Source organism: Streptomyces albus subsp. albus (genome assembly GCF_000719865.1).
GTDB classification, from domain to species: Bacteria; Actinomycetota; Actinomycetes; order Streptomycetales; family Streptomycetaceae; genus Streptomyces; species Streptomyces albus_E.
The window spans coordinates 228,984-344,326 of sequence record NZ_JOID01000001.1 but is presented as its reverse complement, the minus strand read 5'-3'; the positions used below and the strand labels follow the sequence as shown (position 1 = coordinate 344,326).

Sequence of the window (115,343 nt, the reverse complement as noted above, 5' to 3'; positions counted from 1 at the left end):
CGCCAACACCGCCGGGATCCTCGCCGGATGGACCCCGGGCGTCGGACTCGACGAGCGCGGCGCCGCCCAGGCCGCCGCGCTGCCGGCCCGGCTGGCGGGACTCCCGCTGGCCGCCGCCGTCACCAGCCCGCTGCAGCGCTGCCAGGAGACGCTGCGCCCGCTGCTGGACGCCCGGCCCGGCCTGCCGCTCCACCGCGAGGAGCGGATCGGCGAGTGCCACTACGGGGACTGGTCCGGCCGGAAACTGGCCGAACTGGCCGAGGAGCCGCTGTGGACCACGGTGCAGCGGCACCCCTCCGCGGCCGCGTTCCCCGGCGAGGACGGCGAATCACTGCGGGCGATGCAGGCGCGCGCCGTCGACGCGGTGCGGGACTGGAACGCCCGGATCGAGGCGGAACACGGCGACGGCGCCGTCTACGTCATGTGCTCGCACGGCGACGTCATCAAGTCCGTGGTGGCCGACGCCCTCGGCCTGCACCTCGACCACTTCCAGCGGCTCACGGCCGAGCCCGGCTCCGTCACCGCCATCCGCTACACCCCGCTCCGCCCGTTCCTGCTGCGCATCGGCGACACCGGCGACCTGGCCGGTCTGGCCCCCGCCGGAGCCGGACCGGACAGCACCGCGGCCGGGGACGCGGCGGTCGGAGGCGGTGCGGGCGCACCCTGATCGCCGGTCACAGTAGGGTGGACAGCCCGCGGGCGGACGGCCCTCCGCGCGACCGCCCGGCACCCGCGGCCGCGGCCGCCGCCGGACACCGCCGACCACCCGAGACCACCGAGCAGACATGGAGCAGGACGTGCCCCGTCAGGTGTTCCTCTACGACCAGCCGGACCGGTTCGTCGCCGGTACGGTCGGACTGCCTGGGCGCCGGACCTTCTTCCTCCAGGCCAGCGCGGGCAGCCGGACCACGAGCGTCGCCCTGGAGAAGACCCAGGTCGAGGCGCTCGCCGAGCGCATGGACGAACTGCTGGACGAGGTGGTGCGCCGCACCGGCGGCAACGCGCCCGTACCGGCCGTCGCCCCCACCGAGGAGGCCGACACCGAGCCGCTCGAAACGCCGGTGGAGGAGGAGTTCCGCGTCGGTACCATGGCGCTGGCCTGGGACGGCGAGGAAGAGTGCATGATCGTGGAGGCACAGGCCCTCGTCGAACTGGAGGCCGGTTCCGAGGAGGATCTGGCCGAGGCCGAGGAGAAACTCCTGCAGGACGAGGAGAACGGCCCGCCCGTGCTGCGGGTGCGCCTCAGCGGGAGCATGGCCCGCGCGTTCGCCAAACGGGCGCTGGACGTGGTCAACGCCGGACGGCCGCCCTGCCCGCTGTGCAGCCTGCCGCTCGACCCGGAGGGACACGTATGTCCGCGCCAGAACGGATACCGCCGGGGCCTGTGACCTCCGCGGAGGCGGCACGCCCCGCGGGCACGGCGCCCGCCGGCACGCCGTCCGACACCCTCGCTCTCCTGGCGCGCGGCGAACTGACCGTGGACGGCCGGGTGGGCGGTGCCTCGAACGCCGTGCTGCGCTGCACCGCCGAACTGGACGGGCGGCGCGCGGCCTGCGTCTACAAGCCCGTCGCCGGCGAGCGCCCGCTGTGGGACTTCCCCGACGGCAGCCTCGCCCGCCGTGAGGCGGCCGCCCACGAGGTCTCCCGGGCCACCGGCTGGGACCTCGTCCCGCCCACCGTGCTGCGGGACGGCCCCTACGGCGAGGGCATGTGCCAGCTGTGGATCGAGACGGACCCGCAGGCCGCGCTGCTGGCCCTCGTCGAGGGCGAGGAGCCCGGGCCCGGCTGGCGGGCGGTCGGCTTCGCGGACGTGGGCGAGGGGCGCACCGCCCTGCTCGTCCACGCCGACGACCCCCGGCTGCGCCGGCTCGCCGTCTTCGACGCCGTCGTCAACAACGCCGACCGCAAGGGCGGCCATCTGCTGCCGGACGCCGGCGGCCATCTGTACGCCATCGACCACGGCGTGACGTTCAACGCGGAGGACAAGCTCCGCACCCTGCTGTGGGGATGGGCCGGGGAACCGCTGCCCGCGGAAGCGGTCGAGGTGCTGGAGCGGCTGGCGGAGGAACTGGCCCCCGGCGGCCCGCTGGCCGGCCGGCTCGGCGAGCTGATCACCCCCGCCGAGACGGAGGCCGTCCGGACGAGGGTGGCCCGGCTGCTGCGTACGGGGCGCCACCCGGAGCCCGGCGGCGACTGGCCGGCGGTTCCCTGGCCGCCGATCTGAGCCGGGGCCCGCCCTTCGGCGGGGCCGGCGGCGGGAGCACCCCGCAGCACTTCGCCGTCCCGCGCGCAAGACGGCCGATCCGGCCAGGTGCGGCAGCCGGTTCGTATCCGGACAGTGCATCCGGTTACGCTCATGACATGTATGCCTGGCCCGCTTCCGAGGTCCCCGCCCTGCCCGGCCGAGGCCGCGACCTCCGGATCCACGACACCGCGACCGGAGGGGCGATCACCCTCGCCCCCGGTCCCGTAGCCCGCATCTACGTCTGCGGCATCACCCCGTACGACGCCACCCACCTCGGTCACGCGGCGACCTACACCGCGTTCGACCTCGTGCAGCGCGTCTGGCTCGACACCAAGCGGCAGGTCCACTACGTCCAGAACGTCACCGATGTCGACGATCCGCTGCTGGAGCGGGCCGTCGCCAACGGGGACGACTGGACCGAACTCGCCCGGCGCGAGACCGCCCTGTTCCGCGAGGACATGACCGCCCTGCGGATGCTCCCGCCGCGCCACTACATCGGCGCCGTGGAGGCCATACCCGGCATCGTGCCGCTCGTGGAGCGGCTCCTGGAGAGCGGTGCCGCCTACGAGCTGGAGGGGGACGTCTACTTCTCCGTCCAGGCCGACCCCGACTTCGGCGAGGTCGCCGGGCTCGACGCGGAGACGATGCGGCTGCTCTCCGCCGAGCGCGGCGGCGACCCGGACCGCCCCGGCAAGAAGGACCCGGTCGACCCCATGCTCTGGATGGCCGCCCGGGAGGGCGAGCCCAGCTGGGACGGCGGAAGCCTCGGCCCCGGCCGGCCCGGCTGGCACATCGAGTGCGTGGCCATCGCGCTGGACCACCTCGGCATGGGCTTCGACGTCCAGGGCGGCGGCTCCGACCTGGCCTTCCCGCACCACGAGATGGGCGCCTCGCACGCCCACGCGCTCACCGGCGAGCGCCCCTTCGCCAAGGCGTACGTCCACGCCGGGATGGTCGCCCTGCACGGCGAGAAGATGTCCAAGTCCAAGGGCAATCTGGTCTTCGTCTCCGCGCTGCGCCGCGAGGGCGTGGACCCGGCGGCGATCCGGCTGGCGCTGCTGGCCCACCACTACCGCTCCGACTGGGAGTGGACCGACGCCGATCTGGCCGCGGCCACGGCCCGGCTGGACCGCTGGCGCGCGGCCGTCTCCCGTCCGGACGGGACGCCGGCCGACGCCCTCGTCGAGGAGATCCGCGCGGCGCTGGCGGACGACCTGGACGCCCCGGCGGCCCTCGCCGCGGTGGACCGCTGGGCCGCCGCGCAGGAGGCCGCCGGCGGTACGGACGAGTCGGCGCCCGGACTGGTGTCCCGCGCCGTGGACGCGCTGCTGGGCGTGGCCCTCTGAGGCGGGCCGCCCGCTCGTGCTGAACGGGGCGCTCCCCTCTGCCGGGAGCGCCCCGTTCCGTCGGCTGTCACCGGAGCTGTGGCCGGGAAGTGCTGTGGCCGAGGGGGCACCGGCCCGGGGTCCGGCTCCGGACTCCCCGTCTCCGGCCGGGGCCGCCCCCACGTCGCGTTGTCGCGTCGCCCGCGCTGTCCCGTACGCGGGCGACGCTCCGCCGTGCGACGCACCGCACCGGAGGCCGCGAGCCGCCGGCGGCCTTCCCGGCCACGGCCCTCAGGCGTCCTCGGGGCCCGGGCCGTCCTCGGTGCCGTCGCCGGCGGAGGAGCCCCCCGTGCCGGAGTCGGGGCCGGTGCCGGACGCGTCCGTGCGCCCGCGGCCGCGCGGACGGCGCCGGCCGCCCCGGCTGCCCCGAGCGCTCCCGTTCTTTCCGCGGCCACCGGCTCCGCTCTCCGCGGCTCCGTCCGTCCCGGCCCCGTCCTTGCCGGTCGTGTCCCGGTCCGCGGAGTTCCGGCCGCCGTCCGTGTCGTCCTCGCCCGTTCGGCGGCCGTCCGCGTCACCGGACGTGTCGCTGTCGCCGGCGGTGTCCTCCGGCGCGGCCGGCTTCGCCGGACGGCCGGTCCCCGCCGAGGGGTCCCGCAGATACGAGCCGCTGTCGCGCCCCTCCGGCGCGGAGCCGGTCCCGGTGGCGTGGCCGCCCGGCGCGCCGCCCGGCCTGCCGTCCCGACGCCGCAGATAGCGCTCGAACTCGCGCGCGATCGCCTCACCGGACGCCTCCGGCAGCTCGGCGGTGTCCCGGGCTTCCTCCAGCGTCTGCACGTACTCGGCGACCTCGCTGTCCTCGGCCGCCAGCTGGTCCACGCCGAGCTGCCAGGCCCGCGCGTCCTCCACCAGTTCGCCGGTGGGGACGCGCAGGCCGATCAGGTCCTCCAGGCGGTTGAGAAGCGCGAGCGTCGCCTTGGGGTTGGGCGGCTGGGACACGTAGTGCGGCACGGCCGCCCACAGGCTGACCGCCGGCACCCCCGCGTGCGTGGCCGCTTCCTGCAGGACGCCGACGATGCCCGTCGGGCCCTCGTAGCGCGTCTCCTCCAGGTCCATGGTGCGGGCCAGCTGGGGGTCGGAGGTGACGCCGCTGACCGGGACCGGACGGGTGTGCGGGGTGTCGCCCAGCAGCGCGCCCAGGATCACGATCATCTCCACGCCCAGCTCGTGCGCGAAGCCGAGGAGCTCGTTGCAGAACGAACGCCAGCGCATGCTCGGCTCGATCCCGCGGACCAGCACCAGATCGCGCGGCTTCTCCCCGCCGACCCGGACCACGGAGAGCCGTGTGGTCGGCCATGTGATCTTGCGGACCCCGTCTTCGAGGAAGACGGTCGGACGGTTGACCTGGAAGTCGTAGTAGTCCTCGGCATCGAGCGCCGCGAAGACCTCGCCCTTCCACTCCCGGTCGAGGTGGACGACCGCGGCGGAAGCGGCGTCGCCCGCGTCGTTCCAGCCTTCGAACGCGGCCACCATGACCGGGTCGATCAGCTCGGGAACCCCCTCGAGCTCGATCACCCAGCGCCTCCTTCCGCCGGAGACCGGGGCGCTTCCCCCGGGACCCCGGCTGCTGTTCCGTCACGTGCGGCACCCAGCCTACGGCTTCCGGCACGGCCGCCGGCAGGCCAGGCCGGGGGACACGGAATCCGTCCGGCCCCGGGGGAACCTGCCCGGCGGGAGGGCGTTCACGCCCCGATGGGGATGCGCAGCACCTGCCCGGGGACGATCACGTCCGGGTCGGCGAGCTGCGGGTTGGCCCGGAGGACGCGCCGGTAGAGGCGGGAGTCGCCGTAGTGGGCCAGGGCGATGGCCGACAGGGTCTCGCCCCGCACCACCGCGTGCTCGCGGTAGCCGATGTAGCCGGGGACGATCAGGGGGCCGTAGATCACCGGGACGGTCACCATGTTGATCTCCTCGCCGTCCGCGGCGCTGACCTCGAAGACCTGGACGTACAGCCGGTCCAGCTTGAAGGCCGCCCCGCCGACGCCGGCTTGTGGAACTGCCCGTGCTCGCCGGTCCCGCCGCCGGCCGTGAAGAACCCGGTCACCTCGTCGTGGCCCTCGCCGACCCGGTAGCTCAGCGTCGCCTCGAACCCGGTGCCCACTCCCGCGATCAGGACCGGGTCGCCGACCAGGTCCCACTCCCGCGGCTGGTCGATGCGGTTCGTCATCATGAACGCCCCCTCTGTCGTCGTGACGTTCCCTCACCCCTGGGGTACCGAACCTACGACCGGTCAAACGCCGCCCGTGCCAAGGCTGTTCGGGGCGTGTTCGCGGGAAGGTCCGGCGACGGGAGACGGGACGGGGGAGAGGCGGCGGAGGGAAGGCGGTGGGAGGCCCGCGCCGCGCGGAGCGGCCGCCTCCCCTCCGGGCGCCGCCCGTCAGTCCGTGCGGGCGGCGAGGATCTCCTCCACCCGGGCGCGGACCTCCGGGGTGTCCAGGCCGCGGACCGTCAGCGTGGTCCGGCGGCGCAGTACGTCGTCGGCCGTCTCCGCCCACTCGTGGTCGCGGGCGTAGACGACCTGGGCCCAGATCTCCGGCCCGTCCGGGTGGATGCGTTCGCCGAGCGCCGGGTCCTCGTCGGCGAGCCGGGCGATGTCGAGCGCCAGCGAGCCGTAGTGAGTGGCCAGTTGGCGCGCCGTCAGCGGATCCATCCGGGAGCCGGGCTCGCGGCTGACCAGCAGCCGGTGCGCCACCGCGTTCGGATTGGCGATCCCCGGCAGCGGCACCCGGCGCGGCAGCCGCGACAGCGGCTCCATGTCCTCGGCGAGTGCCCCGTCCGGCAGCGAGGCCAGCTTCCGCATGACGACCCGGCCGATGTGGCGGTACGTCGTCCACTTGCCGCCCGCGACGGACAGCATGCCGCCCCTGCCCTCGGTGACCACGGTCTCCCGCTTGGCCTGCTCGACCCCGCCGGGGCCGCCGGGCAGCACCCGCAGGCCGGCGAAGGCATAGGTCAGCAGATCCCGGGAGAGATGCTCGTCGCGCACCGAGTGGGCGGCCTCGTCCAGGATCTGGGCGATGTCGGCCTCGGTGGCCCGGACGTCCGCCGGATCGCCCTCGTACGGCTCGTCGGTGGTGCCGAGCAGCAGCTGGTCCTCCCAGGGGAGGGCGAAGGTGATGCGGTACTTGTCGATCGGCGTGGCCATGGCGGCCCGCCACGGCACCTTCCGCCGCAGCACGAGATGCGCGCCCTTGGAGAGCCGGATGCTGGGGGCGGCGTGCTCGTACTCCATCCGCCGCAGCCGGTCGATCCACGGGCCGGTGGCGTTGAGCACCAGGCGGGCGTCCACACCGAACTCGGTGCCGTCCAGCCGGTCCCGGAGCTCGGCGCCGGTGACGCGGCCGCGGGTGAACCGCAGGCCGGTGACCTCGGCGTGGTTGAGGACCGCGGCCCCGGATCCGGCCGCCGCCCGTACGGTCATCACGGCGACCCGGGAGTCGTTCATCTGGTGGTCGCCGTAGACCGCCACGGCCTTGAGGTTCTCGGTGCGCAGCGCCGGGTTGGCGGCCGCGGCGCGGGCCGGGGATATGACCCGGCCCACGCCGTCGCCGAAGGCCGAGAGCGCGGAGTAGGCGAAGACGCCCGCGCCCAGCTTGGCCGCGCCGTGCGGCCCGCCCTTGTAGACCGGCAGGTGGAAGGTGAGCGGGTTGACCAGGTGCGGGGCCACGTCCCTGGCCAGCACCCGCCGCTCGTGGTGGTTCTCCGCCACCAGCTTGACCGCGCCGGTCTGCAGATAGCGCAGCCCGCCGTGGACGAGCTTGGAGGAGGCGGAGGAGGTGGCGCCGGCGAAGTCGCCGGCGTCCACCATCGCCACCCGCAGACCCGACTGCGAGGCGTGCCAGGCGACCGAGGTGCCCAGGATGCCGCCGCCGATCACCAGCAGGTCGTAGGTTCCCCGGGAGAGCCGGTCGCGGGTCTCGGCGCGGCCGCCGGGCCGCGGGGCCGCGGCCGGGGAGCCTCCGGTGGCCGGAGAGCTCTGCGGGATCGGGATCGTCATCGGTACTCAGTGCTCCTGTTCGTCGTTCTCGAGCCAGCCCATGGTCCGTTCCACGGCCTTGAGCCAGTTCTTGTACTCGCGCTGCCGGTCCGCCGCGTCCATCCGGGGCGTCCACTCGGCGGCGCGGCGCCAGTTGGCGCGCAGCGCGTCGGTGTCCGGCCAGTAGCCGACGGCGAGCCCGGCCGCGTAGGCGGCGCCGAGGCAGGTGGTCTCGGCGACGAGCGGGCGCACCACGGGCGCGTCCAGGACGTCGGCGAGGGTCTGCATCAGCAGGTTGTTCGAGGTCATGCCGCCGTCGACCTTGAGGGAGGCCAGCTCCGTGCCGGAGTCCTTGCGCATGGCGTCGGTGATCTCCCGCGTCTGCCAGGCGGTGGCCTCCAGGACGGCGCGGGCGATGTGGGCCTTGGTGACGTAGCGGGTGAGGCCGGCGATCACGCCGCGGGCGTCGTCGCGCCAGTACGGGGCGAACAGCCCGGAGAAGGCCGGGACGAAGTAGGCGCCGCCGTTGTCTTCCACGGAGCTGGCGAGGGTCTCGATCTCCGCGGCGCTGTTGATCAGCCCCATCTGGTCGCGCATCCACTGGACGAGCGCGCCGGTGATGGCGATCGAGCCCTCCAGCGCGTAGACGGGCGCCTGGTCGCCGATGCGGTAGCCCACGGTGGTGACCAGCCCGTGGTACGAGTTGACCGGCGTCCCCGCCGTGTTCATCAGCAGGAAGGTTCCGGTGCCGTAGGTGGACTTGGCCTCGCCCTCCTCGAAGCAGGTCTGCCCGAACAGCGCCGCCTGCTGGTCGCCGAGGGCCGAGGCCACGGGCACCCCGGCGAGGACGCCGCTCTTCGCCTCGCCGTACACCTCCGCGGAGGAGCGGATCTCCGGCAGCACCGCGGCCGGCACGCCCATCGAGTTGAGAATCTTCGGGTCCCACTCCAGGGTGTGGAGGTTCATCAGCATGGTGCGGGAGGCGTTGGTCACGTCGGTGACGTGGACGCCGCCGTCGGGTCCGCCGGTGAGGTTCCAGATGACCCAGGAGTCCATGGTGCCGAAGAGGATCTCGCCGGCCTCGGCGCGCTCGCGCAGGCCGTCGACGTTGTCCAGCAGCCAGCGGATCTTCGGGCCGGCGAAGTAGGAGGCCAGCGGCAGGCCCGTCTCGCGGCGGAACCGGTCCTTGCCGACGTTGCGGCCGAGTTCGCGGCAGAGCGCGTCGGTGCGGGTGTCCTGCCAGACGATGGCGTTGTGCACCGGCTCACCGGTGGCCTTGTCCCAGAGGAGGGTGGTCTCGCGCTGGTTGGTGATGCCGATCGCCTTGACGTCGGCCGCGGTGATCCCGGCCTTCTCGACGGCGCCGTCGACGACCTGCCGGACGTTCGTCCAGATCTCCGCGGCGTCGTGTTCCACCCAGCCCGGCTTGGGGAAGATCTGCTCGTGTTCCTTCTGGTCGACCGCGACGATCCGCCCGTCGGTGTCGAAGACGATGCAGCGGCTGGAGGTCGTGCCCTGGTCGATGGCGGCGATGAACGGGCCGGCGGTGTGCGCGTCGGTCACGGTGTGCTCCTGGGATCCGAGAGGCGGGAGGGGCGTGCGGGACATGCGGGACGGGGGGTGGCGCGATGCTCCGGTGCGTGGGTGCCTGGGGCGGGGACGGGGCTCAGGCGAAGCCCAGCTGGTAGATCCCGCCGGCGAGGGCGCCGCCGAGCAGCGGGCCGACCACCGGGACCCAGGCGTAGCCCCAGTCCGAGCCGCCCTTGTTCGGCAGCGGCAGCAGCGCGTGCACGATCCGGGGACCGAGGTCGCGCGCCGGGTTGATGGCGTAACCGGTGGGACCGCCGAGCGAGAAGCCGATACCGGCCACGACGAGGGCGACGATCAGCACACCGGTGCCCGACACGCCGAGTCCCTCGGTCAGTCCCAGGGTGAGGATGGAGAGGACGAGCACGGTGGTGGCGATCGTCTCGGTCATCAGGTTCTGCACGGCGTTCCGGATCTCCGGCCCGGTGCAGAAGATGCCGAGCACGGGGCCGGCGGCCGGCGCGTTGTCCTGTTCCACCAGACCCTCCGGGCCCGTCTTCGCCTCGGCGAGGATCTGCGGGTCGGTCAGGTGGTCGCGGAAGTGGCCGTAGTAGGCCAGCCAGACCAGGGTGGCGCCGATCATCGCGCCCAGCAGTTCCGAGGCGAAGTAGAGCGGTACGTCGGACCACTCCGTGGTGCCCTGGATGGCCAGGCCGATGGTGACCGCCGGGTTGAGGTGGGCGCCGGAGAGGCCGACCGCGATGTAGGCGCCGGTGAGGACCGCCAGACCCCAGCCGAGGGCGATGGCGGCCCAGCCGGCGTTGAGGGCCTTCGAGCGCTTGAGGGTGACGGCGGCGACGACGCCGCCGCCGAGCAGGATGAGTACGGCGGTCCCGATGGTCTCGCCGATGAAGATGTCGGAGCTGGACACCCGCGACTCCTTTGTCCTTCGTCCAGGGGGACAGACCGGGCCAACGGGGTCCCGCCCGTGGCCCGGGCCCTCGGTGAGGGCGGTCACCGGTCGGCGGCTGGCGGCACCGTGATCAATATTGTCGTCAGGTGTTCGACAATGCCGACCGGAGAACGGCAGTTTTCTTCACGGGTCCCAGCACGTCAAGAGCCCGCGAGCGAAAAAGCCGCCGATCCGACCAGTGCGTAGAGCAAGGGTGACAGAGGGTGTTCAGAACCGCCCGGCGCCGAGGTCCCGGGAAACCGCCCGGGCGCAGTCCCGCACCGCCGCGACCAGCCGCGATCGCAGCCCGGCGCCGTCGCAGACCCGCTCCACCGCTCCGGTGACGCCGACCGCGCCGACGGGCATCCGGCGCCGGTTGTGGATGGGCGCGGCCACGGAGGCCACCCCGGCCCAGGTCTCCTCGATGTCGGAGGCCCAGCCCCGGGCCCGGGTCAGGTCCAGGACGGCCTCGAACTCCTCCGCCTTGGTCACCGTGCGGTCCGTGAAGGCCTCCCGCCCGCCCTCCACGGCCTCGGCGTGCGCCACCGGGTCGTAGGCCGCCAGCACCTTGCCCAGCGCCGTGCTGTGCAGCGGCTGCATGGCGCCGACCTCCAGGACCTGCCGGCTGTCGTCCGGCCGGAACACGTGGTGCACGATCAGCACGCCGCTCTGGTGCAGCACGCCCAGGTGGACGCTCTCCCCGCTGGACCGCGCCAGATCGTCGGTCCACACCAGGGCCCGCGCCCGCAGCTCGTTGACGTCCAGATAGCTCTGGCCCAGCCGCAGCATCTCGGCGCCCAGCTGGTAGCGGCCCGAGGCCGCGTCCTGCTCGACGAAGCCCTCCTGCTGGAGCGTGCGGAGGATGCCGTGCGCGGTGCCCTTGGCCAGTCCCAGCGCGGCGGCCACCTCGGAGAGTCCGAGCCGGCGCTCGCCGCCCGCCAGGAGCCGCAGCATCGCCGCGGCCCGCTCCAGGGACTGGATGGTCCGGGCCATCGGGAAACCTCCATCGTCAAGGATTCGGCAATGCTGAACAGTATCGGCCTATGCCGACCCGGGGGTACCGCGCGAGGAACCGCCCGGCGGGCTGCCCGCCGGACGTTCGTCGGCTGTCCGTGGCCGGAACATAGTCCGCCCAGTGGAACGCTCCGGAGGCCGGGCGCCATCACGGCTACGCTGACCGGGTGCGCTCTCCCGCAGGAAGGGCGCAAAGCCGACAGCCGTCGCACCTCAGGGAGTTTTCCATGGGCTCGATCCAGCCATCGACCACCAGCAGCACCGACCGCATCGCCGCCCTGAGGGAGGCGCTGGCCACCCGCGTGGTCGTGGCCGACGGGGCGATGGGCACGATGCTCCAGGCGCAGGAGCCGACCCTGGAGGACTTCGAGCAGCTCGAGGGCTGCAACGAGATCCTGAACGTCACCCGCCCCGACATCGTGCGCTCGGTCCACGAGGCCTACTTCGCGGCCGGGGTGGACTGCGTGGAGACCAACACCTTCGGCGCCAACCACGCCGCGCTGGCCGAGTACGACATCCCCGGCCGCGTCTTCGAGCTCTCCGAGGCCGGGGTGCGGATCGCGCGCGAGACGGCCGACGCCTTCACCGCCGGGGACGGCCGCCCGCGCTGGGTCCTGGGTTCGATGGGTCCCGGCACCAAGCTCCCCACCCTCGGCCACGCCCCCTACGACGTCCTCCGCGACGCCTACCAGCGGAACGCCGAAGGCATGATCGCCGGCGGCGCCGACGCCCTCCTGGTGGAGACCACCCAGGACCTGCTGCAGACCAAGGCCGCGGTCATCGGCGCCAAGCGCGCGCTCCGGGAGACCGGCACCGACCTCCCCGTGATCGTCTCCGTGACGGTGGAGACCACCGGCACCATGCTGCTCGGCTCCGAGATCGGCGCGGCGCTCACCGCCCTGGAACCGCTGGGCATCGACATGATCGGCCTGAACTGCGCCACCGGCCCGGCGGAGATGAGCGAACACCTGCGCCATCTGGCGCGCCACTCCCGGGTCCCGCTGTCCTGTATGCCCAACGCCGGTCTGCCGGTGCTGGGCAAGGACGGCGCCCACTACCCGCTCACCCCGGCCGAGCTGGCCGACGCCCAGGAGACCTTCGTCCGCGAGTACGGGCTCTCCCTCGTCGGCGGCTGCTGCGGCACCACCCCGGAGCATCTGCGCCAGGTCGTCGAACGCGTCCGGGACCTGACCCCCGCCCCGCGCGCGCCGCGGCCCGAGCCGGGCGCCGCCTCGCTCTACCAGAGCGTGCCGTTCCGGCAGGACACGGCCTATCTGGCGATCGGGGAGCGCACCAACGCCAACGGCTCCAAGAAGTTCCGCGAGGCCATGCTGGAGGGCCGCTGGGACGACTGCGTGGAGATGGCCCGCGAGCAGATCCGCGAGGGCGCCCACCTGCTCGACGTGTGCGTGGACTACGTCGGCCGGGACGGCGTCGCCGACATGACGGAGATCGCCGGCCGCTTCGCCACCGCCTCCACCCTGCCGCTGGTGCTGGACTCCACGGAACCGGCCGTCATCCGGGCCGGACTGGAGAAGCTCGGCGGCCGCGCCGTCATCAACTCCGTCAACTACGAGGACGGCGACGGGCCGGAGTCGCGCTTCGCGAAGATCACCCAGCTCGCGGTGGAGCACGGCGCGGCACTGATCGCGCTGACCATCGACGAGGAGGGCCAGGCCCGCACCCCCGAGCACAAGGTCGCCGTCGCCGAGCGCCTGATCGCCGACCTCACGGAGAAGTGGGGGGTGCGCGAGAGCGACATCCTCATCGACTGCCTCACCTTCACCATCGCCACCGGCCAGGAGGAATCCCGCAAGGACGGCCTGGCCACCATCGAGGCGATCCGCGAACTCAAGCGCCGCCACCCGGACGTCCAGACCACCCTCGGCCTGTCGAACATCTCCTTCGGGCTCAACCCGGCCGCCCGCACGGTGCTCAACAGCGTGTTCCTGGACGAGTGCGTCAAGGCCGGCCTCGACTCCGCCATCGTCCACGCCTCCAAGATCCTGCCGATCGCCCGGCTGGAGGAGGAGCAGCGCGAGGTCGCCCTCGATCTGATCTACGACCGCCGCCGCGAGGGCTACGACCCCCTGCAGCGGTTCCTGGAGCTCTTCGAGGGCGTCGACACCAAGTCGCTGAAGGCCGGCCGGGCCGAGGAGCTGGCCGCCCTCCCGTTGGACGAGCGCCTGCAGCGCCGCATCATCGACGGCGAGCGCAACGGCCTGGAGGCCGACCTCGACGAGGCTCTGCGGGAGCGCCCCGCCCTGGAGATCGTCAACGACACGCTGCTCGCCGGCATGAAGGTCGTCGGCGAGCTGTTCGGCTCCGGCCAGATGCAGCTGCCGTTCGTGCTGCAGTCCGCCGAGGTCATGAAGGCGGCCGTGGCCCACCTGGAGCCGCACATGGAGAAGGCCGAGGGCGAGGAGGGCAAGGGCACCATCGTGCTGGCCACCGTCCGCGGCGACGTCCACGACATCGGCAAGAACCTCGTCGACATCATCCTGTCCAACAACGGCTACACCGTCGTCAACCTCGGCATCAAGCAGCCGGTCTCCGCGATCCTGGAAGCGGCACAGGAGCACCGGGCCGACGTCATCGGCATGTCCGGCCTCCTGGTCAAGTCCACCGTGATCATGAAGGAGAACCTGGAGGAGCTCAACCAGCGCAAGCTGGCCGCCGACTACCCCGTCATCCTCGGCGGCGCCGCCCTCACCCGCGCCTACGTCGAGCAGGACCTCCACGAGATCTACGAGGGCGAGGTCCGCTACGCCCGGGACGCCTTCGAGGGCCTGCGGCTGATGGACGCCCTGATCGCCGTCAAGCGCGGCGTCCCCGGCGCGACCCTGCCCGAACTGCGGCAGCGCCGGGTCCCCCGGCGCGACCTGGAGATCGCCGAGCCCGAGCCGGCCGAGGGGGTCCGCTCCGACGTCGCCACGGACAACCCCGTGCCCGCCCCGCCGTTCTGGGGCACCCGGGTGGTCAAGGGCATCCAGCTCAAGGAGTACGCCTCCTGGCTGGACGAGGGCGCCCTCTTCAAGGGGCAGTGGGGCCTCAAGCAGTCCCGCACCGGGGACGGCCCCGGCTACGAGGAGCTGGCGGAGACCGAGGGCCGCCCCCGGCTGCGCGGCTGGCTCGACCGGCTGCAGACGGAGAACCTCCTGGAGGCCGCCGTCGTCTACGGCTACTTCCCCTGCGTCTCCAAGGGCGACGACCTGATCATCCTGGGGGAGGACGGCACCGAGCGGACCCGCTTCACCTTCCCCCGCCAGCGCCGCGGCCGCCGGCTGTGCCTGGCGGACTTCTTCCGCCCGGAGGAGTCGGGGGAGACCGATGTGGTCGGCCTGCAGGTCGTCACCGTCGGTTCCCGGATCGGCGAGGAGACGGCCAAGCTCTTCGCCGCCGACGCCTACCGCGACTACCTCGAACTCCACGGCCTCTCCGTCCAGCTGGCCGAGGCCCTGGCCGAGTACTGGCACGCCCGGGTCCGCGCCGAGCTGGGCTTCGCCGGGGAGGACCCCGCGGCCATGGAGGACATGTTCGCGCTCAAGTACCGCGGCGCCCGCTTCTCGCTGGGCTACGGCGCCTGCCCCGACCTGGAGGACCGGGCGAAGATCGCCGGGCTGCTGGAGCCCGGCCGGATCGGCGTCGAGCTCTCCGAGGAGTTCCAGCTCCACCCCGAGCAGTCCACCGACGCCATCGTGATCCACCACCCCGAGGCCAAGTACTTCAACGCCCGGTAGCCCGGTAGCAGGCAGCCCGGCCCGGCCGGTACGCGCCGCGACGCTCCGTAGCGGCTCGTCGTACACTGGTCGGTCCGGCACGGCCGGTCGCGCCCCCACCCGGGGCAGCGGCCGGCCCTCTTTGGCCTCTGTGGCCGGACACGGCCGGCGACCTTTCACGAGAGGGGCAAGGATGACCAGCGGCATCCCCGCGCTCGGCACCGGGACGCTCGGCACCCGGAGACCCGGCACCCGGACGGCGGAGGGATCCGCCACCCTGCAGGCCGTGCTGCTCGACATGGACGGCACGCTCGTCGAGACCGAGGGCTTCTGGTGGGACGTCGAGGTGGAGGTCTTCGCCGAACTCGGCCACGTCCTCCACGACCACCACCGCGAGGTCGTGGTCGGCGGCCCCATGAGCCGCAGCGCCGGCTACCTCATCGAGGTCACCGGCGCCGACATCACCGTCCCCGAGCTGTCCGTCCTCCTCAACGACCGCTTCGAGGAGATGCTGGGCCGCGGCGTGCCGCTGATGCCCGGGGCGGCCCGGCTGCTGGCCGAGCTGGCCGCGCACCGGGTGCCGACCGCGCTGGTCTCCGCCTCGCACCGGCGCGTCATCGACCGGGTCCTGGAGTCGGTCGGCGCCGGGCACTTCGACCTCACCCTGGCCGGGGACGAGCTGGAGCGGACGAAGCCGCACCCCGACCCGTATCTGACGGCGGCGGCCAAGCTGGGGGCGGACCCGGCCCGCTGCGCGGTGGTCGAGGACACCCCGACCGGGGTGGCGGCGGCCGAGGCGGCGGGCTGCCCGGTGGTGGCGGTGCCCTCCGTGGTACCGATCGAACCGGCCCCGCGGCGCACGGTCGTCAGCTCTCTCGAAGAAGTCGACCTTCCCTTTCTGCACGGATTGATCACGGGAATGCACTGAACCGCACACGGTGCGTATGGTGGCGGAAAGAAGACGACAGTCGGCGCCCGTCCGGTCATTTTCCGTAACGAATGCGCACGCGGAATTCCCGGTGATCCCGCCGGAAATCCCCGGCGTGACCTTTCTCACGCCCAAGCCGGTCGACAGGGGCGGGCCGCAGTGCTCTTCCGTGTCCGGCGTGGCCCGGATGCGCACCCTTCTGTCCGTATACGGCAGCGAACGCGGCAATCATTCCGGCGTCCGGATAGTGGACGGAGCGCGGCTGTTATCAGGGTGTTATGGAGCGTCAACTTCGCCCCGTTCCAGTACCCCTGGCAGTCCCGACTAATGTTTCGCCAGAACTTCACCACAGCCCCTGTGACCAGCGTGCCGACGTCGGTATGGTCCCCGGGACGGATCGCAATGCAGGAGACTCCCGACGATGAATCGCAAGACTCTGGCACTCCCGGTGGTCATCGGCCTGCTGGTGCCGGTCCTGGCCGCTTGCGGTGGGTCGGAGGGAGGCGCGGCGAGCGGTGCGATCGTCGTCGGCACCACGGACCAGTTCATCGTCACCGAGGACAACCCGGCGCCCTTCGATCCCGCGCTGGCCTATGAGATGGCCTCCTGGAACGTGCTGCGCAACAGCTTCCAGACGCTGATGGCGCTGCCCCGCTCCGGCAGCGAGCCGGTGCCCGAGGCCGCCTCCCAGTGCGGCTTCTCGGACCGGCGCAACGAGCAGTACCGCTGCACCCTGCGCGAGGGCCTGAAGTTCGCCAACGACAACCTCCTCACCGCCGAGGACGTCAAGTTCTCGGTCGAGCGGACGCTGAGGATCAAGAACCCCAACGGCCCGGCCTCACTGATCTCGAACATCGACCGGGTCGAGACGCTCGGCGACCTGGAAGTCGTCTTCCACCTCAAGAAGCCGGACGCGACCTTCCCGCACAAGCTCGCCACGCCCGCGGCCGCGATCGTGGACTCCCAGAGCTACAAGCGGGACGCGCTCCGCGACGGCTTCGAGGTCTCCGGATCCGGCCCCTACACCCTGGAGACGAAGGAGAAGGACGGCGCCGTCCAGTCCATCACCTTCACGAAGAACCGGAACTACCAGGGCCAGCTCAAGCTCAAGAACGAGAAGGTCGAACTGCGGATCCTGCGGGACTCCACGGCGATGGAGAAGGCCCTCAAGGCCGGCGAGATCGACCTGATGACCCGCAGCATGTCACCCGAGCAGATCGCCCGGCTGGCGAAGGGCGAGGACAAGGACATCGAGCTGGTCGAGATGCCCGGCCAGGAGATCCGCTACCTCGTCTTCGACACCGAGCACCCGGTGGCCGGCCGGAAGGCCGTGCGGCGCGCCGTCGCGCAGATCGTCGACCGCCAGGAACTCGCCCGCGACGTGTACGCGCGCAGCGCCCAGCCGCTCTACTCCATGATCCCCAGCAGCGTCGACGCGCACGTCAACTCCTTCTTCAACCGGTACGGCGAGCCCGACGCGGCCGCCGCCCGCAAGACCCTGGCCGCCGCCGGTGTCGACACCCCGGTGAAGCTGGAGCTGACGTACACCACGGACCACTACGGCCCGGCCACGGCCGTGGAGTTCGAGACCCTGCAGAAGCAGCTGAACAGAACGGGCCTCTTCGACGTAACGATCAAGGGCGTTCCGTGGAAGACGTTCCGCCCCAGCCAGACCGAGCGCGAGTACGCCGCGTACGGCATGGGATGGTTCCCGGACTTCCCCGACCCCGACAACTTCACGGCCCCGTTCTTCTCCGAGGACAACTTCCTCAACAGCCCGTACGACAACGAGGAAATCCACAGCCAGCTGATTCCGGAGACCCGGCAGCAGGCCGAGCGGACCGGGGCCACCAAGAGTTTCGAGCGGGTCCAGGACATCGTCGCCGAGGAGGTGCCGCTGCTGCCGCTGTGGCAGGGCAAGCAGTACGTCGCGGCCCGGAACACCGTCACCGGTGTGGAATGGGCGCTGAACTCGTCGTCGGTCCTGCAGCTGTGGGAACTCGGCCGCACGGTCGGCTGACCTGACCAGTCATGGCGCCGACGGGGGCCGGCGCCGATCAAGAAGAGTGTGAGGAATGAGCGCGTGAGGATACGTCATCACCTGGTCGCGGTCCCCATCGCGATGGGACTGCTGGCCGGTTGCGGCGGGGGGGACGCCGACTCGGCCGGCACGGGTGAGCCGATCGTCATGGGAATGACGGACGAGATCGCGGCGACCGACCCGGCGTCCGGCTACGACCCCGGCTCCTGGCTGCTGTTCAACAACGTCTTCCAGTCGCTGATGAGCTTCCCCCGGGGCGGTACGACACCGCAGCCGGAGGCCGCCGAGCGCTGCGGCTTCGAGGACAGCGCCAGCAAGATCTACAGCTGCGAGCTCAAGGACGGCCTCAAGTTCAGCAACGGCAACAGCCTCACCTCCGAGGACGTGGCCTTCTCCTTCCGCCGGACGCTGAAGATCAACGACGAGAACGGCCCGGCCGTCATGCTGACCTCGATCGACAAGGTCGAGACCCCGGACGAGAAGACCGTCGTCTTCAAGCTCAAGTTCCCCGACGCGACCTTCCCCATGAAGATCGCCTCCGGCGCCGGCTCGATCGTGGACCACCGCGAGTACGAGATGGACAAGCTCCGCACCGACGGCAAGGCCATCGGCTCGGGCGTCTACAAGCTCGACTCGTACACGCCCGAGAACGAGGCGAAGTTCTCCGTCAACCCGGACTACAAGGGCCCCGCCAAGGTCAAGAACTCCGGCATGACGATGAAACTCTTCAACGGCGACCAGGCCGCCCTGAAGAGCGCCCTGCGCGAGGGCGAGGTGGACCTCGCCTACCGCGGTCTGTCCATCAAGGACATCAACGAGCTGGAGACCGCCACGATCGACGAGAAGGACGGGCTGGAGGTCATCGAGGGCACCAGCGCCGAGGTCCAGCACCTCGTCTTCAACGTCGACCACCCGGTCATCGGCAAGGAGGGCGTGCGCAAGGCCATCGCCTACCTCGTCGACCGGAGCGCGCTGGTCCGCGACGTCTACAAGTACACCGCCAAGCCGCTGTACTCCATCGTCCCGGCGGGCATCACCAGCCACAACACCGCCTTCTTCGACGTCTACGGCGACCGTCCGCAGCGGGACAAGGCCGAGGAGGCGCTCCGCCAGGAGGGCATCACCGGCCGGCTGAAGGTCACCCTCTGGGCCACCCCCACCCGCTACGGCCCCGGCACCGTTCCCGGCTTCCAGAAGCTCGCCCAGCAGCTCAACGCCAGCGGGCTGTTCGACGCCGATGTGAAGAGCGTCGAACTGAAGGAGTACGAAGAGGGCATCAAGAACGGCGACTACGGGATCTACGTCAAGGGCTGGGTGCCCGACTACCCCGACCCGGACAACTTCACCGCGCCGTTCTTCGGCGACGGCAACGTCCTCTCCAACAACTACGAGTCCAAGCGCATCGTGAAGCAGCTCATCCCGAGCACCGCCGCGGAGGCCAACCGGGCCGCCACCGCCGCGAACTTCGGCGAGCTGCAGGACATCGTCGCCGAGGAACTGCCGGTGCTGCCGCTGTGGCAGGGCAAGCAGTATGCCGTGGCGCACCGGGACATCGCCGGCCTGGAGTGGTCGCTGGACGCGTCCACCGTCTTCCGCTTCTGGGAGATCAGCAAGATCCAGGAATGACCGGGGCGGCCCCGCCGCACCACCGCTCCACCCGTCGCGGGAGGGGCCGGTCCGCCACCCGGGCCGGCCCCTCCGCCGCGTCCGCGCGCCCTCACCGGGCGCCGGGCCGCACCAGACCGCTCTCGTAGGCGTAGACCGCCGCCTGCACCCGGTCCCGCAGACCGAGCTTGGTCAGCACATGTCCCACATGCGTCTTGACCGTGGTCTCGCTGACGAACAGATCGGCCGCGATCTCCGCGTTGGACAGGCCCTTCGCGACCAGCTTCAGCACCTCGACCTCGCGGTCGGTCAGGGTGTGCAGCGTGTCCGGCACCGGCTCCTCGCCCGAGGGCAGCTTCGACGCGTACTTGTCGAGCAGCCGGCGGGTGATGCTCGGCGCGAGCATGGCCTCGCCCGAGGCGACCACCCGGATCGCCTGCACCAGCTCCTGCGCGGGGGCGTCCTTGAGAAGAAAGCCGCTCGCCCCCGCGCGGAGCGCCTCCACCACGTACTCGTCGAGGTCGAACGTGGTCAGGACCAGGACCTTCGCCGGCCCGTCCCGTCCCGGCCCGGTGATCTGCCGGGTGGCCTCGACCCCGTCCATCCGGGGCATCCGGATGTCCATCAGCACCACGTCGGGCTGCAGCGCGCGGACCTGGTCCAGCGCCTGCAGCCCGTCACCGGCCTCGCCGACCACGGCGATGTCCTGTTCGGCCTCCAGGATCATCCGGAAACCGGTGCGCAACAACGGCTGGTCGTCGACCAGGAGGACACGGATGGCCACAGCAGGACTCCTTCGCTAGACGCCGCCCATTCTGCCCTGGACGGACCCCGCGGAGTCAGCCGGTCCGGCGGGCGACGGCACCACGGGCAGCAGCGGATACGGCGGGGGAGTACCGCCGAACTCCGGGCACACCGCCCGGTGGTCGCACCAGTCGCAGAGCCGGTTCCGCCGGGGCCGCCAGTCCCCGGAGTCCGTGGCCCGGCGGATCGCGTCCCACAGGGCCAGCAGCTTCCGCTCGGTGGCCCGCAGGTCCTCCTCGGCCGGGTCGTACGTCAGGATGTCGCCGCTGCCGAGATAGACGAGCTGCAGCCGGCGCGGGACCGTGCCCCGAAGCCGCCAGAGGACCAGGGCGTAGAACTTCATCTGGAACAGCGGGCCTTCCGCGTACTCCGGGCGCGGGGCCTTCCCCGTCTTGTAGTCGACGATCCGCACCTCGCCGCCCGGGGCGACGTCCACCCGGTCGATGATGCCGCGCAGCCGGAGCCCCGAGTCCAGGGTGGTCTGCACGAACAGCTCCCGCTCCGCCGGCTCCAGCCGGGAGGGGTCCTCCAGCGTGAACCACCGCTCCACCAGCCGCTCCGCCTCGGCGAGCCACCCGGCCAGCCGCGCCGGGTCCGGGGAACCGCCGGCCTCGCCGCCGCCCCCGGCCTCCGCTCCCTCCCCGGCCTCCCGGAACAGCCCAGCCAGCTCCGGCCGCGCCGTCAGCAGCCGCTCCCACTCGCCGGGCACCAGCGCACGGGCGCGCGGCGCCGTGCGCTCGGCCGCCGGGGTGTCGAACAGCCGCTCCAGCACCGCGTGGACCAGCGTCCCCCGGACGGCCGCCTCGCTGGGCTTCTCCGGCAGCTTGTCGATCACCCGGAAGCGGTAGAGCAGCGGGCAGGTCATGAAGTCGGCGGCGCGCGACGGCGACAGCGACGCCGGCGGCGCGGCCGCCGTGCCGCGCACGGGGCCGGTCCCGCGGCCGCCGGGTCCGCGGTCCGTGTGCTCTGTGCTGGTTCCCATGGCGTACGACCCTACGGCCCGGGACCGACACCGGTCCGCATACCATCGACGGCAGACCTCCCCGGGCCGTCCGTTCGCGGAACCGGACGACCGCGGCGCGGGGGAACGAGCGACGAAGGGACACCGTGGACGAGAGCGGCGAGAGCGGAAAGCCGCAGTCCGGCGGCGGGGGAGCGGCCGGTGGCGACGGCGAGCCGAAGCGGCCGCGCGGAACGGGAGGCGGCATCCTCATGGGCCGCCCCTTCGGGGTGCCCGTCTACGTCGCCCCCAGCTGGTTCCTGGTGGCCGCCCTGATCACCTGGGTCTTCGGCGGACAGCTCGACCGGGTGCTGCCCGAGCTCGGCGGCCTCCGCTACCTCGTCTCCTTGTTCTTCGCGGTCGCCTTCTACGGGTCCGTGCTCGTCCACGAGCTGGCCCACACCGTCGTCGCGCTCCACTACAAGCTGCCGGTCCGCCGCATCCAACTCCAGTTCTTCGGAGGGGTGTCGGAGATCGAGAAGGAGTCCGAGACCCCGGGCCGGGAGTTCCTGCTCGCCTTCGTCGGCCCGCTGCTGTCCCTCGCCCTGGCCGGGGTCTTCTACCTCGGCATGTACGCCGTCGAGCCCGGCACCGTCCCCGGCGTGCTGCTGGCCGGCCTGATGATCTCCAACCTGATCGTCGCCGTCTTCAACCTGCTGCCCGGACTGCCCCTGGACGGCGGCCGGATGCTCCGCGCCGTCGTCTGGCGGGTCACCGGCAGGCCGATGACCGGCACCGTCGCCGCCGCCTGGACCGGCCGGGCCCTCGCGGTCGGCGTCCTGGTCGGGCTGCCGCTGCTCACCCACTCCGGCAGCCTCGGCAACCCCCCGGAGGACATCGGCGGGGTCGACACCATCACCGACGCCCTGCTCGCAGCCATCCTCGCGGCGATCATCTGGACCGGCGCCGGCAACAGCCTGCGGATGGCGCGGCTCCGCGAACGCCTCCCCGAACTGCGGGCCCGCAACCTCACCCGGCGCGCGGTCCCCGTCACGGCCGACACCCCGCTCTCCGAGGCGCTGCGCCGCGCCAACGAGGCCGGGGCCCGGGCCCTCGTGGTGGTCGACGGCCAGGGCGAGCCCACCGCCCTCGTCCGCGAGGCCGCGATCGCCGGGGTGCCCGAGCACCGCCGCCCCTGGGTCGCCGTCGGCGGCCTGTCCCAGGACCTCAAACCGGGTCTGCGGGTCCCGGCCGACCTCGCCGGCGAGGACCTGCTGGAGACCCTGCGGGCCACCCCCGCCACCGAGTACCTGGTCGTCGAGGAGACCGGCGAGGTCTACGGCGTCCTCTCCACCGCCGACGTCGAACGCGCCTTCGTCTCCGCGATGGCCCGCAACCCCTGAGAGCCCGCCCTCCGCGGAGCGCCCGCCCCTCCGGCCCCCCGGCGACGGCCCCACCACCCGGCGCACCCGCCGTGGCAGGACGGCCCCGCGGCGACCGGTAGGCTGGTCACATGTCCGAACCGACCGGTGCCGCCCGCCGCCGCGGGCCCTTCAAGGTCGGGGACCAGGTCCAGCTCACCGACCCCAAGGGACGCCACTACACGTTCACGCTCGAAGCCGGGAAGAGCTTCCACACCCACAAGGGTGCCTTCCCGCACGACGAGCTGATCGGCGCTCCCGAGGGCAGTGTTGTCCGTACCACCGGGAACGTCGCGTACCTCGCGCTGCGCCCGCTGCTCCCCGACTACGTCCTGTCCATGCCCCGCGGAGCCGCCGTGGTCTACCCCAAGGACGCGGGGCAGATCCTGGCGATGGCCGACATCTTCCCCGGTGCCCGCGTCGTCGAGGCCGGCGTCGGCTCCGGCTCCCTCAGCACCTTCCTGCTGCGCGCCATCGGCGACCAGGGCATGCTGCACTCCTACGAGCGCCGGGCCGACTTCGCGGAGATCGCCGCCGAGAACGTCCGCCGCTACTTCGGCGGCGAGCACCCGGCCTGGCGGCTCACGGTCGGCGACCTGCAGGACAACCTCTCCGACACCGAGGTCGACCGCGTCATCCTCGACATGCTCGCCCCCTGGGAGTGCCTGGACGCCGTCTCCAAGGCGCTGGTCCCCGGCGGCATCCTCTGCGGCTACGTGGCCACCACCACCCAGCTCGCCCGCACCGTCGAGGCGATCCGCGAGCACGGCACCTTCAACGAGCCGACCGCCTGGGAGACCATGGTCCGCACCTGGCACGTGGAGGGCCTCGCGGTCCGCCCCGACCACCGCATGATCGGCCACACCGGCTTCCTGCTCACCGCCCGCCGCCTCGCGGACGGCGTGGAGCCGCCGCTGCGCCGCCGCCGCCCCGCCAAGGGCGCGTACGGCGAGGACTACACCGGCCCGGGATCGGGCAGCGGCGGCAGTACCGCCCGCGACTGACCCGCCCCCGGCCCGCCCACCGAACGACGCCGCCACACCGCTTCCGCCGCCCGCTCCCCCTCTCCACGGGGAACCGGGCGGCGGAGTCGCGTGTAAACCTTTGGCCACGCTTAACGGCGCGTCATGACCCCGCCGTTCCCGCCCGGTGTGAGATATGGCACGATGCAGGCCATCCCCATCCGCTCCGGATTCCAGGAGACACAAGCGCGTGCAGGCCCCGGCATGCCCTCAGCCGTCAGCGCCCCGGACCTCGAAGCCCACCGCGGACCTTCCGCACACCCGTAGCCGGCCGGTGCACTGGCTCACCACCGCGACGGCCCTCGCCGCCGTCCTCGGAGCCGCGGCCCTCGTCCAGCCGCCGGACGCCACCGCCACCCCGCCCGTCGCCGTGGAACAGCGGGCGGAGGCGGGTGAGCCCGCCGGCGCGGAGAAGCCCGAGGCCGCCCCCGACGCCGAGGCCGCCGACTACCCCCTGGAGTGCGGTGGCGGGGAGACCGAAGTGGTCGACCGGGGCTCCGCCGACCTCGACGCGGACGGCCGCCCGGAGACGGCCGCGGTGGTCCGCTGCGCCGCCGGCATGGGCACGCCGCCGCACGGCGTGTACGTCCTCGGGTCCGCCTCCGGCGGCGGCGCGCCCCGGGTGCTGGAGACCCTCGTCGACCCCGCGGAGAAGATGAACGTCACGGACTTCGCCGTGGACGACGGCGGGACCATCTCGGCGACTCTCCTCGGCTACTCCGGCCCGGATGTCCCCCGCTGCTGTCCGGACCTGGAGCGGAAGGTCGAATGGCACTGGCGGGACGGGAAGTTCCGGCTGACCGCCCTGCCCGTCCCCGGAAGTGTGTGACCGGTCACTCCGCGTCAGGACCGTACAGCTCAACCTTGTCCGAAATCCGTCGTACGTGAATACAGTCGCCGGGGCATTCCTTGGCGGAATCGACCACTTCGCGCAGGAGGGGCAGCGGCACGCGCGTGGTCGCGCCGGCCTCCGTGAGCAGCTCGTCGTCGGCGTCCTTCACATAGGCCAGCCCGTCGATGTCGAGTTCGAAGACCTCGGGCGCGTACTGGGCGCAGATGCCGTCCCCGGTGCACAGGTCCTGGTCGATCCAGACCTCCAGCTCCGGCTGAGCCGTGTCCGCCGCGGCCCCGGTGGCCGTCTCTTCCTGCACGCTCATCTCGTCTGCCGTTCCCTGCGTCGGTGAATCATCGGTGAATCAATTGAAGCCAGCTCTGACGGGTGTTGACCGTCCCGACGATACAACCGGCCGCTTCCGGATGGTGTTCGGTGGGTATCCCCTGGCGTGAGGGAGTACGCAAGGGTGAAGATCGGACACACCCCTACCGTCTTTGTGATCTAGGGGTTTCAACCTGCACCGGCCCAGGTAGGGTCAGGAAGCGTCCAGCTCCCCTTGGAGGAGGTGAGGACCGTGGCAGCCCACGACGACGACATCAACCGCGGCTTCCGGCCGGGGCGAGGGTCCGAGGACCCCGCCGGCGAGGTCGCCTATCTCGAGCAGGAGATCGCCGTCCTGCGCCGCAAGCTCGCCGACTCTCCGCGCCACACGAGGATTCTCGAAGAGCGGATCGTCGAGTTGCAGACCAATCTGGCCGGGGTTTCCGCCCAGAACGAGCGGCTGGCCAATACGCTCCGTGAGGCCCGCGACCAGATCGTGGCCCTCAAGGAGGAGGTCGACCGCCTCGCGCAGCCGCCCGCCGGCTTCGGGGTCTTCCTTCAGGCGAACGAGGACGGCACGGCCGACATCTTCACCGGAGGCAGGAAACTCCGGGTCAATGTCAGCCCGGGCATCGAACTCGACGAGCTCCAGCGCGGCCAGGAGGTCATGCTCAACGAGGCGCTCAACGTGGTCGAGGCCATGCAGTTCGAGCGCGCCGGGGACATCGTCACCCTCAAGGAGATCCTCGAGGACGGCGAACGGGCCCTGGTGATCGGCCACACCGACGAGGAGCGGGTGGTGCGGCTCGCCGAACCGCTGATGGGCGTCACCATCCGCGCCGGCGACGCCCTGCTGCTCGAACCCCGCTCCGGCTACGTCTACGAGGTCGTACCGAAGAGCGAGGTCGAGGAGCTCGTCCTCGAAGAGGTCCCGGACATCGACTACGACCGGATCGGCGGCCTGGGCAACCAGATCGAACTGATCCGGGACGCGGTCGAGCTCCCGTACCTCCACCCCGACCTCTTCAAGGAGCACGAGCTGCGGCCGCCCAAGGGCGTCCTGCTCTACGGCCCTCCCGGCTGCGGCAAGACGCTCATCGCCAAGGCCGTGGCCAACTCCCTTGCCAAGAAGGTCGCCGAGGTCACCGGCCGGCCCGCCGGCAAGAGCTACTTCCTGAACATCAAGGGCCCCGAGCTGCTCAACAAGTACGTCGGCGAGACCGAGCGGCACATCCGCCTGGTCTTCCAGCGGGCCCGGGAGAAGGCGAGCGAGGGCACCCCCGTCATCGTCTTCTTCGACGAGATGGAATCCCTCTTCCGCACCCGCGGCTCCGGTGTCAGCTCGGACGTGGAGAACACCATCGTCCCCCAGTTGCTCGCCGAGATCGACGGTGTGGAGGGCCTGGAGAACGTCATCGTCATCGGCGCCTCCAACCGCGAGGACATGATCGACCCCGCGATCCTGCGCCCCGGCCGCCTCGATGTGAAGATCAAGATCGAGCGTCCGGACGCGGAGGCCGCGAAGGACATCTTCCACAAGTACCTCAAGCCGTCGCTGCCGCTCCACGCGGACGATGTCGCCGAGCACGGCGGCTCCCCGGCGGCCACGGTCGACGGCATGATCCAGTCCGTCGTCGAGCAGATGTACGCGGAGTCCGAGGAGAACCGCTTCCTGGAGGTCACCTACGCCAATGGTGACAAGGAAGTCCTGTACTTCAAGGACTTCAACTCCGGCGCCATGATCCAGAACATCGTGGACCGGGCCAAGAAGATGGCGATCAAAGCCTTCCTCGACCACAACCAGAAGGGTCTGCGCGTCTCCCACCTGCTCGCCGCCTGCGTCGACGAGTTCAAGGAGAACGAGGACCTCCCCAACACCACCAACCCCGACGACTGGGCCCGCATCTCCGGAAAGAAGGGCGAGCGGATCGTCTTCATCCGCACCCTGGTCACCGGAAAGCAGGGCGCCGACACCGGCCGTTCCATCGACACCGTCGCGAACACCGGTCAGTACCTGTAAAGCACGCCCCGGCTGCGGATGCCCCCGGCGGGCATCCGCAGCCGAGTGCGTTCCGGCAAAGAATGAAATGATCTCCCCACCACCCTCACGGCGTTCTAGGCTTTCGGTACCGCCGGGCCGCGCGGTGCGGGAAGGGGCACCGCACGCGCATCGGAAAGGCAGCGGTACTTGAGCGCCGACCCCGTCCGGGGGCGGTGCCGGGCAAGGAGGGCCGCATGACCGTACGGCGAGTAATGGGCATCGAGACGGAGTACGGGATCTCCGTTCCGGGGCACCCGAACGCCAATGCCATGCTCACCTCGTCCCAGATCGTCAACGCCTACGCGGCGGCGATGCACCGGGCCCGCCGTGCCCGCTGGGACTTCGAGGAGGAGAACCCGCTGCGGGACGCCCGCGGCTTCGACCTCGCCCGCGAGACGGCGGACTCCAGCCAGCTCACCGACGAGGACATCGGCCTGGCGAACGTCATCCTGACCAACGGCGCCCGGCTCTACGTCGACCACGCGCACCCCGAGTACAGCTCCCCGGAGATCACCAACCCGCGTGACGCCGTGCTCTGGGACAAGGCGGGGGAGCGGATCATGGCGACCGCCGCCGAGCGCGCCGCCCAGCTCCCCGGTGCCCAGCCGATCCACCTCTACAAGAACAACACCGACAACAAGGGCGCCTCCTACGGCACGCACGAGAACTACCTGATGAAGCGGGAGACCCCCTTCTCGGACATCGTGCGCCACCTGACGCCCTTCTTCGTCTCCCGCCAGGTCGTCACCGGCGCCGGCCGGGTCGGCATCGGCCAGGACGGCCACGAGCACGGCTTCCAGCTGAGCCAGCGCGCCGACTACTTCGAGGTCGAGGTCGGGCTGGAGACCACCCTCAAACGGCCCATCATCAACACCCGGGACGAGCCGCACGCGGACGCCGAGAAGTACCGACGGCTCCATGTGATCATCGGTGACGCCAACCTCTCCGAGCTCTCCACCTACCTCAAGCTCGGCACCACCTCCCTGGTGCTGTCCATGATCGAGGACGGCTTCATCGCCGTGGACCTCGCCGTCGACCAGCCCGTCCGCACGCTCCACCAGGTCTCCCACGACACCTCGCTGCGCAAGGCGATCACGCTCCGCAGCGGCCGGACCCTCACCGCCGTCCAGCTCCAGATGGAGTACTACGAGCTGGCGAGCAAGTATGTGGAGGACCGTTACGGCTCGGACGCGGACGAGCAGACCCGGGACGTGCTCACCCGCTGGGAGGACGTCCTGAACCGCCTGGAGCGCGATCCGATGAGCCTGGCCGGAGAGCTGGACTGGGTGGCCAAGCGGGAGCTCCTGGAGGGCTACCGGCGCCGGGACGGCCTCGACTGGGACGCCCCCCGGCTGCACCTCGTCGACCTCCAGTACGCCGACGTACGGCCCGACAAGGGCCTGTACAACCGGCTGGCCGCCCGCGGCAGGATGAAGCGGCTGCTGGACGAGAGCGAGGTCGAGCGGGCCGTCGCACAGCCGCCGGAGGACACCCGCGCCTATTTCCGCGGCCGCTGCCTGGAACAGTACGCGGACGACGTGGCCGCGGCCTCCTGGGATTCGGTGATTTTCGATCTGCCGGGTCGGGACTCGCTTCAGCGGGTACCCACCCTGGAGCCCCTGCGGGGCACCCGGGACCACGTCAAGGAACTCCTGGACCGCTGCCGCTCCGCGGAAGATCTGGTCCGGGTGCTCTCCGGCGGCTGAAACGGCCCGGACGAGGGAATCATGGGGATGACACCCGGCTCTCCGCGAGAAGTGCGAGCAAGCGGAGAGCCGATGTCGGACCCGCCTTGTAGGGTCTGATCTTGACCGTTCCAATCAAGCTGGGTCGAACCGAGCGGGGTGAGGGATATGGCGACGAAGGACACCGGCGGCGGCCAGCAGAAGGCCACGCGTTCCACACAGGAGACCGAGGAGACCACGCAGGACGCGCAGGCTTCGGAGGATCTCAAGGAGCGCCAGGAGAAGCTGTCCGACGACGTGGACTCCGTCCTGGACGAGATCGACGACGTCCTGGAGGAGAACGCCGAGGACTTCGTGCGCAGCTTCGTGCAGAAGGGCGGCGAGTAGGCCGCGCCGGCACCGGAGCGCGTCACCAGCCGTGACGCCTCCGGTGCGCACGGGCACCGCGGCGCACACGACGCGTGCCCCCGCCGGCACCGGAGACCGGAGGGAGCTCCGGGCGGCCGGCGGGCACCTCCGTCCGCCGGGGCGGACGACCGCGGGCGTCGCCGGGGAGCGTGCCGCGCACGAGCGTGGCGCTCCCCGGATCCGCTTCTCCCGCGGAACATGTGGATCACGGCCGGGAGACGGGTAAGGTCCGGGTCGTGCCGGGCTTTTTGACCGAACGACGCCCGGCACAGGGAAGTTCAGGGACCGGCCCGAGGCGATGTGCCGGGCCGCCGCATCTGTGGAAGGAAACGTGTGGAAGCCAACCCTCGCAAGCCCGGGCGTCTGCCGGCTGCCTTCCTGACCCCGGGGTCCTCCTCCTTCATGGACTTTCTCGCCGAGCACGAGCCGGAGCTGCTGCCCGGCCGCCGGCCACTGCCCCCGGTGCAGGGCGCGATCGAGGCCCCGCACGGCACGACGATCGTCGCGGCGACATTCCCCGGCGGCGTCGTGCTGGCCGGTGACCGGCGGGCGACGATGGGCAACATCATCGCCCAGCGCGACATCGAGAAGGTCTTCCCGGCCGACGAGTACAGCGCCGTCGGCATCGCGGGCACGGCCGGTCTCGCGGTCGAGATGGTCAAGCTGTTCCAGCTGGAGCTGGAGCACTTCGAGAAGGTCGAGGGCACCCAGCTCTCCCTGGAGGGCAAGGCCAACCGGCTCTCCACGATGATCCGCGGCAACCTCGGCATGGCCCTGCAGGGCCTGGCCATCATCCCCCTCTTCGCCGGCTGGGACACCGACCGGGAGAAGGGCCGGATCTTCAGCTACGACATCACGGGCGGCCGCTCCGAGGAACGCGGCTACGCGGCCACCGGCTCGGGCTCGGTCTTCGCCCGCGGCGCCCTGAAGAAGCTCTACCGCGAGGACCTGACCGAACGCCAGGCCCTCACCCTGGTCGTACAGGCTCTCTACGACGCCGCGGACGACGACTCGGCGACCGGCGGACCGGACCTGGCCCGCCGCATCTACCCCGTGGTCACGGTCATCACCGACGAGGGCTTCCGGCGGCTCGACGAGGACGAGTCCTCCGAGATCGCGCGCGCGGTCCACGAGCGCCGGCTCGAGGAGCCGGACGGCCCCCGGGCCGCGCTCCTCTGAGGCCGGACGGACCGGAATGCACTTGTCACCGACACGGACAGAAAGGGACGGATAGCCGGTGTCGACACCGTTCTATGTCTCACCCCAGCAGGCCATGGCCGACCGCGCCGAGTACGCCCGCAAGGGCATCGCGCGCGGCCGCAGCCTCGTCGTGCTGCAGTACACCGACGGCATCGTGTTCGTCGGTGAGAATCCGTCCCGCGCGCTGCACAAGTTCAGCGAGATCTACGACCGGATCGCCTTCGCGGCGGCGGGCAAGTACAACGAGTACGAGAACCTCCGCATCGGCGGCGTGCGCTACGCAGACCTGCGCGGATACACCTATGACCGCGCCGATGTGACGGCCCGCGGGCTCGCCAACGTCTACGCGCAGACCCTGGGCACCATCTTCTCCAGCGCCGGCGAGAAGCCGTACGAGGTCGAGCTGGTCGTCGCGGAGGTCGGGGAGACCCCCGAGGGCGACCAGATCTACCGGCTGCCGCACGACGGCTCCATCGTCGACGAGCACGGCTCGGTCGCCGTCGGCGGCAGCGCCGAGCAGATCAGCAGCTTCCTGGACCAGCGGCACCGGGACGGCATGACGCTGCCCGAGGCGCTCAAGCTGGCCGTGCAGGCGCTCTCCCGGGACACCAACGGCGGCGAGCGGGAGATCCCCGCCGAGCGGCTGGAGGTCGCGGTCCTCGACCGCACCCGCCCGCAGAAGCGGAAGTTCCGCCGCGTCGAGGGCCGCCGGCTCGCCCGGCTCCTGGAACCGGGTGGCGGCGCGGCGGCGGACGAGGTGGATGCCACCGACGAACCGGAGTCCGGCGACGCCGGATCGTGACCCCGCGCCGCGAGTCCCGCGACGCGCACCCGTGCCCCGGCGGACCCCTGCGGTCCCGCCGGGGCACGGGTGCGTCCGGAGCGTCCTCGCAGCTCCGACCGGGGACCGATAACCCGCCGATGGTTGAAAGCGATCGCGAAAATGATCGGAACGGTGCGGCCGAACCCGGTTTCAGAGCGGGCCGCAAGGCGTAATGTTCAGGCATGGACCGCCGCATTTTCGGGCTGGAGAACGAGTACGGCGTCACGTGCACGTTCAGGGGACAGCGCCGGCTGTCTCCTGACGAAGTGGCGCGCTACCTCTTCCGCCGTGTCGTTTCCTGGGGCCGGAGCAGCAATGTCTTTCTGCGCAACGGTGCCCGCCTCTACCTGGACGTGGGTTCGCACCCGGAATACGCGACCCCCGAGTGCGACAACGTGATCGAGCTGGTCACGCACGACAAGGCGGGCGAGCGCATTCTCGAGGGACTGCTCGTCGACGCCGAGCGCCGCCTGCACGAGGAGGGCATCGCGGGCGACGTCTATCTCTTCAAGAACAACACCGATTCGGCGGGAAACTCCTACGGCTGTCACGAGAACTACCTCGTGGCCCGGCACGGGGAGTTCTCCCGGCTCGCGGACATCCTCATCCCGTTCCTCGTCACCCGGCAGATGATCTGCGGCGCGGGCAAGGTACTGCAGACGCCGCGCGGCGCCGTCTACTGCGTCAGCCAGCGGGCCGAGCACATCTGGGAGGGGGTCAGCTCGGCCACCACCCGGTCCCGGCCGATCATCAACACCCGCGACGAGCCGCACGCCGACGCCGAGCGCTACCGCCGGCTGCATGTGATCGTCGGCGACTCCAACATGTCCGAGACGACCATGCTGCTCAAGGTCGGCGCCACCGATCTCGTGCTGCGCATGATCGAGGCGGGCACCGTCATGCGGGATCTCACCCTGGAGAACCCGATCCGGGCGATCCGCGAGGTCAGCCACGACATGACCGGCCGCCGCAAGGTGCGGCTCGCCAGCGGGCGGGAGGCCTCCGCCCTGGAGATACAGCAGGAGTACTACGAGAAGGCCGTGGACTTCTGCGAGCGCCGGGGCATCCGCACCGGCACCGTCGAGCGGGTGCTGGAGCTGTGGGGCCGGACCCTGGAGGCCATCCGGGACGAGGACCTCGACCGCATCGGCACCGAGATCGACTGGGTGATGAAGTACAAACTCCTGGACCGCTACCGGGCCAAGAACAACATCACCATGTCCCATCCGCGGGTCGCGCAGATAGACCTCGCCTACCACGACATCCACCGCCGCCGAGGGCTCTACTACCTGCTGGAGCGGCGCGGCCAGGCCGCCCGGGTCTGCAACGACCTCAAGATCTTCGAGGGCAAGTCGGTGCCGCCCCAGACCACCCGGGCCCGGCTCCGCGGTGACTTCATCCGCCGCGCCCAGGAGCAGCGCCGTGACTTCACGGTGGACTGGGTGCACCTCAAGCTCAACGACCAGGCACAGCGCACGGTGCTCTGCAAGGACCCGTTCCGGTCCGTGGACGACCGGGTGGAGAAGCTGATCGCCGGAATGTGACGGCGGCGGCACGGCACGGCGGCGGAGGGGTCCGGCTCGGCCGGACCCCTCCGCCGCCGTGCCGCCCGTGGTTAGAGTGGCACCGTCCGTTCCGTTCCCACCGCAGCCCCCCAAGGAATCAACAGTGCGCCGAATCGCAGCCCTGCTGGCTGTCCCCCTGCTGCTCGTCTCCGTCGCGGCCTGCGGCGACGGCGACTCCCAGTCCAACGGCAAGTCCGGCGCCGTCCCCGCCGTCTCCGGCGCGGACGGCAAGAAGCCGAAGGTCGCCAAGGGCGAGGGCGACCCGCCCAAGGGCCTGAAGGTCAAGGTCCTCAAGGAGGGCAAGGGGGCGGAGGTGAAGAAGGGCGAGGCCCTGAACGCCCACTACCTGGGGCAGACCTGGGAGGGCAAGGTCTTCGACAACAGCTACGACCGCGGCGAGCCCAGCACCTTCCAGATCGGCACCGGCAAGGTCATCAAGGGCTGGGACGAGGGCCTGGTCGGCCAGAAGCTCGGCAGCCGCGTCGAGCTCGTCATCCCGCCGGACAAGGGCTACGGCGAGCAGGAGCAGGCGAAGATCCCCGCCAACTCCACGCTCGTCTTCGTGGTGGACCTCAAGAAGGTCATGCCGACCAAGCCGGAGGGCAAGGAAGTCCCGCAGACCGACGCCGATCTGCCGAAGGTCGGCACCAAGGCCGACGACACCGCCCCGAAGGTGACCATTCCCAAGGGGAAGGACGCGCCCAAGGAGGTCGTCGCCAAGACGATCATCCAGGGCACCGGCAAGGAGGTGGGCGCGAAGGACACCCTGAACGTCCACTACGGTCTGACCCTGTGGAAGGACGGCAAGCCCGGTGGCGACACCTGGGCCCAGGGCACCCCGCAGGACGTCCCGATCGCGCAGATGCCCGGCTGGAGCGAGGCCCTCAAGGGGCAGAAGGCCGGAAGCCGGGTCATGGTCATCGTCCCGCAGGACGAGCTGACCAAGGAGCAGCAGAAGCAGATCAAGTCCGATCTGGTCTTCGTCGTGGACATCCTCGCCATCAAGTGATCACGGCCTCTCCGCCGGACTGTTACGGTTTCGCCGACAGAAATTCTTTCTAGGAGCACTTCAGTGAGCATCGAGAAGCCCGAGATCGACTTCCCGGGCGGCGAGCCGCCGGCCGATCTGGAGATCAAGGACATCTGGGAGGGCGACGGCCCCGTGGCCAAGGCCGGGGACACCGTCTCCGTCCACTACGTGGGTGTCGCCTTCAGCACCGGTGAGGAGTTCGACGCGAGCTGGAACCGCGGCACGCCGCTGCAGTTCCAGCTGGGCGTGGGCCAGGTCATCAGCGGCTGGGACCAGGGCGTGCAGGGCATGAAGGTCGGCGGCCGCCGCCAGCTGACCATCCCGGCACACCTCGCGTACGGCGACCGCGGCGCCGGTGGCGGCCGCATCAAGCCGGGCGAGACGCTGATCTTCGTCTGTGACCTCGTGGCGGTCTGACACAGATCCGGCACACACCGGCCGCTGCCAGGCCGTATCTCCGAGGGCCCGTGCCGTCACGTCAAGGCGCGGGCCCTCGCTTTTGCCGGTGACCGCGGGAGCGGTACGGTCATCGGTCGGGGAGCACAACGAGAAAGGGCGTCGATGGCCATTGCCAAGGCCGAGCGGCTGATGAACCTGGCGCTGTGCCTGCTGGGCACCCGGCGCCCGCTCAGCAAGCGCGAACTCAGGGCCTCCATCGAGGCGTACATCGAGGCCGCCACGGACGAGGCCTTCAACCGCATGTTCGAGCGGGACAAGGACGATCTGCGCGAGCTCGGCCTGGTCATCGAGACGGTCGAGGGTTTCGAGGGCGACATCGGCTACCGCGCGCACCGTGACAGCAACCGGCTGCCGCCCGTCACCCTCGACGCCTCCGAGGCCGCCGCCCTGCAACTGGCCGCCAAGGTGTGGCAGCAGGCCCGGCTCGCGGGCGCGGCCAGCGGCGCGCTGCAGAAGCTGCGCGCGGCCGGGATGCCGCTCGCCGAGGACGCGTACACCGGCCAGAGCGCCCTGGAACCGCGGATCCCGGCCCAGGAGCCGGCCTTCGAGTCACTGATGCTGGCCTGCCGCGACCGCCGCCCGGTCGTCTTCGACTACCGCAAGGCCACCGCGGCCCGTCCCGAGACCCGGCACGTCGAGCCCTGGATCCTGGAGTGCTGCCGCGGCCACTGGTACCTCGCCGGCTGGGACCGCGACCGCGGCGCCGAGCGCGTCTTCCGGCTCTCCCGGATCACCGGCCGGGTCAAGTCGCGCGCCGGCGCCTTCACCGCCGGGGTGCCCGACCACGTCACCGTCCGGGAGACGGTCGAGCGCTGGGCCGGCGAGGTCGCCACCAGCACGGCCCGGATCCGGCTGCGGGCCGGCGCGGGCTATCCGCTGCGCGCCCGGGCCCTCTCGGTCCGGGAGGCGGGGGAGGGCTGGGACGAGCTGGAGATCCCGTACGGGCACGGACTGGACGCCTGGCTGGTGGAGTTCGGGCCCGACGTGGTCGTCCTGGAGCCCGCCGAGCTGCGGACCGACGTGGTCGAACGGCTGCGCGCCGTGGCCAAGGGCTGAGAGACGCCGAGAGAACGAGGGACGACGAGACCGCAGATGGCCACCAACGCGATTGACCAGACCCGCCGGATGCTCTCCCTGGTGACGTATCTGCGCGAGCGCCCCGGCGCCCGCGTCGGCGACGTCGCCCGTGCCTTCGGCATCACCGAGGACGAGCTCATCGCCGACCTCACCGTCCTGCCCATGTGCGGCACCAGCTTCCGCGGCGGCGATCTGCTGGACATCGACACCGACGGCGAGCACATCTGGTGGCGCAACCCGGACGCGGCCGGCAGCGGCTCCGGCGCCCCGCTGCGGCTGGCCGCCGACGAGGCCACGGCGCTGCTGGTCGCCGCCCGCGCCGTCGCGACGCTCCCCGGTCTGCGGGAGAGCGACCGGCAGGCCCTGCTGCGGGCCACCGCCAAGCTGGAGGCGGCGGCCGGCGAGGCGGCGGGGGCCAGCTCGCGGCTGTCGGTCACCTTCGAGTCCGAGGGCGGCGTCTTCGCCGACGTGGACCGGGCGATCTCCGAGCGGCGCCGGCTGTGGCTGCGCTACTACTCACCGGCCCGGGACGAGCTCACCGAACGCGAGGTGGACCCGATCCGGCTGTTCGCCGTCGGCCACACCTATATGGAGGCGTGGTGCCGGACCTCCGAGGCCCGGCGCACCTTCCGCCTCGACCGCGTCGCCGAGATCCGGCTGCTGGACGAGCCCGCCGACCCGCCGCAGCTCGAACTCCGCGATCTCTCCGAGGGGCTGGTCCAGCCCTCCGCCGAGGACCCGGAGGTGATCGTCGAGGTCGGCCCCGGCGGGCGCTGGGTCGCCGAGTACTACCCGCACGACAGCGCCGAGGAGCTGGACGACGGCGGTCTGCGGATCACCCTGCGCACGCCCGACCCCGCGAGTCTGCGCCGGCTCGCGCTCCGGCTGGGCGGTGACGGCCGCATCGTTTCGCCGCCGGACCTCGCCGAGAGCGCCCGGCTGGCCGCGGGGCGGGCCCTGGCGGCCTACGGCGGATGACGATGGGGAGGACGGGGATGGAGACGGTGACCACCGCGGTGCTGTTCAAGGCCGCCTGCCCGGACTGCCGGGGCCGGTTCGAGCTGGCCTCCGAGGCGATACGGCTGGCCATCGGCGCCAGCGACCGGACGACCTTCTACTCCTTCACCTGCCCCGACTGCGGGGCCGCGGTGCGCAAGCCGGCCGGGGAGCGGATCGTGGAACTGCTGACCGGCGGCGGCGTCCGCACGCTGCGTCTGCACTCCACCGTCTGAGCCGTTCCGGCCGTCCGAGCCGCCCCAGGCGTTGGGGCCGTCCACCGGGCCGGAGCGGCGCCGTGCGGACCGGCTCGGTTAGGCTCCCCTCCATGTTCTGGCCCATGACCGCCGTCGCTCTCGCCTTCTGCGGAATCGCCGTCCTCGGCGTTCTGGCCGCCCGTGTCCTCACGGAGGCGCGCCGGCTGGCCCGGCAGGTGGCGGAGGCCTCGGAGCGCATCGAACGCGCGGCCGAGGACCTGGAGCGTGCCGCGAGCCCGCTCGCTTCCCGCGCGGGCGCGGCGCAGGGCGGCTGACCGGTTTCCCGGCCCTCTTTCCCCGCGCCGAGGGGGAGGTACGCTGACATCTGCGGTCTCCAGTGCGAGGCGGGGCCGCAACCGGGAGTGCGCGGAGGGATTGCCCGCCGTTCACCCCTGCGCGTTACGATGCTGTGCGCGGGAGGTCGGAGAATCCCCGATCACCCGGCCAGGCCCCACCAGACGCCGCCTCGGGGAGTAGGTAATCGCACATGATCGGCAACCTGAAACCTCTTGAGATCGTACTGATCATCCTTGTCATCCTGCTGCTGTTCGGTGCCAAGAAGCTTCCCGACATGGCCCGTTCGCTCGGCAAGTCGGCCCGGATCCTCAAGAGCGAGGCCAAGGCGATGAAGAAGGACGGGGAGACCCCCGCCGGCGGCCAGGACCCCGCCGCCCCCGAGTCCGGGCAGGCGGCCCCTCCCGCGCCGCGCACCATTCAGGCCGCCCCGGGTGATGTGAGCAGCTCCCGTCCGGTGTCCGAGCCGGGCCACGCCTCCCAGCAGAGCTGACAACGGTCGTCGTAGAGCCACTTCCGGCGGCCGAGGCCGCCGCACAAGATGAGGAACGTGGGGTTGCTGAAGTCTTCCCGCAAGCGGGAGAAGGACCCAGAGGGGCGGATGCCGCTCGCGGAGCATCTGCGTGAGCTCCGCGACCGGCTGCTGAAGGCCGTACTGGCGATCCTCGTGGTCACCGTGGCCGCGTTCTGGTTCTACGAGGAGATCGCCGCCTGGCTGACGGCCCCCATCCGGGAATCGGTGGGCTGTACGGCGAGTTTCGCCGAAATCGCCGAGAAGGGCGACAACTGCGCCCAGTTGACGGTCGACGGCCTCCTCGGCCCGTTCACCATCATGATCAAGGTGGGCCTCATGACCGGCGTGGTGGCGGCCTGCCCGGTCTGGCTCTACCAGTTGTGGGCGTTCCTCGCGCCGGGCCTCCACAACAACGAGCGCAAGTACGCCCTCATGTTCGCGGGCGTGGGCCTCCCCCTGTTCGTCGCGGGCGGCTACTTCGCCTATCTGATCCTCCCCACCAGCGCCGCGGCACTCATCGGGCTCACCCCGGACGGCCTGAGCCTCAGCAACCTGGTCCGCCTGGACGACTACCTGGACATCGTCACCCGGCTCGTGGTGGTCTTCGGGCTCGCCTTCGAACTGCCCCTGCTGCTGGTCATGCTGAACTTCGGCGGTGTCATCTCGGGCCGCCGCATGGCCGGCTGGTGGCGGTGGATGGTCATGAGCATCACGATCTTCTCCGCGTTCGCCACCCCCACCGGCGACCCGCTCACCATGCTGGCGCTCGCCGCGCCGATCGTGCTGCTGTACTTCGCGGCCGTCGGCATCGCCCTCGCCAACGACCGCCGGCGCCGCCGCCGCAACCCGGACGCGGAACTGAGCGACGACGAGGCCTCCCAGCTCGACCTGACCCCCGAGGCCGTCGACGCCATCGAGCCGGTCGGCTCCGGCCGGGCCGCGCTGCCGCAGCAGACCCGCGAGGAGAACAGCCCCCGGGTGAACGGTTACGACGACGCCACGTAGCGGCCGTGCCCCTGCCGGGGCCCGGGCCGCGGGGTGGACGCCCGGCGGGAGGAACGGCTTCCGTACCAGCGGTTACGCCGGCACCGGCGGAGCGGATACAGTCCCGGCGTGACCAGCGAGATCACCCTGTTCGTCAACCCCACGGCGGGGCGTGGGCGCGGTGCGCACGCCGCCCAGCCCGCGGCCCGCGCCCTGCGCGACGCGGGCTTCTCCGTACGGACCGTCCTCGGCACCGACGCCCCCGACGCCCTGGACCGCGCCCGGGCGGCCGTCGCCGGCGGGACCGGCGCCCTGATCGCCGTCGGCGGTGACGGCATGGTCTCCCTCGCCCTGCGGGCCGTGGCCGGTACGGACGTGCCGCTGGGCGTCGTCGCCGCCGGCTCCGGGAACGACTACGCCCGCGCCCACGGCCTGCCGGTCCGGAAACCGGCCGCGGCCGCCGCGGTGGCCGCCGCCGCGCTCAAGGAGCACGGCGGGCGCCCGACCGACCTCGGCCGGGCCGGGGACCGCTGGTTCGGCACCGTGCTGGCCTCCGGCTTCGACTCCCGCGTCAACGACCGGGGCAACCGGCTCCGCGGCCCCGTGGGACGCTTCCGCTACGACCTGGCACTGGTCGCCGAACTGGCCGCGCTGCGCCCGATCCCGTACCGGATCAGCCTCGACGGCGGACCCGCCCGGGAGATCGGGGCCACCCTCGTGGCGGTCGGCAACGGCCCGTCCTACGGCGGCGGCATGCGGATCTGCCCCGGGGCCCGGACCGACGACGGGCTCTTCGACATCACGGTGGTCGGCCCCTGCAGCCGCACCACGCTGCTGCGGGTCTTCCCGCGGGTCTACCGGGGCAGCCATCTCTCCCATCCGGCGGTCACCGTCCTGCGCGCCCGGAGCGTCACCCTGGAGGCACCCGGGGTCACCGGCTACGCCGACGGGGAACCGCTCGGCCCGCTGCCGCTGACCGCCGCCACCGTGCCGGGGGCGGTACGGCTGCTCGTCCCCTGACCGGGCGGTCCACGGGTCCTTCCCGGCCCGGACCCGGGGGCCCGCAAAAGATCGCTGGGATGTCCGAGGCGGCCGGTAGGCTCGTGCATACGATGACCGACGACATGTCCCCAGCCGAGCGCTACGCCGCCGCCCGCAGCCGGGCGGCCGAGCAGGCCACCGCGCTCTTCCCGTTCCGCGCGATGTACGACTTCGACCTGGACCCGTTCCAGCTCGACGCCTGCCGGGCCCTGGAGGCCGGCAAGGGCGTCCTGGTCGCCGCGCCCACCGGCTCCGGCAAGACCATCGTCGGCGAGTTCGCCGTCCACCTGGCCCTCGCCCAGGGCCGCAAGTGCTTCTACACCACGCCCATCAAGGCACTCTCCAACCAGAAGTACAACGACCTCGTGAAGCGCTACGGCGCCGCGAAGGTCGGCCTGCTGACCGGCGACAACAGCGTCAACAGCGAGGCCCCGGTGATCGTCATGACCACCGAGGTGCTGCGCAACATGCTCTACGCCGGCTCCCAGTCCCTGACGGGCCTCGGCTACGTCGTCATGGACGAGGTGCACTACCTCTCCGACCGCTTCCGCGGCGCGGTCTGGGAGGAGGTCATCATCCACCTCCCCGCCTCCGTGACCCTCGTCTCCCTCTCCGCGACGGTCTCCAACGCCGAGGAGTTCGGCGACTGGCTGGACACCGTGCGCGGCGACACCGAGGTGATCGTCTCCGAGCACCGCCCCGTCCCGCTCTGGCAGCACGTCCTGGCCGGCCGCCGGATGTACGACCTCTTCGAGGAGAAGAGCGGGCCGAACGGCGCCGGCCGGCGCGAGGTCAACCCCGACCTGGTCCGGCTGGCCCGGATGGAGAACAGCCGCCCCACCGGCGGCCGCGACCGCCGCCGCGGCCGCGTCCTCCGCGAGGCCGACCGCGAGCGCGAGCGCCGCCAGCGCAGCCGGATCTGGACGCCCAGCCGCGTCGAGGTCATCGACCGGCTCGACGCCGAGGGCCTGCTGCCCGCCATCACCTTCATCTTCAGCCGCGCCGGCTGCGAGGCCGCCGTCCAGCAGTGCCTGGCCGCCGGGCTGCGGCTCAACGACGAGCCCGCCCGCCGCCGGGTCCGGGAGATCGTCGAGCGGCGCACCGCCACCATCCCCGACGAGGACCTGCACGTCCTCGGCTATTTCGAGTGGCTGGAGGGTCTGGAGCGGGGCATCGCCGCGCACCACGCCGGCATGCTGCCCACCTTCAAGGAGGTGGTGGAGGAGCTGTTCGTCCAGGGTCTGGTCAAGGCCGTCTTCGCCACCGAGACCCTGGCCCTCGGGATCAACATGCCCGCCCGCTCGGTGGTGCTGGAGAAGCTGGTCAAGTGGAACGGCCAGCAGCACGCCGACATCACCCCCGGCGAGTACACCCAGCTCACCGGACGGGCCGGCCGCCGCGGCATCGACGTCGAGGGCCATGCCGTGGTGCTCTGGCAGCGCGCCATGGACCCGGAGGCGCTGGCCGGGCTGGCGGGGACCCGCACCTATCCGCTCCGCTCCTCCTTCAAGCCCTCGTACAACATGGCGGTCAACCTGGTCTCCCAGTTCGGGCGGCACCGCTCCCGGGAGCTGCTGGAGACCTCCTTCGCGCAGTTCCAGGCGGACCGGTCGGTCGTCGGCATCTCCCGCCAGGTGCAGAAGAACGAGGAGGGCCTGGAGGGCTACCGCGCCTCCATGACCTGCCATCTCGGCGACTTCGAGGAGTACGCCCGGCTCCGCCGCGACCTCAAGGAGCGGGAGACCGAACTCGCCAAGCAGGGCGCGGCGCAGCGCCGGGTCGCCGCCGCGGCGGCCCTGGAGAAGCTCAAGCCGGGTGACGTCATCCATGTGCCGACGGGCAAGTACGCCGGGCTGGCGCTGGTCCTCGACCCCGGCCTGCCCGCCGGGCGCTCCAACGGCCACCGCGGCTTCGACCACCACGACGGGCCACGGCCGCTGGTGCTCACCGCCGAGCGGCAGGTCAAGCGGCTCGCCCCGGTCGACTTCCCGGTGCCCGTCGAGGCGCTGGACCGGATGCGCATCCCCAAGTCCTTCAACGCCCGCTCCCCGCACTCCCGCCGGGACCTGGCCTCCGCCCTGCGCACCCGCGCCGGGCACATCGCCCCCGATCGGCACCGCAGGGGCCGCGCCCCGGCGGCCGACGACGCCGAGATCGCCCGGCTGCGGAGCGCGATCCGCGCCCACCCCTGCCACGGCTGCTCGGACCGGGAGGACCACGCCCGCTGGGCCGAGCGCTACCACCGGCTGCGCCGGGACACCCGGCAGCTGGAGCGCCGTATCGAAGGACGGACGAACACCATCGCCCGCACCTTCGACCGGGTCTACGCCCTGCTGTCCGACCTCGGCTACCTCCGGGGCGACGAGGTGACGGAGGACGGCCGCCGGCTGGCCCGCCTCTACGGCGAGCTGGACCTGCTGGCCTCCGAGTGCCTGCGGGCCGGGGTGTGGAACGACCTCAAACCGGCCGAACTCGCCGCCTGCGCCTCGGCGCTGGTCTACGAGGCCCGCTCCGCCGACGACGCCCTGCCGCCCAAGCTGCCCACCGGCGCCGCCCAGGGGGCGCTGGCCGAGATGGTGCGCATCTGGGGGCGGCTGGACGCCCTGGAGGAGGAGCACCGGATCAACCAGACCGAGGGCGTCGGGCAGCGCGAGCCCGATCTGGGCTTCGCCTGGTCCGCCTACCGCTGGGCGTCCGGGCACGGGCTGGACGAGGTGCTGCGCGAGGTGGAGATGCCCGCCGGCGACTTCGTCCGCTGGTGCAAGCAGGTCATCGACGTCCTGGGCCAGATCGCGGAGGCGGCGCCGGACGGCACCCCGATCCGCCGCAACGCCCGGCGCGCGGTGGACGGGATGCTCCGCGGGGTCGTGGCCTACTCCTCGGTGGGCTGACGGCGCGGCGGCCGGCTGCCCGCCCGGCCGCCCGCCCCGGCTCAGCCCTCCAGGGCGGTGAGCAGCCGCTGGAGGGAGCCGCCCAGACCCCAGCGTTCGGCGAGCCCGTCGAGCGCGGCCGGGTCGCGGGGCGTGCGGGGGAGCGCCGGGTCGAACGCGGGCAGCGGCACGTCCGAGGCGACCCGGACGACCTTGGGCGCCACGGCGATGTACTCCCGGGCCTCCTCCAGCCGTCTGCGCTGCGCGGGGCTGATCTTCGACGCCGGATCGCCGGCCGCCGCCATGATCCCGGCGAGATCGCCGTACGCCGCGAGCAGCTTCGCGGCGGTCTTCTCCCCGATGCCGGGGACGCCCGGCAGGCCGTCACTCGGGTCACCGCGCAGCAGCGCCAGCTCGGCGTAACCGGCGCCGCCCACCCCGTACTTCTCGCGGAGGACGGCCTCGTCGACGAGCTGCAGAGTGCCGACGCCCTTGACGGGATAGAGCACCCGCACCCCCCGGGTGTCGTCGACGAGCTGGTAGAGATCGCGGTCCCCGGTGACGATGTCCACCGGGCCCCGGGCGTGGGCCGTGAGGGTGCCGATCACGTCGTCCGCCTCGTAGCCGGGGGCGCCCACGCGGGCGATGCCGAGGGCGTCCAGCACCTCCTCGATCACCGGGACCTGCGGGGAGAGGGTGTCGGGCACCTCCTCCGTGTCCGGGCCGCCGGGCTTCTCCTCGGCGACCCGGTGCGCCTTGTAGGTGGGGATCAGCTCGACCCGCCACGCGGGCCGCCAGTCGGCGTCCATGCAGGCCACGAGGTCGTCCGGGTGGTGGTCGCGGACGAGCCGGGCGATGAAGTCCAGCAGTCCGCGCACCGCGTTGACCGGGCTGCCGTCGGGGGCCTTCACCGAATCGGGCACCCCGAAGTAGGCGCGGAAGTAGAGGCTGGCGGCGTCGAGAAGCATCAGGCGTCGGGTCACGCCCCCGATGATGCCCCAGGGGACCGACAGCGGCGGGCAGCCGCGTGGGCGGCCCGCTCGTCCGCGGGCCGGGAAATCCGGTTGGGTCCGCCGCCCTCCGCGGGCCAGAATGCCGGAGGCGGCGGCGACGCGGCGCGCGGCCCGTCCGGCCGTTCACGGGGGTGCGGCCGGACGGGCCGGTCGCCGCGCGCCGTCCGGTCAGCGTGCGGCGCGGACCAGGGCCGCCATCACCCGCGGATCGTCACCGGCCTCCGGATGCCATTGCACGCCGAGCACCAGCCCCGCGGCACCGGGCAGTTCGACCGCCTCCACGGTGCCGTCCTCGGCGTACGCGCAGGGGACCAGCCCGCGGCCGAGCCGGTCCACCGCCTGGTGGTGGTAGCTGGGGACGGCGACCGCCTCCGGCAGCGCCCGCGCCAGCAGGGTTCCGGGCACCGGCTTCACCACATGCGATCCGAAGACCCCGGGCGGCCCGCCGTGCGCGCAGCCGGGCCCGGCCGTCTCGGGCAGGTGCTGGACCAGCGTGCCGCCCAGTACCACGTTGAGCAGCTGCATGCCGCGGCAGATGCCCAGCACCGGTGTGCCGGACTCCAGGGCGGCCTCCAGCAGGGCGGTCTCCCAGGCGTCCCGTTCGCGGGCGGGCGGTCCGGTCATCGGGTGCGGGGCGGCCCCGTACCGCACGGGTTCCACATCGGGGCCGCCCGCGACGACGAGGGCGTCGAGCCGGGCGGTCACGGCGGCGGCCGCGGCCGGCTCGTCCGGCGGCAGCATCGCGGCGAGGCCGCCCGCGCGCTGGACGAGCCGGTGGTAGCCGGACGGGAGCAGAGCCGCGCTCTGCTCCCAGACGCCCCAGCGCGCCACGGCTTCGAGATAGGTGCTCACGCCGATCAGCGGCCTGGGCTCGGGCACGGTCGGGCTCCTCCTGTCGGTGGCGGTCCGGGTCCGGGCGCGCGGGTTCGGATGCGGCGGGCCGGTACGGCCCGGCCTCCGCCCACCCCGCTTCCGGCCCTCGTTCTGTCCGGTGGCGTTCTCGTCCCTGTCCGGTTCCTGTTCCGGCCTCGTCCCGCCCCGGACCGTCCCCGGCCGGAACGGCCGCCGTCAGTCGCGTTCCAGTTCGGCCTCGGCGGCGGCCAGCGCGGCGAACTCCTCCTCCGGTGCTGCGGCCACGAGCCGGTGGCGGCTGTAGAAGGCAAAGTAGGCCACGGCGACCGCGTACACCCCGAGGGCGATGAGCGCGGCGTCCTGGTCCACCAGGAAGGTCGCCACCAGCGCCGAGCAGGCCAGGACGAACGCGACCGCGGAGGTGGCCGCGCCGCCCGGTGTGCGGTACGGCCGCGGCAGGCCCGGCTCGCGGCGGCGCAGCACGATGTGCGAGAGCGACATCAGGGCGTAGGAGATGGTGGCGCCGAGGACGGCGACGTTGAGCATCCGCGCGCCGTCGCCCGTCGCCGCGGCCAGGGAGAAGCCGATCGCGCCCGGCACGAGCAGCCCGAGCCAGGGGGCCTTGCGGCGGCTGGTGAGGGAGAGGAAGCGGGGGAGGTAGCCGGCCCGGGAGAGGGCGAAGAGCTGCCGGGAGCCCGCGTAGACGAGGGAGAAGAAGGAGGCGACGAGGCCGGCCAGTCCCGCGTAGTTGACGAAGCGGCTGAGCGGGGTCGGGTCGCCGTCCCCCTGCAGGGCGGCGACCAGCGGGTTTCCGGCGTCCTGGAGGGCGGCGGAGCCGCGCGCGCCGGTGGCGGCCAGGAAGGTGATCAGCGCGAGCAGCAGCAGGACGCCCATCGACAGGGCCATCGCCCTGGGCAGGGTGCGGGCCGGGTCGCGGGTCTCCTCGGCGGCCAGCGGCACGCCCTCCACCCCGAGGAAGAACCACATGCCGAACGGGAAGGCGGCCCAGATGCCCAGCAGCCCGAACGGCAGCCAGGAACTGGAGCCGAAGGCGTCCGGGTCGGCGGGGATGTCGTTGAGGCCGGAGGCGTCGAACTCGGTGAACGCGCCGACGGCGAAGATCAGCAGGGCGGCCACCGCGATTCCGGTCACGACGAAGCTGAACCGCAGGGCCTCGCCGACGCCCCACAGATGGATGCCGACGAAGACCACGAAGCAGGCGAGCTGCAGCGGCCGGCCGGACTCCAGGCCGAAGAGGCCGAGGGATTCCACGTAGTCGCCGATGAAGATGGAGATCGCGGCGGGGGCGAGGACGTACTCGATGAGGATCGCGGTGCCGGTGAGGAAGCCGCCCCAGGTGCCCAGGGCACGCCGGGCGAAGCCGTAGCCGCCGCCCGCGGTGGGCAGGATCGCGGCCAGTTCCGCCAGGGAGAAGACCATGCAGGTGTACATCAGGCCCATGAGGACGGTGGCGACGGCGAGTCCGCCGAAGCCTCCCTCGGCGAGGCCGAAGTTCCAGCCGGAGAAGTCGCCGGAGACGACGTAGGCGACGCCGAGGCCGGTCAGCAGCAGCCAGCCGGCGCTGCCCTGGCGCAGCGAGCGCCGCTCCAGATAGCCGTGGTGGGCGGGGTGTCCGGGTGCGCCGGGGCCGGGGGAGACGTCGCCCGGCGGTGCGGTGGTGGGGGTCGCGGGACGCGAGTCGATGCCGTCGGCCATGAGCCGCTCCTGCCTGGGGGCAATGGTTCAGCGCCATACCATTGCGCCGGTGAGCGGCCGTGCGCAAGGGGCGTGCGTTAACCGCCGGTAAACACCGGGGCGCGCCCGCGCGTTCGGCGACGGGCCATGTCTGCCCGCGTTCACCGGACCGCATGCGGGAGCGGCGCGGCGGCCGTCGCTCCGGGAGGCGCCACTCCTGCCGGCCGTCGTGTGCCTTCGGCTCGGGGACGCCGGGTCGACCGGCCCATGGGTGTGACGGGCGCGTGGTGGCGGGTTGACGGGGTGGGCGTCGCGCCGTTGACGGACGGGTGGTTGACGCGGTGGATGGCCGGCGTCGCTGGTTGCCCGGCCGGCGCTCACCGTTGGCGGGCCGTCAGGCCGTCAGGCCGACAGGAGGTCGGGGCGTCGTGCGAGCCGGGGCGCCCGGACGCGCGGGGCGCCGAGCGCGCGGGCCGCCGCTCAGGCGAGAAAGCCCCGCAGCAGCGACGCCGTGCCCGCGCAGTGCTCGCGCATCACCTCGCGCGCGCCGTCCGCGTCGCCCTCGAGGACGGCCTCCACCAGCGCCGCGTGCTGCCGCTGCGAGTGCTCCAGGTTCCGCACCAGCAGCGGGATGCGGTCCAGCAGGTCGTTCAGGGAGGCCCGGACGGCGGCGTACTGCGCGGCCAGGGTGGGGGAGCCGCTCAGCTCCGCCAGCGTCAGATGGAGCAGGGTGTCCAGCCGCCGGTAGTCCGCCGGTGTCGCGTCGCGCGTGGCGGAGAGAGCGGCGCGCAGCCGGTCCGCGGAACGGCCGGTGAGGCCGTCCGCCGCGCACAGGCCGGCCGCGCCCACCTCCAGCACCTCGCGGAAGCGCAGCGTGTCCTCGACGTCCGCCTCCGCGATCCGCCGCCGCGGTCCGGTCTCCGCGCCGCCGCCCGCCCCGGGGCCCGGCAGGACGAACGTTCCGCCGTAGCGGCCGCGGCGGCTCTCCACGAGCCCCTGGTCGGCGAGCACCTTCAGCACCTCGCGGAGCGTCACCCGGCTGACGCCGAGCCGCCCCGCCAACTCCCGCTCCGACGGCAGCCGTTCGCCCTGTGGCACCAGGCCCAGCCGGAGCACCTGGAGTATCTGCTCCAGCGCCTCCTCGAAGCCGTTGCCCGCCCGCACGGGCCGCAGCACCGGCGCCAGCCGGTCCGTGCTCCGGTCCTCCGCCTCCGCGCTCCGGCTCTCCGCGTCCGCGCCCGGCGTCCCGTCCCCGCTCATGGCCACCTCTTCCCAGCCAATGGTCTCGGCCGATACCTTATGGCCTCCGGTGACGCGGCGGCACGGCGGGCGACCTCCCCACGGTGCCCCGCGTCCCGGACCGGCTCCGGACCCCCAGGAGGACGCACCGTGGCAGGACGCACCCCACCGCTCTCCGTCGAGGAGCTGCGACGGCTCGCCGGCAGCGGCGAGATCGACACCGTCGTCCTCGCCTTCACCGATATGCAGGGCAGACTCCAGGGCAAGCGGTTCGCGGCCCCCTTCTTCCTCGACGAGGTCCTGGAGCACGGCTCGGAGGGGTGCAACTACCTCCTCGCCGTGGACGTCGACCTCAACACCGTCGACGGCTACGCCATGGCCTCCTGGGAGCGCGGCTACGGCGACTTCCGCATGACGGCCGACATCTCCACCCTGCGCCGCACCCCCTGGAATCCGGGCACCGCCCTGCTCACCGCCGATCTCACCTGGCACGACGGCACCCCCGTCGCCGCCTCGCCGCGCCAGGTGCTCCGCCGCCAGCTCGACCGGCTCGCCGAGCGCGGCTGGACCGCCCAGGTGGGCACCGAGCTGGAGTTCATGGTCTTCCGGAACTCCTACGAGGAGGCCTGGGACAGCGGCTACCGCGGGCTGACCCCGGCCAACCAGTACAACGTCGACTACTCCGTCCTCGGCACCGGCCGCGTCGAGCCGCTGCTGCGCCGCATCCGCAACGAGATGGCCGCCGCGGGCCTGGTCGTCGAGTCCGCCAAGGGCGAGTGCAACCTCGGCCAGCACGAGATCGCCTTCCGCTACGCCGACGCCCTCACCACCTGCGACCAGCATTCCGTCTACAAGACCGGTGCCAAGGAGATCGCCGCCCAGGAGGGCGTGGCGCTCACCTTCATGGCCAAGTACGACGAGCGCGAGGGCAACTCCTGCCACATCCACCTCTCGCTGCGCGACAGCGCCGGCCGCCCCGTCCTCGCCGATGACTCCGGTCCCTACGGCATGTCCGCGACGATGCGGCACTTCCTCGCCGGACAGCTCGCCGCCCTGCGCGACTTCACCCTCCTCCACGCCCCCAACATCAACTCCTACAAGCGCTTCCGGCCCGGCTCCTTCGCGCCCACCGCCGTCGCCTGGGGGCCGGACAACCGCACCTGCGCGCTGCGCGTCATCGGGCACGGCCTCTCCCACCGGCTGGAGAACCGGCTGCCCGGCGGGGACGTCAACCCGTATCTCGCCGTCGCCGGCATGATCGCCGCGGGGCTGTACGGCATCGAGAACGAGCTCGACCCGGGCGAGCCCTGCACCGGCAACGCCTACGCGGGCGACGCCGAGCACGTCCCCACCACCCTCCGCGAGGCCGCGGACCGCTGGGAGGCCAGCCCGCTCGCCCGCGCCGCGTTCGGCGACGAGGTGGTCGAGCACTACCTCACCATGGCGCGCGTCGAGCAGCGGGCGTACGACAGCGCGGTCACCGACTGGGAGCGCTACCGCTCCTTCGAACGGATGTGACCCGCGCCGGCGGCCGGACACCGCGGCGGCCGCGCACCGAGGACGGACGCCGACAGTCCACACCGGCACATCAGGACACCAGCACAGAACCGGCACGACAGGGGCGGCCACGCCCCGGGGAGAGCGGACAGCCGTGCACCAGCTTCGCGTACTCAACCCCGCGACCGAGGAGACCGTCGCCACCGTCCCGGCCGCGACCGCCGAGGACGTCGCCGCCGCCGTGACCCGGGCCGCCGCGGCCCAGCGCACCTGGGCCGCCCTCGCGCCCGCCGACCGGGCCCGGCTGCTGCGCCGCTTCGCCGCCGCCGTCGACGGGCGGCTGGAGGAACTGGCGCGGCTGGAGGTGAGCGAGGCCGGGCACCCGATCGGCAACGCCCGCTGGGAGGCCGGCAACGCGCGGGACCTGCTCGACTACGCCGCCGGGGGAGTGGAACGCCTGACCGGCAGCCAGATTCCGGTCGCGGGCGGGGTGAACCTCACCTTCCTGGAGCCGCTGGGCGTCGTCGCCGTCATCGCCCCGTGGAACTTCCCGATGCCCATCGCCGCCTGGGGCACCGCCCCCGCCCTGGCGGCGGGCAACGCCGTCCTCCTCAAACCGGCGGAGACCACTCCGCTGACCGCCCTGCGGCTGGCCGAACTGGCCCTCGACGCCGGGCTGCCCGAGGGGCTCTTCCAGGTACTGCCCGGCACCGGGCCCGTCGCCGGCAACGCCCTCGTCGAACACCCGGACGTCGCCAAGGTCGTCTTCACCGGCTCCACCGCCGTCGGGAAGTCCGTCATGGCGCGGTGCGCGGCGCACGTGAAGCGCGTGACGCTGGAACTCGGCGGCAAGAGCCCCAACATCGTCTTCGCCGACGCCGACCTCGAACGGGCCGCGGCCGCCGCCCCCGGCTCCTTCCTCGACAACACCGGCCAGGACTGCTGCGCCCGCAGCCGCATCCTGGTGCAGGCCTCCGCCTACGACCGGTTCATGGAACTGCTCGAACCCGCCGTGCACGCCTTCACGGCCGGCGACCCGGCCGACCCCGCCACCCTCATGGGCCCGCTGATCTCGGCCGCCCAGCGGGAGCGCGTACGGTCCTTCGTCCCCGAGGACGCGCCCGCCGCCATCCGCGGCACGGCCCCCGCGGGCAGGGGCTTCTGGTATCCCGCGACCGTCCTGGAGTCCGCCGGGGCGGGCGGCGCCGCCGTCGAGGAGGTGTTCGGTCCCGTCGCCGTCGTCCAGCGCTTCGAGGACGAGGCGGAGGCGGTGCGGCTGGCCAACGCCACCCGCTACGGACTGTCCGGCTCGATCTGGACCCGCGACACCGGGCGCGCGCTGCGGGTCTCCCGCGCGGTGGCGGCCGGCAACCTCTCCGTCAACTCGCACAGCAGTGTGCGCTACACGACCCCCTTCGGCGGCTACAAGGAGTCCGGGATCGGCCGGGAACTGGGGCCGGGGGCGCTGGCCGCCTTCACCGAGACCAAGAACGTGTTCATCAGCACGGAGGACGCCTGACCCGCCTGACCCGCCCGGCCTGCCTCACGGCACCGGGCGGCGCCCCCGGCACCGGCCGCCGGCGCGTACCCGGACCCTCGTCCCACCGCCCTCCGCCCCCGCCACTCCCGGCCCCCGCCACCCCGGCACCGACAGCGAGGAGAAACCGCCGTGACCGATCAGCCCCTCTGCCGCCGCCTCCCCGGCCGCACCGCCGTCGTCACCGGAGCGGGCAGCGGCATCGGCCTCGCCGCCGCGCGCCGGCTCGCCTCCGAGGGCGCCAACGTCGTCTGCGCGGACATCGACGAGCGGGCCGGCAAGGCCGCCGCCGCCGAGACCGGCGGGGTGTTCGCCGCCGTGGACGTCACCGACGAACGCCAGGTCGAGGCGCTCTTCCGGACGGCGTACGACACCTACGGCTCGGTCGACGTGGCCTTCAACAACGCCGGGATCTCACCCCCCGAGGACGACTCGATCCTCACCACCGGCCTCGACGCCTGGAGGCGTGTCCAAGAGGTCAACCTGACCTCCGTCTACCTCTGCTGCAAGTACGCCATCCCCTACATGCGGCGGCAGCGCAGGGGCTCGGTCATCAACACGGCGTCCTTCGTCGCCAGGATGGGCGCCGCCACCTCCCAGATCAGCTACACCGCCTCCAAGGGCGGCGTGCTGGCCATGTCCCGCGAGCTGGGCGTGCAGTTCGCCCGCGAGGGCATCCGCGTCAACGCCCTGTGCCCCGGGCCGGTCAACACCCCGCTGCTCAAGGAACTGTTCGCCAAGGACCCGGAGCGGGCCGAGCGCCGGCTGGTGCACGTTCCCGTGGGCCGCTTCGCCGAGCCGGAGGAGATCGCCGCGGCGGTCGCGTTCCTCGCCAGCGACGACTCCTCCTTCGTCAACGCGGCGGAGTTCCTGGTCGACGGGGGGATCGCGGGGGCGTACGTGACTCCGCTCTAGGCGGGCCGGGCCGTGCGGCGGTCCGCCGGGAGCGAGGACTGGTGTACGAACCGTAACCGTCCGCCGTAGGCTGATCGCGTGAGCATGACGACACCCCCCGGCTGGTACCCCGACCCCGGACACACGGGCGGCGGCCCGGCCCTGGAACGCTGGTGGGACGGCTCCGGCTGGACCGACCTCACCCGGCAGGCACAGGCGGCCGCCGCGTCGCCGCCGGGCGGCTTCGGCGGCTTCGGCGACAGCGGCGGCTTCGGACCGCCGGAACCGCCGGATCTGCCCCCGTACGGCATCCGGGACCGGCAGCCGTCCTCCGGCGGTTCACGCGGCGTGCGTGTCACCGTGCTGGTCACCGCGGCCGTCGTCCTGGTCGCGGCCATCGCCGGCGGCATCGCCCTGCTGGACGGCGACGACGGCTCCGGCACCGCGTCCTCCCCCGGACCGGGCTTCTCCGCCCCGTCGACGCCGACGCCCACGCCGTCGCCGTCCGCACCGGAGGAGAGCGAGAGCGAGGGCGGCCCGGACGGCGGGGAGCTCCCGCCCGGCTCCGGCGACCGCGCCATGGACGCCCTCAACGGGATCTACCTCCCCGTGCCCGAGGGCTGGGAGGGCCGCAGCGGCTCGAACGGCGCGGGCCTCACCACGGGCCCGTACCCCTGCCCGGGCGACAAGAAGCTCAAGTGCGTCCGCGGCGGCGTCAACTCCCAGGCGGCGGAGGGTTACAAGGCCACCACGGCCAAGGGCGTCGCCGAGGAGGACATCGCGAAGAACGCCGAGGCCTCCTACGGCAAGAGCCCCAGCACCGGCAGCGACGCCTACGGCGGCATCACCTCGCGCAAGGAGGTCAAGTCCGAGCCCGTCACGGTCGCGGGGGAGCAGGGCCATCTGGTGCGCTGGAAGCTGGGGACGGCCGAGGGCGCGGGCGGCTTCGTGCAGTCCGTCGCCTTCCCCTCGCCGCTGGACCCGGAGAAGTTCGTGGTCATCCGGTTCGGCTTCGACGCCAGTGACAAGGCGCCGGACGTGTCGGAGATGGACGCGATCACCGCGGGCGTCGAACCGCTGACCGCGCCCGGGGGCACGGCGGGACGCGAGGTCTGAGCGGCCGGCCCCCGTGGGCGGGGCCGGCTCCGGCCGGCCGTCGCGACGCCGCCGGGCCGGGCCGCGCCTGTGGAGCGGAGCCGGCGGGACCGGCGGGGGCGGGTCAGAGGAAGGTCTGCCCCTCGCCCCGGTAGGTCGGCACCGAGGCCACCACCCGGTCGTCCTCGACCAGCAGCAACTCCTCGAAGCGCTCGCACAGTTCACCGGCCTTGGCGTGCCGGAACCACACCTTGTCACCGATCCGCAGCTCGTCCGCGGCCCGGCCCAGCAGCGGTGTCTGCACCTCCCCGGGGCCCTCCAGCGGCTCGTAGCGCAGGCCCTCCGGGAGGTGCGGCACCGGAAGCCGGTCCTTGCCCGCGGCTCCGGACGCCGGGTAGCCGCCGCCCAGGACGGTCGCCACCCCGGGCCCTGGGCGGCGGACGACGGGCAGCGCGAAGAGCGCCGCCGGACGGCCCCGGAAGGAGGTGTAGTGGTCGAACAGCCGCGGCACGAACAGGCCCGAGCCCGCGGCGATCTCCGTCACCGCCTCCTCGGCCGCCGTGTGCTGCACGCTCCCCGTGCCGCCGCCGTTGACGAACTCCAGCTCCGGCGCCACGTCCCGGACCGCGCGCACCGCCTCCGCCCGCCGGGCCGCGAGCTCCCGCCGCGCCGCCGCCTGCATCAGCCGCACCGCACGGGAGCGCAGCGGCCTGCCCGCGACCGCGTCACCCACCCCGGCCACATGTCCCTCGTACGCCATCAGCCCCACCAGCCGGAAGCCCGGGCGGCGGACCACCGAGCGGGCCAGCTCCGCCAGTTGCTCCGGCGCGTGCAGCGGCGAGCGGCGCGGCCCGATGCGGACCCGCCCGCCCAGCAGCCACAGCGAGGTGTCCAGTTCCAGGCAGACCCGCACCTCCTCGCGGCCGTCCCCGGCCCGCGCCGCGTCGATGAGATCGAGCTGGCCGGGATCGTCCACCATGACGGTCACCGCCGCCGCGAGCTTGGGGTCGGACGTCAGTTCGGCGAACCGCGCCCGGTCCGCCGACGGGTACGCCAGCAGCACGTCCGTCACCCCGGAGCGGGCCAGCCACAGCGACTCGGCCAGGGTGAAGGACATCACCCCGGCGAAGCCCTCGCGGGCCAGCACCCGGTCCAGCAGCGCCCGGCAGCGCACCGACTTGGACGCCACCCGGAGCGGTTTGCCGCCGGCGCGGCGGACGAGATCCGCGGCATTGGCGTCGAAAGCCGCCAGGTCGACGATCGCCAGAGGGGCGTCGAAACGGTCGGTGGCCCGGTCGTAGCGGGCCCGGTCTCGGTGCGGGGCGGCCATGCGGTCACCCTGCCAGACGGCATTACCGCTGGGTAGGGGGACGGCCCGGGCAAACCGGCCAAGCATCCGCATCGGTTGCCGCACCATCGGCTCCGCGTCGTAGAGTGACGCCCATGCCACGGCCTTCCGGCCGCCGGTGGCACGACCGACCATGAACAAGCCTGCCCCGCACGGTGACCAGCGGCCCGGGCGAGCACGAACCGAAGGGGGGCGGATGAGCGCCGAGGCCCCACGCGCGTCCGCCCGGCAGCCCGAGGATCTTCCGCCACCGCCGCCCGGCAGCACACCGCCGTGGCCCGGCCCGCCCGCCGCTCCGCCCGGCCGGCCGCGCTCCGTCCGCGTCCCCGGCCCGCCCCGGCCCGATGTGCCGCCGCAGCCGCAGCAGCCGCCGCGCACGCCGGGGGATGCGCCCGCGCCGGGGGCGAGTTGGTTTCCTCCGGCGTCCCCGGCCGGTGAGCCCGGCGGTGGTGCCGCGTCGGGCCGGAGGGACGCGTCCGGCACGTCGGCCCGGCAGAGTGTGCCGCCGCAGCCCCAACAGCCGCCGCGCACGCCGGGGGATTCGCCTGCCCCGGGAGCGAGTTGGTTTCCCCCGGGGCCTTCGGCCGGTGAGCCCGGAGATGGTGCCGCGCCGGACCGCGTGGACGCGTCCGGCGCCCCGCCCCGGCCCCGCTTCGCCTGGGAGGACTGGGAGAACTGGGACGGCGGCCGGCAGGACGGCCGCGACCGCGAGCTCCCCCGCCTCCCGCTCCGGCAGCGGCTCCGCCGCCTCACCCCCCGGGCGGTCGTCGAACGGCTGACGCGGATACGGCCGCCGGTGCGCACCGCCGCCGTCGCCGGCTGCCTCGTCCTCGGCCTCGGCCTGCTGGGCGGGGCCGCCGCCGGCAGCTGGCTGACCGGCGACTCCGGCGAACAGGCCGCTGCGGACAGTCAGTTCACCCGGGCGCGGGGCCTCTGGCACAGCCTCCCCGTCGACACGATCTTCCCCCGCTCGCTCGCCGGCGACGGCGCGGGCCCCGGCGGCACCGACCGCACCTGGGTGCGGATCGCCGTCGCCCCGGACGGCGACTGCGCCGCCGCCTTCGATCCCCTGCTCGCCAAGGTCCTCTCCCCGGCCGGCTGCGAACGCCTGCTGCGCGCCACCTACGTGGACGCGACCAGCAGCAGCGTCACGACCGTCGGACTGGTCGTCACCCGGACCGACCGGGCCGCGATGAAGGCGCTCCACGACCGCTTCGAACGGGAGAACCTCGGCGACCGCGCCGACCTGATCCCGCGTCCGTACGCCGCGCCGGACACCCCGGCCGAGGACTTCGGCGACGCCCAGCGCGCCTCCTGGACCGTACGGGTGCTGCCGGACCTCCCCGCCGTCGTCTACGCCGTCTCCGGCTTCGCCGACGGCCGCACGGCGAGCGGCCGGCTCTCCGCCGAGGAGGCCACCGCGGACGGCGCCACCGCCGCGCCCGCCCAGGCCGGCCTCGGCCACGACGCCCGGGGCATCGCGGACCGCGTCGAACGCGGCTTCCGCGACGCCGCCACAGAGAAGGAGCGCGGATGACCCCGGCCCGCCGCACCCCGCCTGCCGGGGACCGCCGCACCCGGCCGCGGCGCCGGCCCGCCGCCCGTCCGCCCGCCGCCCGGCCGCTGACCGCCCTGGTGCGCCGGGTCGCCGCCGTGCTCGTCCTCATCCTCGCGGCCACCGCCGCCACCGGCGTCGTCCCGGCCCCGGCGCACGCCGACTCCATACGCGACCAGGAGTGGGCCCTGGAAGCGCTCCGCACCGAGGAGGCCTGGCGGACCACCCAGGGGGAGGGCGTCACCGTCGCCGTTCTCGACACCGGCGTCGACGGCGACCACCCGGACCTCACCGGCCAGGTGCTGGAGGGCAAGGACTTCATCGGCTTCGGGGCAAAGCCCGGCGACCGGGCCTGGGCCCGGCACGGCACCGCCATGGCCGGGATCATCGCGGGCCACGGACACGGCCCCGGCAACGGCGAAGGGGTCCTCGGCATCGCCCCGCGCGCCAAGATCCTCCCGGTGCGGGTCATCCTGGAGGACAGCGACCCGGCCCGTAAGCGGGCCCGCGGCAACCGCGGCGGCGCGCTCGCCGAGGGCATCCGCTGGGCCGCGGACCAGGGCGCGGACGTCATCAACCTGTCCCTCGGCGACGACAGCGAGTCCGCGCACCCCGAGCCGGGCGAGGACTCCGCCGTGCAGTACGCCCTCAGCAAGGGCGCCGTGGTGGTGGCCTCCGCCGGCAACGGCGGCGAGGACGGCGACCGGGTCTCCTACCCGGCCGCCTATCCCGGCGTCATCGCCGTGACCGCCGTCGACCGCTTCGGCGCCCGCGCGCCCTTCTCCACCCGCCGCTGGTACGCCACCGTCTGCGCCCCCGGGGTGGACGTCGTCATAGCCGACCCGGACCGCCGCTACTACGAGGGCTGGGGCACCAGCGCCGCCGCCGCGTTCGTCTCCGGCTCGGCGGCCCTGGTCCGCTCCGCCCACCCCGGGCTGAGCCCCGCGCAGGTCAAGCGGCTGCTGGAGGACACCGCCCGGGACGCGCCCCCCGGCGGCCGCGACGACGCCCTCGGCAGGGGCATGGTCGACCCGGCCGCGGCGATCCGGGCCGGCGGCGACCTCACCCCGCGCCCGCAGAAGCCGAGCCCGGCCCCGTACGAGAAGCGCTACTTCGGCGCGGGCCCCGCCGGTGACGGGAACGGCGAGGGCGGCGGAGCCCTGCCGGCCGCGTCCGCCGCCGTAGCGGGCGGCGCCCTCCTCGCCGCCGCGGGTGTCCTCTGGCACGCCGGCCGCCGCAACCGCGACCCGGACCTCCTCTTCCCCCTGCGCTGACGCCCCTGCGCGCCGGCGTCCCTCGCGGTGACGCCCTGTGCCGACGGGCTGTGCCGACGGGCGGGGTGCGCGACCGTCCCTTGTCTCCCGTGCCGACGCTCTGAGAGCGTCGGTGGCCCCTGCGTCCCGTGCCGACGCCCCGCGCGGGCGCCCCCGGTGACGCTCCCGGCGCCCCTCGCGGTGACACCCTGCGTGTGGGCGTTCCCGGTGGTGACGCACCCGGCGCCGGTGTCCTCCGTTCCGGGGTCGCGAGCCCGGCGTCCTCCGGCGCCGGAAGCCCGACGGTCGCCTCCGACGCCCGCCGGCCTCCCCCGCCGTTCTTCCCGGCGGTCCTGCGAGATGGCCGCCGGCCTCCGGGCCCGGCAGGACCGTTGCGCCCGGCGGGGGAGCCGGGGGTGTTGTCACCAGGAAGGGGTGCGAGAGGCTGGGCAGAGGTCCGGTCACTGCCCGCCCCGGCCGCGGCCCGGGCGGAGGCGGACCCCCGCCGGGGGCCGCAGGCCCGGCCGATACCCTCGACCCGTGGCCCTCAAGAACATCCCGGACTCCCCGTTCTCCGACGACGACGGCTCCGCCGACCCCCGGCTGGCCGCCGCTCTCGCCGCCTACGCCGGCGACCGCGCGGCCGAGGCGGAGGTGCTGTCCGCGCTGCCCGGCACCCGGCTGCTGGTGCCCGTCGTCGCCGTCCTCGGCGAGACCGAGACCGGCGCGGACGGCCTGCGCCGGGACAAGACCAGCGACATGGCCGTACCCACCCTCCAGGCCCCCGGCGGCCGCCGCGCGCTGCCCGCCTTCACCTCCACCGAGACGCTGGCCCGCTGGGACCCGCAGGCCCGGCCGGTCGCCGTACCGCTCCACCAGGCGCTGCGGGCCGCCGCCCACGAGCAGGCCGACACGGTGGTCCTGGATCTGGCCGGCCCGGTGCCGTACGAGCTCACCGGCCCGGCGCTGCTGGCGCTGGCCGAGGGCCGGGAGAGCCCCGAACCGCTCGCGGACCCGGCCGTCCTGGACGCGCTGCGCGCGGTGCTGGCCGCCGAGCCGGGCGTCGTCCGCGCCCATCTCGTCCCGGCGGAGGAGACCGACGGCACCCTCGCGCTGGTCCTCGGCCCGGAGGCGGACCCCCGCGAGGCCACGCGCCGGGTGGCGGGCGCGCTCGCGGCCGACGAGGTGCTGCGGGCCCGGCTGGTGCGCGGACTGGACCTGGCACCGCTCCCGGAGGGGACCGCCGTGCCGGGGGAGCCGCTCTTCACCCGAGAGGCGTAATGTCCGGAAGCGCCCCACAATGCGGAGAGTCGTAACGATCTCTGTGAGGAGGGCGTCATGGATACGCGTAAGGCCGTATCCGAGTTCCTCGGCACGCTGCTGCTGGTGTTCTTCGCGGTGGGCTCGGCCGTGCTCGGCGCGGAGTACATCGGCACCGTCGGCATCGCCCTGACTTTCGGCTTCACTCTTCTGGCCCTGGCCTACGCGCTGGGACCCGTCTCCGGCTGCCACATCAACCCGGCGGTCACCCTGGGCATGCTCATGGCCGGGCGGATCTCCCCGCGCGCGGCCGTCGAGTACTGGGTGGCGCAGGTGCTGGGCGGCATCGCGGGAGCGCTGCTGCTGTTCATCGTGGCCAAGCAGGTGCCGGGCCTGGAGACGAGCGGCGCCTTCGGCAGCAACGGCTACGGCTACCGCTCGCCGGTCGGCGTCAACACCTTCGGAGCGCTGGTCGCCGAGACGGTGCTGACCTTCCTGCTCGTCTACGTGATCCTGGACGTCACCCACCGGGTGGCGGTGGTCGGCTTCGACGGCCTGGCGATGGGTCTGGCCCTGGCCGCGGTCCACCTGGTCGGCATTCCGCTCACCGGTACGTCCGTGAACCCGGCCCGGTCCATCGGTCCGGCGCTCTTCGCCGGTCCCGACGCCCTCGCGCAGCTCTGGCTGTTCATCCTGGCGCCCCTGGCCGGCGGCGCGCTGGCCGCGGTCGTGCACGGGGTGACGCATCCCCGCGGGGAGCCGCGGCAGATCGCCGACGAGGCGGCGGACGCGGACGCCGGGCACGGCCGGAGGTGACGCTCCGGGCGGGCTCGCCGCCGGGCGGTCCGGGGCGGGGGGTCGTGCGGCCGGGGGCCGGAGCCCCCGGGCGCCCCGGCCGGGTCGGCTGCTGTGCCCGGCGGGCCCCCGCCCGGCCCGGGCCGGGCGGGGGCCCCGGTCCCGCGCCCCGGTCCCCGGCCCGGCACCGTAAGGCCGTTGGCCCCCGGCCTTGCGGTGCCGAGCCGTCCGGGGGCCTGCATGCGCCGGGCTGACCGGTGCGCGGCCGGCCCGCGGGGGGCCGGCCGGGCGCCCTCGGCCGGCTCAGCCGAAGACGGGCCCCGTGAACTTCTCGCCCGGGCCCTGGCCCGGCTCGTCCGGCACCAGCGAGGCCTCGCGGAAGGCGAGCTGGAGCGACTTGAGCCCGTCCCGCAGCGGCGAGGCGTGGTACGAGCCGACCTCGGTGGCGCTCGCGGTGACCAGCCCGGCCAGCGCGGTGATCAGCTTCCGCGCCTCGTCCAGGTCCTTGTGCTCCGGGCCCTCCTCGGCGAGGCCGAGGTTGACCGCCGCCGCGCTCATCAGGTGCACCGCCACCGTCGTGATCACCTCGACCGCGGGTACCTCCGCGATGTCCCGGGTCATGCTGTCGAAGTCGGGGCCCGGCCCCTCGGGGCCGGAGGCGGGCTGCTGCGGAGGGGTCTCGCTCATGGCTCAACTTCACTTTCGGTGGAGGGGACGCCCTCAGCCTAGAGCCCGCCGGAGCCCGTGCGACGGGCGCCCCGGACGCTGGTATATTGGGTGTACGACCGGTCGGACACTCCTGTGACCGACCCACAAGTGGAGGCTCCGTTCTCCCACCTGACCGGCTTCGCGGCCGGCGGGTCACCGGTCAGGCAGTGCCTTCGGTCCGCGCCAGCGGCCGGGCGGCGCCGCCGATGCGCCCCGCGGTGAACCGTGGCGGTGCTCCCGGTTTCCGCGGAGCTCCGCCTGTGTCCCGTCCGGGGCGTTTTTGCGTGCCGCGCGGTGGTCGTCAGATCAGACGTTACGCGGCTGTCCGCCAGACGGTCGCGTGGGTGCTAACCGAGGAGGCCCCATCAGCGCCGAGCCCCGCATCAACGACCGGATCCGAGTCCCCGAGGTACGACTCGTCGGTCCCAGTGGCGAGCAGGTCGGCATCGTGCCGCTTGCCAAGGCACTGGAGCTCGCACAGGAGTACGACCTCGACCTTGTCGAGGTGGCGGCGAACGCCCGTCCCCCCGTGTGCAAGCTCATGGACTACGGGAAGTTCAAGTACGAGTCGGCCATGAAGGCCCGTGAGGCGCGCAAGAACCAGGCGCACACGGTCATCAAGGAGATGAAGCTCCGGCCGAAGATCGATCCGCACGACTACGACACCAAAAAGGGTCACGTCGTCCGGTTCCTCAAGCAGGGCGACAAGGTCAAGATCACGATCATGTTCCGCGGACGTGAGCAGTCCCGGCCCGAGCTGGGTTTCCGGCTGCTCCAGCGGCTCGCGGAGGACGTCCAGGACCTGGGCTTCGTCGAGTCCAACCCCAAGCAGGACGGCCGGAACATGATCATGGTTCTCGGTCCGCACAAGAAGAAGACCGAGGCGATGGCCGAGGCCCGCGAGCTGAAGGCGGCCCGCAAGGCGGAGAGCCAGGGGGTCGCCGCCGGCGAGCAGCAGTCCGCCGAGGAGCCCGCCGAGGCGTCGTGACACCGGGAGACCCGTGGTCGCGGGCCCGGTGGGCCCGCGCGGGAAACCCGTCCGGGGCGGCCGCCCCGGACACCAACCGAACCAACTGACGCTTCCGCAGGCCGGTCCCCGGACCGGGGAGGCGCCACCTACGAGGAGAGAACGGCGACATGCCGAAGAACAAGACGCACAGTGGTGCCAGCAAGCGCTTCAAGCTCACCGGCTCCGGCAAGGTGATGCGCCAGCGCGCCGGTCGCCGCCACCTTCTCGAGCACAAGCCGTCCACACTGACGCGCCGTCTTGCCGGCAAGACCGAGATGGCCCCGGCCGACGCCAAGAAGATCAAGAAGCTTCTCGGCAAGTGACGCAGACCGCCCCGGGCGTCCCCAGGGACGCGCTCCGGGGCGGTGCGCCGCACAACCGGGACCCCGTCGATCCGGGCCGTGTGACGATTCCGCGGCCCCGTACAAGGAGTTAAACAAGTGGCACGCGTCAAGCGGGCAGTCAACGCCCACAAGAAGCGCCGGGCGATCCTCGAGCAGGCCAGCGGTTACCGGGGCCAGCGGTCCCGCCTGTACCGCAAGGCCAAGGAGCAGGTCACCCACTCCCTGGTCTACAACTACAACGACCGCAAGAAGCGCAAGGGCGACTTCCGGCAGCTGTGGATCCAGCGGATCAACGCCGCGGCCCGCGCCAACGGCATCACCTACAACCGCTTCATCCAGGGTCTGAAGGCCGCCAACGTCGAGGTGGACCGCAAGATCCTGGCCGAGCTCGCGGTGAACGACGCCAACGCCTTCGCGGCGCTGGTCGAGGTGGCCCAGAAGGCGCTGCCGAGCGACGTCAACGCCCCGAAGGCCGCTGCCTGATCCGCAGGCGCCGGCCGAGAGGCTTCAGCGGACCCGCAGGCCCTGCCTGCGGGTCCGCTTTGTTGACCAGAACAGGGGAGACGGGGGTGGCCCCGGCCGTGCCCGCGGGCACCGTCCCACCGGCGGCACCGCACCGCACCCCCGCCCGCACCCACCGCACCGAGAACGAAGCGAGCCGCCGCCCATGGGCACCCCCGAGCTGATCTCCCCGCGCTCCCCCCGCGTCGCCGCCGCCCGCCGGCTGGCCCGCCGGAACTTCCGGAGCAAGGAGCGCCGGTTCATCGCCGAGGGCCCGCAGGCCGTACGCGAGGCGGTGGCACACCGCACCGGCGGCGAACCCGCCCTCACCGAGCTGTTCACCACCCCCGAGGCCGCCGAGCGGTACCCGGACCTCGTCGCCGCCGCCCGCGCCGGCGGGGCCCGGGTCCACACCGCCTCCGCCGAGGTGCTGGCCGATGTCTCGCAGACCGTCACCCCCCAGGGGCTGGTGGGCGTCTGCCGCTTCCTCGACTCGCCCTTCGAGGAGATCGCCGCCGCCCGGCCCCGGCTGGTCGCCGTGCTGGCGAACGTCCGCGACCCCGGCAACGCCGGCACCGTGCTGCGCTGCGCCGACGCCGCGGGCGCCGACGCCGTCGTCCTCACCGACGCCTCCGTCGACCTCTACAACCCGAAGGCCGTACGGGCCTCGGTCGGCAGCGTCTTCCACCTGCCCGTCGCCGTGGGCGTACCGGTCGAGCGGGTGGTGAGCGGGCTGCGGGAGGCCGGGCTGCGGATCCTGGCCGCCGACGGGGCCGGCGAGCGGGACCTCGACGGCGAGCTCGACGCCGGCACCATGGGCGGCCCCACCGCCTGGATCTTCGGCAACGAGGCCTGGGGCCTGCCCGAGGAGACCCGGGCCCTCGCCGACGCGGCGGTGCGGGTCCCGATCCACGGAAAGGCCGAGAGTCTGAACCTCGCGACCGCGGCGGCCGTATGCCTCTATGCCTCGGCCCGTGCGCAGCGTGCTTCCGGAGGGTGCCGCTCCGTCACTTTCAGCTAGTAGGGTTGCGGCCCGGGGCCGACTTCAGGGGGTGCGGTGAGGGACGTCAGGACTTCGGGGCGGCCGGTGCCGGACACCGGGCCGCCGGTCTCGGCGGCCGACTGGACCCCTGGGCTGACCGCCCTCGGCCTCGATCCGGACGATCTGCCCGACGGCCTGGTCGTCGCCGACGAGCAGGGCCGCGTCATCTGCTTCAACACCGCCGCCGAGCGGATCACCGCGCTCCGGTCCTCGCGGGTGCTGGGGCTGCCGCTGGAGCGCGCCCTGCCGCTGGAGGACATGGAGGGCCGCCGCTGGTGGGCGTGCACCGACCCGTACGGCGGGCTGGCCACCCGGGCCGGCCAGCCCGAGCGGAACCTCTTACTCCCCGGCGGCCGCGAGGTGCTGGTCTCCGCCCGCTACATACGCCGTCGGCGGCTGGGTCCGGTGCACCGGCTGGTGATCTCCCTGCGCGGCACCGAGGCCCGGCGCCGCACCGAGCGGAGCCACGCCGAGCTGATCGCCACCGTCGCCCACGAGCTGCGCTCGCCGCTCACCTCGGTGAAGGGCTTCACCGCCACTCTCCTCGCCAAATGGGAGCGGTTCACGGACGACCAGAAGCGGCTGATGCTGGAGACCGTCGACGCCGACGCCGACCGCGTCACCCGGCTCATCGCCGAACTGCTCGACATCTCCCGGATCGACTCCGGCCGGCTGGAGATACACCGGCAGCCGGTGGACATGGCCGCCGCCGTCCGGCGCCATGTCGCCGCGCACATCGGCGCGGGGGAGCCGGAGGACCGTTTCGTCGTCCGCGTCACCGGACCGCTGCCCGCACTCTGGGCGGATCCGGACAAGGTGGACCAGGTTCTCGGCAACCTGCTGGAAAACGCCGTGCGCCACGGCGAGGGAACCGTCACCATCGACGTGTCAGCCGACCGCCCGCCGAGCGAGGGGACATCCGTCACCGTGAGCGATGAGGGCCCCGGGATCCCGGAGGAGTCGATGAGCCGCGTCTTCACCCGCTTCTGGCGGGGCAGCAAGCGCGGCGGCACCGGCCTGGGCCTGTACATCGTCAAGGGGATCGTGGAGGCCCACGGCGGGACGATCGAGGTCGGCCGCGCCCCCGGCGGGGGCGCCCGCTTCCGATTTACGCTGCCCGTCGCCGCTCCGTCCTTCCTGGCCTGAGCGGCCGCGGGCTTCCCCGCCCCCCGCGCCCCGTAGACTCGGGAGGTGGCACCCAGGGCTGCTCCGGCAGCCGGCAAGCCACCGAGCACGGGCCGCGCAGCCAGCCAATCGGAAACACGGGAAGAGATGTCGGCACCCAATAAGTCGTACGACCCTGTCGAGGTCGAGGCACTGAAACCGGAACAGATCGCCCGGATGCGGGACGAGGCGCTCGCCGCCATCGCCGCCGCCGGAGATCTCGCGGCCCTGCACGAGGTGAAGGTGGCCCACGCCGGTGACCGCTCGCCGCTCGCCCTCGCCAACCGCGAGATCGGCGCCCTGCCGCCGCACGCCAAGGCCGACGCCGGCAAGCGCGTCGGCGGCGCCCGCGGCGAGGTGAAGCGTGCGCTGGGGATCCGCCAGGAGGAGCTGGAGGCCGAGCGCGACGAGCGCGTGCTGGTCGAGGAGGCGGTGGACGTCACCCTGCCCCTCGACCGCGAGCCGGCCGGCGCCCGGCACCCGCTGACCACGCTCATGGAGCGCATCGAGGACATCTTCGTCGCCATGGGCTACGAGGTCGCCGAGGGCCCCGAGGTCGAGTCGGAGTGGCTGAACTTCGACGCCCTCAACATCGCCCCGGACCACCCGGCCCGCACCATGCAGGACACCTTCTTCGTCGAGTCCGCCGCCACGGACGACGACCAGTCCGGCGTCGTGCTGCGCACCCACACCTCCCCGGTGCAGATCCGCTCGATGCTGGACCGCGAGCCGCCGGTCTACGTGATCTGCCCCGGCCGCGTCTACCGCACCGACGAGCTGGACGCCACCCACACCCCGGTCTTCCACCAGGTCGAGCTGCTCGCCGTCGACGAGGGCCTGACCATGGCGGACCTCAAGGGAACCCTGGACCACATGGTCCAGTCCCTCTTCGGCGAGGGCATGACGACCCGGCTGCGGCCGAACTACTTCCCCTTCACCGAGCCCTCCGCCGAGATGGACATGGAGTGCTACGTCTGCCGCGGCGCGTCCGTCGGCGACCCGGACCGCCCCTGCCGCACCTGCGGCAGCGAGGGCTGGATCGAGCTGGGCGGCTGCGGCATGGTCAACCCGCGGGTGCTGACCGCCTGCGGCGTCGACCCGGAGAAGTACAGCGGATTCGCCTTCGGGTTCGGCATCGAACGGATGCTGATGTTCCGCCACAACGTCGAGGACATGCGAGACATGGTCGAGGGTGACGTGCGCTTCACCCGGCCCTTCGGGATGGAGATCTGATGCGGGTCCCGCTCAGCTGGCTGCGGGAGTATGCCGACCTCCCCGCCGGACAGACCGGTCGTGACGTCCAGGCCCGGCTCATCGAGGCCGGCCTGGAGGTCGAGACCGTCGAACAGCTCGGCACCGGCCTCAAGGGCCCCCTGGTGGTCGGCGAGGTGCTGGCCATCGAGGAGCTCACCGGCTTCCGGAAGCCCATCCGCTACTGCCAGGTGAACGTCGGCGACGCCAACGGCACCGGCGAACCGCAGAACATCGTCTGCGGAGCGCGGAACTTCGCCGTCGGCGACAAGGTCGTCGTGGTCCTGCCCGGCGCCGTGCTCCCGGGCGACTTCGCCATCTCGGCGCGGAAGACCTACGGCAAGACGTCCGAGGGCATGATCTGCTCGGCCGCCGAACTGGGCATGTCCGACGACCACGAGGGCATCATCGTCCTCCCGCCGGGCCACGAGCCGGGCACCGACGCGATCGAGCTGCTCGAACTCGCCGACGAGGTCCTGGACATCGCCGTCACGCCCGACCGCGGCTACTGCCTCTCGATGCGCGGCATCGCCCGCGAGGCGGCCACCGCCTACGGCGTCCCGCTGCGCGACCCGGCGCTGCTCGACGTGCCCGGGCCCAACGAGCACGGCCACCCCGTCGAGGTCGCCGACCCGCGCGCCTGCGACCGCTTCACCGCCCGCACGGTCACCGGTCTCGACCCCGAGGCGCACTCACCGGTCTGGCTCCAGCGGCGGCTGCAGAAGGCCGGGATGCGGCCCATCTCGCTGGCCGTGGACATCACCAACTACGTGATGCTCGAACTCGGCCAGCCGCTGCACGCCTACGACCGCGCCCGGCTCGACGGCCCCATCGGCGTCCGCCGCGCCGAGCCCGGCGAGAAGCTCACCACCCTCGACGGCGTCCAGCGCGTCCTCGACCCCGAGGACCTGGTCATCACCGACCGCCGCGGCCCCATCGGGCTCGCCGGCGTCATGGGCGGTGCCAACACCGAGATCGGCGACGCGGAGACCGACCCGGAGACCGGCGCGGTCACCGGCGGCACCACCGACGTCGTCATCGAGGCCGCCCACTTCGACCCCGTGACGGTCGCCCGGACCGCCCGCCGCCACAAGCTGTCCTCCGAGGCGTCCAAGCGCTTCGAGCGCGGCGTCGACCCCGAGGCCGCCTCGGCCGCCGCCCAGCGCGCCGTCGACCTGCTGGTGCTGCTCGCCGGCGGCTCCGCCGAGGCCGGTGTCACCGAGGTCGTCACCCCCTCCGGTCCGCACACCATCAAGATCGCCGCGGACCACCCCGACCGTGTCGCGGGTGTCGCCTACGGCCGTGAGACCGTCGTCCGCCGCCTCCAGGAGATCGGCTGCGACGTCTACGGGCAGGACGAACTCACCGTCACCGCGCCCAGCTGGCGGCCCGACCTCACCGACCCCAACGACCTCGCCGAGGAGGTCATCCGGCTGGAGGGCTACGAGAACCTGCCCTCCACCCTGCCGCGGCCGCCCGCCGGCCGGGGCCTGACCGAGCGGCAGCGGCTGCACCGCCGGGTGGGCCGCGCCCTCGCCGGCGCCGGCTACACCGAGGCGCTCAGCTACCCGTTCCTCGGGGAAAGCGTCTTCGACCAGCTCGGTCTGGACGCGGACGACCCGCGCCGCACCGTGGTGCGGCTGGCCAACCCGCTCGCCGACACCGAACCCGCGCTGCGCACCACCCTGCTGCCCGGCCTGCTGGCCGCGCTGCGGCGCAACGACGGGCGCGGCGAGCACGACCTGGCGCTCTTCGAGACCGGGCTGGTCTTCCGGCCGACCGGTGCGGAGAAGCCCGCCCCGCGGCTGCCCGTCGACCGCCGGCCGACGGAGGAGGAGCTCGCCGGGCTTCTCGCCGCGCTGCCGGACCAGCCGCGCCGCGCCGCGGTCGTCCTCTCCGGCGTCCGCCGGCCGGGCGGCTGGTGGGGCAAGGGCTCCGCGGCGAACTGGGCCGACGCCGTCGAGGCCGGCCGCACGGTCGCCCGCGAGGCCGGGGTCGAGCTGACGGTCCGCCAGGACCGGCACGCGCCCTGGCACCCCGGCCGCTGCGCGGCGCTGCTCGCGTCCGTCGACGGCGAGGAGCGCGTCGTCGGGCACGCCGGTGAGCTGCACCCCCGGGCCGTCAAGGCCCTCGGGCTGCCCGAGCGCACCTGCGCGATGGAGATCGACCTCGATCTGCTGGAGCGGGCCGGCGCCGGCACCCTCCGGGCGCCCCGGGTCTCCACGTTCCCGGTCGCCACGCAGGACGTCGCCCTGGTCGTGGACCGCTCGGTGGCCGCGGCCGACGTCGCGGCCGCGCTGCGCGCCGGGGCCGGGGAACTCCTGGAGTCCCTGCGGCTGTTCGACGTGTTCACCGGCGAGCAGCTGGGCGAGGACCGCACATCCCTCGCGTACACGCTGCGCTTCCGGGCTCCGGACCGCACGCTGACCGCCGAGGAGATCTCCGCGGCGCGCGACGCGGCCGTGGCGGCGGCCGCCGACCGCACGGGGGCGGTGCTGCGCGGCGCCTGACCGCGCGGCCCGTACGCCCGACGGCGACGGCGAGGGGCGCCCCGGAGCTTCACCGCTCGGGGGCGCCCCTCGTCCGTTCGGGGACGGCCGCGGCGAGCCCCGCGAGGTGGGGCCGCCGGGGCGTACGGTCCTGCTGAGGCGTGCACCGGCGCCGGGCCGCGCACCCGCGCCGAGGCGCGCGCTCCGGTGCGGTGAACGTCAACTCGTCGTAGACGTTCACCCGTTGCCCCAGCACAGAAACGGCGGCGTCGTCGGCCCGGCCGCGAGCGCCGGCGGCTGGCGAGATCGTATGGGCCGCCGGAGAATACCTGGTCAGAACGGTGTGCAGGCATCGCTCGGCAGCCGGACTGCCGGACTGGACGTTTCCGGTTATCCTTCGCGTCCGGGAAACGAACAACTCGCACGATCGAGTGAAGTCGGCTCAACAGGGTTCGCATCGCCGCCCCGAGTCGAAAGACTCGACGCGTTTCGCCGTGGGCACCGCAGACCAGCTGGAACCCGGCCGCCGGAAGACCGCCCGGCGGCGCCCGCAGGAGACCGGTCACGGCGCATCCCGCCGCCCGGCGACCCTGCCGGCCGGGCCGGCGGACGGACCACCGAGGGGAAGTTCGCCGGCATGAACCGTCTCCGGACCACGCACGTCCCCGGCAGCCGCTCCCGCGCGCTGCTGCGCGGATCACTCATAGCCCTGCCCGTCCTGTGGGTCCTGGCCGTCGGCTGCTGGGAACTGCTGCGGCCGACCGGGCCGGATTTGACGCCGCTGCTCGTGGCGGCGCCCGCCCTCGCCTGCGCGGGCAGCGGCCGCCGGTGCTGCGTCCTCGTCAGCGGGGCCGGGGCGCTGCTGGTCCTTCTCGTGCTCGGCGTCCTGGGCGACGGCGGGGCGACGGGGCTCCGCGTCGGCGTCTCCTGCGCCGTCGTCACGGCGCTCGTGGCCGCCTGCCTGTCGACGGGCCGGCGCCGGCGGCTGCTCCGGGAACTGGAGCGCACCCGCGCGGTCGCCGTCGCCGCACAGCGGGTACTGCTCCGCCCGCTGCCCGCCGCGGTCGGTGGCTTCACCACCGCGGTGCGGCATCTCTCCGCGACCCGCGGGGCCTCCGTCGGCGGTGATCTCTATGAGGCGCTGGCGACCCCGTACGGCGTGCGGATCGTCATGGGCGACGTCCGCGGCCACGGCCTGGCCGCGATCGGCACCGTCGCGGCCGTTCTCGGCTGTTTCCGCGAGGCTGCCCACGACGAGCCGGATCTGGCCGGAGTGCTGCGCCGGCTGGACCGCGCGCTGGGCCGGCACCTGCGGGAGGGCCCCGGGGAGCACCCAGGGGCGGATGATGGCCGCGAGCCGCCCGAAAGGGACGGATTCGGCGAGGAGTTCGTCACCGTGCTGCTGCTGGAGCTGCGCCCGGGCGAGGAGCTGTCGGTGCTCAACTGCGGCCATCCCTGGCCGTACCGGCTGCGGACGGCCGCGTACGGCGAGGGGTCCGGTGCCGCGGGGGAGAACGGCGGCGCAGGTGCGGGGCCGGTCCGGGACCGCCGCCGAGACGAGGCGGCGGCCGGGGCCGGTGCGGCGGACGGGGCGGCCGGGGCCGGCAGGGGACGCGCCGGCCCCGGCGGCGACCCCGAGCCGGGTGAGTGCCCCGAAGCCGGCGGAATGGGACCCAATAACAAGCCTTTGGCCCCCACCGGCGGCGTGCGGCCGCTGAGTGACGCCGACCCTCTGCCGCCGCTCGGCGCCTTTCCCTTGCCCGAGCGGCTCCCGGAACAGCTGCTGCCCTCGCTCCGGCCGGGCGAGTTGCTGCTGCTGCACACCGACGGGACGGAGGATGCCCGGGACGCCGCCGGGCAGTTCTTCCCGCTGGCCGGCGCTCTGGAGACCGTCCTGGCCACCGGTGCGGCCGGCACACCGGAAGAGCTGGTCGACCGGGTGCAGACGGCGCTCCTGGGGCACACCGGTGGCCGGCTGGCGGACGATGTGGCGCTGCTCGCGGTACGGAGCGGCGAGCCGCGGGTACCGGCCGGCCGGACCGCGCCGGAGACCACCGGCGGCACCGTCTCCCCACCGGCCCCGGCCGGCTGACGACACCGTACCGAACCGGCCGCCGGCTGCGGCCGGTTGACCGTGCCCAGCCGGACCGGCCACCGGCCTCGGCCGGGTGGCCGGTTCGCGCCCGGCCCCGTGGCCGCTCCACTACGCTGTGTTCACCCCGAGCGCACCGGAGGGGCGATGGAGCCAAACACCCTGCTCGACGCCGTCCTCGACGAGGCGGGCATCTCGCACGCCGGGCTGGCCGCGCACGTCAACGAGGCCGGGCGGGCCCGGGGCCTGACCCTGCGTTATGAGCACACCGCCGTCGCCCGCTGGCTGAAGGGCCAGCGTCCGCGCGGCCAGGTTCCGGACATCATCTGCGAGGTGCTCGGCGAGCGGGTGCGGCGCGCCCTCACGCTCGACGACGTCGGGCTCGGCGCGCCCGGCTCGGGTCGGGCACCGCACGGCACGCCGCTCGCCGGTTTCGTCGACCGGGCCACGGCCCTGTGGCGGTCCGACGAGCAGCAGCGCCCGCATGTGGTGGGAGCCCCGGCGGTCACGGGGACGCCGGCCGTGATGCCCGTCTGGGAGTGGGAGAACCCGCCGGAGGACGCGGACGTCTCGCGCCGCGGGCCGGTGCGGGTCGGCCTGTCGGACATCGAGATGCTGCGCACCGCCCGTGCCCATTACGAGCAGATGTACCGCAGGGCGGGCGGGGTGGCGACGAGGTCCCGGATCGTGGGCTTCCTCAACGCCGAGACGGCGCCGCTGCTGCGCGGCGGCTACACGGACGCCACCGGGCGGCTGCTGCACCGCGCGGTCGGCGGGCTGGTGGCCGTCGCGGGCATCTGCGCCTACGACTCGGACGCGTACGGGCTGGCGCAGCGCTACTTCCACCAGGCGCTGCGGCTGGCCAAGGCCAGCGGTGACCGGGGGCTGGGTGCCTATACGATCGCGCTGCTCGTCAACCAGTCCCTGCACACGGGGGAGTTCCGGCAGGCGGTGGCCTTCGCCGAGACGGCACTGCGCGCGGCGGGGCCGCACCTCACCCCGGCGCTCGCCGCGGATCTGTACGCGATGCAGGCCAAGGCGTACGCGCGGCTGGGCGACGGGCGGTCGGCGCTGGCCTGTATCCGGCGGGCGGAGCGGGCGGCGGAGAGCATCCGGCGCGGGCAGGAGCCGGCGGAGACCGGTTATGTGCAGCCGGGGCTGGTGAATGTGCAGGTGGCCGAGGCGCTGCTGAGCCTCGGGGATCTGGCGGCCGCGCACGAGCACGCGGTGGCGGCGGTGGACAGCCCGGCGCACGACCGGGGGCGGGTGCACCGGCTGGCGCTGTTCACCCGGATCGAGCTCTGCCGGGGTGACGCGGACCGGGCCGTGGCCACGGTGGTGGAGATGACCGAGCGGGTGCGGGGCATGGAGTCGCGGCGGCTCCGGGACCGGCTCCGCGCCGTGCGGGAAGACCTCGTGGCGAGCAGGTGTGCCGCGAGCGCCGAGGCCGCCGAACTGATCGACCGGACTCTGCGCGTACCGCTCTGAGGGGCCCCGGACGAGGGGTCCGCTGTGTCGGCTGGACGGGGGCGGAAGGTGGCGGATTCGTGCGATGGAAGAACGCCGGCGAACGCACCGTGTACGAGAATCGCTGGTTCCGGGTGAACCTCGCCGATGTCGAACTCCCCGACGGGCGCCGTCTCGACCATTACGTGATCCGGCTCCGCCCGGTCGCCGCCGCCACGGTCGTCAATGAGGCGAACGAGGTGCTGCTGCTGTGGCGGCACCGCTTCATCACGGGGACGTACGGCTGGGAGCTGGCCGCCGGTGTCGTCGAGGACAGTGAGGGCTGTGCGTTCGCGGCGGCGCGCGAGATGGAGGAGGAGACGGGGTGGCGGCCCGGCCCGCTCCGGCATCTGCTGTCGGTGGAACCGTCCAACGGGCTGACGGACGCCCGGCACCACATCTACTGGACGGACGAGGCCGAGTACATCGGCCGGCCGGCGGACGCCTTCGAGTCCGACCGGCGGGAGTGGGTGCCGCTGAAGCTGGTGCCGGATCTGGTGGCGCGCGGCGAGGTGCCGGCGGCGAACATGGCGGCGGCGTTGCTGATGCTTCATCACCTCCGGTGCGGTGGGCGGCCGTGAGCGCGGGCGGGCTCCCGTGACGGCCGGTTCCCGAAGTGGGCGGGGGAGCGGGCGCCGGGGGCGGGCGCTGGGTCCGCTCGGCGCCCGGGGGCCGGACCGGCGGGTTCGCCGGGGTGGGGCCGGATCGCCGGGGCCGGCTGGAGTGCGGGGTCGGGTCCGCCGGGGCAGGGGGTGATGGAGTGCCCGGGCGCGCACCGTGGTGCGGATGGTGCACACCCCGTGTGAAGCGCGCACCCTCATCGCGCCCGCGCACACGCTCCCCGGGGGCCGTGCGCCGTGATGGAGTCGGAGGTGAGTCCGGAGCCACCCCGGTTACCGGGACGCGGGGCTTCCCCCCCTGTTCCCGCGTCCCGCCGCCGCCCCGTTCGCCCGTCCCGGCGAGCGGGGCGGCGGGCCGTCCGGGCTCACGTGTAGTCGTAGAATCCCGAGCCGGTCTTGCGGCCGAGGCGGCCGGCGTCGACCATGCGCTGGAGCAGCGGGGGAGCGGCGTAGAGGGGCTCCTTGTACTCCTCGTACATCGAGTAGGCGACCGAGGCGACGGTGTCCAGGCCGATGAGGTCGGCCAGTTTCAGCGGGCCCATGGGGTGGGCGCAGCCCATTTCCATGCCGTTGTCGATGTCCTCGCGGCTGGCGATGCCCGACTCGAACATCCGGATCGCGGAGAGCAGATACGGGATCAGCAGGGCGTTGACGACGAAGCCGGAGCGGTCCTGGGCGCGGATGGCGTGCTTGCCGAGGACGGCGGTGACGACGTCCTCGGTGCGCTTGATCGTCTCGTCGCTGGTGGTCAGCGCGGGGATCAGTTCGACGAGGCGCTGCACCGGGGCCGGGTTGAAGAAGTGGATGCCGATGACCTGGTCGGGGCGGGAGGTGGCGACGGCCAGTTTGACCAGGGGGATCGAGGAGGTGTTGGAGGCGAGTATCGCGTCCGGCCGGGTCACGACCTGGTCGAGTACCTGGAAGATCTCGGTCTTGACCTGTTCGTTCTCCACGACGGCCTCGATGACGAGGTCGCGGTCGGCGAATTCGCCGAGGTCGGTGGTGAAGCTCAGCCGGTCCAGGGTGGCGTCCCGCTCCTCCTTGGTGATCTTGCCGCGGCCGACGGCCCGGTCCAGGGAGGTGGTGAGCCGGGTGCGGCCCAGCTCCAGGGCTTCGCCGGTGGTCTCGGCGACCATGACGTCCAGGCCGGCCCGGGCGCAGACCTCCGCGATCCCGGCGCCCATCTGTCCGCAGCCCACCACTCCGACGCGTTCGATGTCGGTCACATCGTGCCTTTCGCTGATCTTCATCGGACGGGCGGCCTCCGGGGTCTCCGGCGGCGGGCCCGGCTCAGACGTTACCCGCCGCTCCGGTGTGGCGCGGTCGCCGGGGCGGAATGCTGGCCACGGGCCCCGCGCTGACATCTGGGGGCGAAGCCGGCGAGAGGGGTGCGGAGGGATGCGGGGCATGGAACGGGATCTGCCGGGCGCGGACCGGATGAGCCGCCGGCGCTTCGCGGCCGTCGCCGCGGGCAGCCTGTCCTTGCTGGTGTCGGGTGACGCCCTGGGTACGGAGGCCCGGTGGCGCGCGGAGGGCGCCGGGGGAGGCGGGGGCCGGGCGGTGCCGGAGACCAGGGGGATGTGGGTGGCGTCGGTGGCCAACCGGGACTGGCCGTCGCGGCCGGGCCTTCCCGCCGCCGAGCAGCGGGCCGAGCTGGCCGCGGTGCTCGACCTGGCGGTGCGGCGGCGGCTCAACACGGTGATCCTCCAGGTCCGGCCGACCGCCGACGCGCTGTGGCCGTCCCCGTACGAGCCGTGGTCGGAGTACCTCACCGGTGTCCAGGGCCGGGACCCCGGCTGGGATCCGCTCGCCTTCGCGGTCCGCGAGGCGCACCGCCGGGGGCTGGCGCTGCACGCCTGGTTCAACCCGTACCGGGTCGCCAACCACGCGGAGCCGGAGCGGCTGGCGGAGAGCCATCCCGCCCGCCGGAACCCGGGGTGGGTGGTGCCCTGCGGCGGCAAGCTGTACTACAACCCGGGGCTGCCGGAGGTGCGCCGCTTCGTGCGGGAGGCGATGCTCGACGCGGTGCGCCGCTACGCGGTCGACGCCGTGCACTGGGACGACTACTTCTATCCGTATCCGGTGGCCGGGGAGCGGTTCGACGACGACGCGGCCTACGCGGCGCACGGCGGCGGTTTCCCCGACCGGGCGGCCTGGCGGCGGGACAACACCGACCGGCTGGTGCGGGAGACGGCGGCCCTGATCCGGCGGATCAGGCCGGGGACGCGGTTCGGGATCAGCCCGTTCGGGGTGTGGCGCAACCGGTCCTCCGATCCGGCCGGTTCCGACACGACCGCCGGGGTGCAGACGTACGACGATCTGTACGCCGACACCCGCAAGTGGGTCCGCGAGCGCTGGATTGACCACGTCGTCCCGCAGGTGTACTGGCATATCGGCTTCGACGCGGCGGATTACGCGACGCTGGTGCGGTGGTGGGCCGGGACGGTCCGGGGGACGGGCGTCGGGCTCCACATCGGTGAGGCGCTTTACAAGGCCGGGGACCCGGCGCAGCCCGCGGCCTGGCAGGACCCGGCGGAGCTCTCGCGGCATCTGGCCTTCGCCCGGGACATCCCGGAGGTGGCGGGGCATGTGTTCTTCTCCGCGCGGGAGGTCGCCGGGGACCGTATCGGCGCGATGGACCGCGTCGTCGACGACCACTATCCGGCGGCGGAGCCGCTGTGGCGCTGAGCTCAGCTTTCCCGGGAGGCGAGCTCAGCGGCCGGGGCACCGAGCCGGTCCGTACGTGAGCCCGGCTCGTACGTGAGCCCGGCTCTTCTCCGCGCGGCGGCCGGCCCCGCGCACGGCCGTGCCCCCGTGCGCGGCCCGGCGGGTGAGCCGTCCGCGCACGGGGGCACCGGCGCTGTCACGTATCGGCCGCGCCGGACCGGCGCGGGAAAGGGCGGGATGGTGTTCGGTCCCGGGAACTAGGCGGGTTGGGTGCCGCGCCGTTCGTGCTGGACGACGCTGTCCGGGCCGGGCGACATCAGCGCCTCGTGCCCGTCGTCGAACCGCACCCGGTACGGGGGTTCGCCGTGTGTTCCCAGGACTTCGATGATCTGTGCGGTCCTGTCGTGCTGGCCGACGCTTCTGCCGTGCATCACCAGTGTGTCGCCCACTTTGGCTTCCATCTGCTGTCCTCCTGGTTCGCGAGGGCGATGGCGTCGCGGTGTCCGCGGGTCGTCTTCGAGTCTAGGACCGGACGGGTCCGATGGCCCGTGCACGGACAGGGCCCCCGCGGGCCCCCGCCGGGCCGCTCGCCGGTTCCCTCGCCGGTCCGCCCGCTGGGTGACGGCGATGCAGGCGAGGACGGCGGTCGCGGTGAGCGGTGCCGCGGGCTCCGGCTCCTCGCCGAGCAGCAGGACCGCCCAGAGGAGGGTCAGCAGGGGCTGGGCGAGCTGGAGCTGTCCGGCGCGGGCGACGCCGATCGCCGCCATCCCGCGGTACCAGACGACCATGCCCAGGAACTGGGAGAAGGCGAGCCAGAGGATGCCCCCGACCGCGGGCCCGGTCGGCGTGAACGCCTCCCGTGCCAGGGCGGCCGCGAGCCCCGGCAGGGCCAGGGGCAGGCAGACGACGAGCGCCCAGGCGATCACCTGCCAGCCGGGCATCAGCCGCGCCAGCCGTCCGCCCTCGGTGTAGCCGGCGGCGCACACCAGCAGCGCGCCGACGAGCAGAAGGTCGCCGGAGCCCGGGCCCCCGCCGCCGCGGGTCAGGGCGAAGGCGGTGACGGCGGCCGCCCCGGCGAGTGCCGCGCCCCAGAAGGCGCGGGAGTGCCGGGTCCCGGTGCGCACCGCCGCGAACACGGCGGTGGTGAGCGGCAGGAGTCCGATGACGACGGCGGCGTGCGAGGCCGTCGACGTCCGCAGCGCCAGCGTGGTGAGCAGCGGGAAGCCGATGACGACCCCGGCGGCGACGGTGAGCAGGCCCGGCCAGTGGCGGCGGTCGGGCACGGGGACGCGCAGGGCGAGCAGGCAGCCGCCCGCGGTGAGCGCCGCGAGGGCGGCGCGGGCGGCGGTGACGGTCCACGGGCCCATGCCCTCCAGGGCCCAGAGGGTGGCGGGGAAGGTGAAGGAGAAGGCGACGACGCCGAGCGCGGCGAGGACGGTCCCGGCGAGAGCGGGGGAGCGGCCCCGGGCCGGGGCGGCGGTCCGGTGCCCGGCGCGGCGACCGCGCCGGCCCGTCCGTCCGGCCGGGCGGGACGGGCCCGGGTGCGCGGGGCTGTCGGCGGACCGGGCCCCGCTATCGGCTCCGGCGGTCTCGGCGGGGCCGGGCGGCCGGTCCGCGCACCCGGCGCCGGTCCGCGGCGACCCGGCTCGGGGCTCGGCCGCTACTTCGCTCTCGGCCCCGGCCCGGGTGCCCCGGGCGCTGCCGTCGTCCCGGGCTCCGGCGCGGTCATGCACCTCGGTGCCCGGGCCGTTTCCGTCTCCGCCTCCCGTGCGGCGCTCTGGCCGGTACGGCGGTGTGGGCCGGCCCGAGTGGGCGGGGCGATACGCGGGCGGGACGCCGGGCCCGGGGCCGGGCGGCCGGTCCGCCGGGTCGGCCGCGGACGGTGAGGGCCCGGCCGCGCCTTCGGCCCCGGCTGCGGCTCCGTTCCGGGTGTGTGCCGGCAGGTCCGCCGAACCTCGCGCGGACTCCGTGGCCGATGAGGGCCCGGGCGGCGCGCCGAGGCTCCCGGGCCTGTCGGGGATCCGGCCGGGGGAGGCGGATCCGTGCGGGGAGCCGGGCCGCAGCGCTATTCCCCTGGCGTTGGTAGCGCTATCGTTGTCTCTCATGCATGAGCGTAGCAGTGTCGGTGAACTGGCGGATGTCCTCCGCTCCGAGGTCCAGCGCTACTCTCCAGGGGAGAAGCTGCCGTCCAGCCGGGCTCTCGTCGAGCGGTACCGGGTGAGTCCGGTGACCGTCTCGCGGGCCCTGGCCCTGCTCGTCGGCGAGGGGCTGGTCGTCACCCGTCCCGGTGCGGGCGCCTTCCGGGCCCGGCCGTCCGCTCCCGCGTCCCGGCCCGCCGACACCTCCTGGCAGGAGGTGGCCCTGAGCGCCGAACCGGCCGGCACCGCCTCCGGCGAGCCGCTGCCGCGCGCCGTGGACGCGTCCGGGCTGCTGGCCACGCTGGCCGCGCCCCCGCCCGGCGTCATCGAGTTCAACGGCGGCTATCCGCACCCCTCGCTCCTGCCCGAACGCGCGCTCGCCGCGGCCCTCTCCCGCGCCGGCCGGCGCCCCGGCGCCTGGGGGCGGCCGCCGATGGAGGGCCTGCCCGAACTGCGCGAGTGGTTCGCCCGGGAGATCGGCGGGCCCGGCGGCGCGCTCGCCCCGTCCGACGTCCTGGTCACCGCGGGCGGGCAGAGCGCCCTGACCACCGCGCTCCGCGCCCTCGCGCCGCCCGGCGCGGCGGTCCTCGTGGAGTCGCCCACCTATCCGGGGCTCCTGGCGGTCGCCCGGGCCGCGGGGCTGCGGCCCGTCCCGGTGCCGGTCGACACCGCGGGCGTCCGTACGGGGCTGCTCGCCGAGGCGTTCCGCGCCACGGGCGCCAGGGTGTTCGTCTGCCAGCCGCTGTTCCAGAACCCGACCGGCGCGGTGCTCGCCCCCGACCGCCGGGCCGGGGTGCTGCGGGCCGCCCGGGAGGCCGGGGCGTTCGTGGTCGAGGACGACTACGCCCGCGGTCTCGCCCACGAGGACGCCGGGCCGCTGCCGCCGCCGCTGGCCGCGGACGACCCCGACGGTGTCGTCGTCCACATCCGCTCCCTCACCAAGGTCACCTCACCGAGCCTGCGGGTCGCCGCCCTCGCGGCCCGCGGCCCGGTGATGCGGCGGCTGCGCGCCATCCAGGTCGTCGACAGCTTCTTCGTGCCGCGCCCGCTCCAGGAGACGGCGCTGGAACTCGTCGGATCGCCCGCCTGGCGCCGCCACCTCCGCGACATCGCGGCCGCGCTCCGCGGCCGGCGCGAGGCACTGGCCACCGCGCTGGCCCGGGAACTGCCGGAGGAAGCCCGGCCGGTGCTGCTGCCCTCGGGCGGCGGCCAGCTGTGGCTGCGGCTGGAGCAGGGCCTGGACGAGGAGACGGTGGCCGCGGAGGCGTTCCGGGCCGGGGTCGCCGTGGCCCCGGGGCGGCCCTACTTCGCGGCCGAGCCGCCGGCCGCGCACCTCCGGGTCGCGTACGCCGCGGTGGCGGGCACCGGCGAGATCGCCGAGGGGGTGCGGCGGCTGCGCGCGGCCTTCGACGGCGTACGCGCGGCGGGTGGCGCCCGTTCCGCGGCCGTGCTCTCCGGCTGACCGCCGCGCCGCTCCGCCGCGGTACCGGCTCCGTTCGCGATGCCGGTCATCGGCCGCGGGCGCGAGCCTCCCGTGGAAGTGGCGCCTCCGCCCGTGACACGGAGCGTCCGCCCGGCCGCCCCGGGCACCGGCACCGGGGACGTCTCCGGTGGCCGGCCACGTGGCGGGACCGGGAGCACGGGCGACGCGCCGAAAACCGGGGACATCCTTGATGCGATTTCGGCCAGAGTGGCGGACCATGGGCTCAGGGACCGGGGTGCGAAGGAAGGCAAGGGGGCGCGTGTGACCGTGGAGCCGGAACTGGTGCCCTCACCGGTCGATCCCTCCTGGGCCGGCGTGGTGATCGGCCTGCTCGGCCGCACCAGTGCGTCCGGCCTGCTCACCCTGGCCAAGGAGGCCGCCCTCGCCGCCGTCGGCTCGCGGGCCGGCGCCGTCTACATCCGGCAGGACGACGGCCGGCTGCGGCTGGCCACCACCACCGGCTACGGCGAGTACATCGTGGAGAAGTACGGCTCCGTGGACGCCGAGGCCGACCTGCCGGTGGCCGAGGCCGCCCGGGAACGCCGTTTGGTGTGGCGGCCCACCCGCGAGTACAGCGGGCTGGGCGGTGACGCGGCCCGTTTCCCGAGCCCCAGCGCCTACGCCTCCGTACCGCTGATGATGGAGGACCGCTGCCTGGCCGTCCTCTCCCTCCAGCTGGACCGCGCGGAGCCGCTCTCCGAGAGCGAGGAGCGCACCCTCAGCCTCATCGCCGCCGTGGCCGCGCAGCGCCTGGAGTATCTCCTCTCCCGGGAGAGCCGGGTGCTCCCGGCGGGCATCCCCCGTCTCGACCAGGCCGTGCGGCTGGTGGAGAGCCGCACCCGGGCCGCGCGCCTGGAACTGGCCATGGCCAGCGCGGACATCGGCGCCTTCGACTGGGACTTCGACTCCGGCCGGCTGGTGTGGGACGAACGGACGTGCCGGCTCTTCGGCGTGGAGCCCGACGCCTTCGACGAGCGGATCGACACCTTCTACGCCCACATCCACCCCGAGGACCAGGCCGCCGTCCACGCCGCGGCCCGCACCAGCATGCGGACCGGCTTCTACTCCGCCCTCTACCGGATCATCCGGCCGGACGGGGCGGTCCGCTGGATCGACGCCAAGGCGAGCGTCGTCCGGGACCCGGAGGGCAGGCCGCAGGGCATGGTCGGGGTCGCCCAGGACCGCACCGAGGAGCGCGAGCACGAGGAACGGCGCCACGCCCGCCGGGAGTTCGTCCTCACCCTGACCGCCGCCTTCGGCACGGCCCTCTCCACCCAGGACGTCGTCGACACCATGACCGGCACGGTGCTGCCCGCCCTCGACGCCAACGCGCTGGCCATCCACCTCATCCGGGACGGCGACGTGGTGCTGGCCGGTGCCGCGGGCTACCCGGAGGAGGTCCTGCGGCGGCTGGGCGAGCCCAGCATGGGGCGGGCCGGCAGCCCGATGTCCGCCGCCCTGCGCGCCGGGACCCCGCTCTTCTACGAATCCCGGGAGGAGTTCCGGGCGGCCTTCCCGGACGACAGCTTCCGCCCCGCACCCGAGCACCACGCCTGGGCGCTGCTGCCCCTCACCACCGCCGACGGCACGGTCGGCACCTGCATCCTCTCCTATGCCGACGCCCGGGGCTTCACGGCCGACGACCAGATCGTGACCACCGCCATCGCCGGCATCCTGGCGCAGTCCCTGGCCCGCGCCCGCCTCTACGACCAGCGCCGGCAGGCGATGACGGAACTCCAGCGGGTGATGCTGCCCCGCAGCCTGCCGCGGCTGCCGGGCGTGGAGGTCGCGGTCCGCTACCGGCCGGGTTCGGAGGGGCTGGACGTCGGCGGTGACTGGTACGACGTCGTCCGCCTCCCCGGCGGCAAGGTCGGGCTGATGATCGGCGACGTCCAGGGGCACAGCGCGCAGGCCGCCGCCGTGATGGGCCAGCTCCGCACGGCCCTGCTCGCGTATGCCGACGACGGCCACGGCCCGGCCGATCTGATGGCCTGCGGCAACCGCATGCTCTGCGGGCTGGACACCGACCTCTTCGCCACCTGCTGCATCGTCGAACTCGACCCGGCCACCGGCGTCCTGCGCATGGCGCGCGCCGGGCATCCGTACCCCCTGCTGCTGGAGGCGGACGGCACCGTCCGGGAGCTCGACTGCCCCGGCGGTCTGCCGCTGGCCTGCCAACTGGACGACGAGTACCCGATGGTGACCGCGGAACTGGCCCCGGGCGCCACCCTGCTGCTGTACACCGACGGTCTCGTGGAGAGCCGGGAGCACAGCTATGACGAGGGGGTGGCCGAGCTGATGCGCTCCCTCTCCCGCCGGCCCGCCGGCGGCCCGGACGCCGACGGGGCCGGGCCGGGCGTGCGGGCCGCGCGGAACGGCGGCCCCGTCCGGGACGGCATCCTGCGGGGCGGCCCCGCCGGGGAGCGGGACCGGAGCGATCTGGACGCCCTGGCCGACCGGATAGCCGCCCCGGCGGGCCGCACCGCCCAGGACGACATCGCCGTCCTCCTCGTCCGCCGCACGGACTGAACCCGCGGACCGGAGGGGCGGCCGGGCGGCCGGCGGACCCGCCGCGAGGTCTGCCGGAGCCGGTGCCTAGTCTCATCGGCACACGACACACGTACACGGCAGCACGTACACGGCACACGACACGACGGAGAACAGCACTGTGCGCGACGCGGAAGGAAGACCGGGCCGGAGACTGGCGATCGCCGCTCTGGTCCTGATCGTGGCCGGCCTGGGCACACTGGTGGCGGGGGTGGCCTGGCTCCGCGCCGACTACATCACCACCACCCTGTCCAGCGACCACATGTCGCCGACCCACCGGCGCGGCGACCTCATCGTGGCGGAGCGGACCGACGGGTCCGGAGTGCGCGCCGGAGACGTCGTCCTCTTCCAGGACAAGCGGTGGTTCCCCGGCGGGCAGCTGGTGATGCAGCGGGTCATCGGCACCGGCGGCGACCGGGTCTCCTGCTGCGAGGGGGACAAGGTCTCGGTGAACGGCGAGCCGCTCGCGGAGCCGTACGTCCTGGGCGACGACCCGGTCGGCGTGCCGGACAAGACCTACGACGTGAAGGTCCCCGAGGGCCGGCTGTTCGTGCTCGGCGACTACCGCGCCAACTCGAGGGACTCCCGCTACCACCTCGACGACGGCCGGCAGGGCACGGTCGCGGCGAGCACGGTGCGCGGCCGGGTCCTCGACGACGGACCGTCCGCGCTGCTGTGGCCCGCCGCCGTCGCGATCCTCGGGGCCCTGCTGACGTCCACCGGCCTGGTCCTCGGCATGGCCTCGTGGATCGTGCGGCGCCGCGCCAGGATGGTGCCGCAGCAGCGGTGACCGCGCCGGCGCCCGGCCCGGCCGGGCCGGGCGCCGGTTCAGCCGTCCCGCGGGGCGCCGGAGGGCGAGCGCGCGGCCCGGGCCAGGAGCAGGTCCCGCTCCCGGGCGTTGCGGGCCAGGGAGGCCGCGCGCCCGAACTCCGCACGGGCCTCCTCCGCCCGGCCCAGGCGTTCCAGCAGATCCCCGCGGACGCTCGGCAGCAAGTGGTAGTCCTTGAGGGCGGGTTCGGCCGCCAGGGCGTCGACGAGGCGCAGGCCGGCGGCCGGGCCCTCCGCCATCGAGACGGCGACGGCCCGGTTCAGCCCGACCACCGGGGAGGGCGTCAGCTCCAGCAGCCGCCCGTACAGCGCGGCGATCGCCGCCCAGTCGGTGTCCTCGTAGCGGACCGCCCGCGCGTGGCAGGCGGCGATCGCGGCCTGGACGGAGTACGGGCCGCGGCCCGCCCGGAGCAGGGCCTCGGCGCCGCGGAGGATGAACATCCGGTTCCACCGCGAGCGGTCCTGGTCGGCGAGCAGTACCGGCGCCCCGTCCGGGCCGGTACGGGCCGCGATGCGGGAGGCCTGGAACTCCAGCAGCGCCAGCAGGCCCTGCACCTCGGGTTCCCCGGGCATCAGGTTCGCCAGGACGCGGGCGAGGCGGAGCGCGTCCTCGCACAGCGCGGGCCGGCACAGGTCGTCGCCGGCCGTCGCCGCGTATCCCTCGTTGAAGACGAGGTAGATGACCTCCAGCACCGACGAGAGGCGGGCCTCCCGGTCGGCGCCGCGGGGGACCTCGAAGGGGACGCCGGCCTTGGCGAGCGTCCGCTTGGCGCGCACCACGCGCTGGGCGACCGTCGGCTCGGGCACGAGGAAGGCGCGGGCGATCTCGCCGGTCGTCAGGCCGCCGAGCAGACGCAGCGTGAGGGCGGCCCGGGCCTCCCGGGACAGCACGGGGTGGCAGGCGGTGAAGACCAGGCGCAGCAGGTCGTCGTCGATGCCGTCCGGGTCGCCGAGGTCCTCCGGGCCGGGCGGGGGCACGTCCTCCAGGCTCCGTCCGACCTCCGCGAGTTTGCGCGCGTAGGTCTCCCGGCGCCGCACGAGGTCGATCGCGCGGTGCCGGGCGGTGGCCATGAGCCAGGCGCCCGGTTTCTCCGGGACGCCCGACTCCGGCCACTGCTCCAGCGCGGCGACCAGCGCGTCCTGCGCGAGTTCCTCGGCGATGCCCACGTCCCGCACGACGCGGGCGACAGCGGCGGTGATCCGCGCGGACTCGATCCTGAACACCGCTTCGACCGTCTCGGTCGTGCTCCCTGCCGTCACGGCCACCCATCAGAGCAGCCGCGGGCGGGCGGGGGCAAGCGGCGCCGGATCATCGCGGGGCGGTCAGCCCTCGGCGATCTGACGGACCTCGGCGGTGACGGTCCAGTGCTCGTCGTGGGTCCGGAGGAACCGCGTCGCCCACTCCAGGGCCTCGGCCTTGTCCTTGGCCTGGGTGATGGAGTAGCCGCCGATGACCTCCTTGCTCTCGGTGAACGGCCCGTCGGTGCAGCTGATCTTCCCGCCGGACCAGGTGACACGGGTGCCCTCGGAGGTCGGGGTGAGCCCGGCCGTGTCGAGCATGACCCCGGCCTTGGTGATCTCCTCGAACAGGGCGCCCATGCGCTCCTGCATCTCGGGGCTGTGGCCCTCGGCCGGGGGGTTCTTCTCGTCGATGCGGATCAGAGTCAGGAAACGCGGCACGGTGGCTGCTCCTCGGTCGGACGGACGGGGCCTTTCCCCGCCTCTCACCCGGACGTCGAACGGGAGACGGCCGGATCGACACCTCGGCCGACATTTTTCCGAGGACTTTTTTCGCCGGCACGGCTCGGGCGGCCCGGATGGTCCGGACAGTGTGGACGGCTCGGACAGCGCGGACGGCCCGGACAGCGTGCGGGAGCCGGCTGTCGCCCGCCCGCCGCATGCCTGCCGCACGCCGTGGCCGCGCTGCCCGCCCGGGCTACGACCGGCGGCGGGGCCGGCCGCGCTTGGCGCCCCTGGCGGCGCCGGAACCGCCCCGCGGGTTCTTCCCGGCGGACTTCCCCACCGCCTTCCCGGCGGTTTTCCCGGCCGTCTTCCCCGCCGTTTTCCGCGCCGGCTTCCCGGCCTGCTTGCCGGCTGCGGGCGTCCGCCGCGAGCCGCCCTTGTCGTCGCCCCGCTTGTCCTTCGCCGGGGCCGGGGCCGGCCGGCCCCGTGTGCTGTTGACGGTCCGCCCGCGGACGATGCCGATGAACTGTTCGACCAGATCGGTGGTGGCGTCCTCCCGCCACGACAGCGCGACGCGCGACTGCGGGGCGTCCGTGACCGGCCGGTACGTGAGGTCCCGGCGGTGGTGGAGCCGGGCGAGTGACTGCGGGACGACCAGCAGGCCCACGCCGGCGGCCACCAGTTCGATGGCGTCCGCCGTGGTCGCGGGGCGCTCCTTCGCGGGCCGGCCGGGGAGGGTTTCCCACGCGAGGGTGTCGTCGAGAGGATGCAGCACGATCTCGTCGGCGAGGTCCCCGGCGGCCACCTCCTCGGCCGCCGTCACGAGGTGGTCCTTCGGGACCACCACCACGGTCGTCTCGGTGTAGAGGGGGATCGCGCTGAGGTCCGTGCGGTCGGCCGGCAGCCGCAGGAAGCCGGCGTCGGCGCCGCCGTCCCGCAGGACGTCCGCCGCGTCGGCGGCGGCCACCGGGAGGAGGTCCAGCGGGATCGCGGGCAGCCGCTCCCGCCAGATCCGCACCCATTTGGCCGGCGTCACGCCCGGGACATACGCGAGCCGGAACGAAGGAGGGTTGTCCGCGCCTGTCACCGAGCCTGTCACGCGGACCAGGCTACCGGGTCGTGGTCAGGGGTATCGCACGCGCTCGCTACCCTTGACGGCATGACGTCGCACCCGAACACCCAGACGATGAAGCCCGCGACCGCGGCGAAGAAGCTGGGTGTGTACCTCCAGGCCACCCCCGCCGAGTTCCAGGAGGGCGTGGTCTCGCGCGGCGAGCTGAACGCGCTGCAGGCCGATCCGCCGGAGTGGCTGAGGGAACTGCGGCGCAACGGCCCGCACCCCCGGCCGGTGGTCGCGGCGAAGCTGGGCGTGTCCATCTCGGGTCTCGCCCGCGGCGGCGTCACGGAAGCCCTGACGACGGAGCAGATCGACGCGCTGAAGCGGGACGAACCCGAGTGGCTGCGGCAGGAACGCGCCACGCAGGCCGAGGTCCGGAGGGAAGCGGCGCGCCTCAAGGAGAAGAAGGAGACCGCGGCCCGGGACGCCTCCGCCGGCTGACCGGCGGGGTGACGGCGCCCGTTCAGGACGGCCCGGGCGCGAGGAGCCCGGCGAGGACCCGCCGCATCATCGGCTCGGACCGCCCCTTCGACGAGGCGGCGGCCCGGGCAAGCGCCGAACGCAACGCCGACGGCGGCGTACAGGACCAGCGGGCGCAGGGCCGCCAGATCGGCGCGCAGTGGCACGGCGGGCGGATCGAGGCCATCACCCGGCCCACCCTGGTGCTCCACGGTGAGGACGACGCGCTGATCAAACCCCGGGCGGGGCGGGTGATCGCCTCCCGGATCCCCGGCTCGCGCCTGGTCCCGCTGCCCGGAGTCGGCCACGAACTCCCCGAGCCCGCGTGGGAGCGCGTGGCCGCCGAGATGCGCGGCCTCGCCGACACCGCGGGCCCTCCGCCCCCGGGGTCCGGAACGGTGACCCCGGATCCGTGACCCCCTGACCGCGCGTCTCTCCGGCGGCGGGGCGCACCGGCGCGCCTGCGTCGTCGTGACCCGCCGCGTCGGCGCCGGGCGCCCGGCCCGGCGGGGATGCGGAAACGGCTGTGCCCGGCAGGGGAACGGGAGCGGTGGGTTCCGGAAATGCCCGCTGTTCCGGAACCACACCGCTTGTTTGCGTATCGGTCGAATGTTGCGTCCGCCGGGCCGGGAACGCCCCACGATGAGTCCCGCACGTTCACCGTTCGACTCACGGAGGAACACAGATGCAGACACGTCGAAAGGCGGCGGGGATCGTCGCGGCGGTGGGCCTGGCCGCCGGCACGCTGCTGGCCGCGGCGCCGGCCCAGGCGTCCGAGGATGCCCGGGCCGCGGGCTCCGCCGAGCGGGCGGGGGCCGCCCGGGTGCAGACGGCACCGCCGGCCCCGGTGGGCGCCCGGGCGGACGCGGGTGCGATGGCTTCGTCGCCGCAGGTCTCGCCGTCCGCCGAACGCATCCGCTACGTCTCGTCGGGCAACGACTACACCTGCTCGTACGGCCGCCTGTGCACCCGCGTGTGGGACCCGGTCGCCGGCAAGTGGAAGGTGTTCGACCTGTACGTGTGCCGCACCTACTCGCTCTCGTACTGGAACGGGTACGGCGGCTACGTCAACAACCAGACCACCGGCACGAAGGCGTACTTCTACAACTCCAGCGGCGGGGTCATCAAGACCTCGACCGCTCTGAACACCAGCACCTCGTACAACTGGACCCCGGTCTGGAAGATCAAGAACTGCTGATGCGCCGCGGCGCATCACACACCCCTGAGGAGGGCCTCGCCCAGCGCCGTCCGCCGGTGCAGCACGCGGTGCCCGTGGCGGAAGGAGCTGATCAGCCCCGCTTCGCGCAGCACCGCGGCGTGCCGGCTGGCGCTGGCGGGGGAGAGCCGGAGCGTGGCGGCGATCCCCGAAGTGGACATCGGGCGGCCGAGCGACTCCAGTGCCCTGGCCCGGGTGAGGCCCAGCAGCCGGTGCAGCCGGTCCGCGGAGCCGGACTCACGGTCGGCGTCCGCCAGCCAGCCGGGCGCCGGCTGGAGCGGATGGACGAGCACCGGCGGAAGCTCCGGGTCGGCCAGGGTGACGGGCCACCGGGTGCAGAAGAACGACGGGACCAGCGTCAGCGGGCGGCCGTGCAGCTCCAGCGTCCGGCTGAAGGGATAGCCGCACTCGATCCGGCCGTCCCGCCAGGTCAGCTCCGGCTGATAGCCGGTCAGCAGTCCTTCGGCTCCGGAGGTCAGGGCGGAGTCGGCGCGCGCCGAACGGTCCGCGTCGACGGCGCGGTCGATGGCCGCCGTGTAGGGCGCCACGGCCACCGCGTGATAGCGGCGCACCGCCGTCTCCAGCCGCCGCAGCGCCTCCCGCCCGCCCTCGGCGAGCCGGCGGGCGCCCGGGGGGACCGGCCGGTTCCCGTAGAGCCGGGTGAGTTCCTGCCGCAGACGCCGTCCGGGCGTGGAGAGTACGGCGTCCAGCCCGGCGTCCGGATCGGCTGTGCCCCGGCCGGGGGTGAGGAAGTCCGGGAAGTAGGGGGCGCTCGGGCACAGCTCCATGAGGGCCCGGGTCGTCCGGATCAGCCCCGCCCGCGCCAGCGCTTCGCGTACCCGTCTGCGCCACGGGTCGTAGACCAGGGCGGCGTGCCGGTTCTGCAGCAGTTGCAGGCTCAGCACCACGTCCCACATGAAGTCCCCGGTCCCCGCCACCCGCAGCCGGTTGAGGTCCTCCGTGCCGAAGCCGATCCGCAGCATGTCCCCGCACCCCCGCGGTATGTCCCCCGTGACGTACCGCCGTGCAGGACGGGCCGATGACGACGGGTGGTTCCGGAGGGACGGGGGGATGTCCGAAAACGCCGGTGGGTTTGGCGGATCCCGGCGGGTCCGGTCACCACGCGCTGATGACCGGTTCCCCCGGTCCGTGCCGCCGCCAGGCCTCGTTGAGGCGCGTGAGCCGGTCCGCCGCGGCGATGCCGCGCAGGGCCGCGACCCTGCCGCCCCTGATGTCGAACGCCACGGCCCCCACGACCCGGTCGCCGACCACGGCGAGGACGGCCGGGGAGCCGTTGACCAGCGCGATGTGCATCGCGGGCGAGCCGCCGGCCAGCCGCCGCTTCGCCGGCGTGGGCTTGAAGCCTGCCCGCGCGAAGGAGGCGACCCGCTCGGGCGTTGCGTACCGCAGCAGCCTCCGGCTCAGTCCGGCGCCGTCCGAGACCGCCGTCACGTCGTCGGTGAGCAGCGCCACCAGCCGTTCGGTGCGCCCCGATACGGCGGCGGCGAGGAACTCCTCGACGACCCGGCGCGCGGACGCGGGGTCGGCCTCGCCGCGGCGGCGCTCGGCCGCCACCCGGGCTCGGGCCCGGTGGAGGTGCTGCTGGCTCGCGGACTCGGTGATGCCGAGGATCCCGGCGATCTCGGCGTGCGGGTAGGAGAAGGCCTCACGCAGGACGTAGACGGCGCGCTCGACCGGCGAGAGGCGCTCCATGAGGGTCAGTACGGCCAGGGACACCGATTCGCGCTGCTCGAAGGTGTCGGCCGGGCCGAGCATCGGGTCGCCCTCCAGGAGCGGCTCGGGCAGCCGGTCACCGGCCGCCCGCTCGTGGCGCGCCCGCGCCGAGCGGAGCCGGTCGAGGCAGAGGTTGGTGACCACCTTGGTCAGCCACGCTTCCGGCACCTCGATCCGTTCGCGGTCCGCGGCCTGCCAGCGCAGGAACGTGTCCTGCACGGCGTCCTCGGCGTCGGCGGCCGAGCCGAGCAGGCGGTACGCGAGCGAGGCGAGCCGGCTTCGGCCGGCCTCGAACCGGTCGATGGCTGCGCTGTCCATGCGGGGCAACTTACGCGGCGACCCTCGCACCGGCCCGGCCGGGCGCGGTGGCCAGGCGGCGCTTGCGCTTCGGCAGGCCGAAGGTCGGGTGGGCGACGCCCCATCCGGCCCCCTGGAGCACACCCGCCTTGAGCCGCGCGGCGGTCCGGCCGCCCAGATACCAGGACTTGGGCCGGACGTCTCCGTCCACCACCTGGATGATTGCGTCCCGGCGCCCGAGGCTGATGTGGTTCCCGTGGTACTTGAGCCCGTTTCCTTCCGGGACTTCGCCGCCCGTCAGGCGCGCGATGATCGCGGCCGTCGCCCGCATGTTGGTGAGGCCGGCCGAGGCGCAGGACATCGGCAGCGGCCGGCCGTTGTCGCCGATCGCGTAGGCGCAGTCGCCGGCGGCGTAGACGTCGGGGTGCGAGACGGAGCGCATGGTGCGGTCGACGACGATCCGGCCGGTCGCGGCGACCTCCAGGCCGGCGGCGGCCGCGATGGGGTGCACGGCGAAGCCGGCCGACCACACGGTCACGTTGGCCGGGATGGACGTACCGCCCGCGGTGACCGCCCGTGCCGGCTCGACGGTCTCGATGCCGGAGTGCTCGTGGACGGTGATGCCGAGCCGGTCGAAGGCGCGGCGCAGGTGACGGCGGGCGTCCGGGGAGAGCCAGGCGCCCGGCTCCCCGCGGGCGGCGAGCGCGACCGAGAGGTCGGGGCGGGCCTCGGCGACCTCGGTGGCGGTCTCGATGCCGGTCAGGCCTTCGCCGACGACCAGCACGGTGCCTCCCGCGCCCAGGCCGGCCAGGCGCTCGCGCAGACGCAGCGCGGAGGACCGGCCGGTCACGTCGAAGGCGTACTCGGCCACGCCGGGAACGCCGTGGCGGGCCACGGAGCTGCCGAGCGCGTAGAGAAGCGTGTCGTACGTGAGTTCGCCGTCGCCTTCCTCGCCGGTCACCGCGACGGTCCTGCGCCCGGGGTCGATGCCGGTGACGCGCGCCAGGCGCAGCCGCACGCCGGTGCCGGCGAAGATGTCGGCGAGCCCGCGGGACGGAACGTCCTGGCCGGCCGCGAGCTGGTGGAGCCGCATCCGCTCCACGAAGTCGGGCACGGGGTTGACGACGGTGATCTCGGTGTCGTCGGGCGAGAGCCGGCGGGCCAGGTTTCCGGCGGCGAAGGCCCCGGCATATCCGGCGCCGAGGACGACGATGCGGTGCTTCATGGCGTTGCTCCTGTCTCGTTCGCGTTGCCCTGTGGACGAGACGGCGCCCCGAGAGCTGACACGTTCCCGGTGTGATGTGGGTCACCGGTCGCGCGCGGGTCCGGCTCCGGCGCCTGGGAGCGACGGCTCGGCGCCGAGGAGTCGGATCGGCCGCTCGGCCGCTCGGCGGCATGTTCAGCTCAGTGACGGGACATGGCCCACTCTTGTTGCGCACGCGTGAGACGACGGCACTCAGTACGTCGGCAAGCTCGGGAGGACGTGAGCATCGAGGTCGACGGCGTGGACGCGGCCCACGCGGCGCTCCGTGAGAGCGGGGCGGAGATCGTTCATCTGCTGCAGGACGAGGAGTGGTGCGGCCGGCGGTTCTTCCCTGCGCGATCCCAATGGCCGGGTGGTGAACGTGCTGGGCCTCCGGTGTGTACGGGGTGGGTCCGGGCGGCGACTTCCGACAGGCTTCTGGCGACCTCTTTACTCATTGCATAGCCGTGCATTGCCTTGAATAGGAAACAGCTCGCCCGTGAGGCGCCGAGTCGGTCCGCGCGCTTGCGCACAGGACCCGATAGTGCGCTCCGAAGAGGTGAACTACCCTGCCGGCGTGCAGTGGTTCGGACCCTTCTCTCAACCTGGACAGGGCGAAGCTCTCTGGATCTCACATGGTAAGACTTTTCGTTTGCAAGCCTTGACAGGTGCATAAGTATTCACGCAACGTGATCACACGGGAACTCGCCCGGGGCCCGACAAGCCGTGCCGTGGCGAGGATCTCCGGCGCCGTTCGCGATCCGTGGGGGGAAGAGTGGGGTCGCTTCAGGCTGTCCGGCGTACGTCCGGCGCACCGCTCACACCCTGCGAGAACCCACGGTAGGGCCGCCCCCTGCTTCGTGCCGTCGCACCAATCCGCGTCGACCTGCTGTCCAGAAATGCTGAGGGAGTTCTTCAGGTATGAGCAAGCCCCGCAAAATCGTCCTGGCCTTTTCGGGCGGGCTCGACACTTCGGTCATCCTGAAGTGGCTCCAGCTCGAGTACGACGCCGAGATCGTGACGTTCACCGCCGATCTCGGACAGGGCGAGGAGCTGGAGATCGCCAGGGAGAGGGCCCTGGCGCTCGGGGTCAAGCCTGAGAACATCTACATCGAGGACCTGCGGCACGAGCTGGTCTCCGAATACGCCTTCCCGATGTACCGCGCGAACGCCGCGTACGAGGGCAACTACCTGATGGGTACGCCCATCGCCCGGCCCCTGGTTGCCAAGCGGCACATCGAGATCGCCCGCGAGGTCGGCGCCGACGCGGTCGCCCACGGGGCGACCGGCAAGGGCAACGACCAGCTCCGCTTCGAGCTGGGCTACTACGCCCTCGCCCCCGACATCCGGGTCATCGCCCCCTGGCGGGAGTGGGACATGGCGGGCCGTGCCCAACTGATCGAGTTCGCCGACCTGCACGACATCCCCGTCGCCAAGGACAAGCGGGGCGAGGCCCCCTACTCGGCGGACGCCAACCTGCTGCACATCTCGTGCGAGGGCAAGTCGCTCGAGGACCCGTGGCTCACCCCCGACGACGACGCCTGGGTCCGGACCAAGTCTCCGGAGGAGGCCCCCGACCGGCCCACCACGATCGAGGTGGAGTTCGCCAAGGGTGACCCCGTCGCCATCGACGGCGAGGCGCTCGACCCGGTTGCCCTGGTGACGCGCCTCAACGAACTCGGCGCCGAGAACGGAATCGGCCGGATCGACATCGTCGACACCCGGTACGTCGGGATGAAGTGCCGCGGTCTGTTCGAGACCCCGGGCGGGACCATCTGGCTCCAGGCGCACCGCGCCATCGAGTCGATCACCCTCGACCGCGGTGAGGCGCACCTCAAGGACGAGCTGATGCCGCGCTACGCGGAGCTCGTCTACAACGGCTACTGGTTCGCCCCGGAGCGGGAGATGCTCCAGGCTCTCATCGACAAGAGCCAGGAGCGGGTCACGGGCACCGTGCGCCTCAAGCTGTACAAGGGCAACGTCATCGTCGAGGGCCGCAAGAGCCCCAACTCCCTCTACAGCCAGGGCCTGGTTACCTTCGAGGAGGGCGGCCCTTACCGTCAGGACGACGCGACCGGGTTCATCCGTCTCAACGCGCTCCGGCTTCGTCAGCTCGCCACCGTGGTCCAGGGCGGCATCGCATGACGCAGAAGCGGTTGCTGACGATAGAAGATCTCACGCCGGCCGCCGTGGACGACGTGATCACCGTCGCCGACGTGCTGGAGAAGCACAAGAAGCGCTTCGGTCACCTTCCCGCGCTGCTGCGCGGCCGGTGCATGGGCATGATCTTCGACGAGACGTCGCTGCGGACGCGCACCGCGTTCGAGCGGGCCATCGGCGACCTCGGCGGCCAGGCCATCCACTACAACGGCGCGGAGGCCCGCATCGGTCGCCATGCCGCCAAGACGGAGCACCTGCCCGACTTCGTGAACGTCGCGGGCGGCTTCAACGACGTGCTGCTGAGCCGGATCTACGACTTCGACACCCAGCGGCAGATCTGTGACTTGTCGCCGGTCCCGTTCATCAACGGCATGTGCGACGAGCACCACCCGACCCAGGCTCTGTGCGACTTCCTCACCATCAAGAGGCAGTTCGGCGCCATGGAGGGGATCGACGTCGCCTTCGTCGGGGACGGGACGAACATTGCGCTGTCCCTCGCCCAGACCGCTGCCAAGGTCGGTGCCCGCTTCACCTGCGCCACGCCCGCCGACATGGCGCTCCCGATGGACACGACCGCGCACCTGGCCGGATTCAGCGCCACCACGGACGCGCAGGCCGCCGTCAAGGAGGCCCATGTCGTGGTCGCCGACGCGTGGATCCCGATGAACAAGGCCGACGAGGCCGACGCCCGGCGTGAGCGGCTGGCGCCCTTCCGCGTCACGCCCGCTCTGATGGCCCTGGCGCGCCCTGACGCGATCTTCCTGCACAACCTGCCCGCGTACCGGGGCGACGAGGTCGTCCCCGAGGTCATCGACGGACCGCACTCGGTCGTCTACGCGGAGGCCGTCGCCAGGCTGCACATCGCCCGGGCCCTGTTGCTGTACTGCCTGCGTCCCGACTGGGCGGAGCTCGCGGAGGCGGCGCGGTCCTCCGCCCCCGACGCGTTCGACCGTCACCTGGACGAGCTCGACCGGCGTTCGGCGACGCGGGTGTTCTCATGAGCGGCGACCAGCGGGCCCTGGCCGCCCAGCGCATGGACGCGATCGGCACCACGGCCCACTACGACCGGCGGCTCGCGCTGTACGACATCACCGTGTCGCGGGCCCACGTCACCATGCTGCTCGAGCAGGAGATCGTGCCGGTTGACGCGGCCGCCGCCCTGCACCGCGCGCTGGACACCCTCAGGGAGCAGATCGAGTCGGGGGCCGAGCCGCTCGACCCGAAGGCCGAGGACGTTCACTCCGCGGTGGAGGAGTACCTTCAGGCGCAACTCGGTGCCGAGGCCGGCTGGCTGTCGACCGCGCGCGCCCGCAACGATCTCGCCGTGACCGCGCTGCGGCTGTGGATCCGCGACCAGGTGTCCGCGCTGGGCGCGCGACTCCTGGACCTGGTGGAGGCCCTGCGGGAGCAGGCCGAGCGGCATGCCTGGACCGTCATGCCGGGCTTCTCCCACCTCCAGATCGCGCAGCCGATGAGCTTCGGCCACGTGTGCCTGGCCTACGCGGAGGCGTTCCTGCGGGACGCCGAGCGCCTGCGCTTCGCGGCCGCACTGCAGGACGAGTCCCCGATGGGTTCGGGGGCGCTGGCCGGCACCGGGTTCCCGATCGACCGGGACAGCGTGGCACGGACCCTCGGGTTCGCCCGCCCGACGGCGAACTCGCTCGAGAGCGTCGGGGATCGCGGTTTCGCCCTGGACTTCCTGAGCGCGGGTGCCTCAGTCGCCCTGAACCTCTCCCGGTTCGGCTCCGAGATCGTGTTCTGGTCGTCGCAGCCGGTCGGCCTGATCGCGCTGCCCGACGAACTCGTCAGTTCGTCGTCCGCGCTGCCCCACAAGCGCAACCCCGACGCGGCCGAGCTGATGCGCGCCAAGAGCGGCCGGATCATGGGGAATCTGCACGCCCTGCAGACGGTGGTCAAGGGGTTGCCGCTCAGCTACTTCAGGGACCTGCAGGAAGACAAGGAGCCCTTGTTCGACACCGCCGACACCCTGGCGCTGTCCCTGGACGTCGCGATCTCCCTCGCGACCCTGATGGAACCGAAGGCGGACGCGATGCGGGCTGCCTCGGAAATCAACTTCCTCACCTCCAGCGATGTCGCCGACCGGCTCACCCGTGAACGAGGGATTCCCTTCCGTGAGGCCCACCACCTCGTGACGAGGCTGGTGCGGCTGGCGGAGGAGCATGGCTGTTCACTCGGGGCGCTGTCGCCGGAGTCCCGGCGATCGGTGGACACGCGGCTGGCGTTCGAGGACTGGCGGGACATCACGGTCGAGGACTCGGTCGCCTCGCGGGACAGCCAGGGCGGAACGGCCCCGGAGTGCGTGCGCGAGGCCGCCGCCCATCTGCGGGCTCGCGTCATCGAGTTCACGGCCCGCGGTACGGAAAAGAACATCACGGCACACGAAGTGGGGGGCCATCGTTGATGCCGGTGACGGACCTGGCGGAAAGCACGAAGCAGTACTGGAAGGACGGCTACACCGTCCTTCGCAGGCTGTACTCGGACGAGGAGATAACGGGGTTCCGCGCGGAGTGCGAACGCCTATGGAACCTCGACGGGCTGGACGACGACCTCAACCTGCGTACGGAGTTCCGGCGCGGCCCGGACGGGCAGTACGCCTTCGACCGGCTCGACCCGGTCCTGGACATCTCCCCGACGCTCACGGGAGCGGCGACACATCCGGCGCTGATGCGCGCCCTGGCCACCGTCCTGGGCGGGCCGGCACAGTTGCTGAAGGCCAAGCTGATCCGCAAGGAGCCAGGGGTCAACGGCTATGCGGCGCACCAGGACTTCCTGTACTGGAAGTGGCTCGACACGCGCCCGGATCTGCTGACCACGGTGGTCATCAACCTCTATCCGAGCGATGAGCGGTCGGGCGGCATCGGGTTCTACCGCGGTGGTCATCAGGAATTGCTTCCCGGCCCCCCGGACAATCCTGAGGGCGATTTCGATCCGAGTCGGCTGGATCCCTCCGACATCGACGTCCCGGCGCTCGACGCCGGTGACGCACTCGTCTTCCATTCGCTCGCACCGCACTTCAGTGGTCGTAACAACAGCGAACGCCCCAGGACGGTGCTGCTGCCGTCGTACTGCGTCAGCGATGAACCCGGGCTATACCAGAAGTACTACAAGCGGGAGATCGTGCGGCGCTGCAAGGAAATGGTCGGGTTCGAGCGGTACTTCGCACAGAACGACGCCCTGTAAAGCCGAAAGCCCTCCTCGTTTCCCCCTTCCTCCGCCGTGCTTCCTGACCGACGCATCGCTCAACAGGTCCAAAGGGCAAGTGATCATGCATATTCTGTTGCTCCACCCGGTCGCGGAGTGGTCGTTGGAGCGGGTGGCCGCTGTCTGTGTCCGTGAGGGCTGGCGGCTGACCATCGCGACGATCGAGAGTTCGACGGTCGGCGACCACGTCACGACGCTCCACGAGTGGATCCGGGTGCCCGCGCTGTCCGACTCGCCCCAGGAGCTGCTGGCCCAGATCGGGGCACGGCGGTTCGACGCGGTGGCTGCCGGCAACGAGTTCGCCGTGATCGCCGCGGACGTCCTGGCCCGGGAGTTGGGCCTCTACCACAACGACGTCGACAAGATACGTGCCTCGCGGAACAAGGCCCTCATGCGGAAGTCGTTCGCCGAACACGGCGTACCCCAGCCCCGCACGATCGCCATCCTGGCCGGCGCCGCGGACAGCGACACGGTCAACTGGGCCTCCGTGGAGTTCCCCGTCATCGTCAAGCCGGTCGACATGGCCATGAGTCTGTTCGTGCGCAAATGCGACTCCCGGAGCGAACTCGAGGAGACGCTGACGAGGATGTCGGCGTTCAAGACGTCACGGCTCACCCATTACGCGTTCAGCGCGGGCGCGCTCGTCGAGGAGTATGTGACGGGGCCGGAGTTCAGCCTCGAATGCGTTGTCCAGGACGGCGAGGTGGTCACGTACGCGCTGACCCGGAAGTTCGTCTCGCCGCTACCGGCCTGTTACGAGATCGGCCACGTCTCCGGCGAAGATATCCCGGCCGAGCACCGCGAGGCCCTCATCGAGGCGATCGCGCGGATCGCGTCGGGCTGGGGCATGGCACAGGGCGTCATGCACGTGGAGTTCAAGATGACGCCGGAGCGCATCAGCGTCATCGAGGCCGCCGCCCGCCCCGCAGGGGGCCACGTGCCGGAACTCGTCGAGTTGCAACACGGCTTCTCCCTCGAAGACGCCTATCTCCACGCGCGCGCCGGCCTGTGCTGGAAGGCCGCGCCGCGCGCACCGCACGAGGCATGGCACGGCATCCGGTTCCACTTCGACGAACGCACCGAGGTGGACCGGCCCGCGGGCGTGGCCGTGGTCCGCGTCCACGACGACGCGGACGGGGTCATCGCCGGGGCGGAACCCTTCTCGGTGAACCGGCGTACCGGATTCTCCGTGCTGCGCGGCGAATCGCTGGACGACCTGTCCGGGTTCATCCGTACGACATGAAGTTCGTCCTGGTTCCGCGTGACCGGGTATTGGCGACAGGGTGAGAGGCCGTGAAGGTGAACGATCCGAAGCAGGTCATCGTGGTGGGCGGCGGGCCCGGTCTGTGCGACCGCCTGCGGTCGCTCGGCGCGGAGATCACCCTGGTGGACACCCGCGCCGGCCATGACGACGCCCTCGTCGCGATCGCGCGGCGTACCTTCCTCGTTGACTACGACGACCCCTCGCTCGTCCCTCTGCTCCAGGCCCTCCACCATGAGAGCCCCTTCAGTGCGGTCCTGTGTCTCACCGAGCAGGGCCTGCTGCCGGCGGCGCGGATAGGGGAGGCGCTGGGCGTTCCCGGGCTCTCGCCGGAGGTGGTCGGGCGCACGCGGGACAAGTTCGCCATGCGCTCCTGGCTCCGGGACGCCGCGTTCTCCGCCGTCCCGTGCGCCGTGGTGCGCGACGCCGCCGACATCCGCAAGTTCGGCGACGAGCACGGATACCCCGTGATCGTGAAGCCGCGGCACGGCAAGGGGAGCGAGCATGTGTCGTGCTTCCGGGACGCCGCGGCGGTGAGCACTCCCGCGGACATCGCCGACGAGTACATCGCGGAGGCGTTCCTGCCCGGTCCGGAGTTCTCGGTCGAGGCGTTCAGCTGTGCCGGTGACCACCAGGTCATGGCGATCACCGGGAAGTTCACGCAGGACACCGACCCGGAGAACCCCTTCGTGGAGGTCGGGCACGTCGTCCCGGCGCCGGTCGGTCCCGACGTCTCGGCCGCCATGACCGCGTACGTGTCGGAGTTCCTCGGGGTCATCGGGATCTCCGACGGGTGCAGCCACACGGAACTGCGCATGACGCCTGAAGGGCCCGAGGTCATCGAGACGCACACACGAGTGGGCGGCGACTCCATCCCCACCCTCGTCCGGCAGGCCACGGGACACGATCTCCTCGACCACCTGGTCGACTGGTCCCTCCACGGCGTCCGACCGGGCAAGCCCGTCCCGACCTCAGCCGGCGCCGCGGCGATCCGCTTCTTCGCACCGCCGCCGGGGACTGTCACCGGCGTCCGGGGCGTACAGCGCTGGCAGGGGCATCCCGGTGTCGTGAAGCTCCACCTCCCGCTCAAGGTCGGGGACCGGATCCCGACGATCAAAGACTCCCGCACGCGCGTGGGGTACGTCGTGACCACCGCCCCGACCGCGGCCGCGGCGATCGAGACATGCGGGGAGGTCATCGCGGGAGTCCGGATCGACGTCGGGTAATGTGCCGCAGGTTTTTGGCGGCATGATCTTTTTCTTCATCCAGAAAGGCGGCGCAGAACGTGCGCGACGAGACGAACAAGAGCAGCGGTCTGATCCGGGGACGTTTCGGTGAGGGCATGTCCGAGGTGATGGAGCAGATCAACGCCTCCATTGGCTTCGACCAGCGCATGGCCATGCAGGACATCGACGGGTCGATCGCGCACGTGACGATGCTCTGCGAGCAGAAGATCGTCTCCGCGGAAGACGCCGTGGCCATCAAGGACGGTCTGGAGGTCATCCGGACCGAGATCAGCTCCGGGAGTTTCCCCTTCTCGGTGGAGTTGGAGGACATTCACATGAATGTCGAGGCCCGACTCCGCGAACTCATCGGCGCCGCCGCCGGCCGGCTGCACACGGCCCGCAGCCGCAACGACCAGGTGGCCACGGACTTCCGCCTCTGGGTGCGCGAAGCGAACGACCGCGCGATCGCCCTCGTCCAGCAGCTCATCGCGGTCCTGGTCGAGCAGGCCGGGGAGAACACCGCGACCATCATGCCCGGCTACACGCATCTCCAGAGCGCGCAGCCGGTGTCGTTCGGCCACCACCTGATGGCGTACGTGGAGATGTTCGGGCGCGACCTCGGCCGGCTGCGCGACTGCCGCGAGCGGATGAACGAATCCCCGCTCGGCGCCGCGGCACTGGCCGGGACGTCCTTCCCCATCGACCGCGCACGCACGGCGGAACTCCTGGGCTTCGCCCGGCCGATGCGCAACTCGTTGGACGCCGTCTCGGACCGGGACTTCGCCCTGGAGTACCTGGCCGCCGCGTCGATGTGCATGACGCACCTCTCGCGGCTCGCTGACGAGATCGTGCTGTGGATGTCGCCGCAATACAGCTTCATCGAACTGTCCGACGCCTGGACGACGGGTTCGTCCATCATGCCGCAGAAGCGCAACCCCGACGCCGCCGAGCTGGTGCGCGGCAAGGTGGGCCGGGTGCACGGCTCGCTGTTCGGGCTGCTGACGGTCATGAAGGCGCTGCCCCTGACCTTCTCCAAGGACATGCAGGAGGACAAGGAGCGGACGTTCGACGGCGCGGACACGTTCGAGCTCTGTCTGAAGGCCATGATCGGCATGATCGGCGACATGACCCCGCGGGCCGCCAACATGCGGGCGGCGGCCGGGGCCGCCCACGCGACCGCGACCGACCTGGCCGACTGGCTGGTGCGTGAGCTGGGGCTGCCGTTCCGCGAGGCGCACCACATCACCGGCCAGCTGGTACGGCTGGCCGACAAGCACGGGGTCCGCCTCGACGAATTGCCGCTCGCCGCGATGCAGGAGGTCGAAGCCCGTATCGACGAGAACGTCTTCGCGGTCCTCGGGATCGAGGACTCCGTGAACTCACGCCGCAGCCTCGGCGGGACGTCCCCGGAGTGTGTGGCCCGACAGGTCGAGGAGTGGCGCTCCCGCGTGAAGCAGTCGCTCGCCTGATGACCACCTACCGCGAGATATTCGGAATCCGGGAGTTCCGGGCCCTGTTCGTCGCGCGCCTCTTCGCGATGGCAGGGGTCGTGCTCTCCAGCCTGGCGCTGGGCACCGTGATGTACCACGAGACGGAGTCGCCGTTCCTTACGGCAATCTCCCTCTTCGGCGGCCCGCTCGTCCAGCTCGTCACCGCGCGCTATCTCCTGGCGTCGTCGGATCTGTTGCGCCCGCGCACCGCGATGATCGTCATGGCGAGCGTCTCGACGAGCACCGCCGCGCTGCAGACGCTGCCCGGTCTGAGCTGGTGGATGCGGTTCCTGATTCTCGCGGGCGGTTACGTGGTGATGGGGGCCACGTCGGGCACCGTCATCGCCCTGCTGGCGGACATCGTGCCGAAGGAAGCCTTCGTGCTGGCCCGCGCCACGATGAACATCACGGTCGGCGGCATGCAGATCATCGGCAACGGCGTGGGCGCCGTCCTGCTCGCCGTGGTGTCGCCGTCGTGGCTGTTCACGATCGCGGCACTGGTCGGCACGGCCTCGGGCCTCATGTCGAGGCTCGGGCTCGACGACCGTCCGGCGCGGGCGGTCGGCAAGGTCGTCGAGCGCAGCCGCCGTGTGAACGGCGAGCTGCTCTCGTCCCCCGTCACCCGGCCGCTGTTCCTGATGATGTGGGTCCCCAACGGGCTGGTCGTGGGCTGTGAGGCGCTGTTCATCCCGTACGCCAGGGAGCACGCCGGCTACCTACTCGCGGCCGGCGCGGTCGGCATGCTCGCCGGTGACATCGCGGTCGGCCGCTTTGTGCCCGAGGCGCTGCGCGACAGGCTGGTCATGCCCTTGCGGGTGCTGCTCGCGGTGCCGTTCCTGGCCTTCCCGTTCACCCCGCCGGTGCCGCTCGCGGCGGCCCTGGTCGGGCTTTCCGCCTTCGGGTTCTCTGCGTCGCTGCCTTTGCAGGAACGGCTGGTGGGGCACACCTCCGAGGATGTGCGAGGGCAGGCGTTCGGCCTGTCCGGCACCGGGCTGATGGTGGGACAGGCCCTGGGCGCGATGGCCGCCGGCGGCCTCGCCCAATTGTTCGGCGGCACGCGCCCAGTGGGCTGGGCGATGGCCACGATGGCCGTGCTCTCGCTCCTGGTCACCGCGTCGCTGCGCAGCGGCCTGCGCAGATCGGCCGGCCGTCGCCGGCCGTCGCCGGCACCCGCCCCTTCCTGACCCCGCTCCGCCCGACCCTCTTCACCTCATCTCACCGCACACCAACTGACACCACGAGGCCGTGGAGTCCGCTTCGCCATGCGCGCCTGCGGGCTCCGGGGCCGGGAACCACGAGCACATTCACCAAGGATCACCGAAATCCAGGGGGGAACCATCCCGATGACCCAGACCGCGCCTTCTCCGCAACTACTGTTCCAGCGGGCACCGGTCCGCCGCCAGGACGAGGCTGTCTTCATCGGCAAGCTCTGCGTACTGGCCGCCATGCTCGCGGGTGGCGTCACGTTGGCCGTGCAGTCGTCGTACTGGCTTGCCGCGATCGGGATCGTGATCCTGGGGCTCGCGTACACCCACGCGGTGGAACTTCAGCACCAGTGCCTGCACCACTCGGCGTTCCGCGCCTCGCGGCTCCACCGCGCGGTGGGCTTCCCCCTCGGTCTGCCGATGCTCGTGTCCTACAGCCACTACCGGGTCCGCCACCTCCAGCACCACCGCTTCCTGGGTACGCCGGAGGACACGGAGTTCTTCGGGTTCGACACCCGCAAGCCGCTCACGCTGGGCGTTCTGGCGAAGGGGCTCTTCGACGTCAGCCGTGTCGTGGCTGTGGTCCGTGATGCCGCGACCTGCGTGACAGGCGCCTGGCAGTACGACATGGGTCAGATCGCGCCGAAGAGCCGTAAGGCGATCGTCAGCGAGTACCGGTGGTTCGCGATCGTCGCGGCCGCCCTGATCGCCGCGTGCGCCTTCGGCGGAGGGCCGCTGGTGCTGCGCTTGTGGATGCTTCCCTTGCTGGTCGCGATGCCGCTGCACTTCCTCGTGGAACTGCCTGAGCACATCCTGTGCGACACCTCCAGCGTCGATGTCCTGCGCAACACCAGGTCGATAACGGGAGGTTGGCTGACGACCTGGTACACCAACGGGAACAACCTGCACATCGAACACCACGCGGCCATGAACGTGCCCATCAACCGGTTGCGTGAACGCCACGGCGACACCCAGGAGTTCGCGTCGAACGTGCAGCGCACCTACTTCGAGTTCGCGAAGATCGTGGCCCGCGAGGTCTGGAAGAACCGGACCGCGACGAGCCACTGACCATTGGGGTGGGCGAGGTCGTACGAACCCCGGGGCAGCCGCGGCGGCCTGCTGTGTGGGCGTCGAACTCGCTCAGGACAGCGCCCGGCGCTCCGGGCCGAGGAGCGTGCAACACGCGTCGCAACTGCAGGGCCGACCGGGCCGCCAGAGCCGCCGCGCAGAGCGCCCTCCCTGGCCGCCGCGAACTTCAGCCCGTCCGTGTCCGTGACCAGTTCCCTTGGACGGACGTCCAGCAGCCGCATCCCGCCGCCGACCCAACCACAGCACCCCCACTCGGCCACGGGGTCGTACTTCGGAACTGATCGCAACGCAGCGTTATGGGATCAAGATCCGCAAACTGAAATCCTCGGCCACGCACCGCAGCGGCCACCGTCACCTTCTTGCATAAAACTGCGGTCATTCGTATAGTCATGCCATCTAGTGGAGGAGTGACATGGTGACGCGCGTGGCAGTGGCGGGAGCGAGCGGGTACGCGGGCGGTGAAGTGCTGCGCCTGCTGCTCGGGCACCCCGGGGTGGAGATCGGGGCCCTCACCGCGAACTCCAGTGCGGGCCGGCGGCTCGGTGAGCTCCAGCCACATCTGCTGCCGCTCGCCGAACGGGTGCTGGAGCCGACCACCACCGAGGTCCTCGCCGGGCACGACGTGGTGTTCCTCGCCCTGCCGCACGGCCAGTCCGCCGCCGTCGCCGAGGAGCTCGGCGACGAGGTGCTCGTCGTCGACTGCGGCGCGGACTTCCGGCTGCGGGAGGCCGCCGCCTGGGAGACGTTCTACGGCTCCCCGCACGCCGGCACCTGGCCCTACGGCCTCCCCGAACTCCCCGGCGCCCGTGACGCGCTGCGCGGCACCCGGCGGATCGCCGTCCCCGGCTGCTATCCGACGGCCGTGTCGCTCGCCCTCGCCCCGGCCTACGCGGCCGGGCTCGCCGAGCCCGAGGCCGTGATCGTCGCCGCGAGCGGCACCTCCGGCGGCGGCAAGGCGCTCAAGCCGCATCTGCTCGGCAGCGAGGTCATGGGCTCGATGAGCCCGTACGGCGTCGGCGGTGTGCACCGGCACACCCCGGAGATGGTCCAGAACCTCTCCGCCGCGGCCGGGGAGCCGGTCACGGTCTCCTTCACCCCGACCCTCGCCCCCATGCCGCGCGGCATCCTCGCCACCTGCACGGCGAAGGCGCGGCCCGGCGTCACGGCGGACGCGCTGCGCGAGACGTATGAGAAGGCCACCGCCGGCGAGCCCTTCTGCCACCTGCTCCCCGAGGGGCGCTGGCCGTCCACCGGTGCCGTCCTCGGCTCCAACGCCGTCCAGCTCCAGACCGCGCTGGACGAGGCCGCCGGCCGGATCGTCGTCATCGCCGCCGTCGACAACCTCACCAAGGGCACCGCCGGCGGCGCGGTGCAGAGCATGAACATCGCCCTCGGGCTTCCCGAGGAGACGGGCCTGTCCGCCGTCGGGATCGCCCCGTGAGCGGCGCGCACGCGGCGGCGCCGGCGGCAGCGGCGGCACACGCGGCAGCGGCCGGCGGGGAAACGGCCACCGGCGGGGAAACGACCACGGAAGAGACGGAGACGCAGTGAGCGTGACGGCAGCCAAGGGCTTCACGGCGGCGGGCATCGCCGCCGGCATCAAGGAGAGCGGGGACCCGGATCTGGCACTGGTCGTCAACCACGGGCCGCGTCTGGCCGCCGCGGGTGTCTTCACCTCCAACCGCGTCAAGGCCGCCCCCGTCCTCTGGTCGGAGCAGGTCGTCAAGGGCGGCCGGGTCTCCGCCGTGATCCTCAACTCCGGCGGCGCCAACGCCTGCACCGGCCCGCTCGGCTTCCAGGACACCCACCTGACGGCCGAGAAGACCGCCGAGGCGCTGGGCGAGGAGTTCAGCCCCGGGGAGGTGGCCGTCTGCTCCACCGGCCTCATCGGCATCCGCCTCCCGATGGACAAGCTGCTGCCGGGCATCGGCACGGCCGTCGCCCAGCTCTCCGCGCACGGCGGCGAGAAGGCGGCCCTCGCCATCAAGACCACCGACTCCGTGCACAAGACCGCCGTCGTGGAGAGCCCGGCCGGCTGGACCGTCGGCGGCATGGCCAAGGGCGCGGGCATGCTCGCCCCCGGCCTCGCCACCATGCTCGTCGTCCTCACCACCGACGCCGACGTGGCGCAGCCCGAGCTCGACAAGGCCCTGCGCGCCGCCACCCGCACCACCTTCGACCGGATTGACTCCGACGGCTGCATGTCCACCAACGACACCGTGCTGCTGCTGGCCTCCGGTGCCTCCGGCACGGCCCCGGGCTACGACGAGTTCGCCGAGGCCGTCCGCGCCGTCTGCGGCGACCTGGCCCGGCAGCTCATCGGCGACGCCGAGGGCGCCTCCAAGGACATCCGCATCGAGGTCGTGAACGCCGCGAGCGAGGACGACGCCGTCGAGGTCGGCCGCTCCATCGCCCGGAACAACCTCCTCAAGTGCGCCGTGCACGGCGAGGACCCCAACTGGGGCCGGGTGCTCTCCGCGATCGGCACCACCTCCGCCGTGTTCGAGCCGGACCGGCTGAACGTCGCCATCAACGGCGTCTGGGTCTGCCGGGACGGCTCCGTCGGCGAGGACCGCGAGCTGGTCGACATGCGCTACCGCGAGGTCCGCATCACCGCCGACCTGGCGGCCGGCGCCGAGTCGGCCGTCATCTGGACCAACGACCTGACCGCCGACTACGTCCACGAGAACAGCGCCTACTCCTCATGAGCACCACGCGGAAGCACACCGCCCTCCCCAAAGCGCAGATCCTCATCGAGGCGCTGCCCTGGCTGACCCGCCACCACGGCAAGACCGTCGTCATCAAGTTCGGCGGCAACGCCATGGTCGACGAGGAGCTGAAGGCCGCCTTCGCCCAGGACGTGGTCTTCCTCCGGCACGCCGGCCTCAAGCCCGTCGTCGTGCACGGCGGCGGCCCGCAGATCACCGCGCACCTCGACAAGCTCGGCCTGGTCTCGGAGTTCAAGGCCGGGCTGCGCGTCACCACCCCCGAGGCGATGGACGTCGTCCGCATGGTGCTCGCCGGGCAGGTGCAGCGCGAACTCGTCGGGCTGCTCAACCGGCACGGCCCGCTGGCCGTCGGCATGACCGGTGAGGACGCCCACACCATGACGGCTGTCAAGCGCTACGCCGAGATCGACGGCGAGAGCGTGGACATCGGCCGGGTCGGCGACATCACCGGCGTCGAGGTCGGCGCCGTGCAGGCGCTGCTGGACGACGGGCGCATCCCCGTCATCTCCTCCATCGCCCGCAGCGCGGACGACCAGCACGTCTACAACGTCAACGCCGACACGGCCGCCGCCGCGCTCGCCGCCGCGCTCGGCGCCGAGACGCTGATGGTGCTCACCGACGTCGAGGGCCTCTACGAGGACTGGCCGAACAGCGACGAGGTGATCAGCCGGCTCACCGCCACCGAGCTGGAGAAGCTGCTGCCCGACCTGGCCAGCGGCATGGTCCCCAAGATGGAGGGCTGCCTGCACGCCGTGCGGGGCGGCGTCAACACCGCGCGCGTCATCGACGGCCGGGTGCAGCATTCGATCCTGCTGGAGATCTTCACGGACGAAGGCATCGGCACGATGGTCGTGCCCGACGCGGAGGGGGAGACGGCATGAGCGGCACGAACGGCGCGAGCGGCACGGGCGACGCGATGGGCGCGAGCGGCAACCAGGAGCTCACGCGGCGCTGGCAGCAGGCGCTGATGGACAACTACGGCACCCCCCGCCTGCCCCTGGTGCGCGGGGAGGGGGCCCGGGTCTGGGACGCCGACGGCCGCGAGTACCTCGACTTCGTCAGCGGTATCGCCGTCAACTCCCTCGGCCACGCCCACCCCGCCGTCATCCGGGCCGTCTCCGGTCAGGTCGCCACCCTCGGCCACGTCTCCAACCTCTTCGTCGCCGAACCGCCCGTCGAACTCGCCGAGCGGCTGCTCCAGTTGCTCGGCCGCCCCGGCAAGGTCTACTTCTCCAACTCCGGCGCGGAGGCCGTCGAGGCCGCCTTCAAGATCGGGCGGCGCACCGGCCGGAGCCACATGGTCGCCACCGAGGGCGGCTTCCACGGCCGCACCATGGGCGCCCTCGCCCTCACCGGGCAGCCCGCCAAGCGCGACCCCTTCCTGCCGCTGCCCGGCGAGGTGACCCACGTGCCGTACGGGGACGCGGACGCGCTCCGGGCCGCCGTGACCACCGACACCGCCCTCGTGATCGTCGAGCCGGTCCAGGGTGAGAACGGCGCCGTCGTGCCGCCCGCCGGATACCTCGCCGCGGCCCGGGAGATCACCCGGGCCACCGGCACCCTCCTCGTGATCGACGAGGTGCAGACCGGCATCGGCCGCACCGGCCACTGGTTCGAGCACCAGGCGCAGGGCGTCGAGCCCGATGTCGTCACCCTCGCCAAGGGGCTCGGCGGCGGGCTGCCGATCGGCGCGACCGTCGCCTTCGGCGAGGCCGCCGAGCTGCTGGCGCCCGGCCACCACGGCTCGACCTTCGGCGGCAACCCCGTCTCCTGCGCCGCCGCGCTCGCCGTCCTCGACACCATCGCCGCCGACGGCATCCTGGACCGCGTCAAGCGCACGGGTGAGCGGCTGCGCGACGGCATCGAGGCCCTGGGACACCCGCTCGTCGCACATGTGCGCGGTTCCGGACTGCTGCTCGGTATCGTGCTCACCGAACCCGTGGCCCCCCGCGTCCAGCAGGCGGCGCAGGAGGCCGGGCTCCTCGTGAACGCCGTCGCCCCCGGCGTCGTCCGGCTCGTCCCCCCGCTGATCATCGGCGACGCGGAGGTGGACGCGCTGCTCGGAGCCCTGCCGGCGGTCCTGGACGGAGCCGCGGGCGACAGGGACGACCGACGATCCGGAGACTGACCACCATGAGCCAGGCGCAGGACACCGAGCACGGCGGGCCGGCCGTACCGCAGACCCGTGCGGCCCGCCACCGGCGGATCGTCGACATCCTCAACCGTCAGGCGGTGCGCTCCCAGAGCCAGTTGGCCCGGCTCCTCGCCGACGACGGACTGAGCGTCACCCAGGCCACGCTCTCCCGCGACCTCGACGAACTGGGCGCGGTGAAGATCCGCAGCGCGGGCGGGGAGCTGATCTACGCGGTGCCGTCCGAGGGCGGCTTCCGCACCCCGCAGGCGCCGCTGGGGGAGTCGGTCAAGGAACAGCGGATGGCCCGGCTGGCCGGTGAACTCCTCATCTCCGCCGAGGCGTCGGCGAACCTGGTCGTCCTGCGCACCCCGCCGGGGGCCGCGCAGTTCCTGGCCTCGGCGATCGACCAGGCCGAGGTCCACGACATCCTCGGCACCATCGCGGGCGACGACACCCTGCTGCTGATCAGCCGCGACCCGGCGGGCGGCCAGGCCCTCGCGGATCATCTGCTGCGGCTGGCCCAGCGGGAGTCCTGAGCCCGCCGCCCCGGCACGCAACTCCCCGAGACCGCCCGGCAACCCGCCGGGCGGTCTCACGCGTGACGGCGCCCGGCGGCCGCGCCGGGCGCCGGCCGCGCCGGTTCCGTCTCGCATGGTGAACCGGGAGCGGGGAAATCCCGCCGACCTCCGGGTGCGCGGACACGTCCCGGGCATGGCGTGAACCGGGGTCCGGAGAACGACCGGAAGCCTGCCCGGAAACCGGAACGGAAGCCCGGGAACGAGACCTGTGGAATCCGGAGAACAAGAGTCCGGATTTCGTCCGCCGCTTTTCCGGATTTTCCCCTTCCGGGGTGGTGTGCCGGTGAAAGGGCATCCGGACGCCGGCCCGGGGCCGTGGCCGGGGAGCCGCGGGGACGCGTGCATCGCGGAGCGGATTGCCCGATGGCGGCCAGAAGGAATCCCGGGCGGAAATGTTACCGGCCGGAAAGAATGCGGGCCGGTTTCTTTCCCGGGCCGGCTCCGGGCCGGTCGGCGCGTGAGCGGAATGCTCCCTTGTTTGCTTGACGTAAGTCTCCCGGCCCGACAAGACTGCGGATGCCCGCTCACCGGAGACCGATTCACTATTCCGGAGGGCTGGAAAAGGGAACGAAAAATTCTGCCATCACGTTGGGGGAACACATGAAGATCCGCAGATCCCTGGGTGCGATCGGTGCCACGTCCGCGCTCGCCGTGGGCACCCTGCTGGGGCTGTCCCCGGCCGCCAACGCGGCGCCGGCGGCGGAGAGCGGCACCGCGGCCGCCACCTCGCAGTCGGCCTCGGGGCGCACGATCACCGACACCGCCGACGCGCGGACGCTGAAGGCCACGGGCGGGAACGCCGTCGCCGGCACCTCGGCCGCCGACGCCCCCTACCGGGCCGACGCGAACTGCTGGAACGGAAGCACCTCGGGCCGGAACTTCTACATGACCTGCTCGGGGAACGGTTACCGGGTGTACGTCGACTGCTCCAACGGCGTGCGGTACATCTTCAGCACCTATTACTACGGCAGCTGGAACCACACGCTCACCTGCCCCTCCGGTACGTCCGCGATCTGGGGCGGATCCATCGGCGGCTGACCGCGCTCCCCGCGTGGCGTCGCCGCGCACCGCACCACAGGATCGACAGGACCCCGCGGAATGATTCCGCGGGGTCCTTTCCTCTTGGGCGGTTGATGGTTGATGGTTGACGGGCGGAATACTCGTACCCCCCGTGCGTGGCCGAATTCATGCGGTTGGCTGTCCGCGGTCTCTTACGGATTTCATATGCGCGGCCCCCTAGCCTTTCGAAGGGCCGGGGAAACCATCCCCGGATGGTGATCTCTGGAGTTGTCTTGCTGATCGAAAAAACCGTGCGCGGCGCGTTACTTCCCGTGCTCCTTGCGGTGCCGCTGGCATTACTCACCAGTTGTTCCGGTGATTCCGATCCCGGGCTTCCGTCCGCCGGGGGAAAGCAGTCCTCCTCCGGCTCCGCGGAGGCCGAGGGGACCGGCGAGGCGGACGAGGCGACGCTCCGGTACGCCCGGTGCCTCCGTGAGCAGGGCGTCGAAGTCGACGACCCCGAGGGCGGCAATCTGTCCATCCCGCTGGACGGGCAGGACCAGGAGACGGTGACCAGGGCGCAGAAAGCCTGCGAGAAATACCAGCGGGAGCTGGAGGGCGGGGACGACCCGGGCGGACAGCCCGACGACGAGGCGGTCGCCGCCTACCGGCTCAAGCTGAACCGCTGCATGCGGGAGAAGGGCTTCGACGCGCCGGACGACAAGCCGGCGGAGGTCGAGGAGGGCGACGTCGAGCACGAGAAGGCCATGAAGGAGTGCCACCAGAAGATCGGCCCGATCGCGACAGCTCCCGCCGAGGAGTGACCGTGGCGGGAGAGCACCCCGAGGACCGGATCCCGGCCGGCCGGAAGCCGGACCGCGACCGGCCCGGGAACGCGACGGCCGGGAACGCGGCCCTCGAGGACACCGCACCCGAGGGCACCGCACCCGAGGGCACCGCACCCGAGGGCACCGCACCCGAAGAATCCGTCCCCGACGGCAACGGCAACGGCACCGGCAGGCCGCGGCGGGTTCCCGCCCTGGCCGCGGTCCTGCTGCTGACGGCGACCGCGGCGGTCGCCGTCGTATTCCTGCGCGACGGCGGCGAGGCCGAATCCGCCGAACCCCCCGGGCCACCGTCCACCACCCGGGTCACCCGCGGCGATCTGGTGACGGCGGACACCGTGAACGGCACGCTGGAGTACGAGCCCGGACAGCCCCTGCCCGGCCGGCTGTCCGGCACCGTCACCTGGCTTCCCCGCACCGGCGCGGTGATCGGCCGCGGCGAACAGCTGTACCGGCTGGACGACAAGCCGGTCCTGCTGTTCCGCGGCCGGATCCCCGCCTACCGCGAGCTCTCCGCCGGAGCGGACCCCGGCCGGGACGTCCGGCAGCTGGAGCGGAACCTCGCGCACCTCGGATACACCGGCTTCACCGTGGACGACGCGTACACCGACGGCACCGCGTACGCCGTCAGGCGCTGGCAGCGCTCCCTCGGCCTTCCGGCCACCGGACGCGTCGAACTGGGCAGGGTCCTGTTCGCCCCGGGCGACGTACGGGTCGGCGGGGCCGAGACCGGCCTCGGCGAGGAGACCGCCCCCGGCAGTCCCGTCCTGGCCACGACCCGCACCGGACGGAGCGTCACCGCGGAGGTGAAACTCGCGCAGCAGCGGCTGTTCACGAAGGGCGGGAAGGTGACCGTCGCACTGCCCGGCGGCAAGACCCTGCGCGGCACGGTCTCCTCGGTCGGCTCCGTCGTGGACGGCGGCGGGGGCGGCGGAGAGGGCGGCGGCGACGGTGGCGAGGGAGGGAACGGCGGCGGCCCGGGGGACCGGGACGAGACCGTCACCGTCCGGATCACCCTCCGGAACAAGGATGTCGACAAGGCGGCCGGATCGCTCACCAGGGCCCCGGTACGGGTGTCGGTCGAGAGCGAGCGCCGTGAGGACGTGCTGTCGGTGCCGGTCGCCGCGCTGCTCGCGCTGCGCGAGGGCGGTTACGGAGTGGAGCTGGTCGAGGGCGGGGAGAGCCGCGTACTGCCCGTCGAACCGGGGCTGTTCGCCGACGGCCGGGTGGAGATCAGCGGTCCGGGCATCGCCGAGGGCGACACCGTCGGGACACCGGCGCTGTGAGCGACGAGAGCGGCACAGGCCGCACGAGCCGCACGAGCCGGACGGGCCGCACGAGCCGCATGAGCAGCGCAAGCGGCACCAGCCGCGAGCACCCTGCCGCGTCCGCCCGGCAGGAGCGCTCCGTGGTGGAACTGACCGGCGTCTCCCGCAGCTACCCCGGAACCCCGCCGGTCCACGCGGTCCGTGAGGTGGACCTCCGCATCGGACACGGCGAACTGGTCGCCGTCACCGGGCCGTCCGGCTCCGGCAAGTCCACCCTGCTGCATCTGCTCGGCACCCTCGACCGGCCCACCGCCGGGCGCGTGACCGTCGACGGCTTCCCGCTGGACGCGCTGTCCGACCGGGAGCTCTCCGCCCTGCGCGCCCAGCGGATCGGATTCGTCTTCCAGCAGTTCTTCCTCGGCGCCGGAGTCCCGGCCGTCGACAGCGTGGCCGACGGCCTGCTCTACACCGGGCTGCCCCGGAGCCGCCGCCGCGCGGCCGCGGCCGAGTGCCTGGAACGGCTCGGGCTGGGGCGCCGGCTCGGTCACCGGCCGCACCAGCTCTCCGGTGGCGAGAAGCAACGGGTCGCGCTGGCCCGCGCGGTGGTCGGGCGGCCCCGGCTGCTGCTGGCGGACGAGCCCACCGGGGCCCTCGACACGGCCTCCGGCGAACAGGTCCTCGAACTGCTGCGCGGACTCAACGACGACGGCACGACCGTCGTCGTCATCACCCACGACCAGGAGCTCGCCGGAAGACTGCCCCGCCGGGTGCGGATGCGCGACGGCCGCGTGGTCGCCGACCACACCACCCCGCCCGGGACGGCGGACGCGGCAGCGCCCCGGGAGCCGGCCGGCGCGGCCCCCGGGACCGGCGGCCCGCACGCCCGCCCCGCGCCCGAGGAGGCCGCGCCATGACCCGCCCCGCACGGGACGGCCGCACGCCACGCCTGCGGCCGTCCCGGCTCAGCCCGGCCGACATCTGGCAGTTGAGCCTGATCGGCGTGCGCGCCAGACCGCTGCGGGCCGTGCTGTCCGCGTCGGGCATCGCCATCGGGATCGCCGCGATGGTCGCCGTCATGGGTATCTCCACCTCCAGCCACGCGGAACTGGACCGGACCCTCGACCGGCTCGGCACCAACCTGCTCCGGGTCTCGGCGGGCCGGACGGTGTCGGGCGAGGAAGCCGCACTGCCCCCCGAGGCGGTGCCCATGGTGCGGCGGCTGCGGCCCGTCACCCGGGTCAGCGCGACCGGCGCGGTGGACGCCCGGGTGTACCGCAGCGATCTGATCCCCGAAGGGGAGACCAACGCGCTGGAAGTGGTGGCGGCCCGCACCGACCTGCTGCGCACCCTCGGCGGGACGACCGCCAGCGGCAGCTGGCTGAACCGGGCGACCGCACGCTATCCCGCGGTCGTCCTGGGCTCGGTCACGGCCAGGCGGCTGGGCATCGCCCGCGCGGATCCGGATCTCCGGATCCGCATCGGGGACGAGTGGTTCACGGTGACCGGCGTGCTGGACCCGGTCGTGCTCGCCCCCGAACTCGACCGGGCGGCGCTGGTGGGCTACGAAGCGGCCGAGGACCGGCTGGGGTTCGACGGCGGGTCCACCCTGCTCTACGTACGGGCCGAGGAGAGCGCGGTCACCGCGGTCCGCGGAGTGCTCGCCCGCACCGTCAACCCGCCCCGCCCGGAGACGGTGGAGGTCAGCCGCCCCTCGGAGGCCCTCGCGGCCCGGGCCGCGGCGGACCGGGCGTTCACCGGACTGCTGCTCGGCATCGGGGCGGTGGCCCTGCTCGTCGGCGGGATCGGCGTCGCCAACACCATGGTGATCTCGGTGCTGGAACGCCGGGGCGAGATCGGGCTCCGCCGGGCGCTGGGGGCGACCCGTGGCCAGATCCGGACCCAGTTCCTCGCCGAGTCCCTGGTCCTCGCGGGCCTCGGCGGTGTGGGTGGGGCCGTGCTCGGCGGACTGATCACGGGCGGATACGCGGCCAACCGGGGCTGGCCGGTGGCACTGCCCGCGGAAGTGCTCGCGGCCGGGGTGGCGGGGACCCTGCTCATCGGCGCGCTGGCCGGTCTCTACCCGGCGGTGCGCGCGGCCCGGGTCGCCCCCGCCGGCGCCCTGGCCACCGGCTGATTCCGCCACCGGCTGACCCCGCCCCGGCGCGGGCACCGCCCGTGTCGCGGCGACGTCAACGGCCGGGCTGCCGCGAGCCGCCGTCCGGCGGGCCGTCACCCGGACGCGCCGTGACCCAAGCGGGCCGCGCCGCGGCGACGTGCCGCGAAGCCGCCGCACCGCACCCCCGCGTCCGGGCCGATCCCGCACCTGACCGATCCGCGGGAACGGTGATCCGGCCGGGCGGCGCTCCGCGGGGTGCCGAATCCGTGCGGGACGGAACCGGGGCGGGATGACGGGAGTTCGGCTCTCAGCGGCGCCGGAATCGCTAATATCGCCTGAGTCTCGGGGGAGGTCATCGTGGCAGGCGCATCCAGTGATCATTCCACTGCCAAGGTGTTGGCACTGGTCGGCGGAATCGCATCCGTGCTGTCGATCCTGACCTGGCTGGGCGTGAGCAACGCGACGGAGCTGAAGGTCCTGTTGGCCGACTCGCAGCCGTCCCGTTCCAGTCCGGCCTCGTACACGCCTTCGCCGACCGTCCGCATCCCCGATGACCCCGAGATCGGTGAGGGGAACGCGGACGAGCCCGACCCCGAGCCGCCGGCACCCACTCCGGATCCCACCGAAGAGGCGTTCCAAGCCATCTCGGCCGGCGACTGTTTGGCGGTCTACGACACGGGCCGCGGGGGCAAGAGCATCGACTGGAGCGCCGATGTTCCGCCGGACCCCGTGTCCTGCGCCGGTGAGCAGGCGCAGGTGCAGGTGACCGCCACCGACACGGCCTGTCCCACGGGTGACGGAAGGTCGTACTGGAGCCACCGGTCCGCCACCACCGGCGACACCACGAAGCTCTGCCTCTCCCGCATCTACCACGCCACCTACTGCATGCTCGGCCGGCAGTCCGGCGACGCGATCTCCCTCGGCCTGATGACGGCCGTGGACTGCCGGCGCGAGCCGGTGCCCGCCCCGTACAACCAGATCATGCACATCACGGGCGTCTACCGCGCCCCGGCGGGTGCCAACGCGGACAACTGCCGCCGGGCGGCGGGTGACCGGACGCGCTACTGGGCCTACCTGGTGGACGGCGACTCCAAGCTGCTGTGCACCACGACCTACCAGGGCGGCTGACCGGCGGCTCGGTTCCGGTCCCCCCGGCGAAACCGGACCCGGCCGGAAACCCGGACCGCCGTGTGCGAGGTCACCGGCTAGAGCAGATCGAACTCCCCGGCCCGGATGTCGGCGATGAACGCCGCCCACTCGTCGGCCCGCAGCACCAGCGCGGGCCCGGACGGATCCTCGGACTGCCGCACGGCCACGGTCTCCCGCCCGTACGGGGCCACTTCGACGCAGTTGTCGCTTCCGCCGCTGTACGAGGAGGCCGTCCAGCGCACGGCCAGTGCCGAGGCATCGGGGACATACGTGCTCATAGGGGTTCGGTGCCCGCTTCCCTGGCCATGGCGGGGAATCCGCGCGGTGACACGGCCCATGGCCGGAGCCGGTCGGGGCGCCCGCCCGCGCGGGCCCCTCGCGCTTGCCGTCCCCGGGAGGCTACCCGCGGCCCGCTCCCACCAGAACGCTCCGGTCCGCATCCGTTTCCGTCCGCGCGGTCAGGGCGATGGGGCCGCGCGGTTCCCGCTGCCGGGAAAGCCCGGCGTCCCGGGGCCGTGCGCCGGAACTGGAAGCCTCGGGCCCGCTGCGGGGTGGCCGCCACCGCCCCTCGGGCGTCCGGCAAGCCGGGACGGGTGCGGAACAGCCCCGATCGGGCAGACCGGCGACGGGTGCGGACGCCGGCGTCGTCCCCGCGAGGGCCGGCGGGCCCGGCCGATGGGGTGCCGGGCCGGCGTGCGGGAGCCGGGGCTCAGGAGGCCGTGAACTTCTCGAAGCCCGTCGTGCTCCAGGTGCCGCCGTCCGCCGTCACCGCGAACGCCTCCACGTCCGGCAGCGCCTCCAGCCAGTCCCGTGCCGAGCGGCCCCGCGCGAAGGCCGCCGTCGCCCAGGCGTCCGCCGCCGTCAGGCCCTCCGCCAGCACCGTGACCGAGACCAGTCCGTGCCGGGGCGGGGAACCGGTGTGCGGATTCAGGACGTGGCAGCCGCGCTCGGCCGTGCCGCTGGTGGCCACGGCGAGCCGGCCCTCGCCCTCGACGACCGCGGCGAGCCGGCCCGGCCGCAGCGGGTCGCTGATCCCGGTGCGCCAGGGCCGCCCGGGACCGGCGCGGCCGCACAGCTGGATGTCCCCGCCGCCGTTCACGCAGGTGTCGGCGGCCCCGGCCTCGGCCAGCCGCTGGGAGGCCTTCTCCACCGCCCAGCCCTTGACCAGCCCGGTCGGGTCGAGCCCGCCGGCGTACCGGGTGCTGAACCAGCCGTCGCTCATCTCCTCCGCGCCCTCGCAGAGCAGCAGGACCTCCGCGATCAGCGGATCGCAGTCACCGGCGGACAGCTCGCCGCGCGCCAGCCGGCTCAGCTCGCTGTCCTCCCGGTAGGGGGAGAACAGCTCGTCCACCCGGTGCAGCCAGGCCACCGCCTCCTCGACCGCCGGCCCGGCGTCGTGCGCGCGCGGGCCCCGGACGTCGAAGGAGAAGACCGTGCCCATGGCCTCCTCGACCCGGCGGAACCGGGGAGGTTCAGCCACCGGCCCGGTCCAGGGCGCTCTGCAGGGACTTCTTGTAGCCCTCGCTGGTGAAGGTGGCGCCGGAGACGGTGTCGATGTCCGCGCTCTGCGCCTGCACCGCGCGCTTCCCGAGCTCGGGCACCGCCCGCGCCGTGATCGACTCCGTCTGCGGGTTGCCGGACGGGGACTGGGCGGCGTCCGCCGCGGTGATCTTCCCGCCGGTGAGGGTGATCCGGGCCTGGACGGGCCCGTACTCCGTCTTGACGAGATCGCCGGTGACGGTACGGGGCGCCGCCTGGGCCCCGCCCCCACCGCCCCCGCCCTGCCCGCCGCCCGGCGCCGCGGCCTCGCCGCCGCCCGCCTCGCCGCCGCCGGCCGGGGCACCGCCGCCGGCCGGAGCGCCGCCCGCCGGGTCCCCGGCCGGCGCGCCCGGTGAGGCCGCGCCGCCCGCGCCGGGCGCCGCCGGCGCCCCGGCGGCCGGCGGTTGCGCGGCGGAGGTCCGCTCGGCCTCCCACGGCGCGTACGGCATCTTGAGGGCCAGCAGCAGCACGACACCGGAGACGGTGGCGGCGCTGCCCAGGACGACACGGCGGATCGGGTGCTTCCTCATGGGTTCTGCTCCGGCTCGCTCTGGCTGTGGCTCACAGCTCGAAGGACTCGTGGTGGATGCGGCGGGCCGGCACCCCGGCCTCCCGCAGGATGGCCTGGAACTCCTCGGCGAGGCCGGGAGGTCCGCACAGGTAGACGTCGTGCTTGGCGATGTCGGGCAGGACGCGGGCCATGCCCTCGGCGGTGATCTGCGGCCGGGTGCCGTCGGGCTCGTTGACGGCGGAGAACAGCTTCGCCTGCCGCCGCGCGGCGATGACGCGCAGCTCGTCCCAGAGCACCAGGTCCTCCTTGCGGCGGGCCCGGTACAGCAGCGTCAGGTCCCCCGGGGCGGCGGGGATCGTCTCGAACAGCGCCCGCATGGGGGTGATCCCGGCCCCGCCCGCGATCAGCAGCACCTTGGTGCCGCGCCGCCGCTCCTCGCCGCGGGGCCGCTGCCGGCGGGCGGCGGTGAGCGCGCCGTACGGGCCCTCGGCCCACACCCGGGTACCGGCGGGGAGCGCGGCCAGGGCGGCGCTGTGGTCGCCCGCCGCCTTGACGGTGATGCGCAGCCGGTCGTCGCGCGGCGTGGCCGACAGGGAGTACGGGTTCGAGGTCCAGCGGAGCCCCGGGGCCAGGAACCGCCAGCGGAAGAACTGCCCCGCCTCGGCGTCCAGCCCGTCCAGGTCCCGCCCCGACATGATGACGGAGGTGACGCCCGCCGCCTCCTCGACCACCGACTCCACCCGCAGCTGATGCCGCAGGTTGAGCCGGACCGGGGTGATGATCCGGTACCAGACCATGAGCGCGGTCACCGCGCCGTACAGCGCGTACCAGGCCGTCCGCGCCGCCGGGACGGCGATGAACTCGGTGCCGGTGGAGAGCTGGTGCCAGAAGGCGAGGAACACGGCGGCGTAGGTGAGCAGATGCAGGTAGTACCAGAGCTCGTAGGGCAGCTTCCGCCGCGCGGCGCCGGCCGAGACGAGGCCGATCACCACCAGCAGCACGGTGCCGATGGCTGCCTCGATCATGTCCGGGAACTCGAGGACGACGGTGAGGAACTGGTCGACGAGGCCGGCCCCGGCCTGCTCCGCGTAACCCCAGACGATGAGCGCGGTGTGGGCCACGATCAGGCTGATCGTGTAGCGGCCCGCCATCGCGTGCCAGCGGGCCACCCGGTCCGAGCCGATCCGCCGCTCCAGCACGGGCACGCGGGCCATGAGCAGCACCACCACGGCCGTGGAGTAGCCGGCCAGCAGCCCGGTGATCCGCCCGGCCCCGGTGATCCAGTCGGTGGTCGCCGAGACGACCGGGGTGTTGTACCACCACAGGCCCAGCACGGCGAGGGCTCCCGCCCACAGCAGGCCCAGCACGGGCAGGGCACCGGAACTGCGCGGCCGCATCCGGGCCTCGGCCCGCCGCCGCGCCGCGCGCCCGAAGTCCGCGATCGTCCGGATCGTCGTCTGAGGCGCCGGCATACCGGCCGCCGACGGTGGTGCCGTCGGCTGCCTCGTCGATGTCTCAGTGGTGATGCTCACGGTCCTGCCTCCCCGCTGCGCCCGGCTACCGACAGTAGCCCCCGGCCTTCTCCCAGCAGTACGGAGGAAATCCCGCGGATGCTCAGCGCGGCGGCCAATCCGGCCGCAACACGGCCACGCACCGCCTCCGGCGGCCGGCCCGG

General features: G+C 73.1%; 100 protein-coding genes and 2 pseudogenes (1 of these 102 only partly in view). 73 read left to right on the top strand and 29 right to left on the bottom strand.

The features are described 5' to 3' along the window. The 4 genes from IF83_RS0101545 to mshC all read left to right on the top strand — a co-directional run. Positions 1-667, top strand: partial view of a histidine phosphatase family protein gene (locus IF83_RS0101545; protein ID WP_030542157.1) — the 3' portion only. Its footprint begins 38 nt before the window's first position; 667 of the gene's 705 nt are visible here — the last part of the coding sequence; the start codon falls outside the window, past its left edge; the stop codon is at positions 665-667. Between the two features lie 130 nt (positions 668-797). Continuing rightward, entirely contained in the window at positions 798-1,388 is a 591-nt protein-coding gene (locus tag IF83_RS0101540) for a DUF3090 domain-containing protein (RefSeq protein ID WP_030542156.1), read from the top strand. Beyond that, positions 1,352-2,224: an SCO1664 family protein gene (locus tag IF83_RS0101535; protein WP_030542155.1), complete on the top strand. Its 873-nt coding sequence runs from the start codon at positions 1,352-1,354 to the stop codon at positions 2,222-2,224. The genes IF83_RS0101540 and IF83_RS0101535 overlap by 37 nt, the downstream gene beginning before the upstream one ends. 137 nt (positions 2,225-2,361) lie before the next feature. After that, the gene (gene mshC / locus IF83_RS0101530) at positions 2,362-3,591 is read left to right on the top strand and encodes a cysteine--1-D-myo-inosityl 2-amino-2-deoxy-alpha-D-glucopyranoside ligase (protein ID WP_030542154.1); all 1,230 of its coding nucleotides are present in this window, start codon (positions 2,362-2,364) and stop codon (positions 3,589-3,591) included. 270 nt (positions 3,592-3,861) lie between these two features. Here mshC and IF83_RS0101525 read toward each other — a convergent pair whose 3' ends face one another. From IF83_RS0101525 to IF83_RS0101500, 7 genes are all read right to left on the bottom strand, one after another. Beyond that, positions 3,862-5,142 carry a PAC2 family protein gene (locus IF83_RS0101525; protein ID WP_078843057.1) on the bottom strand — a complete coding sequence of 427 codons (1,281 nt, stop codon included), beginning with the start codon at positions 5,140-5,142 and terminating at the stop codon, positions 3,862-3,864. A gap of 167 nt (positions 5,143-5,309) precedes the next feature. Next, positions 5,310-5,528 carry a LysM peptidoglycan-binding domain-containing protein gene (locus IF83_RS33985; RefSeq protein WP_167343567.1) on the bottom strand — a complete coding sequence of 73 codons (219 nt, stop codon included), beginning with the start codon at positions 5,526-5,528 and terminating at the stop codon, positions 5,310-5,312. Then, a complete protein-coding gene (locus IF83_RS33980) occupies positions 5,522-5,797 on the bottom strand; it encodes a Gmad2 immunoglobulin-like domain-containing protein (protein ID WP_167343566.1) in 276 nt (91 codons plus the stop codon). Before IF83_RS33980 ends, IF83_RS33985 begins: the two co-directional genes overlap by 7 nt. A gap of 207 nt (positions 5,798-6,004) precedes the next feature. Next, positions 6,005-7,624, bottom strand: coding sequence for a glycerol-3-phosphate dehydrogenase/oxidase (locus tag IF83_RS0101515; RefSeq protein WP_030542152.1), 1,620 nt, complete (start codon positions 7,622-7,624; stop codon positions 6,005-6,007). A gap of 6 nt (positions 7,625-7,630) precedes the next feature. After that, positions 7,631-9,166: a glycerol kinase GlpK gene (gene glpK, locus IF83_RS0101510; protein WP_030542151.1), complete on the bottom strand. Its 1,536-nt coding sequence runs from the start codon at positions 9,164-9,166 to the stop codon at positions 7,631-7,633. A gap of 103 nt (positions 9,167-9,269) precedes the next feature. Beyond that, a complete protein-coding gene (locus IF83_RS0101505) occupies positions 9,270-10,061 on the bottom strand; it encodes an MIP/aquaporin family protein (protein ID WP_030542150.1) in 792 nt (263 codons plus the stop codon). Positions 10,062-10,310: 249 nt separating this feature from the next. Then, on the bottom strand, positions 10,311-11,075 hold the full coding sequence (locus IF83_RS0101500; protein WP_030542149.1) for an IclR family transcriptional regulator: 765 nt from the start codon (positions 11,073-11,075) through the stop codon (positions 10,311-10,313). Between the two features lie 248 nt (positions 11,076-11,323). Between IF83_RS0101500 and metH the strand changes: the two genes are divergently transcribed. The 4 genes from metH (at position 11,324) to IF83_RS0101480 (ending at position 19,410) form a co-directional block, all read left to right on the top strand. Next, complete coding sequence (metH, locus tag IF83_RS0101495) at positions 11,324-14,836, top strand: methionine synthase (protein WP_030542148.1); 3,513 nt, start codon at positions 11,324-11,326, stop codon at positions 14,834-14,836. A gap of 172 nt (positions 14,837-15,008) precedes the next feature. Then, a complete protein-coding gene (locus IF83_RS0101490; RefSeq protein ID WP_030542147.1) occupies positions 15,009-15,743 on the top strand; it encodes an HAD family hydrolase in 735 nt (244 codons plus the stop codon). 421 nt (positions 15,744-16,164) lie between these two features. Further along, positions 16,165-17,763, top strand: a complete 1,599-nt coding sequence (locus tag IF83_RS0101485) for an ABC transporter substrate-binding protein (RefSeq protein WP_030542146.1) — start codon at positions 16,165-16,167, stop codon at positions 17,761-17,763. Between the two features lie 63 nt (positions 17,764-17,826). After that, positions 17,827-19,410: an ABC transporter substrate-binding protein gene (locus IF83_RS0101480; protein WP_030542145.1), complete on the top strand. Its 1,584-nt coding sequence runs from the start codon at positions 17,827-17,829 to the stop codon at positions 19,408-19,410. Positions 19,411-19,501: 91 nt separating this feature from the next. On the opposite strand, the gene IF83_RS0101475 is transcribed toward IF83_RS0101480, so the two are convergent. Both IF83_RS0101475 and IF83_RS0101470 read right to left on the bottom strand, forming a co-directional pair. After that, positions 19,502-20,173 (bottom strand): response regulator, encoded by a 672-nt coding sequence (locus IF83_RS0101475; protein WP_030542144.1) that lies wholly within the window; start codon positions 20,171-20,173, stop codon positions 19,502-19,504. A 15-nt stretch (positions 20,174-20,188) separates the two neighbouring features. After that, positions 20,189-21,175: a RecB family exonuclease gene (locus IF83_RS0101470; protein WP_030542143.1), complete on the bottom strand. Its 987-nt coding sequence runs from the start codon at positions 21,173-21,175 to the stop codon at positions 20,189-20,191. Between the two features lie 125 nt (positions 21,176-21,300). Here IF83_RS0101470 and IF83_RS0101465 point away from each other — a divergent pair, with 125 nt between their 5' ends. From IF83_RS0101465 to IF83_RS0101455, 3 genes are all read left to right on the top strand, one after another. Then, the gene (locus tag IF83_RS0101465; RefSeq protein ID WP_030542142.1) at positions 21,301-22,536 is read left to right on the top strand and encodes a site-2 protease family protein; all 1,236 of its coding nucleotides are present in this window, start codon (positions 21,301-21,303) and stop codon (positions 22,534-22,536) included. 110 nt (positions 22,537-22,646) lie between these two features. Next, the gene (locus tag IF83_RS0101460; protein WP_030542141.1) at positions 22,647-23,558 is read left to right on the top strand and encodes a tRNA (adenine-N1)-methyltransferase; all 912 of its coding nucleotides are present in this window, start codon (positions 22,647-22,649) and stop codon (positions 23,556-23,558) included. A 292-nt stretch (positions 23,559-23,850) separates the two neighbouring features. Then, a complete protein-coding gene (locus IF83_RS0101455) occupies positions 23,851-24,405 on the top strand; it encodes a hypothetical protein (RefSeq protein ID WP_037678144.1) in 555 nt (184 codons plus the stop codon). A 4-nt stretch (positions 24,406-24,409) separates the two neighbouring features. Here IF83_RS0101455 and IF83_RS0101450 read toward each other — a convergent pair whose 3' ends face one another. After that, positions 24,410-24,733 (bottom strand): ferredoxin, encoded by a 324-nt coding sequence (locus IF83_RS0101450; protein ID WP_030542139.1) that lies wholly within the window; start codon positions 24,731-24,733, stop codon positions 24,410-24,412. A 252-nt stretch (positions 24,734-24,985) separates the two neighbouring features. Between IF83_RS0101450 and arc the strand changes: the two genes are divergently transcribed. From arc to IF83_RS0101370, 16 genes are all read left to right on the top strand, one after another. Next, a complete protein-coding gene (gene arc / locus IF83_RS0101445; RefSeq protein WP_030542138.1) occupies positions 24,986-26,752 on the top strand; it encodes a proteasome ATPase in 1,767 nt (588 codons plus the stop codon). 215 nt (positions 26,753-26,967) lie between these two features. Next, positions 26,968-28,479 carry a depupylase/deamidase Dop gene (dop, locus tag IF83_RS0101440; protein WP_030542137.1) on the top strand — a complete coding sequence of 504 codons (1,512 nt, stop codon included), beginning with the start codon at positions 26,968-26,970 and terminating at the stop codon, positions 28,477-28,479. 147 nt (positions 28,480-28,626) lie between these two features. Next, positions 28,627-28,845 (top strand): ubiquitin-like protein Pup, encoded by a 219-nt coding sequence (locus IF83_RS0101435; protein WP_030542136.1) that lies wholly within the window; start codon positions 28,627-28,629, stop codon positions 28,843-28,845. 354 nt (positions 28,846-29,199) lie between these two features. Continuing rightward, on the top strand, positions 29,200-30,045 hold the full coding sequence (gene prcB, locus IF83_RS0101430; RefSeq protein ID WP_030542135.1) for a proteasome subunit beta: 846 nt from the start codon (positions 29,200-29,202) through the stop codon (positions 30,043-30,045). 58 nt (positions 30,046-30,103) lie between these two features. Beyond that, entirely contained in the window at positions 30,104-30,868 is a 765-nt protein-coding gene (prcA, locus tag IF83_RS0101425) for a proteasome subunit alpha (protein WP_030542134.1), read from the top strand. Between the two features lie 203 nt (positions 30,869-31,071). Beyond that, positions 31,072-32,433 carry a Pup--protein ligase gene (pafA, locus tag IF83_RS0101420; RefSeq protein WP_030542133.1) on the top strand — a complete coding sequence of 454 codons (1,362 nt, stop codon included), beginning with the start codon at positions 31,072-31,074 and terminating at the stop codon, positions 32,431-32,433. Between the two features lie 124 nt (positions 32,434-32,557). After that, positions 32,558-33,463: an FKBP-type peptidyl-prolyl cis-trans isomerase gene (locus tag IF83_RS0101415; RefSeq protein ID WP_030542132.1), complete on the top strand. Its 906-nt coding sequence runs from the start codon at positions 32,558-32,560 to the stop codon at positions 33,461-33,463. A 63-nt stretch (positions 33,464-33,526) separates the two neighbouring features. Next, a complete protein-coding gene (locus IF83_RS0101410) occupies positions 33,527-33,901 on the top strand; it encodes an FKBP-type peptidyl-prolyl cis-trans isomerase (protein ID WP_019708851.1) in 375 nt (124 codons plus the stop codon). 144 nt (positions 33,902-34,045) lie between these two features. Then, on the top strand, positions 34,046-34,999 hold the full coding sequence (locus IF83_RS0101405) for a helix-turn-helix transcriptional regulator (RefSeq protein WP_030542131.1): 954 nt from the start codon (positions 34,046-34,048) through the stop codon (positions 34,997-34,999). A gap of 36 nt (positions 35,000-35,035) precedes the next feature. Next, complete coding sequence (locus IF83_RS0101400) at positions 35,036-35,998, top strand: helix-turn-helix transcriptional regulator (RefSeq protein ID WP_030542130.1); 963 nt, start codon at positions 35,036-35,038, stop codon at positions 35,996-35,998. 2 nt (positions 35,999-36,000) lie between these two features. After that, a complete protein-coding gene (locus tag IF83_RS0101395; RefSeq protein WP_107046677.1) occupies positions 36,001-36,252 on the top strand; it encodes a hypothetical protein in 252 nt (83 codons plus the stop codon). A gap of 92 nt (positions 36,253-36,344) precedes the next feature. Continuing rightward, complete coding sequence (locus IF83_RS0101390; RefSeq protein ID WP_030542128.1) at positions 36,345-36,548, top strand: hypothetical protein; 204 nt, start codon at positions 36,345-36,347, stop codon at positions 36,546-36,548. Between the two features lie 212 nt (positions 36,549-36,760). Next, the gene (gene tatA / locus IF83_RS0101385; protein WP_030542127.1) at positions 36,761-37,060 is read left to right on the top strand and encodes a Sec-independent protein translocase subunit TatA; all 300 of its coding nucleotides are present in this window, start codon (positions 36,761-36,763) and stop codon (positions 37,058-37,060) included. 63 nt (positions 37,061-37,123) lie between these two features. Next, a complete protein-coding gene (tatC, locus tag IF83_RS0101380; RefSeq protein WP_030542126.1) occupies positions 37,124-38,086 on the top strand; it encodes a twin-arginine translocase subunit TatC in 963 nt (320 codons plus the stop codon). A gap of 108 nt (positions 38,087-38,194) precedes the next feature. Continuing rightward, positions 38,195-39,085, top strand: a complete 891-nt coding sequence (locus IF83_RS0101375) for a diacylglycerol kinase (RefSeq protein WP_030542125.1) — start codon at positions 38,195-38,197, stop codon at positions 39,083-39,085. 92 nt (positions 39,086-39,177) lie between these two features. Then, complete coding sequence (locus IF83_RS0101370; RefSeq protein WP_030542124.1) at positions 39,178-41,997, top strand: DEAD/DEAH box helicase; 2,820 nt, start codon at positions 39,178-39,180, stop codon at positions 41,995-41,997. Positions 41,998-42,038: 41 nt separating this feature from the next. Here the strand turns inward: IF83_RS0101370 and IF83_RS0101365 are convergent, their stop codons facing one another. The 4 genes from IF83_RS0101365 to IF83_RS0101350 form a co-directional block, all read right to left on the bottom strand. Further along, complete coding sequence (locus IF83_RS0101365; protein ID WP_030542123.1) at positions 42,039-42,944, bottom strand: 5'-3' exonuclease; 906 nt, start codon at positions 42,942-42,944, stop codon at positions 42,039-42,041. Between the two features lie 213 nt (positions 42,945-43,157). Next, positions 43,158-43,868, bottom strand: a complete 711-nt coding sequence (locus IF83_RS0101360; protein WP_030542122.1) for a gamma-glutamyl-gamma-aminobutyrate hydrolase family protein — start codon at positions 43,866-43,868, stop codon at positions 43,158-43,160. Between the two features lie 189 nt (positions 43,869-44,057). Further along, a complete protein-coding gene (gene eat, locus IF83_RS0101355) occupies positions 44,058-45,557 on the bottom strand; it encodes an ethanolamine permease (RefSeq protein WP_030542121.1) in 1,500 nt (499 codons plus the stop codon). A gap of 459 nt (positions 45,558-46,016) precedes the next feature. Next, positions 46,017-46,796, bottom strand: coding sequence for a FadR/GntR family transcriptional regulator (locus IF83_RS0101350; RefSeq protein ID WP_051722340.1), 780 nt, complete (start codon positions 46,794-46,796; stop codon positions 46,017-46,019). Between the two features lie 129 nt (positions 46,797-46,925). On the opposite strand from IF83_RS0101350, the gene IF83_RS0101345 reads away from it, so the two are divergent. From IF83_RS0101345 to IF83_RS0101325, 4 genes are all read left to right on the top strand, one after another. Beyond that, complete coding sequence (locus IF83_RS0101345) at positions 46,926-48,293, top strand: glutamine synthetase family protein (protein ID WP_030542119.1); 1,368 nt, start codon at positions 46,926-46,928, stop codon at positions 48,291-48,293. Positions 48,294-48,426: 133 nt separating this feature from the next. Beyond that, positions 48,427-49,791, top strand: a complete 1,365-nt coding sequence (locus IF83_RS0101340; protein ID WP_030542118.1) for an aldehyde dehydrogenase family protein — start codon at positions 48,427-48,429, stop codon at positions 49,789-49,791. Positions 49,792-49,941: 150 nt separating this feature from the next. After that, the gene (locus tag IF83_RS0101330) at positions 49,942-50,724 is read left to right on the top strand and encodes a 3-oxoacyl-ACP reductase (protein ID WP_030542117.1); all 783 of its coding nucleotides are present in this window, start codon (positions 49,942-49,944) and stop codon (positions 50,722-50,724) included. An 84-nt stretch (positions 50,725-50,808) separates the two neighbouring features. Then, positions 50,809-51,819 carry a DUF2510 domain-containing protein gene (locus IF83_RS0101325; RefSeq protein WP_037678135.1) on the top strand — a complete coding sequence of 337 codons (1,011 nt, stop codon included), beginning with the start codon at positions 50,809-50,811 and terminating at the stop codon, positions 51,817-51,819. Between the two features lie 103 nt (positions 51,820-51,922). On the opposite strand, the gene IF83_RS0101320 is transcribed toward IF83_RS0101325, so the two are convergent. Further along, positions 51,923-53,128, bottom strand: coding sequence for an amino acid deaminase/aldolase (locus IF83_RS0101320; protein ID WP_030542115.1), 1,206 nt, complete (start codon positions 53,126-53,128; stop codon positions 51,923-51,925). 637 nt (positions 53,129-53,765) lie between these two features. Between IF83_RS0101320 and IF83_RS0101315 the strand changes: the two genes are divergently transcribed. From IF83_RS0101315 to IF83_RS0101300, 4 genes are all read left to right on the top strand, one after another. Then, on the top strand, positions 53,766-54,683 hold the full coding sequence (locus IF83_RS0101315) for a hypothetical protein (protein ID WP_208605831.1): 918 nt from the start codon (positions 53,766-53,768) through the stop codon (positions 54,681-54,683). Then, on the top strand, positions 54,680-55,975 hold the full coding sequence (mycP, locus tag IF83_RS0101310; RefSeq protein WP_030542113.1) for a type VII secretion-associated serine protease mycosin: 1,296 nt from the start codon (positions 54,680-54,682) through the stop codon (positions 55,973-55,975). The genes IF83_RS0101315 and mycP overlap by 4 nt, the downstream gene beginning before the upstream one ends. A 519-nt stretch (positions 55,976-56,494) precedes the next feature. Further along, the gene (locus tag IF83_RS0101305) at positions 56,495-57,235 is read left to right on the top strand and encodes an SseB family protein (protein WP_030542112.1); all 741 of its coding nucleotides are present in this window, start codon (positions 56,495-56,497) and stop codon (positions 57,233-57,235) included. A 57-nt stretch (positions 57,236-57,292) separates the two neighbouring features. After that, positions 57,293-58,030, top strand: a complete 738-nt coding sequence (locus IF83_RS0101300) for an MIP family channel protein (protein ID WP_030542111.1) — start codon at positions 57,293-57,295, stop codon at positions 58,028-58,030. A 282-nt stretch (positions 58,031-58,312) separates the two neighbouring features. On the opposite strand, the gene IF83_RS0101295 is transcribed toward IF83_RS0101300, so the two are convergent. Next, on the bottom strand, positions 58,313-58,696 hold the full coding sequence (locus tag IF83_RS0101295; protein ID WP_030542110.1) for a DUF1844 domain-containing protein: 384 nt from the start codon (positions 58,694-58,696) through the stop codon (positions 58,313-58,315). 361 nt (positions 58,697-59,057) lie between these two features. Between IF83_RS0101295 and infC the strand changes: the two genes are divergently transcribed. The 10 genes from infC to IF83_RS0101245 all read left to right on the top strand — a co-directional run bounded on the left by infC (position 59,058) and on the right by IF83_RS0101245 (position 70,696). Continuing rightward, the gene (gene infC / locus IF83_RS0101290; RefSeq protein ID WP_107046676.1) at positions 59,058-59,705 is read left to right on the top strand and encodes a translation initiation factor IF-3; all 648 of its coding nucleotides are present in this window, start codon (positions 59,058-59,060) and stop codon (positions 59,703-59,705) included. Positions 59,706-59,854: 149 nt separating this feature from the next. Further along, entirely contained in the window at positions 59,855-60,049 is a 195-nt protein-coding gene (gene rpmI / locus IF83_RS0101285; RefSeq protein ID WP_014175142.1) for a 50S ribosomal protein L35, read from the top strand. 117 nt (positions 60,050-60,166) lie between these two features. Further along, the gene (gene rplT, locus IF83_RS0101280) at positions 60,167-60,553 is read left to right on the top strand and encodes a 50S ribosomal protein L20 (protein ID WP_017945472.1); all 387 of its coding nucleotides are present in this window, start codon (positions 60,167-60,169) and stop codon (positions 60,551-60,553) included. A gap of 184 nt (positions 60,554-60,737) precedes the next feature. Further along, a complete protein-coding gene (locus IF83_RS0101275) occupies positions 60,738-61,592 on the top strand; it encodes a TrmH family RNA methyltransferase (protein WP_030542108.1) in 855 nt (284 codons plus the stop codon). A 66-nt stretch (positions 61,593-61,658) separates the two neighbouring features. Continuing rightward, entirely contained in the window at positions 61,659-62,759 is a 1,101-nt protein-coding gene (locus IF83_RS0101270) for a sensor histidine kinase (RefSeq protein ID WP_051722338.1), read from the top strand. A 126-nt stretch (positions 62,760-62,885) separates the two neighbouring features. Then, on the top strand, positions 62,886-64,010 hold the full coding sequence (gene pheS / locus IF83_RS0101265) for a phenylalanine--tRNA ligase subunit alpha (RefSeq protein WP_030542106.1): 1,125 nt from the start codon (positions 62,886-62,888) through the stop codon (positions 64,008-64,010). Then, positions 64,010-66,538, top strand: coding sequence for a phenylalanine--tRNA ligase subunit beta (gene pheT / locus IF83_RS0101260; RefSeq protein ID WP_030542105.1), 2,529 nt, complete (start codon positions 64,010-64,012; stop codon positions 66,536-66,538). The genes pheS and pheT overlap by 1 nt, the downstream gene beginning before the upstream one ends. A 616-nt stretch (positions 66,539-67,154) precedes the next feature. Continuing rightward, on the top strand, positions 67,155-68,609 hold the full coding sequence (locus IF83_RS34460) for a PP2C family protein-serine/threonine phosphatase (RefSeq protein ID WP_051722337.1): 1,455 nt from the start codon (positions 67,155-67,157) through the stop codon (positions 68,607-68,609). A 147-nt stretch (positions 68,610-68,756) separates the two neighbouring features. After that, positions 68,757-70,097 (top strand): transcriptional regulator, encoded by a 1,341-nt coding sequence (locus tag IF83_RS0101250; protein WP_030542103.1) that lies wholly within the window; start codon positions 68,757-68,759, stop codon positions 70,095-70,097. A gap of 59 nt (positions 70,098-70,156) precedes the next feature. Then, on the top strand, positions 70,157-70,696 hold the full coding sequence (locus IF83_RS0101245; RefSeq protein ID WP_030542102.1) for an NUDIX hydrolase: 540 nt from the start codon (positions 70,157-70,159) through the stop codon (positions 70,694-70,696). Positions 70,697-71,100: 404 nt separating this feature from the next. On the opposite strand, the gene IF83_RS0101240 is transcribed toward IF83_RS0101245, so the two are convergent. Beyond that, positions 71,101-71,961 carry a 3-hydroxybutyryl-CoA dehydrogenase gene (locus IF83_RS0101240; protein WP_030542101.1) on the bottom strand — a complete coding sequence of 287 codons (861 nt, stop codon included), beginning with the start codon at positions 71,959-71,961 and terminating at the stop codon, positions 71,101-71,103. A gap of 181 nt (positions 71,962-72,142) precedes the next feature. Here IF83_RS0101240 and IF83_RS0101235 point away from each other — a divergent pair, with 181 nt between their 5' ends. Next, complete coding sequence (locus IF83_RS0101235) at positions 72,143-73,423, top strand: glycoside hydrolase family 10-like protein (RefSeq protein ID WP_030542100.1); 1,281 nt, start codon at positions 72,143-72,145, stop codon at positions 73,421-73,423. A gap of 236 nt (positions 73,424-73,659) precedes the next feature. Here the strand turns inward: IF83_RS0101235 and IF83_RS34455 are convergent, their stop codons facing one another. Together IF83_RS34455 and IF83_RS34450 are read right to left on the bottom strand one after the other, a co-directional pair. Further along, positions 73,660-73,863 carry a DUF1918 domain-containing protein gene (locus IF83_RS34455; RefSeq protein WP_279617207.1) on the bottom strand — a complete coding sequence of 68 codons (204 nt, stop codon included), beginning with the start codon at positions 73,861-73,863 and terminating at the stop codon, positions 73,660-73,662. A gap of 147 nt (positions 73,864-74,010) precedes the next feature. Beyond that, a pseudogene (locus IF83_RS34450) lies at positions 74,011-74,952 on the bottom strand (DMT family transporter); the annotation flags it as partial. A gap of 553 nt (positions 74,953-75,505) precedes the next feature. Between IF83_RS34450 and IF83_RS0101225 the strand changes: the two are divergent. From IF83_RS0101225 to lepB, 3 genes are all read left to right on the top strand, one after another. Beyond that, the gene (locus IF83_RS0101225; protein WP_051722336.1) at positions 75,506-77,002 is read left to right on the top strand and encodes an aminotransferase-like domain-containing protein; all 1,497 of its coding nucleotides are present in this window, start codon (positions 75,506-75,508) and stop codon (positions 77,000-77,002) included. A 282-nt stretch (positions 77,003-77,284) separates the two neighbouring features. Then, positions 77,285-79,552, top strand: a complete 2,268-nt coding sequence (locus tag IF83_RS0101220) for a SpoIIE family protein phosphatase (RefSeq protein ID WP_051722335.1) — start codon at positions 77,285-77,287, stop codon at positions 79,550-79,552. Between the two features lie 139 nt (positions 79,553-79,691). Then, complete coding sequence (lepB, locus tag IF83_RS0101215) at positions 79,692-80,360, top strand: signal peptidase I (protein ID WP_078843052.1); 669 nt, start codon at positions 79,692-79,694, stop codon at positions 80,358-80,360. 38 nt (positions 80,361-80,398) lie between these two features. Here lepB and IF83_RS0101210 read toward each other — a convergent pair whose 3' ends face one another. The 3 genes from IF83_RS0101210 to IF83_RS0101200 form a co-directional block, all read right to left on the bottom strand. After that, complete coding sequence (locus tag IF83_RS0101210; RefSeq protein ID WP_030542095.1) at positions 80,399-81,664, bottom strand: RNA polymerase sigma factor; 1,266 nt, start codon at positions 81,662-81,664, stop codon at positions 80,399-80,401. 57 nt (positions 81,665-81,721) lie between these two features. Further along, on the bottom strand, positions 81,722-82,078 hold the full coding sequence (locus tag IF83_RS0101205; protein ID WP_030542094.1) for a YciI family protein: 357 nt from the start codon (positions 82,076-82,078) through the stop codon (positions 81,722-81,724). 256 nt (positions 82,079-82,334) lie between these two features. Beyond that, the gene (locus tag IF83_RS0101200) at positions 82,335-83,168 is read right to left on the bottom strand and encodes a LysR family substrate-binding domain-containing protein (protein ID WP_030542093.1); all 834 of its coding nucleotides are present in this window, start codon (positions 83,166-83,168) and stop codon (positions 82,335-82,337) included. A 72-nt stretch (positions 83,169-83,240) separates the two neighbouring features. Here IF83_RS0101200 and IF83_RS0101195 point away from each other — a divergent pair, with 72 nt between their 5' ends. The 3 genes from IF83_RS0101195 (at position 83,241) to IF83_RS30975 (ending at position 84,855) form a co-directional block, all read left to right on the top strand. Further along, the gene (locus IF83_RS0101195; RefSeq protein WP_030542092.1) at positions 83,241-83,639 is read left to right on the top strand and encodes a DUF5997 family protein; all 399 of its coding nucleotides are present in this window, start codon (positions 83,241-83,243) and stop codon (positions 83,637-83,639) included. 8 nt (positions 83,640-83,647) lie between these two features. Further along, positions 83,648-84,073, top strand: coding sequence for an alpha/beta fold hydrolase (locus IF83_RS0101190; RefSeq protein ID WP_030542091.1), 426 nt, complete (start codon positions 83,648-83,650; stop codon positions 84,071-84,073). Positions 84,074-84,342: 269 nt separating this feature from the next. Beyond that, positions 84,343-84,855 carry a hypothetical protein gene (locus IF83_RS30975; protein ID WP_051722334.1) on the top strand — a complete coding sequence of 171 codons (513 nt, stop codon included), beginning with the start codon at positions 84,343-84,345 and terminating at the stop codon, positions 84,853-84,855. Between the two features lie 14 nt (positions 84,856-84,869). On the opposite strand, the gene IF83_RS0101180 is transcribed toward IF83_RS30975, so the two are convergent. The 3 genes from IF83_RS0101180 to IF83_RS0101170 all read right to left on the bottom strand — a co-directional run bounded on the left by IF83_RS0101180 (position 84,870) and on the right by IF83_RS0101170 (position 88,129). Then, a complete protein-coding gene (locus IF83_RS0101180) occupies positions 84,870-85,856 on the bottom strand; it encodes a winged helix-turn-helix domain-containing protein (RefSeq protein ID WP_030542089.1) in 987 nt (328 codons plus the stop codon). Between the two features lie 133 nt (positions 85,857-85,989). Then, positions 85,990-86,925 carry a sigma-70 family RNA polymerase sigma factor gene (locus IF83_RS0101175; protein ID WP_030542088.1) on the bottom strand — a complete coding sequence of 312 codons (936 nt, stop codon included), beginning with the start codon at positions 86,923-86,925 and terminating at the stop codon, positions 85,990-85,992. Between the two features lie 10 nt (positions 86,926-86,935). Further along, a complete protein-coding gene (locus IF83_RS0101170; protein WP_030542087.1) occupies positions 86,936-88,129 on the bottom strand; it encodes an NAD(P)/FAD-dependent oxidoreductase in 1,194 nt (397 codons plus the stop codon). A gap of 255 nt (positions 88,130-88,384) precedes the next feature. Here IF83_RS0101170 and IF83_RS34445 point away from each other — a divergent pair. The 21 genes and pseudogenes from IF83_RS34445 to IF83_RS30965 form a co-directional block, all read left to right on the top strand. Next, positions 88,385-88,544 (top strand): annotated as a pseudogene (locus IF83_RS34445) (VOC family protein); the annotation flags it as partial. Between the two features lie 524 nt (positions 88,545-89,068). Next, positions 89,069-90,292: an argininosuccinate synthase gene (locus IF83_RS0101160; protein WP_030542086.1), complete on the top strand. Its 1,224-nt coding sequence runs from the start codon at positions 89,069-89,071 to the stop codon at positions 90,290-90,292. Then, positions 90,289-91,308, top strand: coding sequence for an ornithine carbamoyltransferase (locus tag IF83_RS0101155; RefSeq protein WP_030542085.1), 1,020 nt, complete (start codon positions 90,289-90,291; stop codon positions 91,306-91,308). The genes IF83_RS0101160 and IF83_RS0101155 overlap by 4 nt, the downstream gene beginning before the upstream one ends. Then, a complete protein-coding gene (argH, locus tag IF83_RS0101150; protein WP_051722333.1) occupies positions 91,305-92,729 on the top strand; it encodes an argininosuccinate lyase in 1,425 nt (474 codons plus the stop codon). The genes IF83_RS0101155 and argH (IF83_RS0101150) overlap by 4 nt, the downstream gene beginning before the upstream one ends. A 5-nt stretch (positions 92,730-92,734) precedes the next feature. Further along, positions 92,735-93,508 carry a phytanoyl-CoA dioxygenase family protein gene (locus IF83_RS0101145; protein WP_158710966.1) on the top strand — a complete coding sequence of 258 codons (774 nt, stop codon included), beginning with the start codon at positions 92,735-92,737 and terminating at the stop codon, positions 93,506-93,508. 85 nt (positions 93,509-93,593) lie between these two features. Beyond that, positions 93,594-94,772, top strand: coding sequence for an ATP-grasp domain-containing protein (locus IF83_RS0101140; protein WP_158710965.1), 1,179 nt, complete (start codon positions 93,594-93,596; stop codon positions 94,770-94,772). 50 nt (positions 94,773-94,822) lie between these two features. Next, positions 94,823-96,016: an ATP-grasp domain-containing protein gene (locus tag IF83_RS0101135; protein ID WP_030542081.1), complete on the top strand. Its 1,194-nt coding sequence runs from the start codon at positions 94,823-94,825 to the stop codon at positions 96,014-96,016. A gap of 59 nt (positions 96,017-96,075) precedes the next feature. Next, the gene (gene argH, locus IF83_RS0101130; protein WP_030542080.1) at positions 96,076-97,485 is read left to right on the top strand and encodes an argininosuccinate lyase; all 1,410 of its coding nucleotides are present in this window, start codon (positions 96,076-96,078) and stop codon (positions 97,483-97,485) included. Then, entirely contained in the window at positions 97,485-98,690 is a 1,206-nt protein-coding gene (locus tag IF83_RS0101125; RefSeq protein WP_030542079.1) for an MFS transporter, read from the top strand. The genes argH (IF83_RS0101130) and IF83_RS0101125 overlap by 1 nt, the downstream gene beginning before the upstream one ends. A gap of 288 nt (positions 98,691-98,978) precedes the next feature. After that, complete coding sequence (locus IF83_RS0101120; protein WP_244176765.1) at positions 98,979-99,779, top strand: fatty acid desaturase family protein; 801 nt, start codon at positions 98,979-98,981, stop codon at positions 99,777-99,779. Between the two features lie 433 nt (positions 99,780-100,212). After that, the gene (gene argC / locus IF83_RS0101115; protein WP_030542077.1) at positions 100,213-101,241 is read left to right on the top strand and encodes an N-acetyl-gamma-glutamyl-phosphate reductase; all 1,029 of its coding nucleotides are present in this window, start codon (positions 100,213-100,215) and stop codon (positions 101,239-101,241) included. Between the two features lie 106 nt (positions 101,242-101,347). Beyond that, positions 101,348-102,508, top strand: coding sequence for a bifunctional glutamate N-acetyltransferase/amino-acid acetyltransferase ArgJ (argJ, locus tag IF83_RS0101105; protein ID WP_030542076.1), 1,161 nt, complete (start codon positions 101,348-101,350; stop codon positions 102,506-102,508). Next, positions 102,505-103,410 (top strand): acetylglutamate kinase, encoded by a 906-nt coding sequence (gene argB / locus IF83_RS0101100; protein ID WP_030542075.1) that lies wholly within the window; start codon positions 102,505-102,507, stop codon positions 103,408-103,410. Before argJ ends, argB begins: the two co-directional genes overlap by 4 nt. Beyond that, entirely contained in the window at positions 103,407-104,657 is a 1,251-nt protein-coding gene (locus tag IF83_RS0101095; RefSeq protein WP_208605830.1) for an acetylornithine transaminase, read from the top strand. The genes argB and IF83_RS0101095 overlap by 4 nt, the downstream gene beginning before the upstream one ends. A gap of 5 nt (positions 104,658-104,662) precedes the next feature. Continuing rightward, the gene (locus IF83_RS0101090; protein ID WP_030542073.1) at positions 104,663-105,199 is read left to right on the top strand and encodes an arginine repressor; all 537 of its coding nucleotides are present in this window, start codon (positions 104,663-104,665) and stop codon (positions 105,197-105,199) included. Between the two features lie 642 nt (positions 105,200-105,841). Next, complete coding sequence (locus IF83_RS0101085; protein ID WP_030542072.1) at positions 105,842-106,279, top strand: hypothetical protein; 438 nt, start codon at positions 105,842-105,844, stop codon at positions 106,277-106,279. Positions 106,280-106,533: 254 nt separating this feature from the next. Continuing rightward, positions 106,534-107,064 carry a hypothetical protein gene (locus IF83_RS30970; RefSeq protein WP_158710964.1) on the top strand — a complete coding sequence of 177 codons (531 nt, stop codon included), beginning with the start codon at positions 106,534-106,536 and terminating at the stop codon, positions 107,062-107,064. Between the two features lie 2 nt (positions 107,065-107,066). Then, positions 107,067-108,371: a peptidoglycan-binding protein gene (locus IF83_RS0101070; RefSeq protein WP_051722331.1), complete on the top strand. Its 1,305-nt coding sequence runs from the start codon at positions 107,067-107,069 to the stop codon at positions 108,369-108,371. Between the two features lie 59 nt (positions 108,372-108,430). Beyond that, a complete protein-coding gene (locus IF83_RS0101065) occupies positions 108,431-109,267 on the top strand; it encodes an ABC transporter ATP-binding protein (RefSeq protein WP_078843049.1) in 837 nt (278 codons plus the stop codon). Then, on the top strand, positions 109,264-110,487 hold the full coding sequence (locus IF83_RS0101060; protein WP_051722330.1) for an ABC transporter permease: 1,224 nt from the start codon (positions 109,264-109,266) through the stop codon (positions 110,485-110,487). The genes IF83_RS0101065 and IF83_RS0101060 overlap by 4 nt, the downstream gene beginning before the upstream one ends. A 339-nt stretch (positions 110,488-110,826) precedes the next feature. Then, positions 110,827-111,597, top strand: coding sequence for a hypothetical protein (locus IF83_RS30965; RefSeq protein ID WP_158710963.1), 771 nt, complete (start codon positions 110,827-110,829; stop codon positions 111,595-111,597). A 77-nt stretch (positions 111,598-111,674) separates the two neighbouring features. Here IF83_RS30965 and IF83_RS0101050 read toward each other — a convergent pair whose 3' ends face one another. From IF83_RS0101050 to IF83_RS0101035, 4 genes are all read right to left on the bottom strand, one after another. After that, positions 111,675-111,896 carry a DUF397 domain-containing protein gene (locus tag IF83_RS0101050; RefSeq protein WP_030542067.1) on the bottom strand — a complete coding sequence of 74 codons (222 nt, stop codon included), beginning with the start codon at positions 111,894-111,896 and terminating at the stop codon, positions 111,675-111,677. Positions 111,897-112,327: 431 nt separating this feature from the next. Then, a complete protein-coding gene (locus IF83_RS0101045; protein ID WP_037678123.1) occupies positions 112,328-113,059 on the bottom strand; it encodes an FAD:protein FMN transferase in 732 nt (243 codons plus the stop codon). Between the two features lie 31 nt (positions 113,060-113,090). Continuing rightward, a complete protein-coding gene (locus IF83_RS0101040; RefSeq protein ID WP_030542065.1) occupies positions 113,091-113,687 on the bottom strand; it encodes an FMN-binding protein in 597 nt (198 codons plus the stop codon). A 31-nt stretch (positions 113,688-113,718) separates the two neighbouring features. After that, a complete protein-coding gene (locus tag IF83_RS0101035) occupies positions 113,719-115,119 on the bottom strand; it encodes a ferredoxin reductase family protein (RefSeq protein ID WP_030542064.1) in 1,401 nt (466 codons plus the stop codon). Positions 115,120-115,343: the final 224 nt, after the last annotated feature.

Bases quoted from the DNA above. Each gene is read 5' to 3' on its own strand.
- IF83_RS0101535 (WP_030542155.1), top strand. From the start codon at position 1,352: ATGTCCGCGCCAGAACGGATACCGCCGGGGCCTGTGACCTCCGCGGAG.
- mshC (WP_030542154.1), top strand. From the start codon at position 2,362: ATGTATGCCTGGCCCGCTTCCGAGGTCCCCGCCCTGCCCGGCCGAGGC.
- IF83_RS33985 (WP_167343567.1), bottom strand. From the start codon at position 5,528: ATGGTGACCGTCCCGGTGATCTACGGCCCCCTGATCGTCCCCGGCTAC.
- IF83_RS33980 (WP_167343566.1), bottom strand. From the start codon at position 5,797: ATGATGACGAACCGCATCGACCAGCCGCGGGAGTGGGACCTGGTCGGC.
- IF83_RS0101515 (WP_030542152.1), bottom strand. From the start codon at position 7,624: ATGACGATCCCGATCCCGCAGAGCTCTCCGGCCACCGGAGGCTCCCCG.
- IF83_RS0101500 (WP_030542149.1), bottom strand. From the start codon at position 11,075: ATGGCCCGGACCATCCAGTCCCTGGAGCGGGCCGCGGCGATGCTGCGG.
- metH (WP_030542148.1), top strand. From the start codon at position 11,324: ATGGGCTCGATCCAGCCATCGACCACCAGCAGCACCGACCGCATCGCC.
- IF83_RS0101490 (WP_030542147.1), top strand. From the start codon at position 15,009: ATGACCAGCGGCATCCCCGCGCTCGGCACCGGGACGCTCGGCACCCGG.
- IF83_RS0101485 (WP_030542146.1), top strand. From the start codon at position 16,165: ATGAATCGCAAGACTCTGGCACTCCCGGTGGTCATCGGCCTGCTGGTG.
- IF83_RS0101470 (WP_030542143.1), bottom strand. From the start codon at position 21,175: ATGGGAACCAGCACAGAGCACACGGACCGCGGACCCGGCGGCCGCGGG.
- IF83_RS0101460 (WP_030542141.1), top strand. From the start codon at position 22,647: ATGTCCGAACCGACCGGTGCCGCCCGCCGCCGCGGGCCCTTCAAGGTC.
- IF83_RS0101450 (WP_030542139.1), bottom strand. From the start codon at position 24,733: ATGAGCGTGCAGGAAGAGACGGCCACCGGGGCCGCGGCGGACACGGCT.
- dop (WP_030542137.1), top strand. From the start codon at position 26,968: ATGACCGTACGGCGAGTAATGGGCATCGAGACGGAGTACGGGATCTCC.
- IF83_RS0101435 (WP_030542136.1), top strand. From the start codon at position 28,627: ATGGCGACGAAGGACACCGGCGGCGGCCAGCAGAAGGCCACGCGTTCC.
- pafA (WP_030542133.1), top strand. From the start codon at position 31,072: ATGGACCGCCGCATTTTCGGGCTGGAGAACGAGTACGGCGTCACGTGC.
- IF83_RS0101405 (WP_030542131.1), top strand. From the start codon at position 34,046: ATGGCCATTGCCAAGGCCGAGCGGCTGATGAACCTGGCGCTGTGCCTG.
- IF83_RS0101400 (WP_030542130.1), top strand. From the start codon at position 35,036: ATGGCCACCAACGCGATTGACCAGACCCGCCGGATGCTCTCCCTGGTG.
- IF83_RS0101395 (WP_107046677.1), top strand. From the start codon at position 36,001: ATGGGGAGGACGGGGATGGAGACGGTGACCACCGCGGTGCTGTTCAAG.
- IF83_RS0101390 (WP_030542128.1), top strand. From the start codon at position 36,345: ATGTTCTGGCCCATGACCGCCGTCGCTCTCGCCTTCTGCGGAATCGCC.
- tatA (WP_030542127.1), top strand. From the start codon at position 36,761: ATGATCGGCAACCTGAAACCTCTTGAGATCGTACTGATCATCCTTGTC.
- IF83_RS0101370 (WP_030542124.1), top strand. From the start codon at position 39,178: ATGACCGACGACATGTCCCCAGCCGAGCGCTACGCCGCCGCCCGCAGC.
- IF83_RS0101365 (WP_030542123.1), bottom strand. From the start codon at position 42,944: ATGCTTCTCGACGCCGCCAGCCTCTACTTCCGCGCCTACTTCGGGGTG.
- eat (WP_030542121.1), bottom strand. From the start codon at position 45,557: ATGGCCGACGGCATCGACTCGCGTCCCGCGACCCCCACCACCGCACCG.
- IF83_RS0101350 (WP_051722340.1), bottom strand. From the start codon at position 46,796: ATGAGCGGGGACGGGACGCCGGGCGCGGACGCGGAGAGCCGGAGCGCG.
- IF83_RS0101325 (WP_037678135.1), top strand. From the start codon at position 50,809: ATGACGACACCCCCCGGCTGGTACCCCGACCCCGGACACACGGGCGGC.
- IF83_RS0101320 (WP_030542115.1), bottom strand. From the start codon at position 53,128: ATGGCCGCCCCGCACCGAGACCGGGCCCGCTACGACCGGGCCACCGAC.
- mycP (WP_030542113.1), top strand. From the start codon at position 54,680: ATGACCCCGGCCCGCCGCACCCCGCCTGCCGGGGACCGCCGCACCCGG.
- IF83_RS0101300 (WP_030542111.1), top strand. From the start codon at position 57,293: ATGGATACGCGTAAGGCCGTATCCGAGTTCCTCGGCACGCTGCTGCTG.
- IF83_RS0101295 (WP_030542110.1), bottom strand. From the start codon at position 58,696: ATGAGCGAGACCCCTCCGCAGCAGCCCGCCTCCGGCCCCGAGGGGCCG.
- rpmI (WP_014175142.1), top strand. From the start codon at position 59,855: ATGCCGAAGAACAAGACGCACAGTGGTGCCAGCAAGCGCTTCAAGCTC.
- IF83_RS0101275 (WP_030542108.1), top strand. From the start codon at position 60,738: ATGGGCACCCCCGAGCTGATCTCCCCGCGCTCCCCCCGCGTCGCCGCC.
- pheS (WP_030542106.1), top strand. From the start codon at position 62,886: ATGTCGGCACCCAATAAGTCGTACGACCCTGTCGAGGTCGAGGCACTG.
- pheT (WP_030542105.1), top strand. From the start codon at position 64,010: ATGCGGGTCCCGCTCAGCTGGCTGCGGGAGTATGCCGACCTCCCCGCC.
- IF83_RS34460 (WP_051722337.1), top strand. From the start codon at position 67,155: ATGAACCGTCTCCGGACCACGCACGTCCCCGGCAGCCGCTCCCGCGCG.
- IF83_RS0101250 (WP_030542103.1), top strand. From the start codon at position 68,757: ATGGAGCCAAACACCCTGCTCGACGCCGTCCTCGACGAGGCGGGCATC.
- IF83_RS0101235 (WP_030542100.1), top strand. From the start codon at position 72,143: ATGGAACGGGATCTGCCGGGCGCGGACCGGATGAGCCGCCGGCGCTTC.
- IF83_RS34455 (WP_279617207.1), bottom strand. From the start codon at position 73,863: ATGGAAGCCAAAGTGGGCGACACACTGGTGATGCACGGCAGAAGCGTC.
- IF83_RS0101225 (WP_051722336.1), top strand. From the start codon at position 75,506: ATGCATGAGCGTAGCAGTGTCGGTGAACTGGCGGATGTCCTCCGCTCC.
- IF83_RS0101195 (WP_030542092.1), top strand. From the start codon at position 83,241: ATGACGTCGCACCCGAACACCCAGACGATGAAGCCCGCGACCGCGGCG.
- IF83_RS30975 (WP_051722334.1), top strand. From the start codon at position 84,343: ATGCAGACACGTCGAAAGGCGGCGGGGATCGTCGCGGCGGTGGGCCTG.
- IF83_RS0101180 (WP_030542089.1), bottom strand. From the start codon at position 85,856: ATGCTGCGGATCGGCTTCGGCACGGAGGACCTCAACCGGCTGCGGGTG.
- IF83_RS0101175 (WP_030542088.1), bottom strand. From the start codon at position 86,925: ATGGACAGCGCAGCCATCGACCGGTTCGAGGCCGGCCGAAGCCGGCTC.
- IF83_RS0101170 (WP_030542087.1), bottom strand. From the start codon at position 88,129: ATGAAGCACCGCATCGTCGTCCTCGGCGCCGGATATGCCGGGGCCTTC.
- IF83_RS0101160 (WP_030542086.1), top strand. From the start codon at position 89,069: ATGAGCAAGCCCCGCAAAATCGTCCTGGCCTTTTCGGGCGGGCTCGAC.
- IF83_RS0101155 (WP_030542085.1), top strand. From the start codon at position 90,289: ATGACGCAGAAGCGGTTGCTGACGATAGAAGATCTCACGCCGGCCGCC.
- argH (WP_051722333.1), top strand. From the start codon at position 91,305: ATGAGCGGCGACCAGCGGGCCCTGGCCGCCCAGCGCATGGACGCGATC.
- IF83_RS0101140 (WP_158710965.1), top strand. From the start codon at position 93,594: ATGCATATTCTGTTGCTCCACCCGGTCGCGGAGTGGTCGTTGGAGCGG.
- IF83_RS0101125 (WP_030542079.1), top strand. From the start codon at position 97,485: ATGACCACCTACCGCGAGATATTCGGAATCCGGGAGTTCCGGGCCCTG.
- argC (WP_030542077.1), top strand. From the start codon at position 100,213: ATGGTGACGCGCGTGGCAGTGGCGGGAGCGAGCGGGTACGCGGGCGGT.
- argB (WP_030542075.1), top strand. From the start codon at position 102,505: ATGAGCACCACGCGGAAGCACACCGCCCTCCCCAAAGCGCAGATCCTC.
- IF83_RS0101095 (WP_208605830.1), top strand. From the start codon at position 103,407: ATGAGCGGCACGAACGGCGCGAGCGGCACGGGCGACGCGATGGGCGCG.
- IF83_RS0101090 (WP_030542073.1), top strand. From the start codon at position 104,663: ATGAGCCAGGCGCAGGACACCGAGCACGGCGGGCCGGCCGTACCGCAG.
- IF83_RS0101085 (WP_030542072.1), top strand. From the start codon at position 105,842: ATGAAGATCCGCAGATCCCTGGGTGCGATCGGTGCCACGTCCGCGCTC.
- IF83_RS0101065 (WP_078843049.1), top strand. From the start codon at position 108,431: ATGAGCAGCGCAAGCGGCACCAGCCGCGAGCACCCTGCCGCGTCCGCC.
- IF83_RS0101060 (WP_051722330.1), top strand. From the start codon at position 109,264: ATGACCCGCCCCGCACGGGACGGCCGCACGCCACGCCTGCGGCCGTCC.
- IF83_RS0101050 (WP_030542067.1), bottom strand. From the start codon at position 111,896: ATGAGCACGTATGTCCCCGATGCCTCGGCACTGGCCGTGCGCTGGACG.
- IF83_RS0101045 (WP_037678123.1), bottom strand. From the start codon at position 113,059: ATGGGCACGGTCTTCTCCTTCGACGTCCGGGGCCCGCGCGCGCACGAC.
- IF83_RS0101040 (WP_030542065.1), bottom strand. From the start codon at position 113,687: ATGAGGAAGCACCCGATCCGCCGTGTCGTCCTGGGCAGCGCCGCCACC.